This window comes from Streptomyces sp. NPDC050743, from assembly GCF_044456925.1.
GTDB lineage: Bacteria > Actinomycetota > Actinomycetes > Streptomycetales > Streptomycetaceae > Streptomyces.
In genome coordinates this window covers 1-101,513 of record NZ_JBITGJ010000004.1, presented here as the reverse complement: position 1 = coordinate 101,513, position 101,513 = coordinate 1, and the positions used below count along the sequence as shown (strand labels likewise).

Sequence of the window (101,513 nt, the reverse complement as noted above, 5' to 3'; positions counted from 1 at the left end):
TCCAAAACCACAGCGCCCGCCCGCCCCCCGCCCCCCCCCGGTCTCGACGCGCCGCGCGCGCGGCGGGGGGGGGGGGGGCGGCGCCCCGCCCCCCCCCCCCCCGCCCCACGGCAGCAACGCTGGCCGCACTGCCCCTATAACGGGGCACCGCGATCTTCCGTCGATGGTTTGGACACCGCCTCCTGGTCGCGCTCTGAAGGCACACTGGCCAGTCGAGGGACTCGCCATATTCGCGAAGGCAAAGCCGTTCGGCGAGCTGAGCGAACGTGTGTGCCGTGCGGTCGGCCAGGCCCTACCACGCCCGGCATCCTTGCTCCCGGTGCTCCAGAGCCGGGAGTCCAAGCGTCAGTGCCCGTGCTGCCGGACGCCGCACTCTGTCATAGCCCCCTCCATGCGGAAGCCCCGTCGTGATGTTTCCGACGGGGCTTCGCCGTATCACCGACGCCCCTATAACGCGGGTGTGCGGGCAACCGGTCTGACCAGGTTGAATACCTCGCGGGCTGCGTATCGCTTGAGGCATCGGATGATCTCGCGTCGGGTCTTGCCTTCCTGGGTGCGGCGTTCGTAGTACGCCCGGGTGCGCGGGTCGTGGCGCAGGCGGGTGAAGACGATGCGGTGCAGGGCCGCGTTGGCCTGCCGATCGCCGCCGTAGTTGAGCCGACGCGTGCTCCGACGGCCGGAGGAGTACTCGATGGGGCTGACTCCGCAAAGGGCAGCAAAGGACGCCTCGGTGTTCAGTCGCTCGGGGTTGTCTCCCATGGTGATCAGGAGAGTGACGGCGCTGTCCGGGCCGATGCCCACCGGTTCGAGCAACTGTGGGGCATGGCGTTCGACGAGCCGGGTCAGGCGTTGGTTCAGCTCGTCGATCTGAGCGGTGAGCTGCTCGATGCGCTCGGCGAGCATGCGCAACGTCAGGTGGGTGGCCTCGGCCACCGCGTCCTCGTCTCCCCCACCGTCGTGCGGGGCGAGGCCCGCGCAGGTGCGGAACAGCTCGGCATTGCCGAGGCTCGACAGCTGTTCCCGCAGGGCGGGATCAGCGATTACCAGAACGGCCTTGAGCTGGTTGATCGCCTGAGTACGGGCCTTGACCGCGGAGTCCTTGGCGAGCTTGAACAACCGGGCGCTGTGCAACGGACCGTCGCCGGACTTGGCCCGCGCCCGGGCGCGACCATTGAGCACGGCCCGCGCGGCGGCCTGAGCGTCGAGCGGGTCCGACTTCCCGAGCAGCCGGCGGGCCGAGCGGTCGGGTCGGTTCACCTCATACACCTCGACCTGCTGCCCAAGCAGGTAGCGGGACAGGCCCGCGCCGAAAGTGCCGGTGCCCTCCACACCGGCCCGGCGCACCGTCCCCCGCTTGCGTGCCCAGACCAGCAATTGACGGTAGCCAGCCGCCGTCGCCGGAAAGGACTCGGTGCCCAGGACCTTCCCCAACGGGGAGACCACGGCCGCGACATGCACCTCGCCGTGCGTGTCCACGCCCAGGACGACCTCCCGCCGAACGGGAGGATCTGTGCTCGAGGAGGTGCTGCGCTGTCGGCTCGTCATGATGGTTCGCCTCTCACGTGATGACGTGCTGGATCGACGGCACCGGCCCGCTCGGGCGGTCTGAACCGTGATGGCGCCTGGAAGTCGGCAAGGCCCCTATAGGGACACGCCCTGTGGCTCGGTACCAGCAGGCACCATCCCGCAACGACGGTCGACAGGTCCGTGACTGGACACTTCGGTCATAGATCTCATGAGTCAGACCCCCCTCCGGGACGGCATCGCGCAACAGTCCCATTGGACCCGGCAGAACGGCATGCCCCGATCACTGCCGGATGACTTCGTCCGAACTGGCGCACAACCTGGCCTGGGCGGGCTGACAATGAGTTGACTCTTCGTCCACTCATGACCGGCGTTGAAGGGCTTTGTTGCAACGCGGCGCGGGCGTGGTCGGTCAGGGCAGAGCGGACGGCGAAGCCGAGGTGGTCCCCCTACTACCCGCAGCGGAGGGCTGCGCGCATCTGTCCACCGCCGGTGCCGCGGATGCGGGTATGGCGCGCCCACTCCGCCGCGGGCAGCCAGCCGTACCCGAACAGCCATCCGCCGACCACGTCCGAGGGCCAGTGCACACGCAGGGTCACGCGGCTGAGGCCGACAAGCGCCGCCACCACACCGGCGGCACCGCGCCGAGCCGTCGCGTACGGCGAGCCGGAGCACAGCAAGACCGCTTCGAACACCACGCATCAAGCCCACTTGTGCACGCGGCCGCGGGACACCAGCAGCCAGCCGTGCCGAACACCGGGCCAGTGCCCTGAACCGGGATGTCACCGATGGCCCCCCGTGTCACTGCACGCTGAGCTTCTGCGTCGCAGCGGCCCGTGCGGTGCCGCATGCTCCGCGCCCGCACTGGTGCATCCCCGGTCGGGGCGGAGGGGTTGGACCCGGCCGGCTTGGTCACAGCGGTAAGCGCTGCGGGGAACGCGCGAAGGCCGTCTCGGTGGCACGGGGGAGTCCACCGAGACGGCTGCCGCCCAGCGTAGAGCCCGTGGGCTCACGGGTCTACGAATTCATGTGCAGCAGTGAGACCTCGATCTACGGGCCTACGGTCGGCTCGGACCGAGTGGTGAGGTGTGCGGTCGTAGCGGCCCACCGCAGGGCGAGCAAGCTCGCGGCGTGCACCGGTGTCAGGGCATGGAAAGCGGCGCGCTTTGGACCGACGAGGGCAAGCAGCGTTCCGGTAACGGATCCCGCCAGTGCCAGCTGGACGCTGCGTGCGGAGACAGCGCGCGCCGCGGGCACCGCGCGCAGGATGCGCCAGGCGTTTTCCAGGCCGTCCGGGCAGACCAGGTCCGCCGACCAGGACGCCTCGGAGCCTGGTGCGTCGGGGACGGCGACCGCGATGTCGGCGGCGGCCAGCGCTTCCACGTCCGACCCGGAGATCACCAGGACGCCCTCGCCCTGGTCCCGCAACGCGCACACGCGGTCGGTGAGGCGTTCACCGGTCGAGGACCTGGTCGGTCGGGGCCAGCAGGTCGTGGACGTGCTCGTCGTCGGTGAGCAGGACGTGCGCCCCGGTGGAGCGTGCCGCGGCCAGCACCGGCACCGCGAGCGCATCCGGACGCCCGCCCTTTCGGCGCCTGCCGACCGTCCAGCACCGCCGAGTCGATCACCACGGCAGAGACCGTGTCGAGCAAACGCAGCGCCGACGGGTCGAGCGGTACGACGTCGTGGCGGGCCAGCTGGCGTCCGACCGTGGCGGCGAAGCCCTCCCGGCCGTAACGGGCGGCCCTGGGTACGGTGGCGAGCAGCGCGTCCGCCGCACGTCCGGGACTGCCCCTCAGTGCGAGGTCCGCGGCGGCGGTGAGCGGGGCGATGGGGGCCAGTCGTCCCTCCCACTGCTCCACGGGCCCCGGCTGGCCGGGCCCTGGCGCGCAGATGCCGTGCCGGCCGGGTGTGCGGTACGCAGTCCGGGCCCGAGCACAAGTCCTTCTCGCGCCGCTCCCACACCTGGTGCCGGGCGCGGATCTCGCCGAGCAGCAGCAGTCGGTTCACGGCGTCGACGGCGGGCATGCCGCTGCCGGCGCACAGTCCGTTGACGGTGGCGCCGGCGACAGCAGCAGATCGGTCTGTATCGGCCCGATGCGGCGCATCAGCGGCCTGCGGAGCTCCCGTTCCAGCTCCAGCGCAGCCACCGCGGCGGGCACCACGCGCGGCAGCACCGGCAGACGGAAGACCCGCTGGACGACCCCGGCGGCCACGGCCGCGCAGTCGACCAGCAACTCGGTCACCGCAGCGGCTACGGGCGCGTCATCGCCCGGCGTGACCGGCTGCGCCCAGGCGAAGTCCTCGTCTGCACGCCCTGGGCCTCTTCCACCGCCTTGACCGTGTCCAGGAGCCGGTCGAGGCCGACCCTGCGTTCGTCGAACGACAGCAGGACCTGGCCGGTGACCGCCTTGGCCTCGGCCCACCGCACCCCGCTCAGCCCGCGCAGTGATGTGGTCACGGCGCCGGCCAGCCGCTCCCGCCTGCTGCCACCGCGTTCGAGCCCCCGCACCTCGATGTGCGCACGCCCGTGCCCGGTCCACAGGCGACGCGTGTGCCGTCTCGGATGAAGATCGACCAAAGTACGCCCCGCGCGCACCGTCCGCCCGGATATCCCCGCGGCCGTCGAGGTCCCTTGCCGTGCGGTCGACACCGCGACGCGCACGCTCCCCCCGGCAGCTCGCAGACCAGCCCTCGTCACCCCAGCCGTCAGCCCGCCGACCGTCTTGACCGCCGCCGGCCCCACGGTCCCGGCGGTGTGGACGGCCGACCTGCCCAGCGCCTCGAGGCCGCCGGCGCCGGCACGGGTCATGGTCTCGACGACCTGGCGTGCTTGGTCAGTTGGCGCTGTCAGGCCCAGCATCCGGCCCGGCAGAGGCAGGAAGGAGGCTGCACCTCCAGTCACTCCGACCGAGTACCCGCGGGCCCTCACGCAGATACGGCCGGCGTCCGCGGTCTGGGAGCCGTGCGAAGAGAAGACCTCGGTCTCGACCTCGTCGATGTCGTCCTGGAGGGCGTCGGTGACGGTGAGGTAGTCGTCGACCACATGGTCGGCTATGGCGTGCAGGACGGCCGACGGGCCCTTCGCCAGCTGCTCGGGGTTGGCCTCCAGGTCCTCGCGCATCGGTCCCAGGGAGCCGTGGCGGCCGTGGCGGACGGTGACGACGAAGTCGGGCTCTCCGGGACGCCGGAGCGCAAGCCATAGTCCGCCCGCCCTGTCCCCGCTGCGGCCGCACAAACGTGACGCTCGGCAACACTATCGGAGAGGTGAGCGTCTGCCCGACCTGCTACAACGCCACCAAGGCCGTCAACTGCTCCCGTTGCAGGCGTCGTTCCCCCGTTGCCCGCCGCACCGCCGACGGACAACCAATCTGCAACCACTGTGACCGGGCTGACCCGATCAACCACGAAGAATGCTCCGGTTGCGGCCAGCTCCGGCCGATCATCAGACGGAACAGCCCGACCGGCCCGCTCTGTGACACCTGCTACCGGCCACCGACCGCCATCTGCTCGCTCTGCGGGCATGAACGGCCATGCTTCGGCATCGCCAGTGGCATGCCACGCTGCGAAAACTGCATGCGATTGAGAGAACCCTGCCTGGACTGCAGCCGAACCGTGCCCGTCAAGGCCCGAACGGTCAACGGTCCCCTGTGTGAGACCTGCTTCAAGAAGAACCCCGCCTCCTTCAAGCCCTGCGCCCGCTGCGGCACTGCTGACGGCGCCAGTGGAGCAGTTTCGAGAACCTGCAAGAGCGATTCGTCAGAGGCATGTCCTGGCGATACCGGCGGGACTCGCACCCACAGCCGACGGAATGGGGGGCGGCAGGTGCCTGTGTCCCGTACCGAAAGTGCTGCCATAGCGCACCTGACCTGCAACCACCGGCTTCACCAACCCGAAAGTGGATCAACGGTGTGCCGAGAGTCGATATCATTGCTGGCACGTCACCCCATGGCGACTGCACGCCCCTGGTGACGTAGCTTGCTCGGACTTATGGCCGCGAGGTGATCCAGTGAGAGCGAAGCCTTTGCGTGGCCGCGGGGAGGCGCTTGCACGACTGCTGAGCGGTGTGAGAGCGGTCAAGCAGCACGAGACAAGCTCTGTCCTGTTGATCTCCGGCCCGGCCGGGATCGGCAAGACCGCGGTGATGTCCGAGCTCTGCGCGCAGGCTGCAGCCATGTCTCTGCGGGTCGCCCGCAGCAAATGCGATGAGATCGAGCAGATCCGGCCCGGCGCGGCATTTCTGGGTCTCCTGCGGTCCGGTCCAAAACCGCTACTGACCGCGGACGAATTCGCCCAGATCGTCGGGGACGCTGACGAGCCGCTGCTGCTCGCGGACCGTTTCGAGGAAGTGGCCGCGCGAGGCCCTGTGCTGATCGCGATAGATGACGTGCAATGGGCCGATGCGGCGAGCCGCTTCCTTATCCGCACCCTGGTGCCACGGCTCGCCGGCCTGCCGGTCGCCTGGGTGCTGACCAGCCGCGACGAACCGTTCGACGACTTCACTGGTCACGAAGCGATTCGAGTGGTGCACGAGCAGCTCGGGCCGCTCGGCGGATCAGAAGTGACGTCTGTCGCACGGGACCGGCTCGGGTACGTGCCGGATGCGGAGACTCGTCGGTACCTCACTGCAACCGGCGGTAATCCGTTGTTCGTGGAACAGATGATCGACTCCGTGGCCCGAGCGCATGCGCACGGTGACGACAAGGCCACTCTCGTGGCCGAGTTCCAGACGGCGGTCGCCCAGCAGGTATCAGCGATGGACAGGCACGTGCGAGACCTGGTGGAGGTGCTTGCCACCGCGGGACGGCCGATGCCGATGCGGGATCTCGTCGCCCTGCTGCCAAGTGCCGGTTCTGCGATACCGGCTGCGTTGGCCACCCGCCTCGTATCGGCGACCGAGCAGGGGCTTTCGATGCGCCACGATCTCGTTGGGGCGGCGGTCCGTGAGACGCTGCCTCGGAAGGTCATGCGCGACCTGCACACCCGCTTGGCGACCTACTACCTCAACGAAGCGGGGGATCCCCTGACCGCTGCCGCGCATGCCCGGTTGGCCGTGGAACCTGGCGACCTTGCGGTCGTGCACGTTCTGGTTGCCGCCGCCGAGCGATTGTCCGGGCTCGGGCTCAGCAGTGACGACGCCGGAGACCTGGCCACGCTCGCTTTCCGCGCGCTGAACCCCAGCCAGCCGGAATGGCTGGCTATAAGCCTGCGCTGCCTGACCGTACTGGCCCGTACCCAGCGTGTGCGCGAGGCGATCGCTGTCGCCGACCTCGTCATCGCCAGCCAGGACGACAGCGACATCGTCGGCCAAGTGCACGTCGATGCCGCTCGCGCTCTGTGGCTGAGCGGCCGCGTCACGGAACTCACGCAGCGCCTTGAGCGTGTACTGGCGAGCACCGCTCTGAAACCGGGCACGAACTCACGACTCCGTGCCGCATACGCACTGGCGCTGACCCGGGCAGACGCCGGCGAGACCGCGGCGAAGGAGGCGGCAGAAGCCGCAGAGCAGGCCCGTGCCTCAGGAGACCGGGAAGCTCTCGTGCTCGCCCTTCAGGCGCTCGGGGAGACGGCCCGTAACGAGGGTCGGCACGGGATCGCGCTTCGGAACTTCCGTGAACAGCGGGTGGTGAGCGGCTCCGCCTTCCTTGCGGAAGAGGTCACCTCGCTGCAGCTGCTGGACCGCTATGCCGACGCCCAGGCCCTGCTCGACCAGGCCCGGCTGCTCGGCGGCGGACGCCTCGACATGCTGCCCGGTCTGCAGAGCGCGCAAATGTGGCACGACTTCCTCCTCTGCAAGCTCGACGACGCGGAGGCAGGCGCCGCGGCGGTAGCCGACCTGGGCCATCAGCTCGGCACGAACCTCTACGTCCTTGACGCACATGTGGTCCGCACCGGAGTGGCACTGCTGCGTGACGACCTCGACAGGGCGGCCGCGCAACTGGCAGCGGTGGACAAGCTCACCGGAGCGGATCCGGCGGTGCGTGAACCCTGGATCGCCGTCATGAGCGGCTGGCTCGCCGGCCGCCAAGGCGACCTCCACGCGTCCATGCGGACCCTGGCCCCGGTGCTGCGGGGCGCCGGGGCCGCCTTTCATTACTGGCCGTTGTGGCCGTGCTGGCTCGGTATGTTCTATGAATTCGGCGGCCAGCCCCGAAACCAGGACTTCGCCGCAGAGGTCGTCGAGGCCGCGTCGCAGTCCGCCCGGCGCAACCCGGGTGTAGCCAGCTTCGAGGGCATCGCACTGCAACTGCGCGGTGTTCGAGACAACGACCTCGACATGCTGGCGCGGGCCGCAAGCGTCCTGCAAGCGAGCCCCAGGCCGCTTCTGCGCGGTGGAGGAGCCGCCGCATACGGGCGTGCACTGCTCGCGGCCGGCCGCCATGACGACGGAATCGCCCAACTCGACCGTGCCTGGGATGAATACGACCTGGCGGATGCCCGGGCTCACCGTGCAACGGTGGAGCGGCTGATGCGCGACGCCGGTGCCGACAGCGCCAAGTGGAAGATGCTGCCCGCTGAGCAGACCCGCGGCTGGACGGCGCTCACGCCGGCCGAACAGCGGGTTGCCGTCTTGATCAGCGCCGGCTACACGAACAAGGCCGCCGCGTCGCGGTTGGGAGTCTCCATCAACACGGTGGGCACCCAAGCAAGATCCATCTTCGCGAAGCTCGGCGTGCAGTCTCGTGTTCAACTGGCCAACCACCTGCACGAGGAGGGCCTCGTCGGGCCCGGCGAGCAGCCCGAAGCTCACTGAGGAGGCAGGCTGCTCCCTGGTCGGCCCAGGCCCTTGCCCACGCATTGATCCGAAATGGTAGGCATCCCGGCTCAGAGTACCGGCCTTGCCGGTCGGCAGCGTCGTCGTCGCGGACACGTAGCACTCACCGTCGCACACCCGGCGGGCGACCTTCTTGTAGCCGATGACTGCCTCGGCCGCGTCGCGCTCGGCCTCCTCGGCGAGATCGCGCCAGTGGTCGCGTCCACCTTGTCTTCGAGGGCCGCAGCGAGCTTCGTGTGAACACCCGCGCCGACCGGGCGCTGGCCGCCCTGCGCGGCCGTCAGGGGTGAGATGGTCTGCGTCCGCGCTTGATGCATTGCGACATAGGTTCCATTCTGGGGCATATGGAATATGCCGCCGCCGTGGCGGTCATAGACGCACTGGGCCGGGTCACAGGGTGGAGCGAAGGCGCGCGGATGCTCACCGGACACTCGGCCCAGGAGGTCGTGGGCAAGCCGGCCGCCGACCTCCTGGCCGACGAGGTCCCCGCGCATGTGCTGGCCGCTCGTTCCGGAACCGTCGCCCTGCGCCATGCCGACGGGCGACGGGTGGAGTTCGTCCTGACAGCCTGCCCGGTCCCCGGACCCGACGGCGGGACCATCGGCCATTTGCTCACCACCAACCCGCCCTGGTCGGCCGACCCCACCCTGGCCAGCCAGGCGTTCCAGCAGGCATCCATACCCATGTCGGTCTTCGACGTCCATCAGCGTCACCTGTGCTCCAATGAGGCTGCCCGCCATGTCATGAGCGCTCCCGAGAAGGCCCTGCCCGAGCGTTTCTTCCTGGACACCGTTGAAGACGCCTCGCGCAGCGAGGGCTTTGTGCGCCATCTGCGGCAGGTGGTCGAGACCGGCCGACCCGTCCGCTATGAGAGCTTCACCGGCGCCCTGGCCCTGGACCGGGAGCGCGCCTGGAGCGTCGAGATGTGGCCCCTGCGTGACCCCGCAGGGGAGCTGACGGCCGTCGCCCTCGGTGCCATCGACAGCACCGAGCAGTACCTGGCCCGGCTACGGCTGGCACTGATCGACGAGGCCGCCACTTCGATAGGCACCACCCTGGACGTGGTCCGCACCGCCGAGGAACTCGTCGAGATCCTCGTCCCTGGATGCGCCGACTTTGTCAGTGTCGACCTGCTCGACTGGGTCCTCGGCGCCGAGGAACCGCCCGTCTTTCCGGAGGGCGACATCGTGCTGCGGCGTGTAGCCCACGGCTCGACCACCGAGGGCACCCCCGAGGCCGCCGTACGCCTGGGCGAGACTGAGGTGTACCAGGCGGCGTCGCCGCCCGCCCGGGCGTTGCGGGAGGGGCGGGCGGTGCGCAGCCAGGGCGGGGAGCCGGAGTTCCTGTGCTTGGCCGAGGAACGCGATGCCCGCTCGCCGGAGGGCCGCCGGTACCGGAGAGGTGTCCACTCCGTGATCGCCGTACCGCTGCAGGCCCGGGGTGTCACACTCGGGGTAGCCGTGGGCGTGCGCATGCGCCACCCCGAGGACTACGCCTACGACGACGCCGTCTTCGCCGAGGAAGTCGTCAGCCGGGCGGCCGTCTGCATCGACAATGCGCGCCGTTTCGCCCGTGAGCGCTCCACCGCCCTCGCTCTCCAGCGCAGCCTGCTGCCTGGCGGCCTGCCTGGGCAGGCCGCCGTCGAGGTGGCCCACCGCTACCTGCCCAGCGGATCGCTGGCCGGCATCGGAGGCGACTGGTTCGACGTGATCCCGCTCTCCGGCAGCCGGGTCGGGCTGGTCGTCGGCGACGTCGTCGGCCACGGCATCCGCTCCTCCGCCACCATGGGTCGTCTGCGCACCGCCGTACGCACCCTCGCGGACGTGGACCTGCCACCCGACGAGCTCCTCACCCATCTCGACGACCTGGTGACCCACCTGGCCGCCGAAGGCACCAATGGCACCGGCGAGGAGGTCGCCGAACTGGGCGCCACCTGCCTGTACGCCGTCTACGACCCCGTCTCGCGGCATCTCGCGCTCGCCGCCGCCGGGCATCCGGCGCCCGCGGTCGTGCTGCCAAGCGGCGGGGCCGAGCTGATCCCGATGACCGCGGGGCCGCCGCTCGGCGTCGGCGGTCTCCCCTTCGAGGCGGCGGAGCTCCACCTACCCGAGGGAGCCGTCCTCGCCCTCTACACGGACGGTCTTATAGAGGACCGGAACCGGGACGTCGACGCCGCCACCGAAGAGCTGTGCCACGCGCTGAGCGTGCCCGCCGACTCCCTGGAGGCCCTTAGCGACAACGTGCTCAAGGCCGTCCTGCCGGAACAGCCCGCCGACGACGTCGCCCTCCTCCTCGCCCGCACCCGCGCCCTTGGCGCCGACCGGGTCGCCACCTGGGACGTGCCGCCCGACCCGGCCCAGGTGGCCCACTTCCGGCAGGCGGCCACCGAGCGACTCACCGACTGGGGACTCGACGAGGCCGCCTTCGTCACCGAACTCGTCGTCAGCGAACTCGTCACCAACGCCATCCGGTACGGTGAGCCGCCCATCCGGCTCAGGCTGATCCGCGACCGGGCCCTCATCTGCGAGGTCTCCGACGGCAGTTCCACCTCACCGCATCTGCGCCGGGCGCACGCCTACGACGAGGGCGGCCGCGGCCTGCTCCTCGTCGCCCAGCTCACCCAGCGCTGGGGCAGCCGGCAGACGGGCAGCGGCAAGACCATCTGGTGCGAACAGCTGCTGCCCGAAGGCTCGTTACCGATCATGCGAGAGTGACCGGGTTACTCGAAGTCGCAGCCTGGGTTCGGCACTGGCTCGAAGTACGGCGAACCACGCGGGAGGACGTACGGCACGTCGGGGACCAGGTCGGTCTCACCCGAGCGGGCGCCCAGGTGCACATCGCCCGGTGCGCCCGACTCGTACACCGTGCCGCCCTTGGGACGCGGACCTGCTGGAGTTCATCCGCTCCTGACGTCCGCGGCCCGATGGCGTCAGGGACGCCACCGCCCACGAACCCAGCGTGTGCGCGGTAGCACACGTCTGGGCGGTTCGGTCCCCGCGCTGTGTCCGTCACCGCCCGTGAGGGTCCGGAGACCCCGCGCCTGGCGAGTTGGTGAGGGCGTCTACAGGCGTCACCTGTTCATGTGATGGAGCCCAGCGTTTTGCTGGGTTTCACTGGAGGCCATGCATACGGGATGCCTGATACCCGAGCCCCAGCAGAAGGCCGACCAGGTATCCAGATAGGAGCACTACGGTGGACGTCGAAATCCTGAGGACAGAAGGGCTCGGCGACCGGACGTACGTTGTGCACAACGGTCACGTGGCAATAGTGGTGGACCCGCAACGTGATATAGACCGGGTCGAGAAGCTCGTCGCCGACCTCGGGGTCACGCTGGCCGCAGTGGTGGAGACGCACATCCACAATGACTACGTGACGGGTGGATTCGCACTGGCTCAACGCAGCGGTGCCCGATACCTTGTCAGCGCGGATGACTCGGTTTCGTTTCACCGAGTTCCTGTGAGTGACGGCGATGAAATGATTTTCGGTTCCCTGCATCTGCGGGCCCTGAAGACGCCGGGTCATACCCCGAACCATCTGTCGTATGTGATCCGCGACGCGCGGCGGCCGGACCAGTCGCCGGCGGTGTTCACCGGCGGATCGCTTCTGTACGGAAGCGTGGGCCGTACCGACCTCGTCGATCCGGCACAGACCCTGACACTGACCGGCCTCCAGTACCAGTCTGTGCGACGCCTGGGAGACGTGCTCCCGGACGACACCCCGGTATTTCCGACCCATGGTTTCGGGAGTTTCTGTTCCGCAGGGGAGACGGCACCCGATGACCGCAGCACAATCGGCCGGGAAAAGATTCGGAACGATGTATTCACTGCTGCGGACGAGCAGTCTTTCATCGAAAAGCTGCTGGAAAACATCACCCCCTACCCTGCTTATTACGCCCACATGGCACCGCTGAACCTGGCGGGTCCTGCACTCCCTGACCTGAGCGCCCCCGAGCCGGTGAGTCCGGCGGAGCTGCGGCGCAGGCTTCGGGAGGGAGAATGGATTGTGGACATCCGGAACCGGAAGGCTTTCGCCGCCAACCACATCGACGGCTCTGTCAGTATCGAGCTCGGCGATCAGTCCGCGATCTATCTCGGATGGATTCTGCCGTGGGGTTCGTCGATCACGCTGATCGGGGAGAGCTCCTCGGACGTCGCCGCCGTGCAGCGCCAATTGGCCCGTATCGGCATCGATCACCTGGCAGGTGCCGCGGCCGGTCCCTTCGACGAGATCAGTGCCGGTCTCGGACACAGCAGTTACCCCAGCGTCGACTTCGCTCACGTGCCCGCGACCCTTGGTGACGATGACGTGATTCTGGACGTGCGCCGAGCCGACGAACGCGTGCGCGGGCACATACCCGGCTCGCTGCACATCCCGCTCACCGAGCTCCTGGACCGAATCGACGAACTGCCCCAGGCGCGCCTGTGGGTGCACTGCGGATCAGGCTTCCGCGCCGGCATCGCCGCAAGCCTGTTGGACCGTGCCCTCCGGTCCGTCGTTCACATCGACGACTTCTACGCGAACGCGGCGAACCGCGGACGCGACGTGTCCTGAACAAGACGAGAATCCCGGACGAAAAGTGTCCGGCGAACAGAAAGTATCATCATGTCCCACAACAAAGACAGGTCGTTCGGCGACAAGCCGATATACAACGAGCTTCGCGTACCCACGGCTGCGGGTGAACTCTATGTCCGCGACTACGCGGGCAGTGGACCGGCCTTCGTGATGCTGCACGGGTTCCCTGACAACCTCGGAATCTTTGACAAGATCGCGCCTCTGGTCGCGGAATCGGGTCGGCGAGTCGTCGTTTTCGACTTCCTCGGCTTCGGGGATTCGGACAAGCCCGGTGCGGGATATTCCTTCGACCAGCAGGCCGGTAACGTGCTTGCCGTGGCCGATGCCCTCCACCTCGACCGCATCATCCCTGTCGGCCACGACGCGGGCGGCGCCGTGGCGGTGAACTTCGCCCTGAGCCATCCGGAGCGTACCGCCGAGGTGGCCCTGCTCAACTGCTTCTACGGCAGCAGCCCGTCGCTGCGGTTCCCCGAACTCATCCTGTTCTTCGCGACTCCCGAACTGTCCGCGCTGAGCCAGCACTTCCTGCGCAGCCCCGCCCGCCTCGAACAGATCCTGGAGTTCCAGCGCACGCAGTTCCGCGAGATCCTCGGAACCGAGGAGCAGATTGACTACGACGAGTTCCTGGCCCGGCTCATCGACGAGAACTTCAGCCGCCAGGGTTCGGGGCCGGCTTTCGCCCACATGACGGCACAGCTGCTGCCCGAGGTGGCCCGCGAAGACCAGAACATGCCCGCGCTCGAACAGCTCGACATCCCCTTCCGTCTCATCTGGGGTGCCGAGGACCCGTACCTCAGCCCGGCAGTCGCCGAGGAGATCGCCAAGCATCTGCGTAACGCCACGCTCACCGTCCTGGCGGGCGGGGGGCACTGGCCGCAGCTCGACCGGCCGGCCGAGGTCACTCGCGCGCTTCTGTCGGACGCCGACAGCAGCAAGTGACCAGTACGGGATGAGCTGACGGGGCGCCCGCACTATTCCGGCCGTGCCGACGCAAGGCACTTGGCAGTGTGCCGGGCAGCGGGACCGAGTGTCGGCAGCCGTCGGAGATTCGCGGCTCGACGGCTGCCGGCTCGCCTGTCGCACGACCGCCCGCGCGCGGGCGTCAGTATGTCGGCCCTTTGAATGAGGAGAACACACGCATGAGTACCTACGCGGATGTCAAGACGCAGACCATCGAGGCGGCGAACGGCGTCACCTACGCCTATCGCAGCCTCGGAGACGAGACCGACGGGCGGCCTCTGGTGCTGCTGCAGCACTTCCGCGGCAACCTCGACAACTGGGATCCCGCTCTCATTGACGCTCTCGCCCAGGGCCGCCGCGTCGTCACCTTCGACAACCGGGGCGTCGGCGCGACCACGGGCAGCACTCCGCACACCGTCACCGCCATGGCCGAGGACGCGGTGGAGTTCATCACCGCGCTCGGTCTGACACGGATCGACCTGCTCGGGTTCTCCCTTGGCAGCTTCGTCGCCCAGGAGGTCGCTCTGCTGCGCCCCGACCTGGTGAACCGTCTCGTGCTGGCCGCAGCTGCTCCGCAGGGCGCACCGGACATGCACGGCTGGGCATCCGAGGTCATCGCGGCCGTCGGTGGCGAAGTCCCGTCCGCGGAGGGATACGTACGCGTCTTCTTCACTTCCGCAGAGGTGGGACAGACGGTCGCCGGGCGGGTGTTCGGCAGTCGCGTCGACGGGCACGACGCCCCCACGACCTGGGAGACCCGGCTGGCACAGTACGACGCGGTGGCCCAGTGGGGCATCCCGAACCACGCGCAGTTGGAGCGTCTGCGGGGGATCACCCAGCCGGTCTTCGTCGCCAACGGCGACAGCGACCCGATGATCCTTCCGCGTTACTCCCACCTGCTGGCAGGTCTGCTGCCGAACGCGGCCATCAAAATTTACCCCGACGCGGCCCACGGATTCCTCTTCCAGCATTACCAGGAATTCTCCGGAGATGTCGCGGCGTTCCTGGAAGAACAGATTCGGTAGTCACTCCTGACGGATTCTGGTTTCGTTTTCGATTTTCGTCTGCAGCTCATGTAAAGAAAGACCACAAAATGCCCAGCCAGCATTCGCTTCCCACGATTCACATTCCGGGAACCACCAGCCACACTCTCGCACCCCGCGGCGGAGACAGCCACGAGGGAACGCTGCGCTACCTCAAAGCGGGAACCGGCTCTCCCCTGATCGTGTTGCACACCGTGCGCACGCAGGCCGAGCACTTTCGCTCCCTCATTCCACTGGTCGCGGACAACTACACCGTGTACGCCCTCGATCTGCCGGGGATGGGGTACTCCGAGATCGTGCCCGGCGCGTCGTACGAGGAGCCGGCGATGCGCGCGGCCGTCGAGCGGCTGATCACCGAACTCGACCTGCACGACGTGACGCTGGTGGGCGAGTCGATGGGGGCCGTGCTCGCCCTGACCACCGCCGCCGATCTGCCTGAGCGGGTCAGGCGCGTCGTCGCGGTCAACGCGTACGACTTCCGGGACGGGATCCTTTGGTCCGGCCTCCTTGCCCGGGTGATCGTCGGTGGTGTGCTCACACCGGTGGTGGGGCCGGTACTGGCCAGGATGGAGACCAAGGCCATCCTCCGCGGCGTCCTGCTGGGCGGCCTGGGGGACAAGGCCGCTCTGCCGGCGGACTACGTGGACGAGCTCTCCCGGGTGGGCAGCCGTCCCGGCTATGCGACCGTGGCACGGGCGGTGTACCGGAACCTGCCCAGCCTCATCGCCGCCCGGTCGCGCTACGACGAGGTCGAGGCTCCCGTCCACCTCGTCTACGGGGAGAAGGACTGGTCCCGGCCCTCGGACCGGGAAGCCAACAAGAAGCTGCTGCCATCCGCCGATTTCACCCAGGTCCCGGGAGCAGGTCACTTCATCGCGCTGGAGAGACCCGACGTGCTGGCCAAGCTGCTCAACGCGGCGGCGTGACCACGCGAATCCCCGAGATCGCCCTGCGTCGAAGCCACGGCTCGCACGGCGCCCGCAAGCAGCGAACGAGCACAACCAAGAGGTCGCGATGAAATCCGAAGCCCCCAGCGTTCCGACTGATTCGAGTATGGGGGATTCCGTCGGACCCGCGGCACTGGTTTTGCCTGCTCCGAAGGCCGGCGACACCCGGTGGGCCACGCGCTCCGAAAGGATCAACCTGCTGTCGATCTCCCTCGGCGCGGCGGGAATGGGCGGCGCGTGGCAATCGGTCGCAAACACGCTCTCGGCCCCCATCGGTGTGAGCGATGCGCTGTTCACGATCAGCGGATTGGTGTGGGTGGTGCTGCTCGGTGAGTACATCCGTCATGGAGGGGCCCGGTGGAGCACTCTGCAGCACGACCTCCGCCACCCGGCCCAGGGTTTCACGCTGGCTTACGTTCCCATCATCGGCATGCTCTTCGCAGGTCACCTCGCCCGCTTCGGACTGGATGCCTCTCGCTGGTCCTACACCGTCTTCGCTGCGCTGGCCGGCCTGGTAGGGGCCCGGCTGCTTTCCTACTGGTTCACCGGAACGCTGAGTTCGGTAAGGCTGCACCCGGGATATCTGCTCCCGGTGTCGTCAGGTCCCTTCATCGCGAGCATCACCGCATCGGTCGTCCAGTGGCCGAAGGTGGCTGACGCCGCCTTGGCCATCGGCGTGCTGTACTGGCTCGTCTTCGGCACGGTCATCCTGAGCAGCCTCGTGGGCAGCGGCAGCCTGCCCGAGCGTGCCCGGCCGACCCTGACCGTCCTGATCATCCCGCCGGCGACAGGCGGACTGGCATGGCTGGCCGCTCACCCCGGCCCCGTGAACGCCGTCGGATACGGATTCGCCGGCCTGCTCGCCTTCACCATCGTCATCGTGGTCCATCTCCCCTCGGACCTCGGCCTGCGCACCTTCCACACCGGGTACTGGATCTTCTCGTTCCCGGTGGCGGCAAGCGCCAACTTCGTCATCCGCTGGTCCCACGGAGCGGACCTACCGGCCTGGCGGGCGGTGAGCTGGGCAGTGCTCGCGGCCGCGACCCTGTTCTGGCTGACGCTGGTGGCCGCCACGGTCGCCCACGCCCTCGGCCGCAGACGGGCGACCGCGTAGGGACCGGTCCTCTCTGTCACCGCCCATGTCCTTCGATCACGGGCCCCTCTGAAAGTGAGGTCATCATGGAACGCAACCTTCTGGTGATCGGGTCTACCGGCAAGACGGGTAGCCAGACAACCGAACTGCTCCTCGAACGCGGCCACCGCGTTCGCGCCCTGGTCCGACGAAGGGACGAACGCGCCGCGAGGCTTGCCGGCCTCGGGGCGGAAATCGTGGAGGGGGACGTCCACGACATCAACTCCCTGACCGCGGCCACCAAAGGCATCGAGGCGCTCTACTTCACCTACCCGGTCGTGCCGGGCCTGGTGGACGCCACCGCGAACGTGGCCCAGGCCGCAGCCGAGAACGGCGTGCGGGCGATGGTCAACATGTCGCAGATCTCCGCCCGTCGTGAGACCGCCAGCAACGCAGCACGCCAGCACTGGATCGCCGAGCGGGTGCTGGACCGCTTCCCCGTGCCCGTGACACACCTGCGGCCGACCTTCTTCGCCGAGTGGCTGATCATGATGTGGGACGGAACCGGAAAGCTGCGGTTTCCCTTCGCCGACGGCCGGCATGCGCCGATTGCCGCAAGCGATCAGGCGAGAGTGATCGCGTCCATCCTCGACGACCCCACCCCGCACGCAGGAAAGACCTATCCCCTGTACGGGCCGGTGGAGCTCAACCACTACGAAATCGCCGAAAAGATGTCGCGGGTACTGGGCCGTGAGGTTACCTATCTGCCCATAGAGCTCGACGAGTTCGCCGCCGTCCTGGAGAAGTGGGGCGCATCACCCCACCTGACCCAGCACCTTCTCGGAGTCGCCGTCGACTACCGCAACGGCATCTTCGCCGGCACGAACGATCTGGTCGAAGAGATCAGCGGCACTGCTCCCATGGACGTCGAGACCTTCATCTCCAAGAACCGTGGGTTCTACGACTCACACACGGCCTGAAGCCTGAAGAAGACCGCTGCCGTACCAGACCGACCGCCGCGTCCCCATCGCGTCTTCGGCCCGAACGGAGGCACCGAGAGCGGCGCCCGCCGCCGGTGCACAGCAGAGAGGAAATGACAGCCATGGCCGAGGTCACCACCGTCACCAGAAACCTGGTAACCCGACTCGATATCCCTACCGGGCAAGAATTCGGAAACTTCGTCAGCGCGTTCGAGGCCGCCGTTCCCCCATTCAACCTTCCAGAAATCAGCAAAATAACGGCAGGCGGCGGCACATGGAAAGACATCGAAAGCGCGGTTGCCGAGAACGCGCCGAACGGATTCGTCATATTCGGTACCATCGACGGGCAGGTACTGATGTCGATCGCAGGTCATCGACGCAAGGCAATCCAGTACCTGATGGGCAACCATGTCATCGCGGAAAGAATGTACCGCCACCATCCTGACGCTGTGCTGTACGCACCACTGCGCATCCTGGTCTATGAGGTCGAGAACGGGTCGGCCGTCTTCGCGCTCGACCAGCCGTCGACGGTGTTCGCGGGGCTTGGCGTAGACGCCATCACAAAGGTGGCGGTCGAGTTGGACGAAAAAGTTGCACACCTGCTGGAAATTCTTGACGTAAGCGTGCCGGATGAACTCCTGAATACGTGAGTATTCCGCGTGAAAGTTTCATTTCGTCTTGGCTGGTCTTGATTTCGGCATCCTGGCTTTCGTTGATCCAGGCGCCCGGTGGATCCTGCAAGGAGCATTTTCATGACTTACACCGAAACCGACATCATCGCCACCGTCCAGCAGCTCGCGGGAACAGACCTGGCCGCATTGCGGCGGGAGCTGTTGGACGAGATCGACCAGTACCACGCCGGCGGCCCTGAGGCGATCGAGCGCTTGATCCCACATCTGGAGCTCACTGCCGGCATGACGGCGGTGGACATCGGTTCCGGCCTTGGTGGTCCGGCACGGCAGATCGCCCGGGCCACCGGCTGCAACATAGTCGGCGTCGATATCACCGCCGCCTATGTGGATGCTGCCCAGGCACTGAGCAATGCCGCTGAACTCGCCCAGCAGACCAAGTTCTTCTGCAGCGACATCGCCACCTTCAGCCAAACCGGATTCGACGCCGCCTATACCGTTCACGTCCAGATGAACGTCGCGGACAAGAAATCGTTCTACTCCGAGATCGCTCGCCGTCTGCGGCCGGGAGCGCGGCTCGCGATTTTCGAGGTCTGCCGAGATGCCGACGGCGAGCCGGTCCTACCGCTGCCTTGGTCTCTTGACGGCACGGACAGTCACCTCGTCACCGCCGGCGACCTGCGCGACACGATCCAGTCCAGCGGATTTACCCTGCTGGACTGGGCTGACGAGAGCTCCTGGATCCAGCAATGGTTCGACGACCTCGGCCGCCGACTCGCGGCCGGGGCGGCCCCAGCCACCCTCCCCGCGTTGCTCACCGATGGCCCCACACGCATGATCAACTTCGCGGTCGCGGTCGCCACGGGCGCCGTGACCATCAATCGTGGCGTGTTCGCTGCCGGCACTGCGTGAAAGTGAGCCCTGCCGAGCAGGGCCGACAGCACGTCGCCCAGTGCCGAGATCTTGATCGGAACGCATCCGACGGCAAATCCGATTCGACGGTCCGTCGGCCCGGTCCGACGCGCCCACCAAGACCGGAACAACCGCGACCACAATCCCGGCAACCGAACACCCCAGAGAGGGAGACAAGACGATGCCCACCATCACCACCTCTGACGGTACCCAGATCTTTTACAAGGACTGGGGCAGCGGCCGCCCGGTCGTCTTCAGCCACGGCTGGCCGCTCAACGCCGATGCCTGGGACGAGCAGCTCAACCTCGTCGCCGGCCACGGCTACCGGGCCATCGCCCACGACCGGCGCGGACACGGGCGCTCCGCCCAGACCTGGACCGGCAACGACCTCGACACCTACGCCGACGACCTCGCGCAGCTCCTGGAGCAGCTTGACCTGCACGACGTCATCCTGGTGGGCCACTCCACCGGCGGCGGCGAGGTGACCCGCGCTGCCGCCGGCCGAGCCGCCTCCCGGGTTTCCAAGCTCGTTCTGGTCGGCGCCATTCCGCCGCTCATGCTCAAGACCCCGGCCAACCCCGAGGGCCTGCCCCTGGACGTCTTCGACGCCATCCGCGACGGCGTCCTCTCCGACCGCTCGCAGTACTACCAGGACCTCAGCGTCCCCTTCTACGGCGCCAACCGCGACGACTCCTCGGTGTCGCAGGGAGTGCGGGACTCCTTCTGGCTGTGGGGCATGCAGGTCGGCATCAAGCCCGCCTTCGACTGCATCAAGGCGTTCTCCCAGACCGACCTGACCGAGGACCTCAAGCGCATCGACCTCCCCACCCTCCTCGTGCACGGCGACGACGACCAGATCGTGCCCATCGGCGGCGCGGCCGAAAAGGCCGTGAAGCTCCTCAAAGACGCCGAACTCAAGGTCTACCCCGGCGCCCCGCACGGCCTGATGTCCGTCGAGCCCCACAAGAAGCGGTTCCACCAGGACCTGCTCGCCTTCCTGGCCTCCTGACACGGACCGGATCCGGCGCTCGGGTCTGCCGAGCGCCACCTACCCGGGACCTCACACAGCAGGCCACCCGGTTCGGCCTCGGCAGCCCGAACCGCCCCCTCCCCCCACCCATTCACCCTCCTCTACGCGCCCGGGAGAACCCCAGCAATGCCCATGATCGACGTCTATGCGACGACCGGAACCTTCAGCAACTCCCGACAGCTCGCCCAGGACCTGGCTGCCGCCGTCATGGCCGTCGAGCAGGTTCCCGACATCCCCCTCTTCCGACAGAACACCGCCGCGTTCGTCCACAAGTTGCCCGAACACGCGCTGTCCGACGTCGACGGCGGCAACGACCACGTCCGTGTGCAGGTCCTCACCAACCACGGCGCCCTCGACCGCGCCAAGCAACTCGCCGTCGTCCGTCGGCTGACCGACATCGTGGCCGAGGCCGCCGCCGACCCGACCCTGGCCGAACGCACCTGGGTCCTGCTCACCGAGGCCCCGGACGGCGGCTGGGGCCTGGCCGGCCACGCACACACCAACGGCGAACTCGTTGATGCGGCCCGCCGCGAACTCGCCAGGCGCGACTGAAACCAGTCGCCGCTCACCCGGTATCCGCCGCCACGGCACCCCTCTCAGACGCCCCTATAACAGGGGAACGCCGGGTACCGTTCTGACCAGGTTGAAGACCTCGCGGGCGGCATATCGTTTGAGGCATCGGATGATCTCGCGTCGGGTCTTGCCCTCCTGGATGCGGCGTTCGAAGTACGCCTGCGTGCGCGGGTCGTGGCGCAGGCGGGTGAACACGATGCGGTGCAGGGCGGCGTTCGCCCGGCGGTCGCCGCCGTAGTTGAGCCGGCGCGTGCTGCGCCGGCTCGACGAATACTCGACTGGGCTGACGCCGCAAAGGGAAGCAAAGGATGCTTCGGTGTTCAGCCGCTCGGGGTTGTCTCCCATGGTGATCAGCAGGGTGACGGCGCTGTCCGGGCCGATGCCCACCGGTACGAGTAGTTGTGGGGCATGGTATTCGACGAGCTGGGTTAGGCGTTGGTTCAGCTCATCGATCTGCCCGGTGAGCTGTTCGATGCGCTCGGCGAGCATTCTCAGGGTCATGTGGGTGGCCTGGGCCACCGTGCACTCGCCGTCCTCGCCGTCGCCTGGCCCGAGGCGTGTGCAGGTGCGGAACAGCTCGCGGTTGCCCAGGCTGGACAGTCGTTCCCGCAGTGCGGGATCGGCGATGACCAGGGCGGCTTTGAGCTGGTTGATCGCCTGGGTACGGGCCTTGACCGCGGAGTCCTTGGCCAGCTTGAACATCCGGGCGCTGTGCACCGGACCGTCACCGGACTTGGCCCGGGCCCGGGCGCGGCCACTGAGCACGGCCCGCGCAGCGGCCTGAGCGTCGAGCGGATCCGACTTCCCCAGCAGCCGGCGGGCCGACCGGTCGGGCCGGTTCACTTCGTACACCTCGACCTGCTGCGCCAGCAGGTAGCGGGACAGGCCCGCACCGAAGGTGCCGGTGCCCTCTACGCCGGCACGGCGCACCGTACCCAGCTTGCGGGCCCACATGAGCAGCCGCCGGTAGCCGGCCACCGTCGCCGGAAAGGACTCGGTCCCCAAGATCTTCCCGAGCGAGGAGATCACGGCGGCGACGTGCACCTCACCGTGCGTGTCCACGCCCAGTACGACCTCTCTCCGCACGGGAGGATCGGTACTGGAGTATGTGCTGCGCTGTCTGGTCGTCATGGTGGTCCGTCTCCCGCGTGGTGACATGTTGGGTGAGTGGCACCGGCCCGCTCGGGCGGTCTGAACCGTGATGGCGCCTGGAACTCGGCAAGGCCCCTGACTTGTTGAATCGACCCCGGACGCGCGGTCTGCAGCCGTAGCGTCCAGGGTGTCGGTCAGCACGGGCCCGCAGTGCCCCTTGCCGCCCATGGGCTGGCTCTCCGATAGCGTGCCGCCGCCGGCCGACACCCGCGCGGTGTGGCTCGACAGAGGCATGAACGTGTGCGACCGCTACTTCAAGTCAGGGTGCCCGCCGCACTCCCCTTCCTGTCTCATCGAGTGCGAGGGCAGCAGCCTGTGATCCTGATCGGTGTCGATCCCCACAAGTCGTCCCACACCGCCGTCGCCGTCGACGCCGCCGGCCACCAGGTGGCCCAGCGCCGGTTCGTCGTCAACGCCGGCACCTTCCGCCAGCTGCTGCGCTGGTGCGAGCAGTGGCCCGACCGTCGTTTCGCGGTCGAGGGTGCCGGCGGCCTGGGCCGCTCGCTCGCCCAGCAGCTGGCCGCCGCGGGCGAGAACGTGGTCGACGTGCCCTCCACCCTGTCGGCCCGGGCCCGGCTGCTGGCCACCGGCGGAGACCGCAAAACCGATGCCAAGGACGCCCTCCACGTCGCCCAGGTCGCCCTCTTCCGACATGACCTGCACCTCGTCCTCCAGGAAGACCAGACCACGATCCTGCGGCTGCTGACCGAGCGGCGGGACGACCTGGTCCACGAGCGCACCCGCGTCCTCAACCGACTCCACGCCGTCCTGCGCGATCTCCTGCCCGGCGGAGCACCCACCGGCCTGTCGGCCGACAAGGCTGCCGCCTTGATGAAGGGCATCCGGCCGGTCACGGCCACCGACAACTGCCGCCGGGACATAGCCCGTGACCTGCTGGCCGACCTACGCAGACTGGACCGGCAGGTCAAGGACAACGAAGCCGAAATGCGCGAGGCCATCGCTGCGACACGCACCACCCTGACCACCCTGCCGGGCCTGGGCACCGTGCTCGCCGCGAAGATCCTCGGCCACATCGGGGACATCAGCCGCTTCCCCACCGAACACCACTTCGCCAGCTACACCGGCAGCGCACCCCTGGACGCCTCCAGCGGCAACAACGTCCGCCACCGCCTCAACACCGGCGGCAACCGCGCGCTCAACTCGGTCCTACACACCATCGCCGTCTGCCAGATCCGCGACGGCGGGCGCGGGCAGGACTACTACCTCCGCAAGATCGCTGAGGGAAAGACACCTTCGGAGGCCCGGAGGGCTCTCAAGCGACGCTTGTCTAACGTGGTCTACCGGATCATGAAACGAGACCAACGGAACCACCTCGCACAAGCCGCTTGACACACAGAGGCGCTATCGGGACACACCCCGCCAGCCCGGCACCGACAACGCACCATCCCCGACCAACAGCCGACACCGTGTGATCGAGACACTTCGGTCAGAAATATCATGAGTCAGACCATGGGCCCGGGACAGCACCCACCCACCCTCCCGCCCCCATCTCGCTCCCGCCCGGGAACCGCAGGACTTGCTCAATCCCCTGCACGCAACACCCCGAACCTGATCCCGGCCGAGCACAACAGCACACAAGGAGAGCGGCACGATCAGGGGTCGCCAGCGGCAAGACCGGCGGCCCGGGCGCCGACCTCGTCGGCTACTTCACCGATGGCCTCAAGCTGGTAGTCCAGCCTGGCCTGGCACTGGTCCTGGATCAGTCTCATCACCGCCACCTTCGACCGACTCGCCCAACTGGCGGACCCCCGACCGACCGACGGGTTCCCCGTCCCTTCGACAGCACTTCAACACCCGGAGCAGTGGAACCCGGCGCCACCCGAGGTGACTCTCGTGCCGAGGTCCTGCCCAGCCTCAGCGCACGGGATTGGCAGAAAGAAGATCGGCTACGACCAGCTCTCCGATCCCCTCAACTCCGTGACGGTTGCCGTCTCAACTGGAGGGGGTCGGCGACGTTGGGCTGGTAAGCCAGCGCGCCGCCATTCACATGCAGGACATGGCCGTGATGAACGCCGCCTTGTCGGATGCCAGGAAGACCACGGCTGCCGCGATGTCCCTGGGCACCCGCTGCAGCCTTGCTCACATCCGCGCCATTTGGGATGGAACAGGAAGCGTGGAGGACGCCTCAAGAGCGCTTGGATTCTCGCGAGCAAGGGGTATGACCTGATCCGCAGCGGCCAGTTCCCGTGCCGCGTGCTGCGCATCAGCCGTAAGACGCGCGTTGTCACCGCGTCCCTGCTGCGCGTTTGAAAGCGGAGATCGGAGTACAACGGGCCGCGCGCCGGATGACGCACCACGTCCGTAGCCGAACCGCCCGCCGAAGCAACGCCAGAACGCCGGCGCGATTTGGCCGAGCTCGAAGAACTCCGGCAGCTGGTGACGAAGCCGCCCCTGGCGAGCGCTGTCCGCGCCCAGGGACAGGGCACGTCCGCAGAGACCGAATAGAGGGAGGACGGGGCCACGACATTCACAACCGGGCGGTCGACCTGGATTCGCCTCGGATGCCCACCGCCAGAGAGGCATCAAAAGGCCGTCAGGAACACATACTTGATCGTGCGGGAAGGTCCCGCAGTGAACCTGACGGGGAGCGGCAAGGTGAGTGACGGGGGCAAGGCGCTGGGCAAGGTTGAGGTCAGGCTCAAGTGGGACCCGAGCCCTCTCGGGGAAACGCCCCGCCATCTCGACATCATCGCAGCGACCTACTCGGCGGACGATCCCCATGGGCGACCGGTGTACGTCGTGCACTACGACAGCCGTTCGCCGGACGGCACCATCAACATGACCCGGCACAGCCAGACCGGCATGGGCTTCGGGTTCGTCGAGGTGATGGTCCTCGAGTTCGACCGGCTGTCGGACGTGTACGGGCGTGTGGTGGTCGGTGTGGCCATCCACCAGGACGGTGGGCCGCGGACGTTCGGGGACATCTCCCATGCTGGGGTGGTCGTCGTAGACGGCTACCGACAGCTGCTGATGGACGACTTCGCACAGGTCGCCGATGCCACGGCCGCGACGGTGGCCGAGTTCACCCGGGACTCCGGCGGAGCGTGGGAGATGCGCGAGATGATCCTGGGCTTCGACAGTGACCCGGTGCTCTTCACCGCACAGATGGGCGCTGCCCAGCAGTAACCGCGCTGAGAACCTTTCCGATCACCGGCACCTTCCCTACTGTTCCGCAGGACACTGGAAACAGGCGCTGGTGCTCGTAAGGGGGTGTCGGCTCGTGGCGTTGAGACCCATTCATCGGAGACCGCTCCGTGCGAGGCTGTGGCGGTTCAGGCACAGCCCGCTTCGGCGGACGAGTGACCTCATCGAGGCGTGGTTGCTGCTCGCCGCATGGGTCGTGGGGGTGCTGGGCGGTGCAACGGCGGGCGTGCTGGCCGCGATGGTGGCGGACCGGGGCTTCGAGGAAGAGCGTTCCGGCCGCCGGGAGGTCGTGGCGGTCCTCTCGGAGAACGCCAGGGACGCGGTGCCCGGGCACGCGGACGTGAGCAAGGCCAGCGCGACGGTCCGGTGGACGACGCCCGATGGGCAAATCCACACCGGCCGGACGACGGTGGCTGCGCACAGCCGTGCGGGGACGCACGTGCTGGTATGGACGGATGCACGGGGTGACCTGGCCGCCCAGCCCGCGGAGGAGGCCGATGCGGTGGTGAGGTCTTCCTTCGTCGGCGTGGCTGCGACCGCGGTTACCGCAGGGGCTGTCTGGGGTTCCGCGCGTGCCGCGCGTGCTCTGCTGGACCGGCGGCGGATGAGGCAGTGGGCGCTGGAGTGGGAGCGCGTCGACACCCGGTGGGGTGGCAGGACCGCATGATCCGCCACCCCCGGAGGTCTCCGGCTCCTGGGTTCAGGCGGCTTCCGCCTGGGCCTCGACGTCCTCGATGCCGGTGGGCCGGCCGGCCCGGTTCCAGCGGACGTACAAGCCTGCGGCGATGAGGAGCGTGGCCACCAGCGACAGCACCGGCCAGCCGCGCAGCAGGTTCACCACCAGGGTGAAAGCCACGGCCGCCGCGGCGACCCCGTTCAGCCAGGCCAGCGCGGGCTTGCGCTCGGTGCGAGCGAAGCGGGTCATGGCGAGCAAGCCCACCAGGAAGCTGACGAAGACCGCGACGGCGTAGAACAGGACGAGTTCTTGCTCCTGGCCGGCCGCCGCGACGATGATGACCGCGGCGGCGGCCAGGTAGACCACCACGGACCAGTACGGGGTGTGGTGGCGGTTGGTCCGGCCGAGCACCGGCGGGAGCACGCCGGGCCGCTCGAGGGTGCCGGACAGGGCCTTGAGCAGGCCGGGGCCGGCCTGGAAGGAAGAGCTGGCGGCCGCGAGAAGCAGCAGCGAGCTGGTCAGTTGAAAGGCGTCGTACAGCCAGCCCGGACCGGCGGCGGCGTGCGCGATGTCGGCGATCTGAGTGGAGTCGGCTCCCGGGATACCGATGTGCAGCTGCACCGCGAGCGCGGTCAGGGCCAGGGTGAGACCGCCGACGATCACCACCAGCAGGGCGAGGGTGCCGCGGCCGAAGCGGCGGCGGTGGGTGTCGTCGAGCTGGCCGAGCTGGGCGATCGCGGTCGAGGGGGCCTCGATGCCGGTGGCCAGGGCCATCGCGACCGGGAACGCAAGTACCACCGCGAGCATCGCCGAGTGGCCGGGGTTGTGCGTGGTGGCGGCGTGGCCGGTGGTGTGGGGTGCGGCGAAACCGAGGATCAGCACGGCCACGGAGACCACGACGAACGCCACGGTCATGAACGCGAACAGAAGCCTGCCGCCGTGCCCGAACCAGGTCAGTCCGGCCACGACAACCAGCAGGATGAGCGCCAGCGGGATACGGAGGGGAGCCAGCGCCGGGAACAGGGCTAATACCGCGCTGGCCGCGGCCGCGATCGAGATGCCGATGGTGAGGACGAAGTCGACCACCAGCGCGCCGATGGGCAGGAACGTCCAGCGCGGCCCGAAGGCCCGGGCGGCGGCTGCGGCCGCACCGCCGCCCTTGGGGAAGCGGCGCACCAGCTGCCAGTAGTTGGCGGTGACCACAACGACCAGCCCGATCACCAGGCTCATCGTCGGCAGCAGCAGCGCCAGGTCCCCGTGCAGCGCACGCAGCGCCGCCTCGATCGCGTAGGCGACGGAGGACACCGGGTCGGCGATCACCGCGAAGGCGAACGCGAAGAAGAGGACGGAGCGGCGCGGGGTACGCCCGCGCAGGGCAACGGGGGCCGCCGATGTGACTTCGGCCTGGCTGGTGACGGGCACGCGAAGACCTCTCGAAGGATTGGAAGAGACTTCGCCGACCAGACTTCCCGGCACACCGCCGACAACGGTACGTCAGGAAGTCATCAGTGCACCATCAATGCCACGTTAAGAGCGCGTCAAAGCCGCTAGGGAACTGTTGCTTCCCGGGCCAGGTCACCAGCCAGATGTCTATCGTCGTGGCATGCCTGCACGCATCCCAGCCAGGAGGCCGGCCGCTTCCGATGGTACCGCGGCTGCGGATTGGACCGTAGTCGACAAGCGGTGGGCCGGCGACATGCGGTCGGCGTGTACGTGCACGGCCATGAGCCTGGGAATGCTGTTCACCATCGACACCTGGGCGGGAACACTCGATCCGGCCCGTGCTGTCATCTGGTGCTCCCTGGGGCTGCTGCTGTTCCTGGTCCTGGCCCCGCCGCGTGTGATGGCCGCGCCTGGATGGGTGAAGTCGCGCTGGCTGATCCGTGAACGCACGGTGCGGACCGACCGGCTCGTTTCCGTGCGCTGGACGGAGGGCGGGGCACAGCGAGTGGTCCTGCGGGACGCGGACGGCGGCAGGGCTGAGGTCGACCCGGATGTCTTCACCGCCAATCCCGCCCTGTGGGAACTGGTACGCGCCGGGCTGCGGGTGTCGCGGGAGCAGGGTGCACTGTACGGCGGGCACTCCGTGGTGCGGGAGCTGACCCGTCGCATCGAGGCACAGACCGCACTGGCCATCCTGCAGGCGTCCGGACTGTGCGAGGACGAGTGCGTGTAGCCGGGCGAGCGACCCTGACAGCCGCCGGCGTACGGCCAGGGTGACGCCGATCGTGGGTTTTAACGCTCCCTTGATGCCCTTCTGACGTACGGCACTGCCTGCACCACCGATCGCGCACCTAGCATCGCCAGATGTGAGGCTGCTGCCCAAACGCATGCTCGTCGGCCATCCCCTACGGACGACTCAGCTCAGCGAGACTCTCCTGCCCAAGCGGCTCGCGATCCCGGTCTTCTGCAGCGATCCGCTCTCCTCGGTGGCATACGCGACCGAGGAGATTCTGCTCATTCTGGCGCTGGGCGGCACGCAGCTGCTGCACCTGTCCTGGTACATCGCTGCCGCGATCATCCTGCTGCTGGTGGTGGTGATCTCCTCCTACCGGCAGACCTGCTACGCCTACCCCAACGGTGGCGGCGCCTACGCGGTGAGCACCGACAACCTCGGCCGGACCGCCGCCCTGACCGCTGCGAGCGCCCTGCTGGTCGACTATGTCCTGACGGTGGCCGTCTCCGTCGTCGCCGGCATCGCCGCCATCACCTCGGCCGCACCGTCCCTGTCGAAGTACGCGGTCGAGCTGTCGGTCGGCTCCGTCGTGCTGCTGACCCTGATGAACCTGCGGGGTGTGAAGGAGTCCGGGCGGGTCTTCGCCGTCCCGACGTACGGGTTCGTCCTCGGCATCTATGTGATGTTCGGCTTCGCGGCCGTACGCCTGGCCACCGGTGAAACGATCCGCGCCGAGTCGGCCCACCTGACCATCCATGCCACCGGCGCCTTCACCGGCGTGGCACTGGTCTTCCTCGGCATGCGAGCCTTCGCCTCCGGTTGCACCGCCCTGACCGGGGTGGAGGCGATCAGCAACGGCGTACCTGCCTTCCGCAAGCCCAAGAGCCACAACGCCGCGATGTCCCTGGCCATCATGGGCCTGATGTCGATCACCATGTTCGCCGGCATCACCATCCTGGCTCTGCTGTACAAGGTCCACGTCGCCGGCAGTCCGACCGAGCTGGGTCTGCCGGCCGACGCCTCGATGCCCACCGCGCTCGCGCAGATCGCCAAGGCGTCCTTCGGCAACGCGGCGTTCCTCTTCTACTACGTGCAGGCGTTCACTGCGGGCATCCTGATCCTGGCGGCCAACACCGCTTTCAACGGCTTCCCCCTGCTCGCCTCCCTGCTGGCGCAGCACCGCTTCCTGCCCCGCCAGCTGCACAACCGAGGCGACCGACTGGTGTTCTCCAACGGCATCATCCTGCTCGCTCTGGCCGCGATCGGCCTGATCATCGCCTTCGACGCGGACGTCTCCTCGATCATCCAGCTCTACATCGTCGGCGTCTTCGTCTCCTTCACCCTCTCCCAGGCCGGCATGGTCAAGCACTGGAGCAAGGAACTCACGGAGACCACCGACCCCGCCGCCCGGCGCCGGATCCGTCGCTCGCAGGCGATCAACGCCATCGGAGCCTTCTTCACCGGCATCGTGCTGATCATCGTCCTGGCGACCAAGTTCCTGCACGGCGCGTGGATCGTCACGATCGCCATGCCACTGCTGTTCTTCGGCATGCAGGGCATCCGCCGTCACTACGACCGCGTCGCCCGGATGCTCGCCGTGCCCGCGACCGCCGGCCCCCAGGCACCCACCCGCAACCACGCGATCGTGCTCGTCTCCCAGATCCACGCCCCCACGCTGCGGGCCCTCGGCTACGCCCGCTCCATCCGCCCGCACCGGATCGAGGCGCTCAACGTGTCCGTGGATCCACACGAGAGTGATGAGCTGAAGCGTGAATGGGACGAGCACAACCTGGACGTGCCGCTGGTCGTACTGGACTCCCCCTACCGGGAGGTGACCCGTCCGGTCCTCGACTACGTCCGCCGGATCCGCCGCGAGAGCCCCCGCGACGTCATCACCATGGTCGTCCCCGAATACGTCCTGGGCCGCTGGTGGGAGCAACTCCTGCACAACCAGAGCGCCCTGCGGCTCAAGGCGCGGCTGCTGTTCATGCCCGGCGTGATGGTCACCAGCGTCCCCTACCAGCTCGACCACGCCCTCCCCCAACCCAGCGAGTCCGAGACGGGCTGACGGCCCGCGTCGAAAATCCGCCGCACAGGGAAGTGAGGAGGGCGGTCACGCTGCAGTGGCCAGTCGCCGCGTACCATCCATCCGACCGGTTCCGGAGCCCGTCCGGACACCGTTCGACCGGGCTGCGTCCTGCAACAAAGCCGCCCTGGTCCGATCATCGGGCAGAGTAAGCGCAGCGTCCCCCGGCTCGCCTTGCTGCTGACCACGACCACCGCGTCAGCCCGGCCACAGATGCGGAAGTGACGAAGCACCGACCGGCCAGGATGATTGCCCCACAATGGCCGGGGGACACACAGCGAACCGGGAGCCGATCGTGCGGGCACGTGACCTGGCAGTGGAGTACGAGACCGTGAGCGTCGACACCGATGCGACGGCGGCGGCACGGCTGATGGCCGAGCGTCGACTGCCGGCGCTGCTGGTCGTTGACGAGACGGGCGCGCCGAAGGCGATCCTTCCCGCCTCGCAGATGATCAAGATCTTGGTGCCGGCGTATGTGCTTGAGGACCCGACGCTGGCCGCCGTGGTCGATGAACGCCATGCCGACCGGCTGTGCCAAGCCCTGAAGGGGCGTACGGTCCGCGACTGCCTGTCCAAGACCGTGCCCGCTCCACCGGTGGCCGAGCCCGACGCGACCGCACTGGAGGTTGCCGCGCTGATGGCCCAGGTCCGTAGTCCCCTGGTTGCGGTCGCGGAGCCGGACGGGACCGGAACCCGGCTACTAGGTGTGATCACCGCTTCCCATCTTCTGGAGCGGCTGCTGATCGCCGCCTCGTAAGGCACGAGGGGCCCGCTGAATGCCCGTCATCCCTGAATGCCCGTCATTGCCGGGGTCCGGCAGCGATGAGCCCCGATGGCTGCACATAAGCAAACTGTCAAAGATGCATCAAGAGTAGGTAAGGTTCCCCGTGGTGTGCCGGGAAGCCTGGTCGGCGAGCAGAGGACAGTTCTCTCTACTTCCGATCGGGGGCGTCTGCCATGGTGCTTGTGGCGGTGTTCGGTGCGGCGCTGTTGGTGGCGGTGCTGCTGTCGGGCCTGGCAGCCCGCACGGTGTTGTCCACGTCGCTGCTCTTCCTGGTGGGCGGCGCGCTCGTCAGCGACGGCTTCCTCGGGCTGATCCACATCACGCCCGACAGCGAAATCGTGTCCGTCACGGCCGACCTGGCCCTCTTCGCGGTGCTCTTCACCGACGGCATGCACGTCTCCCTGCCCAAGCTGCGCGCCAACTGGAAGAACCCGGCACGCGCCCTGGGGTTGGGCATGCCACTGGCGTTCGTGTTCATGGGGCTGGCCGCGCACTTCCTGGCGGGGCTGGACTGGACGACGTCGTTCCTGGTGGGAGCGGTCCTGGCGCCCACCGACCCGGTGTTCGCCTCGGCGATCGTGGGCCGCGCCGAGGTCCCGGCGAAACTGCGGCAGTTGCTCAACGTGGAGAGCGGCATCAACGACGGGCTGGCCCTGCCCGTGGTCCTGGTGCTCATCGCCGCCGCCGGACCGGCCGCCGGCACCCTGGAGGCGTCGCCGGGGACCATCGCGCTGGAACTGCTGCTCGGCCTGGCCTTCGGCGTCGTCCTGCCGCTGATCGTCAACGGGCTCGTGCGGTTCCGGCTGCTGGGTGCCGAGCCCAAGCTCCAGCCCCTGCTGCCGCTGGCGACCGGGATCATCCTCTACGCGGCCTGCCACCTCACGCACGCCAACCCCTACCTGGCCGCCTTCTCCGCAGGCGCGGCGCTGGCCCACGTGTCACCGGAGGCGAAAGCGTCGTTCGAACCGCTGGGCGAGGCGCTGGCGGAGCTGGCGAAGTTCGCCGCGCTGCTGGTCTTCGGCGCGCTGCTGACTCCGCAGTTGTTCGGCGACCTGTCGCTCGGCGGGTACGCGGCGGTGCTCCTGGCGATCTTCCTGATCCGCCCGGCCTCACTGCTGCTCTCCCTGCTCGGCACGCGTATCTCGCGGCGGGAGAAGCTGGTGGCGGCCTGGTTCGGCCCGAAGGGCTTCGCCTCGGTGGTGTACGGACTGCTCGTGCTGCAGTCCGGGATCCCGCAGGCTAAGGAGGCGTTCACTCTCATCGCTGTCTGCATCGCCTTCTCGATCATCGCCCACAGCTCCACCGACGTGCCCATCGCCCGCGCCTTCGACGTCGAGGGCCTGGCCGGCATCCCGGCTGCAGACGATGAGGCAGGCACAGCGCAACGTGAGCCCGCCCGAGCTGCAGGAGGAATCGGAGGATCGTGAACGACTGGCACAGCTGGGCGGCGATCGTCGTCTTCGTCGGCGCGTACGCCCTGATCATCAGCGAGAAGATCCACCGCGTCGCCGTCGCCCTCGGCGGCGCGGGCCTGATGCTGGCGATCGGTGCGACCGACGACATCTCGGCGTTCTACTCCGAGGACTCCGGCATCGACTGGAACGTCATCTTCCTGCTGATGGGCATGATGATGATCGTCGGCGTGCTCAAGAAGACGGGCATGTTCGAGTACCTGGCGATCTTGGCGGTCAAGCGGGCGCAGGCGAAACCATTCCGCGTCATGGCCATGCTCATCATCATCACCGCAGTGGCCTCCGCGCTGCTCGACAACGTCACCACGGTCCTGCTGGTCGCCCCGGTCACCCTGCTGGTGTGCGAGCGCCTCGCGCTGCCCGCCGCGCCGTTCCTCATCGCCGAGGTCCTGGCCTCGAACATCGGCGGCACCGCGACGCTGGTCGGTGACCCGCCGAACATCATCATCGCCAGCCGGGCGGGCCTGACCTTCAACGACTTCCTCGTCCACCTCGCGCCACTCGCCGCTGTGCTCGTGGTCGTCCTCCTCTTGCTGTGCCGGGTGATGTTCCGCCGGTACTTCGTCTACGACGAGGACCGCGCCGCCGAGATCATGGCCCTGGAGGAAAGGGAGGCGATCCGCGACCCGCGGCTCATGGTCCAGGGGCTGATCGTCCTGGCCCTGGTGGTGGCCGGCTTCGTCCTGCACCCGGTGCTGCACTACGCGCCCAGCATCGTCGCCCTCCTCGGCGCCGGACTGCTCGTCGCCGTCGCCGCCCTGGAGACGCACGATGTTCTCGCCGAGGTGGAGTGGCCTACGCTCGCCTTCTTCGCCGGTCTGTTCATCATGATTGGCGGACTCATCGACACCGGCGTCGTCAGCGAAATCTCCCGACAACTGGCCGACGCGATCGGCGGCAACCAACTCGGCGGCTCCATGACACTGGTGGGCGGCTCGGCGGTCCTGTCCGGCATCGTCGACAACATCCCGTACGTCGCCACCATGGCCCCGATCACCAGCGACCTTGTCCGCGACATGGGCGGCTCCAGCGACCACGTCCTGTGGTGGGCACTCGCACTTGGTGCGGACCTGGGCGGCAACGCCACCGCCATCGGTGCCTCCGCCAACGTAGTCGTCCTCGGCATCGCCGAACGCAACCGCCAGCCCATCTCCTTCTGGCAGTTCACCAAGTACGGCCTCATCGTCACGGCCGTGACCGTGGCCCTCTCCCTGGGCTATGTGTGGCTGCGCTACTTCGCCCTCTTCTGACCTGGTCAGATGCCAGGAGCGGACGTTTGTGCCACCAGAGCCTCCCGGCATCAACCAGGGAAGAATACGGTGGAAGCGTGCGTGACATCACCGAAGCCGCCCTCCGCTTCCCCACGGTCACATTCACAGCCGCACTCATCCTGGTCGTCGGCTTCTGGGTGCTGATTCTCATGGAGTCGTCGAGACACCACCGGATTGCCCAGCGCATAGGGGCCGACCCGCTTGACGCGACCGGAACCCCGGTGATCGCAGGGGCATCCCTTGTCATCGCCCTTGCCTGGGTCCTGAGTCTCGTCGGTTCCTTGCTGCTGCGCCCGCACGAGGCTTCCCAACCGGTCGGAACCGTGGTGGCTGTTCTCCTCCTCACGACCTCGCTCGCGCTGGCCGCCCTGGCCACCCGCCTCGTCACGCGGACGTGGCGCCGCCTGCACGGCTGACTTGGCAGCGCACGTCGCCGAGATGCGGCATCAAAAGCGCGTAACTGTTGCCGGAACACAGCAATGAAGCGGTCCGCGCCGTCATGTCAGGATTCCGTCAAGCCGGAGGTCAGCTACCAGTGAGAGGGGAAAAGCGCGCATCGCCTGGTTCTCGGACTCGGCATCAAGAGCATCGTGCTGCTCACCCTGTCGCCGGCCTCCGGCGGGTGTTGTGGGCGCCACCGCCATAGCCACGCTGACGGGGGTGGGCACGGCTGACGCACCGCTTCATCCGTGCCCTGATGCGTGAAGGCCGGCGGCGGCGCCCACCAGAGCCTCGTGCTCAGATCTCCCGGGTGGGCCAGCCCAGGAGCCGGGCTCCGATGACCGCCGTCTGGATGGTGTACCGGTGCAGGGGATCGGCGGGGTTGCTTCCGGTCAGTTGGTGTATGCGCTCCAGCCGATAGGTGAGAGCACGAACGCTCAACGACAGACGACGCGCCGCCTCGGCCGCGACGCAGCCCGTCTCGAAGTACGCCTCCAGCGTATTGAGTAGCGGCTCGGCACCTCCCCGGGCGCCTTTGAGCGGCCCCAGAACACTGAGTACGAGGTCGGCCATCGCCTGTCGGTCACGGGTCAGGACGGGGTAGACCAGGAGGTCAGCGGCGCGCACTACCGGATCGTCAAGGTCCAACCGCGCGGCGATCTCCAGGGTGCTCAGAGCCTCCTCGTAGGAGTGCGCAACGCCGCCCGCGCCGGGCTGGGGGCGACCGATGGCCACACGGCTGCCGTCCGTCGCCGCATGCGCCTGCTTGGCGAAGTACGTCAGAGCGTCCTCTTGGTCGGCAGGCGCGATACAGATCAGCTGACCGTTCTTCGTGGCAAGCAGGATACGCCGATCACCGAATCGAGTGTTCACCGCCGCCTCGACCCGACGGGTGACCGGTGCAGCGTCCTCATAGGCATCGCGTCCTTCGGCCACCGCGACCACGTACCCGTGGGAGAGTACGAGACCAAAGCGTTCCGCCCGCTCGGCGAGCCGTCCCAAGTCGCTGCGGCCGTACAAGAGATCATCGATGAACTCGCGCCGCGCCGCCTCCTCCTGGCGGACCGCCAGCCGCTGCGCCCGCTCATACCCTTCAGCGAAGGCGTCGATCGCCTGCTCGACGGCTGCCAGGACACTGCCGACCGCGCCTGTGTCGTTGGAGGGCCACGACGTCCGCGTCTCGGCGAGATGCTGCCGTACAAGGCTGCGCAGGCTGTGACCCGCTTCGGCGGCCTGCTCCCCCAGCGCGCGACGCTCGTCCAGTTCCTTCCGGGTGAGCCGCCGTCCGGTCGCGGAGACCTCGTCCAGGATTGCGGCATACCCGCACACGTATTCGACCAGGTCCGACTCCGCCACTGCGACCTCCCACCCCTCTTGCCGCAACCTTGGCGAGTTCTTGACGGTGTGCGGCTCAGGGAGGGTAGCTAACCCTGCCGGAAACCGGCAACGCGCTGAAGTGCTCGTCGGCGCGTCTTCGGGCGTCCCCACTCACTCCGTCGACGTGAATCCGTCATCCACTGGATGCCCGCTTCTGGCTGCGCGTTCCCACGCGGATGGCTCCCAGGGTGCCCAGCGCCGAATCTCCCTGCTCTGCGGGGTTGGTTGCCTCGGCTCGATGTAGGCGGCGCGCTCGCTGCCACTGCCTGGAGGCAGGCAGCGGGACCGTGTGCGTGGCGCTCGGGTGAGGTCAGGAGAGTCCCGACGCCCGGAGGACCGCCTGCAGCGCCTCGTCGTCGATACGGTGGCCCAGCCGCTCCAGAACGTCGGCTCCCTGACGCAAGGTGCCGCGTTCCGTGGAGCGCCGGACGCCCGTGTCGAGTTCGTGCCAGAGCAGCGGATTGGCGGTGAGGACGCGGGGGTCGAGTTCCAGGCGGCGGCCGTCGGCGTCTCGCAGGACCAGGTGTGAGGAGACGCCGTCGTACTGCCATACGGAGACCAGCGCATCCGTGCGGACCATGCGCCGGCGCCAGGGTGTGCGTACCGCGAGCCAGCCGGGGCCCGCACTCACCCGTTGAGGGAGCAGGACGCCGCACACCGCGGCCGACAGGGTGACCCAGAGCAGGGCCCGCGGGACCGTCAGGCTGCGCGCGTCCCAGTCGACCAGGAGGCACAGGGCGCAGAACAGCAGGGCGCAGCTCACCGCGAACCGGGCGCTGCCACGCCAGTGGCGGTCGCCGGCCGAGCCTGGCGGTCCGCTCCGTCGCATGACGCCGACGCTAGGCGGACGCACCCGGTGCGGCGACGGCTGCTTACGGGCTCCTAACGCGTACAGGCGAATCTTGACGGGATCCTGACGCGGACGCGGGGCCGGTGCTCAGCCGGTGTGCACGCGCGGACGGCGAACGCGGTCCGGTTCCGCCTCGCGCAGGACCTCGCGGGTGACTGGGGCGACCTCGCCCTGGCCGAAGAGGAAGAAGCGAAGGAAGTTGGCGAAGGGGTTACCCTCGGTCCACTCGAAGTAGATGTGCGGGGTGCAGCCGGTCATGTCCCGGGCATGCAGGACGAGGGCCGCCAGGGCGTTGGGGATGGAGGAGGACTCCATGGTCAGGACGCGGTAGCGGTCGTGCAGGACCTCACCGCGGACCGTCAGGCTCTCCTCCTCGAACTCGGAGGGGTCGGTGACGGTGACCTCGACGAAGACGAAGTCCTCCTGCTCGGGCATGTCGTTGTCAGCGCGGATCTGCTCGACCTTGTCGCGGTACTCGGCCTTGTCGCGCTGGTCCGGCTCGTTGGCGATGAAGCGGAGCTTGCGGCTGGCCATGTCCCGGATGAATCGTTCCGCCATGGGGTCCAGTTCGACGTGCGTGACGCGCAGCTCGAAGGCGCGGGCCAGCCGGGACAGCAGCGAGACCAGGATGATGGCGACGATGAAGCAGGCACCGATCTTCACACCGTCCGGGCGCTCGACGATGTTGGCGCCGGTGACGTAAAGCAGGACCGCGGTCACCACCGAGAAGCCGATGAGCCACCCGCGCTCTCCGGCCCGGTGGGCGGCGATGGCCACCGCGATCGAGGCCGAGGACATCAGGACCAGCACACCCGTGGCATAGGCGCCGCCCTGCGCGTCAACGCTGGCGTCGAAGAGCCAGGTGATCAGGAAGGAGATCAGGGTGAAGACGATCACCATGGGGCGCACGGCGCGCGCCCACTGCGGCGCCATGCCGTAGCGCGGCAGGTAGCGCGGCATGAGGTTGAGCAGGCCGGCCATCGCGGAGGCGCCGGCGAACCACAGGATGGCGATGGTCGACAGGTCGTAGATGGTGCCGAAGGTGCCGCCGAGGTATTCGTGCGCCATGTAGGCGAGCGCACGGCCGTTGGCCTGGCCGCCGGTCTTGAACTCCTTCGCCGGGATCAGCACGGTGGTGATGAAGCTGGTGGTGATCAGGTAGACGCTCATGATCACAGCGGCAGTGGTCAGAAGCTTCCTGGTGTCCCGGACCCGGCCCTTGGGGTTTGCCTCGGTGTCGTCCGCATCGCCCTGGATGTGCGGCATGACGGCGACGCCGGTCTCGAAGCCGGAGACGCCGAGGGCCAGCTTGGGGAAGACCAGCAGAGAGACGCCGATCATGGCGAAGATGTTGCCGTGCTCGGCGGTCAGGCCACTGGTCCAGTCGGTGACCACATGGCCCGCCGTGACCACGTGCCACAGACCGACGGCCACCACGACCGCGTTCAGGCCCAGGTAGACCACCACCAGGGCGACCGCGATTCCGATCGCCTCGGTGAAGCCCTTGAGGAATACCGCGCCCAGCAGGGCGACCAGGAACAGCGTGACCAGCATCTGCTGGTTGTGCAGCAGGCTGTTCATGTGCGGGTTCTCCACCAGGTGGGTGGAGGCGTCGGCCGCGGACAGGGTGATGGTGATCACGAAGTCGGTGGCGGCGAAGCCCAGCAGCGCCAGGACGAACAGCTTGCCCTTCCAGAAGGACAGCAGCCGCTCCAGCATCGCGATCGAGCCCTCACCCCGGGGGCTCTCCACGGCCACCCGGCGGTAGACCGGCAGAATACCGAAGAGGGTGACCACGACGAGCACGATGGTGGCCACCGGAGACAGCAGACCGGCCGCCAGTGCCGCGATGCCCGGCTGGTAGCCGAGAGTCGAGAAGTAGTCGACACCGGTCAGGCACATCACCCGCCACCAACGCTGCCCCGCGTGCGGCGCACCCGCCTCGGCGTACGGCCCCTGCTGGTGTCCCGCCCTGTCGGACAGACCCTCCAGCATCCACGTCCGCAGTCGACTCGGCGGCGGGTGTTCGGTGGTGGCCATCGACGTGCTCTCCAGGTGTGCGGCTCAGCGGCTCAGTTGGGGGTCCGGCCATCCCACGGACGGCGGCATCAGCTAACCAGAGAGTGACCTGTGGGCACATGAGCGATCTCACGGAGCGCGTCAAGCTTCCGTTAAGACCGGCCGGGCCACAAGTGGTGGCACATCAGGATCAAGAGGAAGCCATTGCGCGGGCGCGGACAGGGCTGTATCAGGGAGCCCGCTGGCCAGGTCGTGTCAGTGACGGAGATCCAGTGTCATGTCGTACGAGGTCGCCTGGCCGCTTCGCAGCCAGGTGCCGTAGGCGCCTCCGAGATCGTCGTACTCGTTACCCAGGTCGTCCAGGGCCTCCAGCACCGGGAGTGCGAGGGGTGCCGGGCCGTCTCGTAGCCGATATCGGAGGTGGCGCCCGTGACCAGGACAGTACGGGACGAAAGAGCAGAGGTGGGCATGATCCGATCCGGGGCTGTGGGCGCGCCGACGCCGGCCGGTGAGGGGCGGTGGGCGTGCCGTGGAGGTGGGTCGAGGGACGCCGGGAGCCGATCACGGCGCCCCTCGGGTCTTGGAAAGCGGCGTCGGCGGGACGCGGCGCCGGTGCGGCATGGCATCGGCGGGACGCGATGCCGGCGTGGCGCGGGCGCTTCCGGTCAGCGCGACTCGCGACGCGACGGCCGAGCGGGACTCGGCGGCCAGTCGAGGAGGAGTCAGGCGCTGTTCACGTCATCCATGGAAGCCGTGCCGCACGGGCGGGGCAAGCCGGAATCCCCTTCTCTGACGTGCCTCTGACGTGCGCATATGGGACCTTGACGGGCGAGCCAGACGGATGGGCGGGGTTCAGCCAAGGCCGGGCACCTGTGAGATCAGCAGGTCGATCAGCTTGATGCCGACGAAGGGCAGGACCAGGCCCCCGAGTCCGTAGACGAGCAGGTTGCGGCGCAGCAGATCGTGGGCGGATGCGGGGGTGTAGCGCACGCCGCGCAGGGCGAGGGGGATCAGGGCGACGATGATCAGGGCGTTGAAGGTGATCGCGGAGGCGATCGCGGAGGTCGGGCTGCGCAGGCCCATCACGTTCAGCGACTCCAGGCCCGGATACGAGCCCGCGAACATGGCCGGGATGATGGCGAAGTACTTCGCCACGTCGTTGGTGATGGAGAACGTCGTCAACGCTCCCCGGGTGATGAGGAGTTGTTTGCCGATCTCCGCGATCTCGATCAGCTTGGTCGGGTTGGAGTCGAGGTCGACCATGTTGCCGGCCTCCTTGGCGGCCGACGTACCGGTGTTCATCGCCACGCCGACGTCCGCCTGCGCGAGGGCCGGGGCGTCGTTGGTGCCGTCGCCGGTCATGGCGACCAGCTTGCCGCCCTCCTGCGCCCGTCGGATCAGGGTGAGCTTGTCCTCGGGCGTGGCCTCGGCCAAGTAGTCGTCCACACCCGCCTCTTCGGCGACGGCCTTGGCGGTCAGCGGGTTGTCCCCGGTGATCATCACCGTCCGGATGCCCATGCGGCGCAGTTCGGCGAAGCGCTCGCGGATGCCGTCGTACGCGCCCTGCGCAGCGACTCGGCCTGCGCCTTGCCGCGGCCCTCGGCGACCGCCTCGGCGAGGTTGGCGAAGACCACCGTCAGCCACAGCCACAGGCTGATGACCCAGGTGAACACGGCCGGGTGCAGCAATGCCGACAGCGTGGTGAGGACCGCGCCGACGGACACGACGAACAGCACCGGGTTCCTCACCAGGACGCGCGGGTGGAGCGTGCGCAGCGCCTCGGGGACTGAACGGACGAGCTGGGCGGGTTCGAACAGCCCGCTCGGAGCGCGCCGCCTCGCTCTCGCCTCCGCCCTGGGCCGGGGCGTGTGTTCGGGGCGTGACAATGGGGCCTGCTCGGGGGCAGCGGGAAGCATGGACACCTTCGTGTCTTGACGGTGGACAGGGACTGTGGCCGTGGTCCGTGCGGGGCCACTGACGTCCGTGGCCCCAGCGGCGGCCGACAGCGAATCTAATCCCGCCCGCCGCTTCGACCGGCGTCGCGGACACAGAATTTGCGGCACTCATACGGCGCCGCGCAGGCCGCCGTCAAATTGCCGTCAAACAAAGCTGAGTCGCCATCAGGGAGCCGTCAAGACGAGACAGGGGTGGCCGAATCCGGTCGCAGACTGATCAGCAACGGGGGACGGGCGACCGTCCGTGGCGGTGACGTTGGAGGGACCGTGGCTCTCACGGCCGGATCAGCGCAGGGTTCTCGGACCGAGCAAGGAGCACCGTCACGGACGGCGGTCGCCCAACCTGGGGGCAGCCCCGGACCGCGAAGACGAGGGTATTCGCGGACGGCCGGACCGGGTCCGGGGCTGTACCTGGGGCAGCGAGCCGTGGCCGCGCGGGCCGCTCTGCGCCGCCGCTTCTGGGCCACCATGCCCGCGCGGCTGCGCCTTCTGCGCGCGGCCACACTCCTGCTCGCCGCCGCCATGACCGTGCTGCTGCTCGCGGCGGGGCTCGCCGTGAACGGCACCTGGAACAGCGTCGCCGGACGGGACGCCCCGCGCACCACCAGCGCCGCCGACCTCAACCTCGCCCTGAACGACATGGACGCCCAGGCCGCCAACATCCTGCTGTCCAACGGAAACACCGGGAAGGGCCGCCTGGACACCCCGTACGACAAGGCAGTCGGCTTCTACGGCAGTGCCCGTCGCGAGATCGGCCACGACCTGCGGACCCTCGCCGTCGCGGCCCAGGGCGACCGGTCCGACGAGATGACCGTGGAGAACCTGACCGATGACTTCGCCGAGTACCAGGAGCTTATAGGGCGCGCCCTGGAGAACGACGGGCACCCGGGCGGAAAGGCAGCCGCCCTGGCCGACTACCGCAAGGCGACCGACCTGCTGCAGGCCAAGCTGCTGCCCGAGTCCCGCACCCTGGTGGCCTCCAACGACCGCGCCTTCAACGCCGAGTACAGCGCCGCCCGGTCAACACTCTCCGCCCAGCTGGCCGCCACTGTCGCACTGGGCGCGCTCCTGCTGGCCGCCCTCGGCATCCTGCAGTGGTACCTGGCCCGCCGCTTCCACCGGATCCTGAACCCGCCCCTCCTCGCCGCCACCTTGTGCACCCTGCTCGCGGTGATCCTCGGCACGCAGATGCTCACCTCGTCGTCCGGGAACCTGCGCGGCGCCCGCCGCGACGCCTTCGACTCCGTCGTCGCCCTCTCCCGTGCCCGGGCCATCGCCTACGACGCCAACGCCGACGAGAGCCGCTACCTCCTCGACCCGCAGCGCCGCGACCAGTACGCACGCTCGTTCCTCACCAAGTCGCAACAGCTGTACGGCATCAAGGGCGCGACCCTCGACACGTACGACGACGGGCTGGCCACCACCTGGCGGGCGTACCGGGCTGACCACCAAGACCTGCGCTTCACCGGCGAGTTCCGGCGCGAGCTGGACAACATCACCTTCCCCGGGGAACGTGCCGCGGCCGAGCAGACCGTGGAGACGTACGCCGTCTACCAGCGCGACGACCGCCATATTCGCGCTCTGGTCGCGCAAAGGAAGGAAGGGCAGGCCGTGTCCTTCTGCATCAGCTGGGAGCCGGGCATGTCCAACGCCCACTTCGGCGCGTGGATGGCTGCCCTGGACCAGCTCACCGGCATCAACCGGGCGCACTTCGCGTCGTCGGTGAGCGACGGCCGCTCGGCGGTGAGCGGACTGCTGCCCTGGGGGGGGCGGCCTGCTCCTCACAGCGATGGCGCTCACCACGCTGGGGGTGCGACCACGGCTGGCGGAATTCCGCTGACCAGTCATCTGTAGCTGAGGGGAATCAGCTCAGGCGTCCGTGAGCCGGGTTTCTTCCAGGTCCAGGGAGCGCTGGAGGCGGCGGCGCGTGGTGTCGCTGATGCGGTGGGCGTCGTACAGGCGCTGCAGTTCCTCCGTCTCCACGGCGATCAGATCGCGGCGGAGCTGGCGGTAGACGAGGTCGGCCGACTCGGCGGCCACGACGGCGCCGTTGTTCTCGGCGAGGCGGTCGCGGGCGTCCTCCAGGCGGGCGTTCAGGCCGCGACGGAGCCGGTCGAGCACGATGTCGGAGACGGCCTCCAGCTGGGCCAGCTCCTCCAGCCGCGCCAGCCCCGCATGAGCCAGATGGGAGCGGGCCTCGGTCTCCTCGCGTTCGGTGTGGGCCGGCTCCAGGGCGATGCCGGAGGCGCGGACGACGGGGGCGAGGGTGAAGCCCTGCACGACCAGGGTGACCACGACCACGGAGGTGGTGAGCACGAGCACAAGGGGTCGGCCGGGCAGCGTGCTGCCGCTCTTGGTGACCTCGGGGATGGACAGGGCAGCGGCCAGCGGCATCACTCCGCGCGTGCCGGCCCAGGTGAGGACCATCGGGAGCCGCCAGTTCAGGCGGTGGATGCCGCCCTTGCGCTGCACGACCGCCGACAGCGGCGCGAGCCACAGCAGGCGTACGGCGATGAGCGTGGCGGCGACGGCGAGAGCGTACAGCGGCCAAGTGCGGTCGCCGTCGGCCAGCGCCCGTACCTCGGCTGGGAGGGCCAGCCCGATGAGGCTGAACACCACGCTCTCCAGGAGGAACACCACGGTGCCGTACACGGCGTGCAACTGGAGCCGTATGCGGGCGTTGGTGAGCCGGTCGCCCCGTCCGCCCAGGATCACCCCGGCGACCACGCACGAGGTCACTCCGGAGGTGTGCGCACCTTCCGCCAGGAGATAGGAGGCGTAGGGGGTGACCAGCGCGATCACCGTCTCCAGCACGGGGTCCTCGGTACGGCGGCGGATCAACATGATCACTCCGGCGACCGCCGCCCCGATCACGGTGCCGCCGCCCGCCAGTAGTAGGAACTGTCCGCCGGCCGCGCCCCAGTTCGCCGCCGCCGACGCGATGGCGATGCCCGCCGCGACCCGGACCAGCACCAGCGAGGTGGCGTCGTTGAACAGACTTTCGGCCTGCACCAGGACCTGTACTTTGGGCGGGAGGGCGAGCCGCCGGCCGAGCGCAGTCACGGCCACCGGGTCGGTGCTGGCCAGTACCGCGCCCAGCACGAACGCCATCTGCCAGGACAGGGGCGTCACGCACGCCGCCACTACGGCGACGGCCGCCGCCGACGCCAGGACCAGACCGATGGCGAGGATCCCGACCGGTTTCCATACCGCCCGCAGCTCGCGCCAGGGCATGTCTTCCGCGCTCGCGTACAGCAGGGGCGGCAGTACCACCAACCCGATGATCTCGGGGCTGATCTGGATCTCGGGAGTGCCCGGCAACAGCGCGACGGCAAGACCGGCCACCACCAGCAGGGAGGGGGCGGGAATGCGCCACCGGCGCGCGAAGGTCGCCACCACGGTGGCCAGAATGACCAACGCAAGAACCGTCCCGACGCTCCGCATGCCGTGTCCCCCTGGGCTGAAAAAGGGAGCCGCCCTGGCTCCCCTGCCGACCAGACTTCCCGGCACACCGCTTTCACCCTATCGGTCCAGGTCGCGTCAGAGCAGTGTCAAGGTGACCGGGATCGGCGCCAAGGAAGCGCTAAGACGCATCCCGCGCGGCTCTCGAACGGGCTTCCTTAGGAGCAGCCCCCTTCATGATGGGGAAGTTGATCCAGTGAGCGGAGCGCGTCGGCGGCGATGAGTGACGTACGGCCCGGACGACTGAAGGTCTACCTCGGCGCGGCCCCGGGGGTCGGCAAGACCTACCGGATGCTCGACGAGGGGCGCCGCCGCGTCGCGCGCGGGGCGGACGTGGTGGTCGGCTTCGCGGAGTGCCACGGCCGCCGGCGCACGCAAGCGATGCTCGACGGCCTGGAGGTCGTCCCGCGTGCCTCCTGCATGTACCGCGGCGGGGGCTTCGAGGAGATGGACCTGGCCGCGGTGCTCGCCCGTCACCCGCAGGTGGCGATCGTGGACGAGTTCGCCCACAGCAACGTCCCCGGCGACGGCCGCAACACCAAGCGCTGGCAGGACATCGAGGAACTCCTCGCCGCCGGCATCGACGTCATCACCGCGGTGAACATCCAGCACCTCGAATCCCTCAACGACGTGGTCGAGAAGATCACCCATGTTCCGCAGCACGAGACGGTGCCGGACGAGGTCGTGCGGCGGGCCTGGCAGATCGAGCTGGTGGACATGCCCCCCGAGGGGCTGCGGCGGCGCATGGCGCACGGGAACATCTACGCCCCGGAGAAGATCGACGCGGCCCTTGCGAACTACTTCCGCCCAGGCAATCTGACCGCCCTGCGGCAGCTGGCCCTGCTGTGGGTGGCCGACCGGGTGGATGAAGCGCTCCAGGAGTACCGGTCCCAGCACGGCATCGGCGGGGTGTGGGAGACCCGGGAACGGGTCGTCGTCGCCCTGACCGGCGGCCCCGAGGGCGACACGCTCATCCGACGGGCCGCCCGGATCGCCGCCCGGTCGGCCGGCGGCGACCTGCTCGCCGTGCACGTGGCCCGCAGCGACGGCCTGGCCGGCGGCGTCTCGGCCGCCTCCCTCGCCCGGCAGCGCAGGCTGGTGGAGGACCTCGGCGGCAGCTACCACTCGGTCATCGGCGACGACGTCTCCTCCACCCTGGTGGAGTTCGCCCGCGCTGAGAACGCCACCCAGCTCGTCCTCGGCACCAGCAGACGCGGTCGGCTGCAACGCTTCCTGACCGGACCCGGCACGGGCGAGACCGTGACCGAGCTGTCCGGCGACATCGACGTCCACCGCGTCACCCACGAACGGGCCGGACGCGGCACCCTCCTGCCCTCCCGGCGCCGCACGCTGTCCACGGCCCGGCTGATCGCCGGTCCGGTGGCCGGGCTGGTCCTGCCCGTTCTGCTCACCACCGGGCTCGCCCAGGTGCGCGGAACGCTGGACCTGACCAGCGAGGCGCTGCTGTTCCTGCTCGCCGTGGTCGGTGTGGCCTGCATAGGCGGGGTCGCCTCCGCGGTGATCGCCTCGGTGACCGCGTCGCTGCTGCTCAACTACTGGTTCATCCCGCCCATCGGCTCCTTCGCGCTGAAGGACGCCAACGCCATTCTGGCGCCCTCCGTGTTCGCGGTCGTCGCGGCGACCGTGGCTGGCGTAGTGGACCGCTCGCTTCGGCTGTCCCGGCGCTCGGCGCGTGCGACGGCCGAGGCCGAGACCATGTCCTCGCTGGCCGGCACGATCGTGCGAGGAGAGGCGACGATCCCGGCCCTGCTGGAGCGCACCCGCGAAACCTTCGGCCTGGAATCGGCGGAGCTGGCGGACGAGCCACCGGACACCGACGGCGCCACCTTCGTACCAGCCGGTCCGGACGCGTACCTCGTGCTGCGCGGCCGTACCCTCTCCTCCCCCGAGCGGCGGGTGCTGGCCGCGTTCGCCGCACACGTCGGCTCCGCGGTGGAGCGCGCCCGGCTGGCCGAGGCGGCGGCCGAGGTGGAGCCGGTCAAGGCCGCCGACCGGCTGCGTACAGCCCTGCTGCGGGCCGTCGGCCACGACCTGCGCACCCCGCTCGCGGCGGGCTGGGCCGCCGTAGCATCCCTGCGCAGCCGCGACGTCGAGTTCTCGCCCGAGGACCGCGACGAGCTGCTCGCCACTGCCGACGAGTCCATGGCAAAGCTGAACCGGCTGGTGGAGAACTTGCTGGACCTCAGTCGCCTGGAGGCCGGTGCCCTCACCCTGAACCTGCGCCCGACCTTCCTGGACGAGGTCCTGCCCATGGCGCTCACCGACATCCCGGAGGTCGAGGTGGCGGACGTGGAGGACATCCCGGCGGTGCTGGCCGACCCGCCGCTATTGGAGCGGGTGATCGCCAACCTGGTCGGCAATGCCGCCCGCCATACCCCGCCTGGACGGAAAGTGGTGCTCACTGCCAGTGCTCTGGCGGGGCGGGTGGAGCTGCGGGTCGTGGACCGGGGGCCGGGACTGCCGCAGACCGATCGGGAGCGGATCTTCGAGCCGTTCCAGCGGCTCGGCGACACCGACAACACCAGCGGACTAGGTCTCGGACTCGCCCTCGCCCGGGGCCTGACCGAGGCGATGAACGGCAGCCTCAGCCCCGAGGACACACCCGGCGGCGGCCTGACCATGGTCGTCTCGCTGCCGTTCGCAGAGCAGGCCGTAGGGGCCGAACCCACCCAGCAGAGCGCAGGAGGTGCGCGATGAGCACAGAGACAGGCGCCTGGAGGATGCTGCACGGCAAGCATGCCCCGGCCCATACCTTGCCCCTCAGGGACCGGCTGGCCCTGACGGCCGGCCTGTCCGCCCCGTTCCTGGTGGCCCTCACGCTCGTCCCGTTCCGTACGAGCCTGTCGCACACGAACGCCGCCCTGATCCTCGTCGTGGTGGTGGTAGCGGTGTCCTCGCTGGGCAGCCGTACGGCCGGCGTGGTCGCGGCCCTTTCGGCCGCGGCCTGGTTCGACTTCTTCCTCACTCGGCCGTACGAGACCTTCGACATCAACGCCACGGCGGACATCGAAACTGCGGTGCTGCTGCTGGTCGTCGGCGTGATCGTGTCGCAGCTCGCGGCCCGCGCCCGCCGGCTGGAGGTCATGACGGTCACCGACGCGTCGCACCTGGCGCGCATCCACCGCACGGCCGACCTCGTGCAGTCCGCCAACTCCGCGGACACCGTGGTCGACCACGTCCGCACCGAGCTGACCGACCTGCTCGGCCTGCGCGCCTGCCGCTTCGAGTACGGCACCCTCATGGGACGGCCGCCGCGCCTGGAGAAGGACGGCAGTGTGACGGTGGGCCGCCGCACCTGGAATCCCGAAACCGACGGCTGGCCCGAGGGCGACATTGAACTGCGCGCCTACGGCAACGGCCACTACTTCGGCCGCTTCATGCTCACCCCCGGCCCGGGCGCCGTCCCCGCGCTCCAGGCCCGTCTGGTCGCTGTGACCCTGGCCGACCAGACGGGGGCCGCGCTGGACACATCCGGACCGGTACGCGGGTGGTGAGGCCGGGCGCGGCGGATTCCCTGACGCGTTCCTGACGCCAGGCGGACCGCTCGATGGAACGACGCCGTGCCTCCCGCCGTTCCTCTTCGATGTGACGTCAACTCTGCATCTGCGACCGGAACTTGCCCAGCGCTCCCAGCACATGGTGATCTGCGGCGACGACGGACTCGCGCACCGCCTCGCGCTCGAACTGGACGCGGTGTGCGGCGAGGTCGTCACCGTGGTGCTGCCCTCCCGGGAAGACGAGTACGGTGCCGAGATCGCCGCGCTGCACGCCGACCCGCGCTCACCGGTCGAACTGCTCGTCTCCGCCCGCCCGGACGAGCGGACCCTGCGCGCCGCCGGGGTCGAGCGGGCCACCGCGCTCGCCCTCACCTACCGCGACGACCAGGTCAACATGACCGCCGCCCTACTGGCCCGCACCCTCAACCCGTCGGTACGGCTGGTGGTGCGGATGTTCCACCACGAGCGCGGTCGGCATCTGGAGCGGCTGCTGGACCGTGCCGCCGGCCTGGCTCCTGATGCGGCGCAGGACACCTCCACCACGGTGCTGTCCGACGCCGACACCGCCGTGCCTGAACTGGTGGCGGCCGCCGCCGTGGGCCACGGTCACACACTTCAGGTCGAGGGCAAGGTCTTCCGCGGTGTCGTACGCCCGGCCGGGGCGCCGGCGCAGGCCACGGACCTGGCCACGCTTGCCGTCCTGTCCGGCGCTCACCAGGACGACCCGGCGAGCCAGGACAGCCCGGAGACACTCGGGGAGGACGGCACCCAGTTGCTGCCGGACGCCCAGACGGCGTACCACCGCCAGTTCACGCACGGCCGGCTGATGCTGGAGGAGGTCACCCACCACCACGCGCCCGACCCCGCCCAGCAACGACGGCGCGCCCGCCCCGGTGCCTGGCTGCGGGCCCGCCTGGCGCACCTGCCGTGGAAGGTGTTCCTCTCCCGCGAGGTCACCGCCGTCTTCGGCGCGCTCGGCGCCATGGTGCTCGCCCTCGCGGCCGCCACCGCGCTGTTCGCCGACGAGCATCCGTGGTGGAAGAACCTGTACCTGCCGATGCTGGACATCTTCACCATGGGCGACCCGGCCACCAACGAGTCCGTCGCCCGGCGCATCCTCCAGCTCGTCGCCGGGTTCGTCGGCCTGGCGGTCCTGCCGCTCGTCGTGGCCGCGACGCTGAACGCCACCGATGCCTTTCGCGCGGCCTCCGCGAGCCACCCGCCCGACCAGGACACGACCGGCCACATCGTCCTCGTCGGCCTCGGCAAGATCGGCACGCGAGTGCTGGCCCGGCTGCGCACGACCGACCACCAGGTGGTCGTGATCGAACGCGACCCACACGCGCGCGGGGTCACGCTCGCCCGCGAACTGGGCGTGCCGCTGATCCTGCAGGACGCCACGACCCCTGACGTGCTCGACCTGGCCCGGGTCCGGCACAGCCGCTCCCTGCTCGTCCTCACCCGCGACGACGGTCAGAACCTGGACATCGTCATGGCCGCCCGGGAGCACAATCCTGCGGTCCGCGTGGTCATGCGACTGTACGACGACGACTTCGCCGCGACGGTCCAGCGCACCCTGCGTGCCTCCTACCCGGAGGCGCTCACCCGTAGCCGAAGCGTTTCCGCACTGGCCGCGCCGTCCTTCGCCGCTGCGATGATGGGCCGCCACGTATTGGGTGTGATGCCGGTGGAACGCGGATCGCTGCTGTTCACCTGTGTGGATGTGGCCGGGCATCCCGAACTGGAGGGGCGCTCGGTGCACGAGGCGTTCCGGGAGAACGAGTGGCGGGTACTGGCTGTCGGAGCCGCCGGTGCTGCGGCGGATCCGTCCTCCCTGGACACCCTCACCGGGCTCCGTCCCGACCGGTCCGGCTTCGACTGGCGTCCTCCGCAAGGGCGGGTGCTGCGTGCCAGTGACCGCGTCGTCCTGGCGACCACCCGGCGCGGGCTGGACATCCTCATGACGGGCGTGCAGCCGCATCCCTCGGACCGACGGGACTGAGGGATCCCCCGCAGAAGTCACTCCAGACCGGATGCCTTGAACACGGCCAGTGCGGTCTCGCGGTCGACGCGGGCCGCGAGGCGGTGCAACGCCGTCTGCCCGCACAGCAACAGCCCCTCGGCTGCCGCTTTCCGGGCGCCCTCCTCGAGGCGATGCCACAGGACGGGATTGCTCACCAGCACCTCAGGGTCGATCTCGACACGCGCGCCGTGGGCGTCGCGCAGGAGGAGCCGCTGAGAGACACCCTTCAGGCAGCGCACGGACACCAGTTGATCGGTCCGTACCCGGCGCTCCACGAGCAGCCGTCGCGAGGTCAGCCAGTTCCCGTGGGCTGAGACACGGGCCGGAAACAGCACGAGGAAGAGCAGCAGAGCGAGCGCAAGCCACAGCTCATTTTGACGCCGTTCTGATGAAGACTGCACGGTCCTCGGTGCTTCTCACACGTCAGGGTTACCGGCCGGTAGGGATCATCAGCCGTAAGAGTTCCGTCAAAGCCGTGGGTGCGGCCGTAAGGGGGCCGTCAACGAGCGACCGTATCCGGCCAGAGACAGGGTTTCCTCTAAGCGTCCATGTTCCACCCCCGAACCTCTTCAGGAGTTCACGATGGCCGATCTGGCCTTCGTCGCCATCACGGTCGCGGTCTTCGCGCTGGTGGCTCTCGTCGCCCGGGGGGTGACGAAGCTGTGACCGCCGAAAACATCGTCGGCCTGGTCGTGGCCGTCGCCCTGCTGGGTTACCTCGTCCTCGCCCTGATCTTCCCGGAGAGGTTCTGAGCACCGACATGGGTCCCGTACTTGCTGACGTGCTCTTCGTGACCGCGCTGGTCGGCGCGCTCGCGTTGGCGCACCGTCCCCTCGGCGACTACATGGCCGCCGTCTTCCAGTCCAAGAAGCACCTGCGCGTCGAGCGGTGGATATACCGCTCCGTGGGTGCCAACCCTGACGCCGAGATGCGCTGGCCGGCCTATCTGCGCGGGGTGCTGTTCTTCTCCGCCGTCAGCGTCCTGTTCCTCTGCCTGCTCCAGCGGGTGCAGGACAAGCTGCCGCTGTCGCTAGGCTTCAAGCCGATCAGCCCGGACCAGGCGTTCAACACGGCCGCCTCCTTCGTGTCCAACACGAACTGGCAGTCGTACTCGGGCGAGGTGGCGATGAGCCACGTCACCCAGACCATGGGTCTGGCCGTGCAGAACTTCGTGTCGGCGGCCGTCGGTATCGCGGTCGCGGTCGCGCTGGTGCGCGGCTTCGCCCGGTCCCGCACCGGCGACCTGGGCAACTTCTGGGCCGACCTGGTGCGCTGCATCATCCGGATCCTGATCCCGCTCTCCGTGATCGCGGCCGTGGTCCTGATTGCCTGCGGTGCCATTCAGAACTTCGGCGACATCCACCACATCACCACGCTGACCGGCCAGAAGCAGGCCATCAGCCCCGGCGCGGTGGCGTCGCAGGAGGCCATCAAGGACCTGGGCACCAACGGCGGCGGCTTCTTCAACGCCAACAGCGCGCACCCGTTCGAAAACCCCAACGGCTTCACCAACTGGCTGGAGATCTTCCTGCTGCTGGTGATCCCGTTCTCGCTGCCGCGCACCTTCGGCAAGATGGTCGGCTCGGTCAAGCAGGGCTACGCGATCCTCGCCGCGATGGGCATCATCTGGTTCCTCGCCGTGGTCACCGTGACCTGGCTGGAGTACGCCCACCCCGGCACCGCCTCGCAGTTGGCGGGCGGCGCGATGGAGGGCAAGGAGCAGCGCTTCGGCGAGGGCAACTCGTCGGCGTTCGCGGTGTCGACCACGATGACCTCCACCGGATCGGTGGACTCCTTCCACGACTCCTTCGGCGGACTGTCCGGCGGTGTGCTGCTGCTCGGCATGATGCTGGGCGAGATCGCGCCCGGCGGCACCGGCTCCGGCCTGTACGGCATGCTGATCATGGCGATCATCGCGGTGTTCATCGCCGGTCTGATGGTCGGCCGTACGCCCGAGTACCTGGGCAAGAAGATCGGCGCCCGCGAGATGAAGCTGGCCGCTGCCTACATCCTGGTCACTCCGGCCCTGGTGCTGATCGGCGCGGCGCTGGCGATGGCACTGGGCAAGGGGCAGTCGTCGATGACGAACGTGGGCGCGCACGGGTTCTCCGAGGTGCTGTACGCCTACACGTCCGCGTCCAACAACAACGGTTCGGCCTTCGCCGGATTCGCCGCCAACACCGAGTACCACAACACGATGCTCGGCCTGTGCATGCTGCTCGGCCGCTTCGTGCCCATGGTGTTCGTGCTGGCGCTGGCCGGCTCGCTCGCCGAGCAGCAGCCGATCCCGGCCACCGCGGGCACCCTGCGCACCGAGAAGCCGCTTTTCACCGGTCTGCTGGTGGGCGCGATCCTGATCATCACCGGTCTGACGTTCTTCCCGGCCCTCGCGCTGGGCCCGCTGGCCGAAGGGTTGGCGTGATGACCACCAACACCTCGAAGACAGAGATCGAGAAGCAGGACTCGATGTCCACTCCCACCCTCGCGCCCCACCAGGACGCGCCGACTGGGCACAAGGCGCCCGAAGGCCGTGTCGGCGGCGGACTGTTCGACCCCAAGCAGCTGGTCAAGTCGCTGCCCGACGCCTTCCGCAAGCTCGACCCACGGGTGATGGTCAAGTCCCCCGTGATGTTCGTGGTCCTCGTCGGCTCCGTCCTGACCACGGTGTTCTCCTTCCAGCACCCGGGCGACTGGTTCGGCTGGACGATCAGCGCCTGGCTGTGGCTGACGGTGATCTTCGCCAACCTGGCGGAGGCGGTCGCCGAGGGCCGTGGCAAGGCTCAGGCCGACACCCTGCGCAAGGCCAAGACCGACACCGTCGCCCGTCGGCTGCTGAAGGACGGCTCGGAGGAGCAGGTCCCCGGTACCGCGCTGACCATCGGTGACCTGGTGGTCTGCGAGGCCGGCGACATCATCCCCGGTGACGGTGATGTCATCGAGGGTGTCGCCTCGGTGGACGAGTCTGCGATCACGGGCGAGTCCGCCCCGGTCATCCGGGAGTCCGGCGGTGACCGCTCCGCGGTGACTGGCGGTACGAAGGTGCTGTCCGACCGGATCGTCATCAAGATCACGACGAAGCCCGGTGAGACCTTCATCGACCGGATGATCAACCTGGTCGAGGGCGCCGCCCGGCAGAAGACGCCCAACGAGATCGCGCTGAACATCCTGCTCGCCTCGCTGACCATCGTGTTCCTGCTGGCGGTGGCCACCTTGCCGCCGTTCGCCGACTACGCGCACTCCGAGCTGAGCATGGTCGTGCTGGTGGCCCTGCTGGTCTGTCTGATCCCGACCACGATCGGCGCCCTGCTCTCCGCGATCGGCATCGCGGGCATGGACCGGCTGGTACAGCGCAACGTGCTCGCCATGTCCGGGCGTGCGGTCGAGGCCGCCGGTGACGTCTCCACCCTGCTGCTGGACAAGACCGGCACCATCACCCTCGGCAACCGCCAGGCGGCGGAGTTCGTGCCGGTGCGCGGGACGACGGAGGCTGAGGTCGCTGACGCCGCCCAGCTGTCCTCCCTCTCGGACGAGACCCCCGAGGGCCGTTCCGTCGTCGTCCTGGCCAAGGAGAAGTACGGGCTGCGCGAGCGCCACCAGGGCGAGCTGGTCGGCGCCGAGTGGATCGAGTTCACCGCCCAGACCCGCATGTCGGGCGTGGACGTCGACGGCCGCAAGATACGCAAGGGCGCCACGGCCTCGGTCATCGCCTGGGTCAAGGAGCAGGGCGGCACCGTCGCCGAAGACGCCCAGGCTCTGACCGACCGGATCTCCGAGGCGGGCGGCACGCCCCTGCTGGTCGCCGTCAACGACGACAAGGGCGCCCGCGTCCTGGGCGTCATCTACCTCAAGGACGTCGTCAAGGAGGGCATGCGGGAGCGGTTCGAGGAACTGCGCCGCATGGGCATCAAGACCGTCATGATCACGGGTGACAACCCGCTGACCGCGAAGGCGATCGCCGAGGAGGCAGGCGTCGACGACTTCCTCGCGGAGGCCACTCCCGAGGACAAGATGGCCCTCATCAAGCGGGAGCAGGCCGGCGGCAAGCTGGTCGCGATGACCGGTGACGGCACCAACGACGCCCCGGCACTGGCCCAGGCGGACGTCGGCGTGGCGATGAACACCGGTACGTCGGCCGCCAAGGAGGCCGGCAACATGGTCGACCTCGACTCCAACCCGACCAAGCTGATCGAGATCGTCGAGATCGGCAAGCAGCTGCTGATCACGCGCGGTGCACTGACCACCTTCTCCATCGCCAACGACGTCGCGAAGTACTTCGCGATCATCCCGGCGCTGTTCGCCGCGGTCTACCCGGGCCTGGACAAGCTCAACATCATGCACCTGTCCAGCCCGAACTCCGCGATCCTGTCGGCCGTCATCTTCAACGCGCTGATCATCATCGCGCTGGTGCCGCTGTCCCTGAAGGGCGTGCGCTACCGGCCGATGAGCGCCGACAAGATGCTGCGGCGCAACCTCGGCATCTACGGCCTGGGCGGCCTGATCGCCCCGTTCATCGGCATCAAGATCATCGACCTGCTCATCTCGCTCATCCCCGGGATCGGGTGAAGGACATGAACAACTCCTTTGTGAACTTCGGCCGTATGACGTGGGCCGCCCTGCGCATGCTGCTCGTCCTCACCGTCGTGACCGGCATCGTCTACCCCCTCGTCGTCACCGGCATCGGCCAGGCGGCCTTCCACAGCAAGGCCAACGGCTCGACGGTCAAGGTCGACGGCAAGGTGGTCGGCTCCTCGCTGATCGGCCAGAGCTGGAACATCAAGGGCACCGACAAGCCCGACCCGAAGTGGTTCCAGCCCCGCCCGTCCAACAGCAACTACGACCCGCTGGCCACCGGTTCCAGCCAGCTCAGTGCCAGCAACCCCAAGTTGGTGCAGATGGTGAAGGACGCCAAGAAGCAGGTCGCCGAGTTCAACGGCGTACCTCAGTCCGAGGTACCCAAGGACGCGGTGACCGGCTCGGCCTCCGCGATCGACCCGGACATCTCCCCGGCCTACGCGGACATCCAGGTGGGCCGCGTGGCCAAGGCGAACGGACTGCCCGTCTCCCAGGTACAGAAGCTGGTCAAGGAGCACACCGACGGCCGCACCCTCGGATTCATGGGTGAGCCGCACGTGAACGTCCTGGCGCTCAACATCGCGCTCAAGGGCCTTCTGGCCAAGAACTGATGGGATTACGCGACATGCGCGGGAGTCGGCGGCCGGGAAGGTACCCCGTGTCCGTCGACTCCCGCCGTCATGACGACAGGAGAGGCACATACCTATGACCAGGGTGCTCGTGGTGGAGGACGACGCGCAGCTCGTACGGGCCCTCGTGATCAACCTGCAGGCACGCCAGTACGGCGTCGACGCCGCCCCCGACGGCGCCACCGCACTCCGGCTGGCAGCGGCCCGCCAGCCGGATGTGGTCCTGCTCGACCTCGGCCTGCCCGACATGGACGGCGTCGACGTCATCAAGGCCCTGCGCGGCTGGACCCGCGTCCCGATCATGGTCCTGTCCGCACGTCAGTCGTACGACGAGAAGGTGGCGGCCCTCGACGCGGGCGCCGACGACTACGTCACCAAGCCGTTCAACATGAACGAGCTGCTGGCCCGGCTGCGGGCGGCCGTCCGCCGCACCGAGGACACCCCGCTCGTGCCGGAGACGAAGCTGGTCGAGACGGAGGACTTCACTCTCGACCTTCTGGCCAAGAAGGCTGTACGGGATGGGCGGGACGTACGGCTGACCCCGACCGAGTGGCACCTGTTGGAGATACTGGTGACGAACCCCGGCCGGCTCATCACCCAGAAGCAGCTGCTCCAGGAGGTGTGGGGCGTCTCGCAGAGCAGTAAGACCAACTACCTGCGCGTCTACATGGCCCAGCTGCGGCGCAAACTGGAAGCCAATCCCTCCCATCCCCGCTATCTCATCACCGAGCCCGGCATGGGCTATCGCTTCGAAGGGTGAACATGGCACGCGGCAAGCTCCGGATCTATCTCGGCGCGGCTCCCGGCGTCGGCAAGACCTACGCCATGCTCTCCGAGGCGCACCGCCGAGTGGAGCGGGGCACCGACTGTGTCGTCGCCTTCGTGGAGCACCACGGCCGCTCGCGCACCGAGGTGATGCTGCACGGTCTGGAACAGGTGCCGCGCAAGGAGATCGAGTACCGGGGCAGCGTCTTCACCGAGATGGACGTGGACGCCGTCCTCGCCCGCCGCCCCCAGGTGGCGCTGGTTGACGAGCTGCCGCACACCAACGTCCCCGGCTCGCGCAACGCCAAGCGCTGGCAGGACGTGGAGGAGCTGCTCGCCGCCGGGATCGACGTCATCTCCACGGTCAACATCCAGCACCTGGAATCGCTCGGTGACGTCGTGGAGTCCATCACCGGGGTGCGGCAGCAGGAGACCGTTCCGGACGAGATCGTGCGGCGGGCCGACCAGATCGAGCTGGTCGACATGTCCCCGCAGGCCCTGCGCCGCCGCATGGCCCACGGCAACATCTACAAGCCGGACAAGGTCGACGCGGCCCTGTCCAACTACTTCCGCCCCGGGAACCTGACCGCCCTGCGCGAGCTGGCGCTGCTGTGGGTGGCCGACCGGGTCGACGCCTACCTCACCGAGTACCGCAGCGAGCACCGCGTCTCCACGATCTGGGGCTCACGCGAACGGATCGTGGTCGGACTCACCGGTGGCCCCGAGGGCCGTACGCTCATCCGGCGCGCCGCACGCCTGGCCGAGAAGGGCGCGGGCGGCGAGGTCCTGGCCGTCTACATCTCCCGCAGCGACGGCCTCACCTCCGCCTCACCGAAGGAACTCGCCGTCCAGCGCACCCTCGTGGAGGACCTGGGCGGCACCTTCCACCACGTGGTCGGTGACGACATACCAGCCGCACTGCTCGACTTCGCGCGCGGCGTGAACGCCACGCAGATCGTGCTGGGCGTCTCCCGCCGCAGGAGCTGGCAGTACGTCTTCGGGCCGGGCGTCGGCGCCACGGTCGCCCGCGACTCCGGCCCCGACCTCGACGTCCACCTCATCACCCACGACGAGGCGGGCAAGGGCCGAGGACTGCCCGTCGCCGCCAGGGGCGCGCGGCTCGGCCGGGCCCGGCTCATCTGGGGATGGCTGGCCGGAATCGCCGGACCACTGCTGCTGACCTGGCTGCTGAGCAGTGTCGTCCCCGACATCGGGCTCGCCAACGACATGCTGCTGTTCCTGACGATGACAGTGGCGGCGGCCCTGCTCGGCGGGCTCTTCCCCGCCCTGGCCTCGGCGGTGGTCGGATCCGCCCTGCTCAACTGGTACTTCACCCCACCGGTCCACACCTGGACGATCGCCGACCCGAAGAACATCGTCGCCATCGCGGTCTTCTTCGGCGTCGCCGTCTCCGTCGCCTCCGTGGTGGACCTGGCCGCCCGCCGCACCCACCAGGCAGCCCGGCTGCGCGCCGAGTCGGAAATCCTCTCCTTCCTCGCAGGCAACGTCCTGCGCGGCGAGACCACCCTGGAAGCACTCCTGGACCGGGTCCGCGAGACCTTCGGCATGGAGTCGGCGGCCCTGCTGGAACGCGAGAACGACGTCGCTCCCTGGACGTGCGCCGGCAGCGTCGGCCCCCGCCCCTGCACCACCCCCGACGCAGCCGACGTGGACGTCCCGGTCGGTGACCACCTGACTCTGGCCCTCTCCGGACGTGTCCTGCCCGCCGAGGACCGCCGGGTGCTGGCCGCTTTCGCGGCCCAGGCCGCCGTCGTGCTGGACCGCCAGCGCCTGCAGCAGAAGGCAGACGAGGCAAAGGCCCTGGCCGAGGGCAACCGCATCCGCACCGCCCTGCTCGCCGCCGTCAGCCACGACCTGCGCACCCCACTCGCTGGCATCAAGGCCGCCGTCACCTCCCTGCGTTCGGACGACGTGGAATGGTCCGCGGCCGATCAGGCGGAGTTCCTGGAGGCCATCGAGGAAGGCGCCGACCGCCTGGACCACCTCGTCGGCAACCTGCTCGACATGTCCCGCCTCCAGACCGGTACGGTCACGCCGATCATCCGCGAGACCGACCTCGATGAGGTGATCCCCATGGCACTCGGCGGCGTCCCCGAGGACAGCGTCGATCTGGACATCCCGGAGACCCTCCCGATGGTCGACGTCGACCGGGGCCTGCTGGAACGCTCGGTCGCAAACGTCGTGGAAAACGCGGTCAAGTACAGCCCGCCGGGTGAGCCGGTCCTGGTCTCGGCCAGTGCCATCGCCGACCGGGTGGAGGTCCGGGTCGTGGACCGCGGCCCCGGCGTGCCGGACGAGGCCAAGTCCCGCATATTCGAACCGTTCCAGCGCTACGGCGACTCCCCGCGCGGCGCCGGCGTCGGCCTCGGCCTCGCCGTGGCCCGGGGCTTCGCGGAGGCCATCGGAGGCACCCTCAACGCCGAGGACACCCCTGGCGGCGGCCTCACCATGGTCCTCACCCTGCCGACGGCGCCACAACGCCGCCCGGAGGAACCCGACCGAGCATCCGTGGTCGGCACCTGAGCGGCTGAGCCCTCCGGGAACCTCAGGCGCCGGGCGGAACCGCCTCGAACTCCCTCCGCATCCGCCATACGCCCAGCCGTGACCCCAGGACGTTACGGCGGTATGCGGCCCTGAGCCTGGGCCTCCAGCGGCAAGGGCGGCTCTTTATCCCGACGCGAAATCTCCCGATCGCACCAGCCCGCCTGCGGGACACAGCCATCCGCCCATCCCGGAGACGGCAAGCACTGCGGGACCGAGCAGGACCGGCTGGGTGAGGGACGCCATCTTGATCAGCCACGGCACCCCCTGTTGTCGCGCCCGCAGAGAGAACGCCCGGAACAACGCCCGGCTGCCTAGCCAGTGGATCGACAACTGCCCGAGCGAACGTCAGCACAGGATGCCTCAGAGGTCACTCGGATTCTCACGAGCAAAGGGATACAGCCTGATGAACAACGGGCAGGTCCCGTATCACGTACCGCGCATCGGACGTACGACGCGCGTCGTCACGGCGTCCCTGACTCCGGGTGCTGGAGAGCGGGGAACCCGAGTACAACGGTCCCCGGTCTTCATGCTGCCCAGCGTCACTGTTACGCGTAGAGGCCCCGTCAGGATCTTGCTGACGGGGCCTCTACGTCTAACTGCGCTCTCACACGCCCCTATAACGGGGGAACGCCGGGTACCGTTCTGACCAGGTTGAAGACCTCACGGGCGGCATATCGCTTGAGGCATCGGATGATCTCGCGTCGAGTCTTGCCCTCCCGGGTGCGGCGTGCGAAGTACGCCTGGGTGCGCGGGTCGTGGCGCAGGCGGGTGAACACGATGCGGTGCAGGGCCGCGTTCGCCTGGCGGCTTCACTGAGGTGCAACGGACCATCGTGCGCCGCGTGCTGGACACGGAGCTGCTCGACCCGGCGAAATACTAGGTTACTTCCGAAGAGTTGGGTCTGATTCGCTACGACGAGGGCATCTCGATCAGTACCGTGCGAGATCTAAGACGGCTTCCTCCACCCGCGGTTCACCACGGACGCTCCGAACGGACAGCCGCCGATAGGGCCGGCAACGGACCCCTACGACCGCAGCAAGCCCCTCGACCCGAACCGTCCCGACGTGTGCGGCACGGTCACCCGGACCTGACGCGACGGAGCACCGTCCGGCTGCCTGTCTCTGACGGCAGGCAGTAGGACCGGGCCACCGCGAGGAAACAAAGGACTGGCAGCACGAGTGCGAGCAGGCCGGTGCCGAGGAGGCGGCCGGTCCGGAAGCGGCCGGCCGCGCGGGGAGCTAGGACGCCCCCGGGATCGAACAGGACGGTGACCCGTTCGCCGACCGTGGTGTGGGCTTGGCACCCGCGCCGTATGGCCACCGGCACGGGCTCCCCGTCCGCCCAGGAGAAGGTGCAGCGCCGGTCGGTACGGCCCTGCGTGGACTGTTCGCTCTGCACGGCGGTGACGATCACGTCCTGGCGGTGGCCGCGTTCGGTCAGGGCGATCTCGGCGGCCACCCGGGGGGTGAACACGGCGAGCGCCAGACCCACCACGACGACACCGCCGACGAGCACCCGGCCCGCACGGACGATCAGGAGGTAGAGAGCGAGCGCGAGAGTGCAGACCACACCCGCGGCGCCCGAGCGGAACGCGGCGGGTCCGGCCAGGACGCCGAGGACGCTCGATCCCACGACGAGCAGCGTTCCCATCACGGCGACGATGGTCCCTTCCGCCACCGCTGCGATCGTGAGAGGGCCGGACCAGCCGACGTGTGCCTGCCGGCCCGATCGACCGCCCCGTATCAGCGCCCGCTGCACCCGCACTGCTGTGGTTCTCCTCGTGTTGCCGTTCACAGGCCCGTCCGGCGGCACATTGCCTGCCCAGCCGCGGGCGATCCTGCGATGCATTGTCCCCGACGGGATGCGCGGCCTGTCAGGGCCCACCAGGTGACGGCGCGCTCATGGCGTTCTGCAATATACGTCGGCCACCGAATCATTCTGCTACCGTTCCACCGGGTCCGCGGCGGCTCGCCGAAGGCCGCTGTCCCGGTAGGCAGAAGGTGCCTTGAGGGCGGCCGGAGGAATCTCCCATCACGCCGCCGCGGACCCGGTTCCAGAGCGAGGGCGGGGCGCCACCGGACCGTCGATACCGTTACCCTGGCATCCGAATGTTTCGGTAACCGATGTAGTCTGGTGCGCCAGACCGGGGCGGGAGCCCGGTGCGTGCGCTGGGGACGCGGGAGGCGTCGCCGTCAGGGGGAAGAGAGCCCGTGCAGAGAGCAGCAAGGACCGCAGTAGTCGTCAGCAGCGTGGTCACAGTGGCAGCGGCGGGGGTGACGTTGGCGTGCTACGCGTCCGGGCAGCGGGAGACGAACGGTCACACGACCGGGTCATCGCATTCAGCGGCTCACCCGGTGAACACCCGCCCGCCTTCGGCGGAGGAAGTGCGCACCACGGCGCAGCAGTTTCTGGCCGCCTGTGAGTCGGGGGACACGGCGAAGGCCGCGTCGCTCACGGACAACGCCACGGTATCGGGCGTGCAACTGGTGTCATACAAGAAGGGTTTGCACGCCGCGTCCCTGACCTTCAGCGCCAAGCAGCCGACCGGTTTCCAGGTGCCGTTCTCCGTGCGAGCGCGACTGGCCTACGGCGGGCAGAAGACCACCTGGGCGTACGACTCGTCGCTCACTGTGGAGCGGGGAGGCGACGGGCGCGCGGTGGTCAAGTGGGCGCCGTCGGTGCTCTATCCGAAACTGACCGCAGGTCAGTCGGTCGTGGCCGCGCCGGCCGGCGCGCCGCCGGTCAAGGTGGTGGACCGAGCGGGCAAGGAGCTGACCGCCGCCCAGTACCCGTCGCTGGCCGGGATCCTCAGCCAGCTGCAGGACCGGTACGGAGCCAGGATGCACGGCACGCCCGGCACCGAGATCCGTGTCAGGAACGCCGACGGCACTGCGGGACGGGTCCTTGGGGTGCTTTCGCGTGGCAAAGCGGGAAAGCCGCTGCCCACCACCATCGATGCCCGCCTGCAGGCCGAGGCGGAGAAGGACGTCAAGACCGAGGGTCCGGACGCGTCGGTGGTCGCCGTGCAGCCCAGCACGGGTGACGTACTGGCGGTGGCCATGGCCCCGGCGAAGGGCTTCGACAAGGCGTTCCAGGGCACTTATGCGCCGGGCTCCACCTTCAAGGTGATCACGGCGGCGACGCTGCTCGACAGCGGAAAGTACACGCCCAGCACACCGCTGAACTGCCCGCAGTACTTCTCCTACGGCGGTCTCACGTTCCACAACGTGGACAAGATGAAGATCGAGCACGCGACGCTCGCCATGGACTTCGAGGCGTCGTGCAACACCGCCTTCATGTCGACGGCCCAGGCCCAGCCGGACGGTGCCGTGGAGAACGAGGCGCGCGACGTGTTCGGTCTCGGCCTGACCTGGAGCACGGGCGTTCCCAGTTTCGACGGCAGTGTCCCGACGACCGGCGGTGCTTCGAAGGCGATGACGTACATCGGACAGGGCAAGGTCCTCGTCAGTCCGCTCGACATGGCCTCCGTGGTCGCGACCGCGAAGGCAGGTGTCTTCCACCAGCCGGTGATCGTGCCTGCGAGCGTGGACAACCGGCAGCTCGCGCATGCACCGAGGCGGATGAGCGCTTCGGCGGACGCGTCCCTGCGTGAGCTGATGCGGCTGACGGCGCGGCAGGGCACCGCGGCACCGGTCATCGGCGGGCTGAGCGGGGACGTCGGCGCAAAGACCGGTACGGCCGAGGTGGACGGCCGGCAGAAGCCCAACAGCTGGTTCGTGGCCTACCGCGGCGACGTGGCGGCGGCGGCCGTGGTGCCGGGCAGCGGCGAGGGCTACAAGTTCGCCGGCAAGATCGTCACCGCCGTTCTCGCCGGGAGCTGACCCGGCAGGGCCGTGACGGAAGTACGACGCAGAGAGCAACCTTGACGACCAACGGCAGTACATGGATTTCGCAGCCCGCACACCGGGGCAGGACAGTCTCGCCCGCCGTACGGGCCGGCGACGGAGAGTCCTGGCCCCGTGCGGCCGTGTGGACGGCCGGGGCGGGCATCGCCCTGTTCGGGCTGGTCGGTGCGAGCGCTCCCAACCACAACACCCTCAGGGCGCCGATCACCTGGCTTCAGCTGCCGGCCATGACAGGCACAATTTCCGCGGTGGCCACCTCCGTCGCCATAGTGCTGTCGTGCGTCGGAACGATTCGCCTGCTGGGCGCCCACGGCCAAGGCTGGCGTCCCGATCCGCGAGCTCTCTTCCGTGCCGGCGCGATCGCCGTGCTCGTCGTCGCGAATCTCACCCCGGTCGGCTCCTCCGACACGGCCAGTTACGCCGCCTACGGCCGTATCGCCGCCCTGGGCGGGGACCCGTACGTGACAACCCCCGCCCAACTGGGCGGTGCCTACGCCCGTCTTGTCAGCGACGCCTGGCAGAACACCCCATCGGTGTACGGGCCGGTCGCCACGTGGTGGCAGGCCGCTGCCGGGTCGGTCGGCGGCGACCGGCCGTTTCTGACGATATGGGTGCTGATGCTCGCGAACGCGGCCGCGTTCCTCGGCACCGGCTACCTGTTGATGCGCACCGCTGCCGATCCGGTCCGGGCCGCGCTCCTGTGGACCGCCAACCCACTGCTGATCGGCGTACTGGTCGGGGGAGGACATCTGGACACCCTCGTCGCCGGGCTGGCCGTCTGCGCCGTCCACGTGGCGCGCAGGGCCACCGGGCGACACCACGACCTGGTCGTCGGAGGACTAGTCGGACTGGCGTGCGGAGTCAAGATCAGCGCCGCCCTGGTCGGGGTGGGGCTTTCCTGGCCGCTCCTCCGCTCCGGCGCCTGGCTGCGGGCCGCCCGCGTGACGGGTGCTGCCGTGCTGACCTTGGCGGCGCTCTACTGCGGCTACGGCCTGCACGCCCTGAATCCGCTCTCCGCGGCCTCGCATCTGGTGTCCACGCCCTCGTTGTGGGCGGTGTTCGACCACTTCGCGACGGAGTTCGTGGGCCCTGGTACAGCCGCGGCCAGTATCAGTGCTCTGTGGCCGGTGCTGATGCTGGGGCTGGCTCTGGCGCTCCACCGGCACGTCCCGTCGGACGCCCCGGACATCGTCACCGTTACGTTCGCGCTCGCCTTCGCCTGGGTTCTCGCGGCACCGTGGTCGATGCCTTGGTACACGGCCCTCGCCTGCGCGTTGGCGACCCTGTTCCGCTCTGTCCGCCTGACGCAGTGGCTGGTCGTGGCCACCGCCGGCCTGGCCCTGCTGCACAACAGTGGCGGTCACGGCTGGACGTGAGGGGACCACCTTGGGCCCCTGCACAGGCGTGTACATGACCTTCCTGGCGCACGCAAGACCGTAACGTGACATTCCATTCGAAATACCGAATTCGTCCTGTCCAACAGCAATGGCCCTGCCTGGCAAGTGATCCTGGTCTGACCGCGTCCGGTCCGAGACCGGGCGATTGCCGAGTTGTTCGCGACGGATCGGTGGTGTCGGCCAGGAGGCACGGATGGATCGGGAACGCGGCGCGGGGTGTGCCTGTCGGATGGCCACATGCGTCCATGACCGGGTGACGGCGAGCCGGGGTTCGGCCGCGCCAGTGCGGCGCGGACCACGGCACCGCGCCCCCAGACACCGCGGGCCGGGACGCCACACGCGATGGCACCGCGGCCTCCGGCAGTGGCTGGGGCGGCCGACCAGAGCGGACGCGCAGTCGGGGGCCGTCACCGCGTTGTTCAGTGTGCCGGAGGGCATGGCGTACGCGGCGATCGCCGGGTTCAGTCCGCTGGCGGGCCTGTACGCCGGTGCGGTGCCGGCAGTGGTGGGTTCGCTCTTCGCCCGTACGACGCTCATGGTCACCACGCTCACGAGCGCGATCGCCCTGACCGCTCGCACCGCGTTGTCGGACGCCGGGCTCGATCCGACCGATCCGTCCTGCGTCGCGTCATTGACCCTGCTCGTCGGGGTGTGCATGGCCCTGTTCGCGGCTCTGCGGCTCGGGCTGCTGCTCCGGCTCGTCTCCGGTGCGGCCATGACGGGATTCTCCGCCGGCATCGCCGTACAGATCGTCGCCGGGGCGGTCGGTGACGCCACCGACTACCACAGCCCCCACCACAACAGGTTGGTGCACCTGGCCGACTGGTTCGCCCACATCAGCACCTGGTCGAAAGCCGCCACCGCCGCCTCCGCCGCCGCTGTCGTGGTGTGGGCGGTGGCCCATCGCCATCCCCGGCTGCACTCCCTGTCCATCCTGCTGGCCCTCGTGACCGCCAGCGTGGCCGTGGCGGTATCGGGTCACGATGTCCCCCTGGCCGGTTCACTGGGCGCCGTCCCGGCCGGGCTGCCCCGCCTCACGCTTCCTGACTGGCAGGTCCTGCCGCGGCTGCTGCCCGGAGCCGCCGCCGTCGCTGTGGTCGCCCTGGCCCAGGCCGCCGGCATCCCCCGGACCGTGTCCGGCCCCTCGGACCGCAGGGGCGCAGGGGCGGCGGACATCCTGGCCCAGAGCGCTGCGAACCTCGGCGGCGCGTTCTTCCAGGCACTGCCGGCCGGCGGCTCCCTCTCCCGTACCGGCGTGGCCCAGGCGGCAGGAGCGCGTACACGCTGGGCAGGCATCTTCTCCGGGCTTCTGCTGGCCGCGCTGGTGGCCACCATGGGCCCACTCGCCGCACGCATCCCCCTGCCGGTCATCGGCGCCCTCGTCGCCATCATCGGCTGCAAGCTCATCGCCGCCCGCACCCGCGACATCCGAGACGTCATGAACTCCGGCCCGGTCGACGCCACGGTGATACTGCTGACCTTTCTGGCCACCACGCAGGAGCCGCTCGACCGGGCCCTGCTCGTCGCTCTGGCCGCGTCACTGCTGGCACGGCTGGCGGCCCCGGTCCGCGCCGTCTACCGGAACACCCTGGCAGCGATCAGCCGCCCCTTAGCCCTCAAAGCCTGCGGCCCACCCATTACCGGGCCTGCCGGGCCGGGATCGTCAACGCGCCCGCCCGCGGTTGCCGACCGGGGAGAGCCGTGCCATCACGGCGGCGACGAACGCCGCGGCGAGGAGGACAAGGACAGCATGGACCCACCCGTCGCGGACTCCCCCGGCGCGGGACAGGTGGAGCTGCAGGGTGACCAGAGCGACGCCGAGGGCAGTACCCAGGCCCCGGGCCATGTTGACCAGACCGCCGCCGGTGCCGGAACAGTTCGCCGGTATCGCGCTCATCACCAGCGTGTTGTTGGCCGGGGTGAACAGCCCCAACCCGACACCCAGCAGGGTCAGTTGGACTGCCATCCAGGTGGTCGTGACGGGAAGCACCAGCATCGCCGACAGCGCACCCGTACACACCAGGACACCGAGCAGACACCGCGCCCGGTCACCCACGCCCTGGGGAAGGAGGTGGTCCGCGCCGGTGGCCGCCAGCGCGAACCCGCCCGGCAGCGCGGTTAGCACGAGCCCGGCCAGCAGCTCCGAACCCCCTGCCCGCACCACGATCTGCGGCACCAGCACCAGTGGCCCGAACAGCACCAGATACCCGCACAGTGCCGCCACCAGCCCGGACGAGACCGCCCTCACCCGTAGCAGGGCGAGGTCGAGCAGCGGAACGGGGGCGCGCCGCTGACGCCGTACGAAGGCCATGCCCGCCACCGGCGCGAGCGCGAAGAGCGCCACGACCGCCCAGGGCGGCACCGCGAGACCCGAGGCCGCCGAGACCCCCAGCAGAAGGCTTGTGGTCGCCGCCGCCAACAGCACCAGGCCCGGCCAGTCGAAGGAGGGCACCCGGTTGCGGCTGCGGGTGCGCGGGAGCAGATAGTGGCCGGCCACCAGAGCGATGACCCCCACCGGCACGTTGATGCCGAACACCCACCGCCAGCCGAGCGCCGACACCAGCGCCCCGCCCACCGTAGGCCCCAGCGCGAGGCCCAGGGCCTGTGCCGCCGCCTGCACACCGAGCGCGGCCCGCATCCGCTCCCGGGGCGCACTCGTGGTCACCAGCGCGACACTGTTGGCCTGCATCATCGCCGCGCCCACCGCCTGCACCACCCGGAAGACCACCAGCGCGGCCAGCGACGGGGCCAGGCCACAGGCGGCCGACGCGCCGGTGAAGACCACGAACCCGTAGAGATAGAACAGCTTGCGGCCGTGTGCGTCCGACAACCGCCCCACCGGGACCAGGAGCGCGACGAGTGTGAGTAGATAGGCCAGCGACACCCACTCGATCGCCGCGAGCGACGTACCGAACTCGCTCCGCAGGCTGCCGTAGGTGAGCGTGACGATACTGGCATCCAACTGCCCCATGAACGCGCCGAAGCACACCGTCGCCACCGCCAGCCACCAAGCACCCGGCCGACTGCGTATCGCCTCGGGCCGGGGCCGTTCCCAGGTCAGCAGCGACGACCACGAGCGGGTACGTATCGGGGCCGTATTCATGCCTCCACCACCATGACGCCTCCGTCCTCGCACTCGGCAGGGAAACTTGCCCTCCCACGTTACATCGGCTACCAAAATATTTTGTAACCGAAGAACAGCGTAACGTGAACCGGGAAAGGACGCCGACATGACGAGACGGCGCTGGTGGACATGGCTGGCCGATGGCGCTGCCGCAGCGGCCGGCGGCCTGGCGGCAGCGGGGTTGATCGTCGGGCTGGGCTGGGGAGAGCGCAGCGGCTGGCGGCTGGTCGCCGCCGCGGCCATAGGTCTGGTGGTGGCCGGCATGGTGTGCGAGTGGCCGGCGAAGTACGACGGTGGCGCAAATCCGCCCGACGAGGCGCGCGAGGCGGTGATCCTCACGCGCCGCAGCGGGCCGACGACACCCTGACGCCGGCATAGCGATGATCCTCACCCGCATGCACGCCAAACAGATGCCCTCGTGGACCAAACGCGGGCGGACATATGCGCACGCACCGACCACCGACCGAGCCGGATTCGTCACCGCACGAGAAGATCATGGGCGAGCGGTCGGCAGACTCGCGCGCCCGGTGCACCCGCTGGTTCCTGTCAGTCCCCTGCCGCGCCGCCGGACGGTTCGCCCAGGTTCTCAGCCAGCTGGAACAGGGCGGGCAGCGCGCCGGTGATGGCCGCTCGGGCGCCGTCGTCGAGGGCGGCGAGAGCGGTGTCGATGCGGCGTTCGTGGGCGGTGGTCCAGGCCGCGAGCTTCTCTCGGCCCGCCTCGGTGAGAGTGACGACGGAGGCCCGGCGATCGGCTGCGTCCACGTCGCGCGCCACCAGCCCCGCGGTGATCATCTGACCGATCAGGCCGCTGACCGTGCTCGGGGCAAGGCGCCGACGGGCGGCCAGGTCGCTGATCCGCGCGGGTGAGTGCTCCCCGAGCACCTGGAGCAGCTCGACCTGTGCCATGGGCAGGGTCTCCCACGGGTAGTCGGTGCGTATCGAGGAGCGCAGGGCGCGACGCAGCCGGGTCACGGCCTCGGTGAGCAGCCGGGCCTCCGGCTCCTTCCCGAGGGCGGCCGAGGAGGACGGGACCTCGGTGCTGGGCAGCGCAGACATGGATCAAGGGTAGCGGGACCGCACAGAGGTGCGGTCGCATCGTCCGCGCCTCGGACACCCGTCCACCGCTCCACCCTCCCGAAAGGTTCGGTGTCCGATGTATTGTCGGGTGGGTCCCCCTCCCGGCGCACGGCCGGGTTCCGTGCGTACGAGAAACGGTCGAACCCTTGAACCTGGCGTACCTCCCCAGCCCGTCACAAGGGGTGTGGCACCTCGGTCCGCTGCCGATCAGGGCGTACGCACTGTGCATCCTGGCCGGCATCTTCACCGCCGTATGGCTCGCCGGTCGCCGCTGGGAAGCCAGGGGCGGGCGCCGTGACGACATCGCCGACATCGCGATCTGGGCCGTGCCGTTCGGCATCGCCGGCGGGCGCCTCTACCACGTGATCACCGACCCGGAGCTGTACTTCACCGCCGGCAAGCAGCCCATCCACGCCCTCTTCATCTGGGACGGCGGCCTCGGCATACCCGGTGCCGTCGCGCTCGGCGCGGTCGGCGCCTGGCTGGGCTGCCGCCGCCGCGGCATCAAGCTGTCCGACTTCGCCGACGCGGTCGCGCCGGGGCTGGTGCTCGCGCAGGCAATCGGCCGCTGGGGCAACTACTTCAACCAGGAGCTGTACGGCAGCCCCACCCACCTGCCCTGGGCGCTGCAGATCGACCCCGCCCATCGCCCCGCCGACATGCCCACGGTCGGCCTCTACCACCCGACGTTCCTGTACGAGTCGCTGTGGGACCTCGGTGTCATGGCACTGCTGCTGTGGCTGGACGCCCGTCACCACCAACGGCTGCGCAGGGGCCGGCTGTTCGCCTGCTACGTACTCGCCTACACCACCGGCCGGGCCTGGATCGAGGCCCTGCGCATCGACCACGCCAACCACTTCCTGGGCTTGCGCCTGAACGACTACGTCTCCCTCGCCCTGTTCACCGGTGCGCTGGTGTACCTGATCGCCACCCGGCGACCGCGTCAGGACGATGACGCCCCGTACCCGCCCGGCAAGGACGCACATCAGGAAGAGGCACTGACGTCAGTCGGCGCGAACGACGCCGCCGACCGGGAGCAGGTGTGACGACGGCTTCGGCACCGGACACCGAAACATCCCCGGCCACATCCGGCGACAGCTCCCGCACCCGGTGCTTCGGTCCATTACTGCCCACCCGACTGCGCCCGCTGGACCGGCCGCGCCTGTGGGTGGAACTGGTCTGCACCGGGCTTCTCTACTGGGCCTACACCCTCACCCGCAACGCCGTACCCGCCCACCGCAGCGCCGCCCTGCACCGCGCGCAGGACATCCTGCACGCCGAGCAGGAGCTGCACCTGAACATCGAGCTGACGATCAACCATGCCGCCGACCGAGTCGGCTGGCTCATCGTGGGGATGAACTACTACTACGCCACACTGCACTTCATCGTGACCATCGGAGTGCTCCTCTGGCTGTACGTCCGCCATGGCGACCGCTACCGATCGGTGCGCACCGCCCTGTACACGGCCACCCTGCTGGCCCTGGCCGGCTTCGCGTTCTGCGCCACGGCCCCGCCCCGCTTCCTGACCGGGCAGGGCTTCATCGACACCGTGGTCGTCCACCACACCTGGGGATCGTGGGCCTCCGGCGACGTGGCCGCGCTGTCCAACCAGTACGCCGCCATGCCCTCGGTCCACATCATCTGGTCGAGCTGGTCGGGCCTGACCCTCGCGTTCCTGGCCCGCCGCACCTGGGTGCGCGTACTGGGCCTCTGCTATCCGCCGGCCACCTTCACCGTCATCCTGGCCACCGCCAACCACTTCGTCACCGACGCGGTCGCGGGCGCCGCCACCCTCGCGGTCGGCTTCCTCGTCCAGCAGCTGCTCACCGGACGCCCGGCCTATCCCGGAGTCTGCGGCATCCGCAGCGGACACCGGCTGGAGGCATAGCCCGACATGGTCGGCACCGAAGTGATCCCCCGCAACGCCGGAGGGCACTCGACCGCCCAGGGCAGGTTCATTCGTTCGCGACCAGCGCCGGTCCCAGCGAGGAGGCACCTAAGCCGACGGGAACGAGACCGCTGGCTGTGCGTACTGCGCGGACGAGGTACTCGCGTCGGTCGGCACACTCTCTGTGCGTGCGGTTCCCAGCTCGCGGTCGTTGTCGACTGTCGCCATGCTGAGGCGGCACATCGGCTCCCGAGCCGGGCCCGGCCACGACTTCGGCCTCTCCTGGCCCGTGTGACTTTACCCAGGGCCGGTTGTCGTCGCACGCCAGACCCAACTTAGTCTTACAACTTGTAGAACATCGTCAGGAGCGCCAGTCCGCCCCGGGCCAGGTACCCGGCCCCGCATCATGGCGGGCCGGTTTCGGTGTCCGGCGGCGGGTGGGCCCGTGCCTGGTCGAGGAGTGGCGAGTATGAGCGAACACCGGCGCCGACCGTCGGGAAGGAACGGTGTGCCGTCCGGCCGGGACGGCATACCGCAGGGCGGCCGTGCCGAGGCGCGCAGGGCCGCCCGGGGCGGGGGCGGAGGGGGCCGCCGCGCGGCGGGCACACGGCGTGCGGACACCGGGCGCTCCGGCCGCGCAGCCACGCGGCGTGCGGATACTGGGCGCTCCAGTCGGCGCGGCCTCATCGACTACCCGCGGGCGGGCAAGCGGGGCCTGCGGCGGTGGCTGCCGTCGTGGAAGCTGGTTTCTGGCACGTTCCTGCTGTTCCTCGGCGGTCTCCTGGGCCTGTTCGGGTATGCCTATGCCACGACGACGATCCCGAGCGCGAACCCCAGCACCCAGCAGCAGAGCAACACCTACTACTGGTCCGACGGCTCGGTGATGGCCACGCAAGGGTCGACCAACCGGCAGAACGTCGACCTCGCCCAGGTCCCGAAGCTGGTGCAGTGGGACTTCCTCGCCGCGGAGAACGCCACCTTCTACACCGACCCCGGCGTCGACACGCAGGGCATGCTCCGCGCCGTCTACCACATGGCCACGGGCGGCGAGGTGCAGTCCGGGTCCACCATCACCCAGCAGTTCGTGAAGAACACCTACCTCAACCAGAACCAGTCGGTCACTCGCAAGTTGAGGGAGATCATGATCTCCCTGAAGATCGGTGGCCAGATGTCCAAGCAGCAGATCCTGCAGGGCTATCTGAACAGCTGCTACTACGGCCGGGACGCGTACGGCATCGAGGCCGCGGCCCGCGCCTACTACCACGAGCACGCCTCCGAGCTGACCGTCAGCCAGGGCGCGTTCATCGCCGCCGCGGTCAACGAGCCGAGCGTGCTCATGCACGCCGACACCGACCCGCAGGCCAAGGCCCAGGCCGAGGCGCGCTGGAAGTACGTGCTGGGCCGCATGGCCACCATCCACAAGATCAGTCAGGCGCAGGAACAGCAGTACCTGGCAGCCGGGTTCCCAACGCCCAAGCCCTACACGCCGTCGGCGGGGATGTCCGGGCAGACCGGCTATCTGGTGGACGCCGCGAAGAAATACGTCCAGGCCCACTCGTCCCTCACCGACCAGCAACTCGGCCACGGTGGCTACCAGATCTACACCACCTTCGACAAGAAGAAGGTGAACGCGCTGTCGGCGTCCGTCGCGGCGATGGAGAAGAAGCACCTCAACCCGGCGCACCGCTCGGCCGACAAGGACGTCCAGGTCGGCGCCGCGTCGATCGATCCGTCGACCGGCGCGGTCATGGCCCTGTACGGCGGGCCCGGCTGGGACAAGGGCCACTGGACCGACAACGCCGACGCCACCGGTGTGCCAGTCGGCTCCACCTTCAAGCCCATCGACCTGGCCGCCGCCCTCGACCACGGCGCCGTACTCTCCCCCGGCCAGCCGCCCTCACCGATCACAGCCGACTCCAAGTTCAACGGCGACGACGGCATCACCATCAAGAACCAGCAGGGCCAGGAAATGCCGGACTCCAGCGATCCCTCCGGGTTCCTCCACCAGCACAACGACGTTCCCACAAAATGGGGTTACATCACCCTGCGCAAGGCCATGGAGCAGTCGGTCAACACGCCCTACGTCCAGCTCGGCGAGTACGTCGGCTACACCAATGTCGAGAACGAGGCCCTCAAGGCGGGCCTGCTGCGCAAGAGCCTGCAGTACGACACCCCCGGCTTCTACATCGGCACCTCGACCCCCTCGGCGATCCGCATGGCCGACGCGTACGCCACGTTCGATGACGGCGGCGTCCAGCACGAGCCGTACTCGGTGACCAGGGTCATCGCCGACGGCCAGCCGCTGCCCGGCTTCGACAAGCCCAAGGGCACCACGGCCATGCCCGCCTCGACCGCCGACACCGTCACCGACGTCCTGCAGAACGTCGTCAAGAACGGCACAGGCACCAACGCCCAGGCCCTGGGCCGCCCGGCGGCCGGCAAGACCGGCACCACCGACGACTACAAATCCGCCTGGTTTATCGGCTACACCCCCCAACTGGTTACCTCCGTCGCCATGTTCAAGGAGGACCCGAAGAACGCCGGCCTGCAGTCGATGCAGGGCGTCGGCGGCTACTCCAAGGTCTTCGGCGCCGACATGCCCACCGAAGTGTGGACCGGCTACATGACAGCCGCCCTCCAGGGACAGCCCGTCCAGCAGTTCCCACCCGCGCCGCAACCGGGCCAGAGCACCGACGAATTCGGCGCCCCTTCCCCCACGCCCTCCCCCACCGCGAGCACGCCCTCGGCCATCCCGACCACGGCCGCGCCGAGCCCCACCACCGGACCATGCCACGGGCGGAAGAAGGACTGCCCAAGCCCGACCCCGACAGACACCGTCGGCACCACCACCGGCGGGAGCGGCGGCGCAACCGGCGGCGGTCTGCTCGGCGGCGCCACCGGCGGTGGCACCACCGACAGCGCGTCGCCCACACCCACGCCCAGCTTCACCGGCCCCGGCCGGCATCCGTAACGGCGCAGCCCGCACCGTCCGGACGGCTTTCCCGCGATCCGGTATGGAGGCAGCAGGAAGGGCGGCGCGGGGGCCATACCAGCGCCGCCACCGGCGCAGCGTGCCCTGCGAAGGTTGGTGAACGTTGCAGGTATTCCGGATGAACGTTGCCGCCCGACCCCTCAAGTTCTACAAGATGTAGTACTTTCCTGACTGGCCGGAGCCGCCGCGCGCGTCGCCCGAAGCCCCTTGCCCGGATTCCGAGTCGAAGGCCATCCATGTCCGTCCTGACCTATCCCGAAGCCATAGGTGTCGGCCTGCTGCAAGGCGTCACCGAGCTGTTCCCGGTCTCCAGCCTCGGGCACAGCATCCTGATACCCGCCCTTCTGGGCGGGCACTGGAAGCACGATCTGGACGTCTCGGCCGACGGGTCCCTGTACCTCAACGAGCTGGTCGGCCTCCACCTGGCCACCGCGCTGGCCCTGGTGGTCTTCTTCCGGCGCGACTGGGTCAGGGTGATCCGGGGCCTCGCGACGTCGATCACGCAACGCCGCATCCAGACCGTGGACCAGCGACTCGCCTGGCTGATCATCACGGCCTGCATCCCCGTGGGCATCGCCGGTGTCGCCCTGGACAAAATCTTCCGTACGACGCTCGGGCGACCGGTACCCACTGCCATCTTCCTGGCCCTCAACGGCATCGTCCTCTTCGTCACCGAACAGCTGCGACGCGGCGGCACCGGCCGCAGGCGAGCGGAGAACGCCCTCGCGCCCGGCGAGGAGCACCTGAGCGCGGACGAACTGTCGGACCGGCGGATCACACAGATGACCATCCGCCAGGCCATGGCGATCGGCGCGGCCCAGATCCTCGCCCTGCTCCCCGGCATCAGCCGCTCCGGCTCCACCATCAGCGCCGGCATCTTCCGCGGCCTCAACCACGAGGACTCCGCACGGTTCGCCTTCCTGCTCGCCACCCCGGTGATCGGCGGAGCAGCCCTGCTCAAACTGCCCCCGCTGCTCGGCACCCAGGGCGACGGCCTGCGCGGCCCACTACTGGCGGGCAGCCTGGCCGCGTTCGTAGCGGCCTACCTCGCAACCCGCTACCTGGTGAAGTACTTCGAAAACCGCACCCTCATCCCGTTCGCCGTCTACTGCACCCTGGCCGGGGTCGGCAGCCTGGCCTACTTCGCCATCGGCTGACCGGGCACCCGCTCATGCATACAGGGCGTCGCCCACTGGACCACGCATCGGCCCGCCCTGCGAACCCACAAAGCCGATCCTGGGCGCCGCCCACCTGCTGCAGCAGGCCGAGGATCTCCGCTTCGCCCTTCAGCGCCGGATCACCGGGCAACCACCAGCACCCCTGCCCGATCCCAGGTCACGGCTCGTTGACTCCACCGCGCGACCCAGCACCCCGCGCGAAAACGCCCACCGCCCGGCTCCGGACGGAAGGGCAACCGGTGACCAAGCAAGCAACGAGCACCGCGCCGGTCCGTCCGCGTGCCGTCCGGTACTGCGTCGCGCCGCCTCCGCCGCGGACCACCGTCGCCTCCTGTGCTGACACCGGCCGGCTATCTCGCCGCCTCCGCCGACCAGAGCCACAACATGGCCGCCGCGCGGAAACTTCGGGCCGAGCGGGCCGGGCTCGTCCACGACACCTCTTTCCGCCGTGCTGCGCCGGATCCACCAGACGCCCATCCCGGCCGGAGCGAGCGGTGTCGCCTTCTTCGAGGCCAACGGCTGGGGCGAGGACTTGCTGTACCTGCAAATTCACCACCGTGACACTGAATCCACCGGGGCTGCGCCCCGCTCATAGGGTCGTGCTCGTCGTCTCACTCCGCTTTACCCATCACGGCCGAGCGTTGCATGTGCACGCAGTGCCGCACAGGACCCGAGGCATCCTTCACACCCGATGACCCAGGCGTCATCCGATGCACGGACCGCCCAGGTCACCGCAGCGCGTTTCTACAACATGTAGTAGATTGGGCCGACGGCCACCACCGATTCACCGTGATGTCACCAACATGCCATCACGGGCTTGGGGATTGACCGGCGACGCCGGGCCGTTGCGCGTCGCTTCGTGCTGACACGGAAGGACGTGCCCATGACCGCGGCCGCCACCGCGCAACTGGCCTTCGACGGCTCCGGCATCGACGGCTCCCTGTTCACCTCCGTCACGGACTTCGCCCGCGACACCAAGTGGCTCAACACGCCCTTGGAGCTGTGGACCAACCTCGGCCTGGGCGTGTTCGCCGTCCTCATGCTGATGGGCTGGTGGAACGCCCGCCGCCGCGACACCCGGGCCATGACCGTCGCGCTGGCCGCACCGGTCGCCGTCGTGGTCGCCTTCGCCGCCGCCGAGGTGGTCAAGAAGATCGTCGGCGAGGTACGGCCCTGCCGGTCGGTGCCCCACGCCTACATCGTCGACGCCTGCCCAGCGCCCTCCGACTACGCCTTCCCCAGCGGCCACACCACCACCGCCGCCGCGACCGTGGCCGCCCTGTTCCTGCTCGACCGCCGCCTGAGCGCCATCGCCGCGGTGTTCGCCGTGATAGAGGGCTTTACCCGGGTCTACGTCGGCGCCCACTACCCCCACGACGTCCTCGGCTCCGCGCTCCTCGCCCTCCCCGTCGCCTACCTCACCAGCCTCGCGCTGCGCCGCTGGGCCACCCCACTCGTCGCGGCCCTCAGCCGCAGCGCGCTGCGCCCGCTGCTGACCGCCGAATCCCGCATGGTCCCGCAGCACGCGCGGTGACCGGCGCCGGAGGAGCAAGCGCAGTCCGGCGATGAACCGGCCACCATGCCGAGCAAACCTCGGCCGACCCCGGCGAAGTGCCGCATCTCGATCTTCGCCTCCTGAATACCCAGCCACACCACGCAGCGCCCGCTCGCACCGGACACGATCCCGGCGACCCGGCACTCGTGCCTGATCACTCCGGGGCCGTGCGATGAGCCGCCGCACGGCCCGCACAGGTCACCTCGTGCTCACCGGTGCGGCGGTGGCGTGGGCGCGCATCGCAGCCTCGAACAGCCGCTCCGTGTCGTGCGCCGTGACGGCGAGGCTCACGCAGCAGGCCGCCATCAGAACCACGAACGCCGCCACCACACCGTTGTGGCGGCATACCGGCGGAGCAAGCAGCGCCTGGACGCGCTGGGGCACCGGCCCGCCGGTCGCGGACAGTGCCGACCGTGCCGACCGCCCTGCCCGGCTCGACGCCAGGGCGGCCCGTGCGATCGCACGCGCGACCAACCGCCGGTCCCCCACCACGACACCGGCCTCCTCGTCCGCCCACCGCTCCACGGCAAACGCCCCGGCCCGCTCCAACGGTCGCAGCAGCGGATTAACCACCGCCGTCAGATGCAGGGCCAGGGAGAACAGGTGATGCCGATGCCTCAGATGCGCCCGTTCATGGGCGAGTAGGGCCCGCCGCTCCGGCCCGTCCAGCAGCCGCAGCATCCCGGAGGAAACGACCACCCGCCCCGGCATACCGAGCACCGCGTACGCCGCCGGCACCGGATCGTCGACCACAGCCAGGTCGCCGCCCACCGCGATGTGCCGACATTCCTTCCAGGCATCGACCAGCGCACGCCCCCGCCGCCAGGACGCCACGCTCAGGCTCGCCACCAGCACCAGGACCACCCCGGCACATAGTGCGGCGATCTTCCGGCTCACCGCGTCCTCCGCCGCCAGCACACTGACCGACCAAGCCCCTCGCGCCGCCACGAGCGGCACCTGCCCTATCGCGGTGAATGCCAGGATCGACAGCTCGGTCGCCCACGTACCGGCCGCCACCACCCCCGCGCACGCCATCGCCCACGCCCCCGCACGCGGCGGCATCCGACGCCCCACCGACGGCGCAACCAGCGCCAGCACCGCGCTCACCAGCAACGGCAGATACATCGGCACCGGCCAGAACACGCCTCACCCCCGGTCGGGCGCGTCGCCGTGCAACAACTGCTCCAGCAACTGCTCGTCCTCCGCCGACAGCTCCGACACGAACCGCGCCAGCACCGCAGCACGGTCTCCGCCCTCGTCCAACAGTGAGTGCATCCCCGCCGCCGCATGCCCGGCCTGGTCGTCCACAGGCGCATAGACATGGCTGCGCCCCTCCCGATGCCGGGTCACCAGCCCCTTGTCACACAGCCGCGTCAGGATCGTCAGCACCGTTGTGTACGCGGCATCGGGCACCTGCTCCTGGACCACCGCCGCGGTCACCGGCCCGCCGGCCGCCCACAGAGCGGCCAGCACCTCACCCTCCAGCTCACCCCGCGCGCGCCGTGGGGCCTCCCCCCGGTCACCCTTACCGCCCGTCACCTGGCACCTCCCTCGCTACTCCGGCCAGGCTGTCTCGCCAGTTCAAGCTACTACGAGACGTAGAAAAGCGGCCATCTTGATCACACCGCCGTCTCAAACGGCCGCGCCACCGCCCCCTGAACATGCTCCACAACAATGGCGGTCATGGCTGGGCGCTGTGACCCTGGCTGCCTGTCCAGCCTGACCCGGTTGTTCCTGGGGCCGCGGCCGACTTCCTCGTCCAGCAGCTGCTCACCGGATGCGCCCGGCCCGTCCCGGGTCCGCGGCATCCGCAGCCGGTACCGGCTGAAGGCACAACCTGACAAGGTGGGCGCCGAAGTGGTGCCCCTCGATGTCGCTGAGAGCGAGACTGCCAAAGACCCCGTGATAACGCTGGGAATCCAACGCGCTTGAGGGGAGGTGGCCAGCCGGGTCGGGTCACAACCGGCTTTCCCCTGCTGCCGTTTCCGCCATGACCCGCGCCGAAACAGGGGCGCCCTGCCTGCCGGCGTGCCTGCGGACGGACAGTGCATCGGTAATGCGTAGCGCCGGCTTGGCGAGCGCGAAGCCGATACCCATCAGCATGACGCCGGCAGCTGTGTCCATCAGGTAGTGATTGGCCGTGCCCAGGACCACGAGCGTGGTCACCACCGGGTAGACGATTCCCAGCGTGCGAACCAGCCAGTGCCGCCCCAGACGGAAGAGCATGAGTCCGCACCACAGCGACCAGCCGACGTGCAGGCTGGGCATGGCCGCGTACTGGTTGGTGAGATGGCCCAGGCCCCGCGGCGCGCTGGCGTCGGTGCCCCACCAGCCGTAGGAGCTGTACTGGGCCATGGTGTCGATGAAGCCGTGACCGCCGCTCAGCAGCCGGGGCGGAGCGGTGGGCAGCACGGCGAAGCCGACCAGGCCGATCAGCGTGGAGATCATCAACCAGGTGCGGGCCACCCGGTAGTGCGCCGCGTGGCGGCGCCACAGCCAGACCATGACGGCGGGCGTGACGATGTAGTGCAGCGACGCGTAGGCGAAGTCGGCGGGTATGCCCAGGAGGGCGTGGTTCGAGAAGAGCCGGTTGAACCAGTGCTCCGGGTCCAGGTGGGCCAGTTGCTCGGCGTGCAGGATGCCCACCCCGTTTCTCACGGCATCGCCCACCTCGCCCCTGATCAGCAGGCGTATCCCGGAGTAGAAGGCGTAGACGACGGCGAGCAGTGGAAGTTCGGTCCACCAGCGGAGGCGGTCGCGGTGTGCTGCAGTGCGTATCGCGGTGGCGCTGGTCGACATCCGGACGTGGCTCCTGGGTTCTTCGAGGGCTGTGGGCCAACCGGTGTGCGCGTGGTGTGTCAGCCCCTGTCTCACCGAGGTGATACGACTCCGAACAGGCGGTTGCCCGAACGTGTCGCCGACCAAATATATCGGTGCCCGAAGTGATTTCCGTCGGCGCCACCGTCTTCTCAGGTTCGCTCGTCCCGCTGGACGCGCACCCAACTGACCTGTTGGCCTTGGCGACAGGCGCCAGCACGTGCGGAGGGCCTGCACCTTTCCAGGCGCAGGCCCTCCGGGCCCGGGTGTGCTCACACGGCGGGGTTCGCGCCGATACCCTTCCGGCGCCGCACCACGAACATCGCGCCGACGACGGCGGCGGCACCGCCGACGAGACCGATCACCGGGAGGGCGGAGGAGGAACCGGTGTGCGCCGGGCTGCCGGTGACCGGGAGCTGCTCCGAGCCGCCCTGCGGCTTCATGTCGGTCTTGGGCTTGCCGGCCGGCTTGTCGCCGGTGGCCTTGACGTCACCGGTGCCGGTCGGGGTGGTGCTGGCGGCCTTGAGGACCGCGAACTCGTACTAGCCCCATCGCCGTTGGCAGGACGTGCCTTTGAACCGGCGTAGATGGCGCTACTCACGGCGAACGAGTAACCCGCAGGGGCCCGCGTCACTGCAGTGAACGTATTGAGTGCTGTGACCGTCCGGCTCAAGCCGTCACTGCAATGCGCGAGGCCAGGTCCCTGCCTGCTGCTTTGCAGGCGGGCGGGAACGTGAGCTTCAGACCCTGTTCCTGACCCTGAACGGTGAGCACGGTCTGCACGCCCAGTCCCAGCAACGCCTTCTTCATCGGCGCGGCGGACATCAATTCACGCGGCAGGCTCATGAGCAGCTTGCCGGGACGACCCGTAGTGGTCTTGGCATCGAAGAGCAGCAGCCGCCGGTCGGTGAGCGCCCAGTACATCGGACGCGGCTGGACCGTGGCGATCACCGTCCCAGCGGTGAGGACGCCGACCAGCGCGGTGGTCAGCACCCGGCGCTTGACCGAGACGGAGCCGACCTTGGCGAGAGAGGGTGAGTTCCACCTGCTCGCCCGCGGCGAGCAGAGGAGCGGCGGACTGCATCAGTTGCCGTCGGCGCCTGTTGTTCATGACGGTCCTTGCGGTGTTCCAAAGGCACGCAGATGCGCCGTGCCGGTGCGCGTGGGAGGCGGCGCAGGCGAGCACATGGGCGATAATTCGGTATCCGAACAAAGCCCGGATCATGAATGCGCAATGCCACCCACAAGCGGCAAGGCCAGGCCGATCGCTCAACGCAGAGGCGCCCGAGGGCAGACCCCGCCTGTCACGCCGTTGAGGACGCTGCCCTTCTCCAAACAGAAGCTCACCCGCGTAACGCGAGTTTCCGACCGCACGTCGATGCGCCGGTCACTGCTCCGCAGTGCCCTCGGCCGACTCACCGAGGTGTTCCGCCAGCTGGAACAGGGCGGGCAGCGCGCTGGTGATGGCCGACCGGGAGCTGTCGTCCAGCGCGGCGAGAGCGGCGTCAATACGGCGTTCGTGCGCGGTGGTCCAGGCGGCGAGCTTCTCGCGGCCGGCGTCGGTGAGAGTGACGACCGAGGCCCGGCGGTCGGCGGAGTCCACGTCGCGCGCGACCAGTCCTGCAGTGATCATCTGGCCGATCAGCCCGCTGACCGTGCTCGGCGCCAGGCGCCGGCGAGCGGCGAGGTCGCTGATCCGAGCCGGAGAGTGCTCCCCGAGTACCTGGAGCAGCTCGACCTGTGCCATGGGCAGGGTCTCCCACGGGTAGTCGGTGCGGATCGAGGAGCGCAGGGCGCGACGCAGCCGGGTCACCGCCTCGGTGAGCAGGCGTGCCTCCGGCTCCTGACCGGCGGGACCGGGAGAGGACGACGCGACCTCGGTGCTGGGCTGCTCAGACATGGAGCAAGGGTAGCTGGGCCGGACACACATGCGGTCCGTTGGTCCGTGGTGCGAACGCCTAGTGGACCTTGTCGGCGTTCTCCCGAACACTTCGGTGTTCTATGCGCTCGTCCGGCACTCAGCAGGTGGACGCCCGGCCTACCCGCCGTGGCGGCGAAACTCCCGAACGGTCAGCCAGCCCTGACGCAGGGCCAAGACCGACCACACCCCGGCCACGGCGGCCAGCCAGCGCGCCTGCAGCACCAGGGCCCCCGTCACAGCGAGTGCCGCGACCAGGACATCCATGCCGGTCACGCAGGCGTCTCGTACCCACTGAGCCGAGTTCCGGATCACTCCTGCGATCCTTTCACGCTGCTCGTCAAAGCGTCGCCTGTGACGCTCTCGGGACCCTGCCCGGGCTCAGCCATGCCGACGCGACCGCCACTGCCGAGGCCGCCACGAGTACGGCCGCCGCCCAGCGCGCCCCCGCCTGTACGTCACCGCCACTCAGGTGCAGGGCGAGCGTGACCAGGGCGACGCCGAGTGCTGTGCCCAGACCGCGGGTCATGTTCACCAGTCCTCCTCCGGTACCGGAGGCCCGCGCCGGTATGGCGCCCATGATCATGGTGTTGTTGGCCGGAGTGAACGTTCCCAGTCCCAGCCCGGTCAGCGCCAGCACCGGCACGAGCCAGCCGGTCGTCAGCGGGACGACGAGCAGCGCGGCCACCGCCAGAGTGAAGACGCAGGCTCCGGCCAGGCAACGGCCGCGATCCGAAAGGCGGCCGGGCAGCAGCCGGTCGCCACCGGTCGCGGCCAGCGCGAATCCGGCCGGCAGCGCCGTGAGCACGAGTCCGGCAGTCAGGTCCGAGGAGCCGCGCGCGGTGAGTACGACCGGCACCAGCACCAGCGGTCCGAACAGCACCAGGTATCCGCTCAGGGCCCCGACCAGCCCGAACGCCACCGTCCGCACCCGCAGCAGGGCCAGATCCAGCAACGGGACAGCGGCCCGCTGCTGCCACCGGACAAACCCCCAGCCCGAGCCGACCGCCAGCAGGAACAGCAGGGCAACCCCCCAGCCGGGCACGGCCAGCCCGGACGCAGCGGACACCCCCATCAGCGCACTCGTGGTCGTCACCGCGAGCAGCCCCAGCCCGGGCCAGTCGAAGCGCTCCACCGCCGTACGGGCCCGCGTGCGCGGCAGCAGATAGTGCCCGCCGACCAGCGCGATCAGCCCAACCGGCACATTCACCCAGAACACCCAGCGCCAGCCCAGCGTCGAGACCAGTGCGCCGCCGACCGTCGGGCCGAGTGCCAGTCCGAGCGCCTGGGCGGCGGCCTGCACGCCCAGCGCGCTGCGCATCCGCTCGCGCGGTGCACTGGTGGTCACCAGGGCCACGCTGTTGGCCTGCATCATGGCCGCGCCGGCGGCCTGGACCACACGGAACGCAACGAGTGCGAGCAGGGAGGGGGCGAGGCCGCAGGCGGCGGAGGCCAGGGTGAAGACGGCGAACCCGTACAGGTACAGCAGCTTGCGGCCGTGCGCGTCGGCCAGCCGCCCGGCTGGCACCAGCAGGGCCACCAGTGCCAGCAGGTAGGCCAGCGAGACCCACTCCACCGCCGCGAGCGACGCGCGGAACTCCGTGCGCAGACTGCCGTAGGTCAGCGTCACGATGCTGGCGTCCAGCTGCCCCATGAACGCCCCGAAGCACACCGTCCCGACGGCCAGCCACCAGGCGTTCGGCCGCGAGCGTATCCCCTCGGGGCGTGGCCGCTCGGCGGTGAACACAGTGGACCAGCTCCCCCTCGACGGGTGCGGACTCATGTCGGTGGCCATACCTCCAAGGTTATATCGGCCACCGAAGTATTTTGCTATCGTCCTATCTCGGGTCCGCGGCAGCTCCGCCCGCTCCGCCCGGATGACGGAGTCGAGGAATGTCCATGGCGCTGCCGCGGCCCCTCACGCAAGGCAAATCGGCCCCGACGCTCAGGGGGAATCGTGTCGATCGACCTGGACGAAGAAGCAGCCCTGCGGCACGTCACCGACCAACTCAAGACGTCCTACGGCGACCGCCACACCCCCGAGGAGATCGAAGACGCCGTCGCCACAGCACGGCAGTCCTTCACATCCCTGCCGATTCGCACCTACGTGCCCGTTCTAGTGGAGCGCAAAGCCCGCCGCATCCTGGACGAAGAGTCAGCCGACACTCCGTGACTCGGATGCGCGCCGACGCCACTGCCTCACCCTAGAACTGGGCGAGCCAAGCGGGAGCGACCTGCCCAGGGGACCACCGAGCGCCAACTCCGCCAAGATCGACCCTGTGGCCCGCGTCGTACCCGAATCGCGACATCTTGCTCAAAAAGAGAGCGGAGTAACTGCACTTGGCGGTGACACAGCTCCTGCACAGCTGTTGCAGCACCCGCACCCCAGCCAACCATCCACTGTGACAGGCGGGTTGTGTGGCGTGGCCGTACCGACTCCGGGCGCCCACTCATGAGCGCGCACCAACCCACCGTCTTCCCGCGCCACAATCAAAGCGTGCAAGCGCGGTGCGCGCAGATCAGGATCGCCCGAATCCGCAGTAAGTCCGGTGGCCGTAGCGGTAGGCCGCGATGATGCCGGCCACATAGCCCCGGTTGTACTCGGCGGACGCCCCCGGCTTGCCGGTCCGTCCACGGGAATCGCCGCGGACACAGTCGCGGGCGTATACAAGGCCGTCGCGATATCCGTCCTTGTATCCCTGGTCGTAAGGGGTGATCCTCGCCGAGCCGGGCTGCGTGACCACCGTCGGAGCAGACTGCGCCGCGAGTGCCTGAGCGTTTGCGGTCGCGGGAAGCAGGAGTGCGGCGGCAGCCAACGGGATTGCGAGGAGGACACTGAGTCGCTTCGCGTGCATGGCTTCCTCCTTGGCCGGAAAGCAGGGCACCGGTCACAAGCCGTGGCCGCGTCAGCCGAGTGACGGTTCTGATTGCTGACTGACCCATGCAGTTGAGGAACGGACGTCCGCCCGCCATTGACGGAATCTGCCGCAGACGAGCGTGCCGTTCCGGTGATGCATGCATGCTGTCGCCGGACCGGTGGGAGAAAACAGCAGCTCAGAGCCGGCATCCCTCGCGACATCCGGCCAGGACGTCAAGGCAGACGAGAGCCTCCCTGACAGACTAAGCCGGGCGATTTCGGGCCGCGACCTGAAACTGTCACGCAGGTCGGGGGGCCAGAGCATTCGAACGGCAGGCCAGTTGGCCATGTGAACAATTCGCCAGCCACATGCTGGGAGTTCAGGGAAACAGGCCGACACCGTCCGACTCGCCGGCCCGCACGAGCTGCACATCAGCGCCCCGACTCAGACAGCTGGAGCGAAGCCGAAAAGTCAGATATTTTGCCTCTCAGTCAAATACCCGGGCGGGTATTTGACCGGGCTCCGCGCGGCGCCGTAGCCTCGTCAGCAATAAACCCCCCGGGGTATCTGCGGAGGCACCGGAGAGGTGCCAGACCAGAGGGAAAGGACTTCCACCATGGTCGCCAGCCCCCCACCCGGCACCGACAGGACCGCCGACCGGCACCGCGTCGCCATAGTCGGCGGCGGCAGCGCCGGGATCAGCGTCGCCGCCCGCCTGCGCCGCGCCGGCGTCACGGACATCACCCTCGTCGAACCGTCCGACACGCACTGGTACCAGCCCCTGTGGACCCTGGTCGGCGGCGGCCAGGCATCCTTGCGCAGCACCCGCCGCCCCGAGGCGTCCGTCATTCCCGACGGAGTGCGCTGGATACGCCGGCATGCCCTCGCCGTCGACGCCGACGCCCACACCGTCACGCTGTCCGGGGGCGACGAGTTCACCTACGAGCACCTCGTGATGGCCCCCGGGCTGCAACTGGACTGGGGCGCCGTACCCGGGCTCGCCGAAGCGGTGGGACACGACCGGGTGAGCAGCAACTACGCGCCGGAGTACGCCCCGCGCACCTGGGAACTGATCAAGCAGATGCGGTCGGGCACGGCCGTCTTCACCCACCCGGCGACCCCGCTCAAGTGCGGCGGTGCGCCCCAGAAGATCGCGTATCTGGCCGCCGACTACTGGCGCAAGCAGAAGGTTCTCGACCGGATCCGCATCATCCTCGTCATCCCGGATCCCGTCTTGTTCAAGGTGCCCGAATGGGGACGCACCCTGGAACAGGTGGCCGCCCGGTACGGCATCGAGGTGCGGCTGCGGTCGGAGATGACCGCCGTGAACGGCGACCGCCGCGAGGTCGTTCTCACCGACCACGCGAGCGGCACGGAGGAGACCGTCCACTACGACCTGCTGCACGCCGTGCCGCCGCAGAGCGCGCCCGACTGGGTCAAGGACAGCCCGCTCGCCGATCCGACGAGTCCTCTGGGGTTCGTCGCCGCGGACAAGCACACGCTGCAGCACCCGCAGCACGGAAACGTCTTCGCGCTCGGCGATGTGGCGAACCTGCCGACCTCCAAGACCGGCGCGGCCGTGCGCAAGCAAGCCCCAGTCGTGGCCGCCAACGTGCTGGACGTGATGAACGGCCGGACGCCCACGCGGCGCTACGACGGCTACACCTCCTGCCCGCTGGTGACCGCCCGGGACCGGATGCTGCTCGCCGAGTTCGACTACGACCTGCGGCCCGCACCCACCTTCCCGCTCATCAACACGTTCAAGGAGCGGCGGGACATGTGGGTGTTCAAGCGGTACGTGCTGCCGCCGGTGTACTGGCACGGCATGCTGACCGGCCGCCTGTGACCGGCCGGCCCGGGCTTCCCCCGACCCGGGCCGGTCCTCTGCCCGTCCGAGAGGTACCGACAGCGCGCTCGTGCTTCCTTTCACCCGGCACACCCGTGACCCACCATGGAGTACCCCCATGTTCTTCGCCCAGTACTACCTCGACTGCCTCTCCCAGGCGTCGTACCTGATCGCCGACGAGACCACCGGCAGGGCCGTGGTCGTGGACCCGCGGCGCGACGTCTCCGAATACCTCACCGACGCCGACGCCCACGGTTTCACCGTCGAGGGCGTCCTCAACACCCACTTCCACGCCGACTTCCTCGCCGGCCACCTGGAGATGGCCGCCCGTACCGGCGCCTGGATCGGCTACGGACGCCGCGCCGAAGCCGGGTACCCCATATGCGGACTCGGCGACGGCGACCGGATCAGCCTCGGTCACGTCACCCTGGAGATCATCGAGACACCCGGCCACACCCCCGAGTCGATCAGCATCCTCGTGTACGAGCACGCGGACGACGCCGTCCCCTACGGCGTACTCACCGGCGACGCCCTCTTCATCGGGGACGTCGGACGCCCCGATCTCCTGGCTTCGCTCGGCGCGACCGCCGACGAGCTCGGCCGGATGCTCTACGACAGCGTCCAGCACAAGCTGATGGCCCTGCCGGACGAGGTACGGGTCTTCCCCGCCCACGGTGCCGGATCCGCCTGCGGCAAGAACCTCTCCACCCAGCGGCAGTCCACCATCGGCGAGCAGCGCGCCACCAACTACGCCTGCCGCCCGATGGACGAGGAACAGTTCGTCGCCCTGGTGACCGCCGGCCAGCCCTCCGCCCCCGCCTACTTCGCCTACGACGCCGTGCTCAACCGCAAGACTCACGAGCTGTTCGACGCGGCCGATGCGCCCCGACCGCTGTCCGTGGAGGAGTTCACGCGGCGGCGGACCGGCGGGGCGACCGTCCTCGACACCCGCTCGCCACAGGACTTCGCAGCCGGACACGTCAGCGGCTCGGTCAACGTGCCCGCCGACGGCCGCTTCGCCGAACAGGCGGGCATGGTCCTCAGTCCCGAGGCGGAGGTCATGGTGATCGCGCCGCAGGACCGCGAGGAGGAGATCGTCACCCGGCTGGCCCGGATCGGCTTCGACACCGTGGGCGGATACCTACGCGGTCCCGAGCGCGCCTTCCTCGCCCTGGCCGACGACGTGCAACAGGCGAGCCGCCTGACCGCGGACGAACTGCACCGGCTGCTGGACGGTGACGAACCGCCGCTGGTCCTGGACGTGCGCAACACCGTCGAGCGCGAAGAGGGCATCATCGACGGCTCCCTGCACCTGCCGCTGGCTGAACTCGCCCGGCGCGTCGACGAAATCCCGGTCGGCCGGCCCGTAGTCGTCTACTGTGCGGGCGGCCACCGCTCGTCCATCGCCGCCTCCCTGCTCCGCCACCGAGGCCGAACCGACGTCTCCGACCTGCTCGGCGGCTACGGCGCCTGGCTCGCCCGGTCCGCACCGGCCGACGCCTGACCCGAATGTGGGTGCGGCGGGCATCGGTCATCATCCGCCGCACCCTTGTGGGTCGGCTCCTCCGTGGTGCGCCCGGGCACCGGGGGCGCCGGGCGCTCACACCCGCCCCGGTGTGCCGGGCCCGCACAATGGCGACAAAGAGCGGGTGCCGTCACCGCCGCCGAAGTCGGCCAAGCGGCGGTACCAACATCCGACGCCGAGCGGGCGCGGGCGAACGGACCGACTGCGACGGCGGGCCGGGACAGGACAGACGCGAGGAGCACCACATGGACGCAGCAGCATGGGACGAGCGTTACCGCGGCGAACTCGTATGGGCGGCGGAGCCCAACCGGTTCGTCGAGCAGGAACTGGCCGGGCTCGAGCCCACCGGCTGTGCGCTCGACCTGGCCGCCGGGGAAGGACGCAACGCGGTCTGGCTGGCGGAGCTGGGCTGGGAAGTGGACGCCGTGGACTTCTCCGCCGTGGCACTGGAGAAGGCAGGGCGGCTGGCCGCCGACCGCGGTGCGCGGCTGCACACCGTCTGCGCGGACCTGACCACATGGTCCGCTGCGGAGGCGACGTACGACCTGGCCCTCATCGCCTATCTCCACCTGCCGTGGCAGCAGATGGAACACGTGCTCCGGCAGGCCGCACGTGCGGTCCGGCCCGGTGGGACCCTGCTGCTCGTCGGTCACGCCGCGGCCAATCTCCGGCAAGGCCACGGCGGGCCCCAGGACCCTCGTGTGCTGTACACCGCCGAGCAGGTCGCCACCGTGTGGCGAGCCTATGCCGACATCGTGCGAGCCGAGACCGTCCAGCGCCTGGTGACCACCCCCGACGGCCCCCGCACCGCCCTCGACACGCTGGTCCGCGCCGTGCGGCCGTGACCTCCCGGAACAGATCCGCCACCGGGCGGGTTCCGAGAGATACCCCGCAAGGTATGCGCGAGGCTGGTAAAATACCCCATAGGGTATGAACTCGAGGAGTGGTCGTGGAACTGGAGCTCGAAGGCGCGGACCTGAAATCCGTGCTGAACCGACTGCGCCGCGCGCAGGGGCAGATCTCAGGCGTGATCCGGATGATCGAGGAAGGCCGCGACTGCGAAGACGTCGTCACGCAGCTGGCCGCCGCGTCCCGCGCCCTGGACCGCGCCGGCTTCGCCATCATCGCCACCGGTCTACAGCAGTGCGTCACCGACATCGACACCGGCCGGAAGAACGGTGAGGACACCGAGCAGATCCGCAACCGACTGGAGAGGCTCTTCCTGTCACTGGCGTAAGAACCGCACGGAACGCTCGTCCCGCACGCGCGCTTCCGGGACCTCTCCGAACGCCGACACGCGTAGGCCACAGACGCCGGGACACCCGTTCCGGCACCGTCGAGCCATCGAAAGGCAAGGCCATGACCTACGACCGCACCGTGCACCTCGACACCGACTTCGCCACCGCCGTCGAGGGCGTCCGCGAGGCCCTGTCCGCGCAGGGCTTCGGAATCCTCACCGAGATCGACGTCACCGCCACCCTCAAGGCCAAGCTGGACCAGGACATGGAGGAGTACGTCATCCTCGGCGCCTGCAACCCGTCGCTCGCTCACCGCGCTCTCGACGCCGACCGTTCCATCGGCCTGCTGCTTCCCTGCAATGTCGTCGTCCGCGCCGAGGGCGGCCGTACGGTCGTCCAGGCGCTCGACCCGGACACGATGGTCGCCCTCACCGGGCTCGATGCCCTGCGTCCCATCGCCGACGAGGCGACCCGCCGCCTCGATGCGGCGCTCGCCTCCCTCGCCACCCGGACCGCGTAAGTCCGACACGACCACGTACAGCCGGACGGCGCCCCGGCTCCGCAGCCGGCTCCACGCCGTCCGAAGGCAGGCGCCGTCCAGGACACCGGCAGCTCACACGCCCGTCACTCGGACGGACAACGGCTGCCCCGCACGCCCACCGAGGCCCTCGCCCGACTGCGCCGTGCGCTGAATGCCTCCTCTCGCACCGACGTCCGGGGGAGCCCTCCACCCGACCCGCCCCGGCTCACGCCAGGTGTGCCGACAGGCGCAGGAATACCCCCCGAGGTATCGGAATACCCCCGGGGGTACTCATGTTACGGTGATACGCATACCCCCGGGGGTAATCTACGTGGGAAGGGACATCTCCGTGTTCTTCATCGACACCATCGAGCTCGACGGTCTCGGCAACCGCCACTACCTGGCCGGCGGCAAGCAGACGGCCGTGGCCGTGGACCCGCCGCGCGACTTCGACCAGGTTCTGGCGGCGGCCGCCCGGCGCGGAGTGCGGATCTCACACGTGGTGGAGACCCACATCCACAACGACTACGTCACCGGCGGCCTGGAGCTGGCGCGCGTGACGGGTGCCGCCTATCTGGTGCCGGCCGGCGCGCGCGTGTCGTTCGCCCGGGTGCCGGTGGCCGACGGCGACACGGTCACCGTCGACTCCGGACTGGACCTGCGCGCCGTGGCCACCCCGGGTCACACCCCGCACCACACGTCGTACGTGCTGCAGGAGAACAACGTGCCGGTGGCCGCGTTCACCGGTGGTTCGCTGCTGATCGGCACGGTGGGCCGGCCGGACCTCGTCGAACCGCGACTGACCGAGCAGCTGGCCCGCGCCCAGCACGCCTCCGCGCACCGGCTGGCGGACGAACTGCCCGACGAGACATCCGTGCTGCCCACGCACGGCTTCGGCAGCTTCTGCTCCTCGGCGCAGGCCGAAGGGGACGCCACCACCATCGGCAGGGAAAAGAGCGCCAACGCGGCGCTGACCCAGGACGTGGACTCCTTCGTCACCCGGCTGCTGGCCGACCTCGACGACGTGCCCGCCTACTACGCACACATGGGTCCGGCCAACGCCGACGGCCCCGCTCCGGTGGACCTGACTCCCCCGGCCATCGCGGACGCCGAGGAGATCGCTGACCGCCTCGCGGCCGGCGAATGGGTGGTCGACCTGCGCAGCCGTATCGCGTTCGCCCAGGGCCATGTCGCCGGTTCGTTCAACTTCGAGGCGGACGGCAAGATCGCCACCTACCTGGCCTGGATGATCCCGTGGGGCAAGCCGGTGACCCTGCTCGCCGAATCCCCCGAGCAGCTGGCCGCCGCCCAGCGCGAACTCGTCCGGGTCGGCATCGACCGGCCCGCCGCCGCCGCGACCGGCTCGCCCGAACAGTGGGTGGCCGAGGGCGGCTCCCTCGCCGCCTTCCCCCGCTCCACGTTCGCCGGACTGGCCGAGCACGGCACCGACGGCATCGTCGTCCTGGACGTACGCCGCGACTCCGAGCGCGCCGCCGGCCACATCGAGGGCTCCGTGCACATCCCCATCCACCAGCTGCACAAGCGGCTGGGCGAGGTGCCCCCCGGCACCGTTTGGGTGCACTGCGCCGGCGGAATGCGGGCGGGCATCGCCGCCTCGCTGCTGGACGCCGCCGGACGCGACGTAGTGGCCGTCGACGACGGCTTCGACGCCGCCACCGGCGCCAAACTGCCCGTCGTTACCGGCTGACGACCCTGCCGTACCCCTTTCGAACTCCCTGAGAGGTTTGTGATGTTCCTCTTCCGAAGCGGCGGGGACCGCGTCACCGTGGACGACGCACGCCGACGCACCCAGGGCACCGACGCCCCGTCCGTGCTGCTGGACGTGCGCGAGCAGGGCGAGTGGGACGCCGGTCACGCTCCCGGCGCCCTCCACGCGCCGCTGTCCCGCCTGGCGACGGGAGGGGCGCTGCCCGCCGCCGCCCAGGGACGGCCGCTGGTGGTGATCTGCCGCAGCGGGAACCGCTCTCAGCAGGCCGCCAAACTGCTGGCCGCACGCGGCGCCGAGGCTGTCGACGTCAAGGGGGGCATGCAGGCGTGGGCCGCCGCCGGTCACCTGGTCGTCGACGAACGCGGAAACAACGGCTCGATAGCATGACCGCCCTGATCCTCGCGCTCGTCGCCGGTGCCGTCATCGGCCTGGCCCTGGGCGGCCTCGGCGGGGGCGGAAGCGTCCTCGCCGTACCCGCCCTGATCTACCTGCTCCACTTCACACCGGCCGAGGCGACGACGGCCAGCCTGGTCATCGTCACCCTCACCTCGGTCACGGCGCTCGTCGGGCACGCCCGGGACGGCAACGTCGTCTGGCGCACCGGGCTGCTGTTCGGCGCGGCCGGCATCGTGCCCGCGATGCTCGCCGGGGCCGCCGCCGGCCACCTGCCCCAGAGCATGCTCACGGTCGCCTTCGCCGTCATCGCGGCACTCGCCGCGCTGCGCATGCTCCGGCCCGCTCGCACCGAGCCGTCCGGCATGGTCAACCCCGGCAAGGCCGGCGCCGCCGGGGCCGGCCTCGGCGCGGTGACGGGGTTCCTCGGCGTGGGCGGCGGCTTCCTCGCAGTCCCTGCCCTGGTGAACGTGCTGAGCCTGCCCATGCGCCGAGCCGTCGGAAGCAGTTTGCTCGTCATCACGATCAACTCCCTGGCCGCGCTTGCCGCCCGGGCCGGCACCGGCACGCACCTGGACTGGGCGGTCATCGCACCGTTCACCGCGGCGGCGATCCTCGGCGCCTGGGACGGCAAACGCCTGTCGAAGAAGATCAAGGGGCATACCCTTCAGCGCCTCTTCGCCTACGTACTGCTCGCGGTCGCGGCCTTCATGCTCGTGGACGTGATCGCATGACCGTGTCCACACGCCTCGGGGTCCCCACTCCTCAGGCAGGGGGGCGGGAGAGCGTCAGGCCAGCGAGAGGAAGAGCTTCTCCAGCCGGGCACGCATCTGTTCACGATCCTCACCGGACCCGTCACCACTGCCGGAGTCCGCGAGGCACCGCTGGAGACCGGTGGCGATCACGGCGAATCCTGCTCGGTCGAGGGCGCGCGATGCGGCCGCGAGCTGGGTGACGACCTCCTCGCAGTCGCGACCCTCCTCGATCATCCGGATCACTCCGGATATCTGACCCTGCGCCCGGCGCAGCCGGTTCAGCACCGACCGCAGCTCCGCACCCGCCAGATCAAGTTCCACGACCACTCCTCGACGACACCCCACGGGAAACAAGCGCTCCCGTACCCGGGGCACCCACGACTCACAAGGATGACATCCGCCATGACCACCCCCACCGCCCTCGACCCCCGCCAGGCCCACAGCCGCCTGCAGGAACTCACCGTCATCGACGTCCGTACCCCCGGCGAGTACGCCGGCGGCCACATACCCGGCGCCCTGAACATCCCCCTGGACCAGCTCGACCGGGCCCTGCCGGACATCCGCACCGCCGCCCACCGCGGCGAGGTCCTCGTCGTCTGCGCCTCCGGCGCCCGCTCCGAGAACGCGTGCCGCAAACTCGCGGACGCAGGCATCCACACCGCCACACTCGCCGGCGGCACCGGCGCCTGGGCCGCCCAGGGCCACGACCTGCACCGGCCCGAGGGAAGCAAGAAGGCGACCTGGGGCATGGAACGCCAGGTCCGCCTCACCGCCGGCTCGGTCGTCCTGCTCGGCCTGGCACTGGGCGAGCTCGTCCACCCGGCCCTCCGGCTGCTGTCCGCCGGCATCGCCGGCGGCCTGGTCTTCTCCGCCGTGACCAACACCTGCGGCATGGCCGCCATGCTCGCCAAGCTCCCCTACAACCGGCCCCGCAAGGCCGACCTCGACGCGACACTGGCACGCCTGCGCGCCAACTGAACCCGGTGCCGCGATTCGCACGACACCGCCCGCTCCCGACATGCCCTGCGGCGGCCTCCGCCGTGCCCGTACCCCGGGGCACGGCCGGCCGCAGCCGGGAGATGCCCATGAGACCGAAGCGTGTCGCGAGCCGCCGGTCGTACGCTCTCGGCGTGCCGCCACGCTGGACGTGACCGAGAACCGTCGTGGCGGCCAGCCTTCCCGGTACGGTGCTCCACCTGCCGGGCCAACCAGTCACCGATCCCGTACAGGCGCACGTGCAGCGGCTCGAGCCATCCTCGACGGCGACCTCGCCAAGCGGCGCATGGTGGCGGGATACACCCGCCCCGGCCCCGACGGCGCCCCGGTCCTGGTCGGTGCGGTCGCCCTGGACTCCCCCCGCACCCTGATCGACTACCACGACCGGATCGGCCACCCCCCTGGGCACCGTGTCGACGCGGCGCCGAGCCGCCTGAGGCGTGACACCCCAGGACGCCGCCTCCCACCAGGCGCCGTTGGCACCCCTTTCCCCCGGGGGTGCCAACGGCTCATCCTCCGCACTGGACCGACTCTGAACCGCCGCACGGGCGCGCCATCTCCGAGGCGGCCAGCCAGCCGTAGCCGAACAGCCAACCGCCGACCACGTCCGAAGGCCAGTGAACGCGCAGTGCCACGCGGCTGAGGCCAACGAGCGCGGCCACGGCACCGGCGGTATCCGGCCCAGCCCCTGCTGCAAGTCCGGTCGCCAGCAGGGCCGTCGCGGTGTGCCGGGAGGGAAAACTTGCTCCCTGGCAGTGCGACAGCCACTCCTCCGCCGGTGGCCTGGGTCGGTTGACGGCGCGGCAGAGGGCTGTGCGCGCCGCGTCGCCGGCCGCCAGAACCAACAGGGGCCAGCAGCGGTCAAGTACGGGAGCAGCGGTCGGCTCACGAGTCAAACATCGTGCGGCCACCGCGGTGTATGCCACCGGACGCGAGCCCAGCGCCGTCACAGCCACCCACATACATCTGCCCGTACCTGTCCTCGGCGCCGGGAGGACCGCGCACCGGTCGAAGAAAGCGAGTGGCTGTTCATGTCGAGTCGCTAGAGACAGGAGGACTGCGCCCAAGAGCCCGATGGCTGCTCGGCTTACCGAGCGGCTGCTGTCGGCAATGCCGAGCTGTGAGCGAGACCTGTTGACAGCAATTCCCGAACTGCACGGGGCGAGTCGGCGTCGCACGCTCATTCGAGGCATCCCGTGAGCCGCTCGTAGGCGTGATGAGCGTCGCTGATCAGGTGCTCAGCCTCGGCGCGAGTGCCGCAGTCGGTTACCTCGCTGGCAGCCTGGCGTTGCAGGCGTGCCAGGACGGCGGCCCAGGCGTCGCCTTCGGCGTGCCAGCGGGGCAGGTCGTCGGTGTCCACGAGGTCGATGAAGGAAGGATCTTCGGCAACGCACAGCAGCACCGGGGCAGCGGGTGCGGTCTCGGCGCCGGCGCGGTGCAGGACGCCCAGCGGCCAGGCCGGCACGGTGGCGCCGGCCAGGGCGGGTTCGGGCATCAGCACCAGGGCGTCCAGGGGCAGCCCGTCGGCGTCGAGGGTGTCGGGGACGCGTCCGTGTCCGACCGGCCAGCCGCCCGAGCTGAGGCAGCCGGAGGCGCCGTCGCCGGGCTTGCGGATGGTGGACGAAGCGGTGGAGTCGATGTCGACGGTGATCCGGGGCATGGGCCTGACCTCCTCAAATGCGGGCATGGTCAGCGGGTAGAGGCCATCAGCACCCCAGGGGTGCGGTTGGCGGCGAGCCCCATCGCCGGATACCAGCAGTCTCCTGGCGCGCGGCCGGCGCGGCAACCAGCCGGTGGACGGACTCCTTTGCGGCCTGCCGGTCCGCTTCGTACCGTGGAGGTCACGAGGACGGTGGAGGGGCTCACCGCCAACCGCGGGCCGCGACCGGCTCGCCAACGGTCCCTGCCTGACGGCTGGAGACCACGATGACCTCATCGCCTTCCGGAACGGCGTTCACCGCATCCTGTTCCGCTGGATCGGCCTCAACCGGTACGCGTCTGTGGTCGGCCCCGTCCCGGCTGGAAGCGGCCGGGATCTCGGCGTCCGAAGACCGGCGGGTACTGGCTGCAGTGGGCGAACAGCCGGCTGCGGACCGGTTCCGGGTGCTGGTGGTCGGGGAGGCCAAGCGCGGCAAGAGCACGCTGGTCAACGCGTTGCTGGGGCGGCAGGTGCTGCCCACCGGCGTGGTGCCGGTGACCGCCTTGCCGACCTCCGTGCGGGCCGGAACGCCGGAAGGGGTGAGCGTGCGGTTCCGGGACGGCCGCAGGAAGTGGCATCCGCTTCAGGCCCTGCCCGGATTCGTCACGCAGCGCGCCAACCCGGGTAACCGGCTGGGTGTGGAGGATGTGGTCGTCCACCTCGACACACCACAGCTGGCAGCGGGCATCGAAGTGGTCGACACCCCCGGCACGGGCTCGGTGCACGAGCACAACACCGAGCAGGCCCGGGCCGCGCTGAAGACGATGGACGCGGCGCTGTTCGTCCTCAGCGCGGACCCGCCGGTCTCGGACCGCACCGAGCGAACCTCCGTCTCGGGCGGATCGTGTAGGCGAGTCCTTCACCTCGACCCAACAACGATCAACAGGCTTGTAGTTGGAGTGTCAGTGGCGCGTGATATCCCTGAGGGCGTGACACTCTGCGGATCATGCGCGGAATATTTTGAGGGATAAAAGCGTGTATCCTTGCTGGAGTTGAGACTCGCCAGGGATGGGGGTGGACCGTGAGTGATCAGAAGGAGTTGCTGGCGGATCCCGCCATGCTCGCCCTGGCGCGCGACTCTCGGGGGTGGACCCAGTCCGAGCTTGCCGAGCGGATGTCGCACGTGGAGGGCAGCCGCATCACACAGGGGTACGTAAGCCGGGCCGAAGCCGGACGGATCCCGGTCCGGGCCGATCGGGTGCTCCTGTTCGCCGCCGCGCTTCACTTCACCCCCGAGATGCTGTGCCAGGCTGCCGATACGGCCGGGGTGGGCATCGGGCTGATCCACCACCGCAAGCGGGCCTCGTTGGGAGCCCCCGCGCTGCGCCGAATCCATGCGACGCTGGCGCTCACCCGCCTCCAGGTCGAAGCGGTGACCCAGGCTGCAGCCCTTCGTCGTCCCCACCGGTTCAGGCCCATTGAGGTCAACGACTTCGACACTCCCGCGGACGCCGCGGAGACGGTACGCGAAGAGTGGAACGTTCCCGCCGGCCCCATCGACGACCTGGTCGCGCTGCTCGAAGACGCCGGCGCCCTGGTTGTAGTCCGAGATCTGGGGACCAGCGAACTCGACGCCGTGAGCCAGTGGCCGCACGGCCGGGCGCCGCTGGTGCTCCTCAACTCCAGTGCCCCTGGTGACCGTTCGCGCTTCAGCCTCGCTCACGAGCTGGGCCATCTGATCATGCACCGCGAACCGGGCGAGGGGCGCGCTCAGGAGACCCAAGCCGACCGGTTCGCCGCCGAGTTCCTCATGCCGCACGAGGTCATCCTGGGCGAGCTGAAGCCCGGCATCGACGTCGCCCGCCTCATGGATCTCAAAACCCGCTGGGGGGTCTCCATGGCCGCTCTCATCCGGCGGGCCGTGGACCTCGGCGTGATCAGCGAATGGCAATACCGCACCCTCATGGTCGAGTTGTCCGCGCTCGGCTACCGCACCAACGAACCAGTCGTCATCCGGCGCGAGACTCCGCGTCATATCGCTCACGCCGTCACCCGGCTTGAGGGACAGCACCACCTCAGCGTGACCGAGACCGCTCACCTGGCGGGCCTGGGTCGTGAGGAGTTCCACGAGATCTACTTGTGCGCTTCTTCTCCGTCCGGACGCAAGGACGTGCCGGACCCTTCTGCGAGGTGATTCATGAGCAACGCCCCCGATCCCAGGCGGCGACCGCCCGCCGTGAAGACGCTCGACCATACCGTGGCAGCGGTGCCGCTCCTGCAGGGACGCGTACTGCTACACGAACACGCCCAGTACACTCCCCGACCTCGCCCGGCCCTCGATGACGGCCTGAGCGGCGTGGTCATGACCGGCGCCAACGCCGACGCACGCGCCTTCCAGCTCCGCGCCGACGTCGGCTACCAGGGCACCCTACTGATCGACAGCGCCGTGTACACCACGTACACGGCAACGGCGGAGGAGCCGTTCATGGCACCTCCCGACGAACTGTTCGCCGCCGTGGACACCTCGCTGAACTTCCAGAAGGCGCGAGGGGCAACCGCAGCGCTGACACCCACCGGCTACATACCGCCGGCGAACTCCCGTGCCCTCAAGGCGGTAATGCGGGAAGCCAACCGGATCGAGCGAGCCGACACGCTGGTCTCCCTTCCGATCGATGTCACCTGGCTGAACCGGGAGAACATCGGCCAACTGATTGCGGTCTGCGCCAAGATCCGTCACCCGAAGGCAGTCATTCTCTTCCGCCAGTTCGACCCGCTGGAACAGGCGAAGGACATTCCGGCCAACCTGCGGCGGCTGGTCACCGAGGTCGAGCACATGTCGCTATTGCGCACAGACCTCGCAGCTCTCGACGTGATAGCGCACGGTGCCCTATGCGCGGGAATCGGCGTCCAGAGCTCGCTCCGTCACGCGATACCGCCCGAAGAGAAGGCCCAGATAGGCAAGCGCGGCGGCGGACCCACGTACCCGCACATCCTGATGCCGCAGTTGATGTGCTTCAAGGGCGCCGAGTTCTTGTCCAAGGTCTACGGCAATGCGGATCCGGCAACCTGCGACTGCGAGGAGTGCGACGGGCGCAGCCTCGACAGCTTTTACCTTTCCGACGGTGAAACGCGGCGTGAGGCGGAGAACCACAACATCCACACCTGGGGCGCATGGGTCAGCGACATGGCCAGCTACCGAGCTGGCTCCGAGCGTAAGACGTGGTGGCGCAATAAATGCGCTGCAGCCGTCGACCGCTACGCACTGGAAAACCAGCGCATCGGAGTGGGCGCGAGTCCCAAGTCCGGGTTCCAAGCACCCGCGCCGCTCAAAGCATGGGCGACACTGCCCGTCACTCAGTAGCCGGACGCACCCCCTCAGGGGAGCTGACGGTTGACGTCTTCCAGGAATTTCCAGCCAGCAACCGTATGGCGCTTGCGCACGAAGGGGCTGGGTGGCACAACAACCTCGACTGCATCCCCCTGGACGTGGAGCAATCCGATGCCGTAGAAGTCCGCGCGCATCACCGCCTCGTCCTTGCGCCGCAACACGCCATCGATCAATACGGAACGAGCAGTGAACGGTGTGAACCGCTCGGCCTGCTCCATCGCCGACTCCCAGCTGCGTCCAGGCACCAACACCATGTCGACATGGACCGGCTGGGTCGCCAGACGAGTAATCAATCCGTCGCGTCGAACCACCGCCCCCTTCGGCAGGCCCTTCAACGCTCGGTGTTCCCTGTCGCTCAGTGATCCCGCAGGCACAGGCTCGCCGAGCGGCAGCGCCATCAAGAGGTTCAGGGCATCCGGTCGCGTCAGCGGAGCCATGCCCGAAGCCGCCCGCCGCTCCCGCTCTCGCGCCTCGAATCGGTAGGCCGCGACGACCTTCACCCCCTCGGCTTCAACAACCGCCAGGCTCGCATCGCGGGGTACGAGCTCACCGGGAGCCAGCGCCCCCGCAACCACACCCAAGGGCTCTCGTGCCGCGATTGCCATCGACCAACCCGCTCTCGTCCTACACCGACGCTCTCCCCAGCAGGGCTGTACGCGCTCATCCTTACCGCTTGCCCCGCGCCACCGGAACCAGCCTCAACAACAAAACCAACAGACCTCAACCGGCTCTAGACACGGGAACGCGTCCAAACGAACGGCAAGGCTAGTACGGACACCCGTGCGATCATCAGCCGCCTCCCGGATAGCTCCGCATTGGTCGACCACCGCCTCGCTGCACAATTTGCATCCACAACAGGTCGCGTACGGGCGACTCCGATCTTAGCCATCCCGCGCCACGATGCCTACAGTTGTTCGAATTCTTGCGCCGCCCCGCCCTACCGAGACCATCTACTCCCAAACCGCAGCCGACCAGCGCCGCGCCATCAGCCCGGGAAGACAGAACCCCCGCCGAAACAAGCCGACGGGGGCAACATCTGTCACGACCGTGTCACCAACAGCGTTGACGCGCCCGGACGACGAGATCCAAACCCGGCCAAACGCTCCCGGTCTGGACCACGTGGACGCCAGAAGACGGCTTCGCCCACCTGTGCCATGTGGTACCCAGTGAGGGACCCAAGATCAGGACCGGAGCGTCTTCTGGCCCGTCAAAGCGGTATTGCAGGGTGTTCGGTGGTGTCTCACTCACGCCCCAGACCCTCTCACGTCTCACGACTGCCCCTATAACGAGGGTTGCGGCTGCACAGGTCTGACCAGGTGGAACACCTCCCGGGCCGCGTATCGCTTGAGACTTCGGACGATTTCACGTCGAGTCTTGCCCTCCTTGCTGCGGCGTTCGTAGTAGTCCTGGGTACGCGGGTCGACGCGCAGGCGGGTCTGCACGATCCGGTGCAGGGCCGCGTTCGCTTGCCGGTCGCCGCCCCGGTTGAGGCGACGGTACTGCCGACTGCCCGAGGAACGCTCGACTGGGCTGACCCCGCACAGGGCCGCGAAGGACGCCTCATTGCCCAGGCGTTCCGGGTTGTCCCCGATCGTGATCAGCAAAGTGACGGCCGTGTCCGGACCGATGCCCACTACCTCAAGCAGCTGCGGAGCGTGGCATTCCACCAGCCGGGTCAGGCGGCCTTCCAGCTCCTGGACCTCTTCGCTGAGCTGCCTGATGCGCGGGCCAGGAGACCCAGGGTGACGTGGGTGGCGTGGAGCACCGCCCCCTCGCCGGCCTCGTGGTTCAGGCTGTCGTCGACGAGCCCTGCGCAGGTGCGGAAGAGTTCTGCGTTGCCCAGCCCGGCCAGTTCCTCCCTCAGCTGAGGATCGGCACGGATGAGGACGGCCTTGAGCTGGTTGATCGCCTGGGTGCGGGCGTTGACCGCCGAGTCCTTGGCCAGCTTGTACATCCGGGCGATCTCCACCGGCCCATCACCCGCCTTGGCCTGGGCACGCGCCCGCCCGCTCAGCACCGCCCGGGCCGCGTTCTCGGCATCGAGCGGGGTCCGACTTGCCGCGCCGACGGCGGTCCGCCCGGTCGAACCGATTCACATCGAAAAACGTCCACGCCCTGAGCCAGCAGGTAGCGGGACAGGGCCGCCCCGAAAGAACCGGTACCTTCCACTCCGGCCCGCCGCACCGTACCCGACGCCCTGGCCCACCCCAGCAGGTCCCGGTATCCAGCCGCGCTGGCCGGGAACTCCTCGGTGCCGATCACCTCCCCCACCAGGGAAAGCACGGCGGCCACATGGGCATCCCGGTGCGTGTCCACTCCCAGGACCACCTCCCTCGCCGCCCGGCGCCGGCGAGGACGCGAAGCGGAGGGTGTGCCGGTCATGCTCGTTCCTGTTCAGGCCGACGGCTTATCGCTAGTCGGCACCGGGCCGTGCGGACGGTCAGAATCGTGATGACGCCTTTCCGGCAGGCCCCTATCGAGACACGTCCGGTCAGCCCGAGACCAGCAACGCACCGCCTCCGGCCGGTGGTCGACACAGTGTGAGCAGGACACTTCCGGTCAGGCATCTCAGGAGTCAGACCCCGCCGCAGGACAGCACCCACCTACTGTTCTCCGTCTATCCGGCTCGCAGTTACGCCAGCTCGCTCGTTCGGACGAATTGAGTCGAAGCACCGGTCGCCTACCAACGGAACTGGCACCATGCCGCGGGAGGAGCGCCCGGAACAACGCCTGACAGCCCTGCGACAGCTGGGACGGTTGGCGCAGCGGATTGAATGCCTCCGATCAGTTCGGCGACAGCGTCCCTGCTTGGGGTGCTGCAGAGCATTCGCCAGCCACTGCTGGGAAGTGGCGAGGCCCTGCATCTGGGAACCGATGGATGCACGGACCAGGTGGCACGGGTGAGGAGGGTCGCGGCGGTCAGCCCGGTGGGCGCGGCACGGATGAACACGACGGGTACATCTCAGGGGTGGTGGTGGCGGTCACTTGCTCAGGGCTTTCATCAGGCCCAGCAGCCGGGCGTGGTCGACTTCGTTGTCCTCGCGCAGCGCGGAGATCGCCTGCAGGAACGCTCTCGGCGAAGGGTTGGTGCCGAGGAAGTCGCGGGTGGCGGGCGGGCCCCACTGGGCCAGGCCGGAGGCGGACATGGCGGCCCAGCCGGGTTCCAGTGTGTTGTCGAAGACGTCGCCGTCGGCGTAGTGCTCCATCATGAAGCGGTCGGGGTCGCGCCAGTAGTCGAAGATCTGGCTGCCCTGGATGTGCCGGCCGATGCCCCAGGAGTGGTGGCAGCCGCGTTCGCGCAGGTACTCGCCTCCGGCGGCCAGCGCGTCGAGGTCGGCGACCTGGTAGGCGGAGTGAACGTATCCCGTGTCGGGACCGAGATGCATGGCCAGGGTGTGGTGGTCGGCGGGTTCGTCGCCGCGGTCGCAGCGGATGAAGGCCATGGTGGGGCCGCGGTCGCGCTGGCCGTCCAGGTAGAGGAAGTCGCTGACGATCAGGCCGAGGTGCTGCAGGTACCAGTCCAGGGCGCGCCGGAAGACCCGGGTGGAGAGGACGACGTGGCCCAGGCGCTGCACCTGGGAGGGTTCGCGGGGCGGGCGCTGGGTGGCGTTGATGCGTGCGGCCGCGGTGGTGGTGCCCGTGTTGAGGACGAGGGGCTGTCGCAGCGGTCGCGGGGGCTGCTCGGCGACGCCGTGTACGACGCGGACCGGGATACCGGAGGGGTCCAGCAGGTCCACGGCGCGGCCACCGCCGTACTCGGTCAGGGTGCGGACCTTGTGGCCGGTAGTGCGGGCGAGCCGGTCGAGGTCGGCGGCGTCGGCGGCCTGGAAGGCGGGGCCGATGAACCGCGAGGCGGGACCACGGCGGATCACCAGGCAGTGCGGTCCGGCCAGGGCGCCGCGCAGAAAGAGGGCGTCCCCGGTGCGGGCGGCGGTGGTGAAGCCGAAGTCGTGGGCGAAGGTCTCGGCGCGGTCCAGGTCGGGCTTGGTGAACTCGAGCCAGGCCAGGTCGACCACCTTGATGACGGGCTGGGCGGCGCGGCCGGGGTGCTCCCCGCGCAGGGCGCCCTGCTCGCTGTGCAGACCCTGATGGGCGTCGGCAGTGGCGGCGGGGGTGGGTGTCGGATCGTCCACGAGGTTCCTTCCTGTCGCCTCCACGACCCGTGGCGAGGGTGGGGCGGGTGCCGCAGTGCCGCGGTGTCCCGGAGGCGAGGCAGAGATGAGGGTGGGGGCCCGGCCCGCCGACTGCGGCGGTGATCGGCAGGCCGGGTGGCACGGCAGATAAGCCCTACCGTGCGAGGAGGGAGTCCAGTGCGGCTGTGAGTTCCGCGACCGGGTCCGTGGCCGCGCCATGGGCGCGCCAGCCGATGAAGCGGTCCGGGCGCACCAGGACGGCGCCTTGCGGTGTGTGGCCGCGGGTGGCGGTCCAGGTGGAGCGCGGGTCGCGATAGTCGCCGTCGACGTGGCCGATCCGGATGGCGTCCAGCGGCAGCCCGCTCTCGGCGGCGATCTTTTCGGCGGCTTCGCACCACGCCTGGCCGTCCTCCCCGGCGATCAGCAGGAACCGGCCGGGGCGCACCAGGCGGGCCAGGGCCACGCGATGGCCGTCGGGGTCCTCCAGCCAGGCGTGGGGCAGCGGGTGTCCGGGGCGGGCGGCGGGCTTGTAGATGCGGACCGGGTCGGGGTTCTCGGGTGCGGGAGTGCCGTCGGGGATGACGGCGGCGGAGTCGTAGGTGTAGCCGAACTCGATGCCCAGTTCGTTGAACTCCATGGACTGGGCGGCCACGGTGGCCAGGAAGGTGCGGCGGAAGCCGGTGTCGGCGGGGTCCTCGCTCCACAG

At 69.2% G+C, this 101,513-nt stretch carries 85 protein-coding genes, 7 pseudogenes and 1 riboswitch; of the genes and pseudogenes, 53 read left to right on the top strand and 39 right to left on the bottom strand.

Annotated elements, in window-relative coordinates:
• Positions 1–447: 447 nt before the first annotated feature.
• From ACIBJF_RS06365 to ACIBJF_RS06345, 5 genes and pseudogenes are all read right to left on the bottom strand, one after another.
• Positions 448–1,476: an IS110 family transposase gene (locus tag ACIBJF_RS06365; protein ID WP_399172559.1), complete on the bottom strand. Its 1,029-nt coding sequence runs from the start codon at positions 1,474–1,476 to the stop codon at positions 448–450.
• A gap of 500 nt (positions 1,477–1,976) precedes the next feature.
• The gene (locus tag ACIBJF_RS06360; protein ID WP_399172558.1) at positions 1,977–2,222 is read right to left on the bottom strand and encodes a phosphatase PAP2 family protein; all 246 of its coding nucleotides are present in this window, start codon (positions 2,220–2,222) and stop codon (positions 1,977–1,979) included.
• A gap of 352 nt (positions 2,223–2,574) precedes the next feature.
• Positions 2,575–2,961 carry a hypothetical protein gene (locus ACIBJF_RS06355; protein ID WP_399172557.1) on the bottom strand — a complete coding sequence of 129 codons (387 nt, stop codon included), beginning with the start codon at positions 2,959–2,961 and terminating at the stop codon, positions 2,575–2,577.
• Positions 2,962–3,530: 569 nt separating this feature from the next.
• On the bottom strand, positions 3,531–3,770 hold the full coding sequence (locus tag ACIBJF_RS06350; RefSeq protein ID WP_399172556.1) for a hypothetical protein: 240 nt from the start codon (positions 3,768–3,770) through the stop codon (positions 3,531–3,533).
• Between the two features lie 689 nt (positions 3,771–4,459).
• A pseudogene (locus tag ACIBJF_RS06345) lies at positions 4,460–4,696 on the bottom strand (CorA family divalent cation transporter); the annotation flags it as partial.
• 837 nt (positions 4,697–5,533) lie between these two features.
• On the opposite strand from ACIBJF_RS06345, the gene ACIBJF_RS06340 reads away from it, so the two are divergent.
• Positions 5,534–8,278, top strand: coding sequence for an AAA family ATPase (locus ACIBJF_RS06340; RefSeq protein ID WP_399172555.1), 2,745 nt, complete (start codon positions 5,534–5,536; stop codon positions 8,276–8,278).
• 365 nt (positions 8,279–8,643) lie between these two features.
• Positions 8,644–11,013, top strand: coding sequence for a SpoIIE family protein phosphatase (locus ACIBJF_RS06335; protein WP_399172554.1), 2,370 nt, complete (start codon positions 8,644–8,646; stop codon positions 11,011–11,013).
• Between the two features lie 5 nt (positions 11,014–11,018).
• Here ACIBJF_RS06335 and ACIBJF_RS06330 read toward each other — a convergent pair whose 3' ends face one another.
• Entirely contained in the window at positions 11,019–11,162 is a 144-nt protein-coding gene (locus ACIBJF_RS06330) for a hypothetical protein (protein ID WP_399172553.1), read from the bottom strand.
• A 329-nt stretch (positions 11,163–11,491) separates the two neighbouring features.
• Between ACIBJF_RS06330 and ACIBJF_RS06325 the strand changes: the two genes are divergently transcribed.
• The 10 genes from ACIBJF_RS06325 to ACIBJF_RS06280 all read left to right on the top strand — a co-directional run bounded on the left by ACIBJF_RS06325 (position 11,492) and on the right by ACIBJF_RS06280 (position 20,996).
• Positions 11,492–12,850 carry a rhodanese-like domain-containing protein gene (locus tag ACIBJF_RS06325; RefSeq protein WP_399172552.1) on the top strand — a complete coding sequence of 453 codons (1,359 nt, stop codon included), beginning with the start codon at positions 11,492–11,494 and terminating at the stop codon, positions 12,848–12,850.
• A gap of 51 nt (positions 12,851–12,901) precedes the next feature.
• On the top strand, positions 12,902–13,810 hold the full coding sequence (locus tag ACIBJF_RS06320; protein ID WP_399172551.1) for an alpha/beta fold hydrolase: 909 nt from the start codon (positions 12,902–12,904) through the stop codon (positions 13,808–13,810).
• A 200-nt stretch (positions 13,811–14,010) separates the two neighbouring features.
• Entirely contained in the window at positions 14,011–14,856 is an 846-nt protein-coding gene (locus tag ACIBJF_RS06315) for an alpha/beta fold hydrolase (protein ID WP_399172550.1), read from the top strand.
• Positions 14,857–14,924: 68 nt separating this feature from the next.
• Complete coding sequence (locus ACIBJF_RS06310) at positions 14,925–15,800, top strand: alpha/beta fold hydrolase (protein WP_399172549.1); 876 nt, start codon at positions 14,925–14,927, stop codon at positions 15,798–15,800.
• Positions 15,801–15,888: 88 nt separating this feature from the next.
• Complete coding sequence (locus ACIBJF_RS06305; protein WP_399172548.1) at positions 15,889–16,935, top strand: hypothetical protein; 1,047 nt, start codon at positions 15,889–15,891, stop codon at positions 16,933–16,935.
• 65 nt (positions 16,936–17,000) lie between these two features.
• Positions 17,001–17,873: an NmrA family NAD(P)-binding protein gene (locus ACIBJF_RS06300; RefSeq protein WP_399172547.1), complete on the top strand. Its 873-nt coding sequence runs from the start codon at positions 17,001–17,003 to the stop codon at positions 17,871–17,873.
• Positions 17,874–17,995: 122 nt separating this feature from the next.
• Positions 17,996–18,523, top strand: coding sequence for a DUF302 domain-containing protein (locus ACIBJF_RS06295; RefSeq protein ID WP_399172546.1), 528 nt, complete (start codon positions 17,996–17,998; stop codon positions 18,521–18,523).
• A 102-nt stretch (positions 18,524–18,625) separates the two neighbouring features.
• Complete coding sequence (locus ACIBJF_RS06290; RefSeq protein WP_399172545.1) at positions 18,626–19,414, top strand: SAM-dependent methyltransferase; 789 nt, start codon at positions 18,626–18,628, stop codon at positions 19,412–19,414.
• 181 nt (positions 19,415–19,595) lie between these two features.
• A complete protein-coding gene (locus tag ACIBJF_RS06285) occupies positions 19,596–20,423 on the top strand; it encodes an alpha/beta fold hydrolase (protein ID WP_399172544.1) in 828 nt (275 codons plus the stop codon).
• A 153-nt stretch (positions 20,424–20,576) separates the two neighbouring features.
• On the top strand, positions 20,577–20,996 hold the full coding sequence (locus ACIBJF_RS06280) for a 4-oxalocrotonate tautomerase family protein (protein ID WP_399172543.1): 420 nt from the start codon (positions 20,577–20,579) through the stop codon (positions 20,994–20,996).
• A 54-nt stretch (positions 20,997–21,050) separates the two neighbouring features.
• Here the strand turns inward: ACIBJF_RS06280 and ACIBJF_RS06275 are convergent, their stop codons facing one another.
• Entirely contained in the window at positions 21,051–22,148 is a 1,098-nt protein-coding gene (locus ACIBJF_RS06275) for an IS110 family transposase (RefSeq protein WP_399172542.1), read from the bottom strand.
• A 336-nt stretch (positions 22,149–22,484) separates the two neighbouring features.
• Here ACIBJF_RS06275 and ACIBJF_RS06270 point away from each other — a divergent pair, with 336 nt between their 5' ends.
• From ACIBJF_RS06270 to ACIBJF_RS06260, 3 genes are all read left to right on the top strand, one after another.
• A complete protein-coding gene (locus tag ACIBJF_RS06270; RefSeq protein ID WP_399172541.1) occupies positions 22,485–23,519 on the top strand; it encodes an IS110 family transposase in 1,035 nt (344 codons plus the stop codon).
• Positions 23,520–24,785: 1,266 nt separating this feature from the next.
• On the top strand, positions 24,786–25,316 hold the full coding sequence (locus tag ACIBJF_RS06265) for a TerD family protein (protein WP_399172540.1): 531 nt from the start codon (positions 24,786–24,788) through the stop codon (positions 25,314–25,316).
• A gap of 193 nt (positions 25,317–25,509) precedes the next feature.
• Positions 25,510–26,001, top strand: coding sequence for a hypothetical protein (locus ACIBJF_RS06260; RefSeq protein WP_399172539.1), 492 nt, complete (start codon positions 25,510–25,512; stop codon positions 25,999–26,001).
• 33 nt (positions 26,002–26,034) lie between these two features.
• Here ACIBJF_RS06260 and ACIBJF_RS06255 read toward each other — a convergent pair whose 3' ends face one another.
• Positions 26,035–27,432: an amino acid permease gene (locus ACIBJF_RS06255; protein ID WP_399172538.1), complete on the bottom strand. Its 1,398-nt coding sequence runs from the start codon at positions 27,430–27,432 to the stop codon at positions 26,035–26,037.
• Positions 27,433–27,733: 301 nt separating this feature from the next.
• Here ACIBJF_RS06255 and ACIBJF_RS06250 point away from each other — a divergent pair, with 301 nt between their 5' ends.
• The 6 genes from ACIBJF_RS06250 (at position 27,734) to ACIBJF_RS06225 (ending at position 34,215) form a co-directional block, all read left to right on the top strand.
• A complete protein-coding gene (locus ACIBJF_RS06250; protein ID WP_399172537.1) occupies positions 27,734–28,186 on the top strand; it encodes a hypothetical protein in 453 nt (150 codons plus the stop codon).
• A gap of 154 nt (positions 28,187–28,340) precedes the next feature.
• A complete protein-coding gene (locus ACIBJF_RS06245) occupies positions 28,341–30,254 on the top strand; it encodes an APC family permease (protein ID WP_399172749.1) in 1,914 nt (637 codons plus the stop codon).
• Between the two features lie 313 nt (positions 30,255–30,567).
• Positions 30,568–31,029, top strand: a complete 462-nt coding sequence (locus tag ACIBJF_RS06240; protein ID WP_399172536.1) for a CBS domain-containing protein — start codon at positions 30,568–30,570, stop codon at positions 31,027–31,029.
• A gap of 200 nt (positions 31,030–31,229) precedes the next feature.
• Entirely contained in the window at positions 31,230–32,483 is a 1,254-nt protein-coding gene (locus ACIBJF_RS06235) for a cation:proton antiporter (RefSeq protein WP_399172535.1), read from the top strand.
• Positions 32,480–33,778, top strand: a complete 1,299-nt coding sequence (locus tag ACIBJF_RS06230) for an SLC13 family permease (RefSeq protein WP_399172534.1) — start codon at positions 32,480–32,482, stop codon at positions 33,776–33,778. Before ACIBJF_RS06235 ends, ACIBJF_RS06230 begins: the two co-directional genes overlap by 4 nt.
• A 77-nt stretch (positions 33,779–33,855) precedes the next feature.
• A complete protein-coding gene (locus ACIBJF_RS06225; protein WP_399172532.1) occupies positions 33,856–34,215 on the top strand; it encodes a hypothetical protein in 360 nt (119 codons plus the stop codon).
• A gap of 322 nt (positions 34,216–34,537) precedes the next feature.
• On the opposite strand, the gene ACIBJF_RS06220 is transcribed toward ACIBJF_RS06225, so the two are convergent.
• From ACIBJF_RS06220 to ACIBJF_RS06200, 5 genes and pseudogenes are all read right to left on the bottom strand, one after another.
• Positions 34,538–35,596, bottom strand: coding sequence for a PucR family transcriptional regulator (locus ACIBJF_RS06220; protein WP_399172531.1), 1,059 nt, complete (start codon positions 35,594–35,596; stop codon positions 34,538–34,540).
• A gap of 331 nt (positions 35,597–35,927) precedes the next feature.
• Entirely contained in the window at positions 35,928–36,446 is a 519-nt protein-coding gene (locus tag ACIBJF_RS06215; RefSeq protein WP_399172530.1) for a hypothetical protein, read from the bottom strand.
• A 108-nt stretch (positions 36,447–36,554) separates the two neighbouring features.
• Positions 36,555–38,507, bottom strand: a complete 1,953-nt coding sequence (locus ACIBJF_RS06210) for an amino acid transporter (RefSeq protein WP_399172528.1) — start codon at positions 38,505–38,507, stop codon at positions 36,555–36,557.
• 831 nt (positions 38,508–39,338) lie between these two features.
• Positions 39,339–40,040, bottom strand: a pseudogene (locus ACIBJF_RS06205) (HAD-IC family P-type ATPase); the annotation flags it as partial.
• Entirely contained in the window at positions 39,986–40,402 is a 417-nt protein-coding gene (locus ACIBJF_RS06200; protein WP_399172527.1) for a hypothetical protein, read from the bottom strand. The pseudogene ACIBJF_RS06205 and the gene ACIBJF_RS06200, both read right to left, overlap by 55 nt.
• Before the next feature lie 465 nt (positions 40,403–40,867).
• Between ACIBJF_RS06200 and ACIBJF_RS06195 the strand changes: the two genes are divergently transcribed.
• Complete coding sequence (locus tag ACIBJF_RS06195) at positions 40,868–42,295, top strand: hypothetical protein (RefSeq protein ID WP_399172526.1); 1,428 nt, start codon at positions 40,868–40,870, stop codon at positions 42,293–42,295.
• A gap of 15 nt (positions 42,296–42,310) precedes the next feature.
• On the opposite strand, the gene ACIBJF_RS06190 is transcribed toward ACIBJF_RS06195, so the two are convergent.
• Complete coding sequence (locus ACIBJF_RS06190) at positions 42,311–43,885, bottom strand: Na+/H+ antiporter (RefSeq protein ID WP_399172525.1); 1,575 nt, start codon at positions 43,883–43,885, stop codon at positions 42,311–42,313.
• 237 nt (positions 43,886–44,122) lie between these two features.
• On the opposite strand from ACIBJF_RS06190, the gene ACIBJF_RS06185 reads away from it, so the two are divergent.
• From ACIBJF_RS06185 to ACIBJF_RS06175, 3 genes are all read left to right on the top strand, one after another.
• A complete protein-coding gene (locus tag ACIBJF_RS06185; RefSeq protein ID WP_399172524.1) occupies positions 44,123–46,621 on the top strand; it encodes an ATP-binding protein in 2,499 nt (832 codons plus the stop codon).
• Complete coding sequence (locus ACIBJF_RS06180; protein WP_399172523.1) at positions 46,618–47,418, top strand: DUF4118 domain-containing protein; 801 nt, start codon at positions 46,618–46,620, stop codon at positions 47,416–47,418. The genes ACIBJF_RS06185 and ACIBJF_RS06180 overlap by 4 nt, the downstream gene beginning before the upstream one ends.
• 91 nt (positions 47,419–47,509) lie before the next feature.
• Positions 47,510–49,423 (top strand): NAD-binding protein, encoded by a 1,914-nt coding sequence (locus tag ACIBJF_RS06175; protein WP_399172522.1) that lies wholly within the window; start codon positions 47,510–47,512, stop codon positions 49,421–49,423.
• A gap of 17 nt (positions 49,424–49,440) precedes the next feature.
• Here the strand turns inward: ACIBJF_RS06175 and ACIBJF_RS06170 are convergent, their stop codons facing one another.
• A complete protein-coding gene (locus tag ACIBJF_RS06170; RefSeq protein ID WP_399172521.1) occupies positions 49,441–49,845 on the bottom strand; it encodes a hypothetical protein in 405 nt (134 codons plus the stop codon).
• Between the two features lie 261 nt (positions 49,846–50,106).
• On the opposite strand from ACIBJF_RS06170, the gene kdpF reads away from it, so the two are divergent.
• From kdpF to ACIBJF_RS06140, 6 genes are all read left to right on the top strand, one after another.
• A complete protein-coding gene (kdpF, locus tag ACIBJF_RS06165; RefSeq protein WP_016434100.1) occupies positions 50,107–50,196 on the top strand; it encodes a K(+)-transporting ATPase subunit F in 90 nt (29 codons plus the stop codon).
• A gap of 8 nt (positions 50,197–50,204) precedes the next feature.
• Entirely contained in the window at positions 50,205–51,866 is a 1,662-nt protein-coding gene (kdpA, locus tag ACIBJF_RS06160) for a potassium-transporting ATPase subunit KdpA (RefSeq protein ID WP_399172520.1), read from the top strand.
• On the top strand, positions 51,866–54,007 hold the full coding sequence (gene kdpB, locus ACIBJF_RS06155) for a potassium-transporting ATPase subunit KdpB (RefSeq protein ID WP_399172519.1): 2,142 nt from the start codon (positions 51,866–51,868) through the stop codon (positions 54,005–54,007). The genes kdpA and kdpB overlap by 1 nt, the downstream gene beginning before the upstream one ends.
• A 5-nt stretch (positions 54,008–54,012) precedes the next feature.
• On the top strand, positions 54,013–54,627 hold the full coding sequence (kdpC, locus tag ACIBJF_RS06150) for a potassium-transporting ATPase subunit KdpC (RefSeq protein ID WP_399172518.1): 615 nt from the start codon (positions 54,013–54,015) through the stop codon (positions 54,625–54,627).
• A 94-nt stretch (positions 54,628–54,721) separates the two neighbouring features.
• Positions 54,722–55,405: a response regulator gene (locus tag ACIBJF_RS06145; protein WP_399172516.1), complete on the top strand. Its 684-nt coding sequence runs from the start codon at positions 54,722–54,724 to the stop codon at positions 55,403–55,405.
• Positions 55,406–55,407: 2 nt separating this feature from the next.
• Complete coding sequence (locus ACIBJF_RS06140; protein WP_399172515.1) at positions 55,408–57,954, top strand: ATP-binding protein; 2,547 nt, start codon at positions 55,408–55,410, stop codon at positions 57,952–57,954.
• Between the two features lie 635 nt (positions 57,955–58,589).
• Here the strand turns inward: ACIBJF_RS06140 and ACIBJF_RS06135 are convergent.
• Positions 58,590–58,781: pseudogene (locus tag ACIBJF_RS06135) on the bottom strand (IS110 family transposase); the annotation flags it as partial.
• A gap of 271 nt (positions 58,782–59,052) precedes the next feature.
• On the bottom strand, positions 59,053–59,652 hold the full coding sequence (locus ACIBJF_RS06130) for a hypothetical protein (RefSeq protein ID WP_399172514.1): 600 nt from the start codon (positions 59,650–59,652) through the stop codon (positions 59,053–59,055).
• A 482-nt stretch (positions 59,653–60,134) separates the two neighbouring features.
• Here ACIBJF_RS06130 and ACIBJF_RS06125 point away from each other — a divergent pair, with 482 nt between their 5' ends.
• From ACIBJF_RS06125 to ACIBJF_RS06115, 3 genes and pseudogenes are all read left to right on the top strand, one after another.
• Positions 60,135–61,817 (top strand): penicillin-binding transpeptidase domain-containing protein, encoded by a 1,683-nt coding sequence (locus ACIBJF_RS06125; protein WP_399172513.1) that lies wholly within the window; start codon positions 60,135–60,137, stop codon positions 61,815–61,817.
• A gap of 146 nt (positions 61,818–61,963) precedes the next feature.
• Positions 61,964–63,217 carry a polyprenol phosphomannose-dependent alpha 1,6 mannosyltransferase MptB gene (gene mptB, locus ACIBJF_RS06120; RefSeq protein ID WP_399172512.1) on the top strand — a complete coding sequence of 418 codons (1,254 nt, stop codon included), beginning with the start codon at positions 61,964–61,966 and terminating at the stop codon, positions 63,215–63,217.
• A 214-nt stretch (positions 63,218–63,431) separates the two neighbouring features.
• Positions 63,432–64,655, top strand: a pseudogene (locus ACIBJF_RS06115) (SulP family inorganic anion transporter); the annotation flags it as partial.
• 246 nt (positions 64,656–64,901) lie between these two features.
• Here ACIBJF_RS06115 and ACIBJF_RS06110 read toward each other — a convergent pair.
• Positions 64,902–66,341, bottom strand: a complete 1,440-nt coding sequence (locus tag ACIBJF_RS06110) for an MFS transporter (protein WP_399172511.1) — start codon at positions 66,339–66,341, stop codon at positions 64,902–64,904.
• A gap of 127 nt (positions 66,342–66,468) precedes the next feature.
• Between ACIBJF_RS06110 and ACIBJF_RS06105 the strand changes: the two genes are divergently transcribed.
• The gene (locus ACIBJF_RS06105; protein ID WP_399172510.1) at positions 66,469–66,729 is read left to right on the top strand and encodes a hypothetical protein; all 261 of its coding nucleotides are present in this window, start codon (positions 66,469–66,471) and stop codon (positions 66,727–66,729) included.
• A gap of 179 nt (positions 66,730–66,908) precedes the next feature.
• Here ACIBJF_RS06105 and ACIBJF_RS06100 read toward each other — a convergent pair whose 3' ends face one another.
• On the bottom strand, positions 66,909–67,418 hold the full coding sequence (locus tag ACIBJF_RS06100) for a MarR family winged helix-turn-helix transcriptional regulator (RefSeq protein WP_399172509.1): 510 nt from the start codon (positions 67,416–67,418) through the stop codon (positions 66,909–66,911).
• A gap of 167 nt (positions 67,419–67,585) precedes the next feature.
• On the opposite strand from ACIBJF_RS06100, the gene lgt reads away from it, so the two are divergent.
• From lgt to ACIBJF_RS06075, 5 genes are all read left to right on the top strand, one after another.
• A complete protein-coding gene (lgt, locus tag ACIBJF_RS06095; protein ID WP_399172508.1) occupies positions 67,586–68,485 on the top strand; it encodes a prolipoprotein diacylglyceryl transferase in 900 nt (299 codons plus the stop codon).
• Entirely contained in the window at positions 68,482–69,327 is an 846-nt protein-coding gene (locus ACIBJF_RS06090; protein ID WP_399172507.1) for a phosphatase PAP2 family protein, read from the top strand. Before lgt ends, ACIBJF_RS06090 begins: the two co-directional genes overlap by 4 nt.
• Before the next feature lie 469 nt (positions 69,328–69,796).
• The gene (locus tag ACIBJF_RS06085; protein WP_399172506.1) at positions 69,797–72,298 is read left to right on the top strand and encodes a transglycosylase domain-containing protein; all 2,502 of its coding nucleotides are present in this window, start codon (positions 69,797–69,799) and stop codon (positions 72,296–72,298) included.
• Positions 72,299–72,555: 257 nt separating this feature from the next.
• The gene (locus tag ACIBJF_RS06080) at positions 72,556–73,476 is read left to right on the top strand and encodes an undecaprenyl-diphosphate phosphatase (RefSeq protein ID WP_399172505.1); all 921 of its coding nucleotides are present in this window, start codon (positions 72,556–72,558) and stop codon (positions 73,474–73,476) included.
• A gap of 904 nt (positions 73,477–74,380) precedes the next feature.
• Entirely contained in the window at positions 74,381–75,031 is a 651-nt protein-coding gene (locus ACIBJF_RS06075; RefSeq protein WP_399172504.1) for a phosphatase PAP2 family protein, read from the top strand.
• Positions 75,032–75,250: 219 nt separating this feature from the next.
• Here the strand turns inward: ACIBJF_RS06075 and ACIBJF_RS06070 are convergent, their stop codons facing one another.
• The 8 genes from ACIBJF_RS06070 to ACIBJF_RS06035 all read right to left on the bottom strand — a co-directional run bounded on the left by ACIBJF_RS06070 (position 75,251) and on the right by ACIBJF_RS06035 (position 81,582).
• Complete coding sequence (locus ACIBJF_RS06070; RefSeq protein ID WP_399172503.1) at positions 75,251–76,159, bottom strand: M56 family metallopeptidase; 909 nt, start codon at positions 76,157–76,159, stop codon at positions 75,251–75,253.
• Positions 76,160–76,198: 39 nt separating this feature from the next.
• Entirely contained in the window at positions 76,199–76,591 is a 393-nt protein-coding gene (locus ACIBJF_RS06065) for a BlaI/MecI/CopY family transcriptional regulator (RefSeq protein ID WP_399172502.1), read from the bottom strand.
• Between the two features lie 417 nt (positions 76,592–77,008).
• Positions 77,009–77,851 (bottom strand): phosphatase PAP2 family protein, encoded by an 843-nt coding sequence (locus ACIBJF_RS06060; RefSeq protein WP_399172501.1) that lies wholly within the window; start codon positions 77,849–77,851, stop codon positions 77,009–77,011.
• 290 nt (positions 77,852–78,141) lie between these two features.
• Positions 78,142–78,312 carry a hypothetical protein gene (locus ACIBJF_RS06055; protein ID WP_399172499.1) on the bottom strand — a complete coding sequence of 57 codons (171 nt, stop codon included), beginning with the start codon at positions 78,310–78,312 and terminating at the stop codon, positions 78,142–78,144.
• A gap of 226 nt (positions 78,313–78,538) precedes the next feature.
• Complete coding sequence (locus tag ACIBJF_RS06050; protein WP_399172497.1) at positions 78,539–78,862, bottom strand: hypothetical protein; 324 nt, start codon at positions 78,860–78,862, stop codon at positions 78,539–78,541.
• Between the two features lie 394 nt (positions 78,863–79,256).
• Positions 79,257–79,769 (bottom strand): MarR family winged helix-turn-helix transcriptional regulator, encoded by a 513-nt coding sequence (locus ACIBJF_RS06045; protein ID WP_399172496.1) that lies wholly within the window; start codon positions 79,767–79,769, stop codon positions 79,257–79,259.
• Positions 79,770–79,907: 138 nt separating this feature from the next.
• On the bottom strand, positions 79,908–80,063 hold the full coding sequence (locus tag ACIBJF_RS06040) for a hypothetical protein (protein ID WP_399172495.1): 156 nt from the start codon (positions 80,061–80,063) through the stop codon (positions 79,908–79,910).
• Between the two features lie 64 nt (positions 80,064–80,127).
• On the bottom strand, positions 80,128–81,582 hold the full coding sequence (locus tag ACIBJF_RS06035; RefSeq protein ID WP_399172494.1) for an MFS transporter: 1,455 nt from the start codon (positions 81,580–81,582) through the stop codon (positions 80,128–80,130).
• Positions 81,583–81,744: 162 nt separating this feature from the next.
• Here ACIBJF_RS06035 and ACIBJF_RS06030 point away from each other — a divergent pair, with 162 nt between their 5' ends.
• Positions 81,745–81,960, top strand: a complete 216-nt coding sequence (locus tag ACIBJF_RS06030) for a three-helix bundle dimerization domain-containing protein (protein WP_399172493.1) — start codon at positions 81,745–81,747, stop codon at positions 81,958–81,960.
• A gap of 346 nt (positions 81,961–82,306) precedes the next feature.
• Here ACIBJF_RS06030 and ACIBJF_RS06025 read toward each other — a convergent pair whose 3' ends face one another.
• Complete coding sequence (locus ACIBJF_RS06025; RefSeq protein ID WP_399172491.1) at positions 82,307–82,642, bottom strand: hypothetical protein; 336 nt, start codon at positions 82,640–82,642, stop codon at positions 82,307–82,309.
• A gap of 619 nt (positions 82,643–83,261) precedes the next feature.
• Here ACIBJF_RS06025 and ACIBJF_RS06020 point away from each other — a divergent pair.
• From ACIBJF_RS06020 to ACIBJF_RS05985, 8 genes are all read left to right on the top strand, one after another.
• Entirely contained in the window at positions 83,262–84,491 is a 1,230-nt protein-coding gene (locus tag ACIBJF_RS06020) for an FAD-dependent oxidoreductase (protein ID WP_399172490.1), read from the top strand.
• A gap of 118 nt (positions 84,492–84,609) precedes the next feature.
• Positions 84,610–85,995 carry a rhodanese-like domain-containing protein gene (locus tag ACIBJF_RS06015; protein WP_399172489.1) on the top strand — a complete coding sequence of 462 codons (1,386 nt, stop codon included), beginning with the start codon at positions 84,610–84,612 and terminating at the stop codon, positions 85,993–85,995.
• Positions 85,996–86,261: 266 nt separating this feature from the next.
• Positions 86,262–86,861 (top strand): class I SAM-dependent methyltransferase, encoded by a 600-nt coding sequence (locus ACIBJF_RS06010; protein WP_399172488.1) that lies wholly within the window; start codon positions 86,262–86,264, stop codon positions 86,859–86,861.
• A gap of 104 nt (positions 86,862–86,965) precedes the next feature.
• Positions 86,966–87,253, top strand: coding sequence for a metal-sensitive transcriptional regulator (locus ACIBJF_RS06005; protein WP_399172487.1), 288 nt, complete (start codon positions 86,966–86,968; stop codon positions 87,251–87,253).
• A 122-nt stretch (positions 87,254–87,375) separates the two neighbouring features.
• Positions 87,376–87,774: a DUF302 domain-containing protein gene (locus ACIBJF_RS06000; protein ID WP_399172486.1), complete on the top strand. Its 399-nt coding sequence runs from the start codon at positions 87,376–87,378 to the stop codon at positions 87,772–87,774.
• A gap of 349 nt (positions 87,775–88,123) precedes the next feature.
• Positions 88,124–89,482: a rhodanese-like domain-containing protein gene (locus ACIBJF_RS05995; RefSeq protein WP_399172485.1), complete on the top strand. Its 1,359-nt coding sequence runs from the start codon at positions 88,124–88,126 to the stop codon at positions 89,480–89,482.
• 42 nt (positions 89,483–89,524) lie between these two features.
• Complete coding sequence (locus ACIBJF_RS05990; protein ID WP_399172484.1) at positions 89,525–89,890, top strand: rhodanese-like domain-containing protein; 366 nt, start codon at positions 89,525–89,527, stop codon at positions 89,888–89,890.
• Positions 89,887–90,630: a sulfite exporter TauE/SafE family protein gene (locus ACIBJF_RS05985; protein ID WP_399172482.1), complete on the top strand. Its 744-nt coding sequence runs from the start codon at positions 89,887–89,889 to the stop codon at positions 90,628–90,630. The genes ACIBJF_RS05990 and ACIBJF_RS05985 overlap by 4 nt, the downstream gene beginning before the upstream one ends.
• Before the next feature lie 54 nt (positions 90,631–90,684).
• Here ACIBJF_RS05985 and ACIBJF_RS05980 read toward each other — a convergent pair whose 3' ends face one another.
• Positions 90,685–90,972 (bottom strand): metal-sensitive transcriptional regulator, encoded by a 288-nt coding sequence (locus tag ACIBJF_RS05980; protein WP_353603488.1) that lies wholly within the window; start codon positions 90,970–90,972, stop codon positions 90,685–90,687.
• Positions 90,973–91,053: 81 nt separating this feature from the next.
• Between ACIBJF_RS05980 and ACIBJF_RS05975 the strand changes: the two genes are divergently transcribed.
• On the top strand, positions 91,054–91,629 hold the full coding sequence (locus ACIBJF_RS05975; protein WP_399172481.1) for a rhodanese-like domain-containing protein: 576 nt from the start codon (positions 91,054–91,056) through the stop codon (positions 91,627–91,629).
• An 88-nt stretch (positions 91,630–91,717) separates the two neighbouring features.
• Here ACIBJF_RS05975 and ACIBJF_RS05970 read toward each other — a convergent pair.
• The 3 genes and pseudogenes from ACIBJF_RS05970 to ACIBJF_RS05960 form a co-directional block, all read right to left on the bottom strand.
• Positions 91,718–91,889 (bottom strand): annotated as a pseudogene (locus ACIBJF_RS05970) (6-phosphofructokinase); the annotation flags it as partial.
• Positions 91,890–92,156: 267 nt separating this feature from the next.
• Positions 92,157–92,609 (bottom strand): phosphatase PAP2 family protein, encoded by a 453-nt coding sequence (locus ACIBJF_RS05965; RefSeq protein WP_399172480.1) that lies wholly within the window; start codon positions 92,607–92,609, stop codon positions 92,157–92,159.
• Positions 92,610–92,827: 218 nt separating this feature from the next.
• Positions 92,828–93,307 (bottom strand): inorganic diphosphatase, encoded by a 480-nt coding sequence (locus ACIBJF_RS05960; protein ID WP_399172479.1) that lies wholly within the window; start codon positions 93,305–93,307, stop codon positions 92,828–92,830.
• Between the two features lie 30 nt (positions 93,308–93,337).
• Positions 93,338–93,403: riboswitch (Fluoride riboswitch) on the bottom strand.
• Between the two features lie 170 nt (positions 93,404–93,573).
• Here ACIBJF_RS05960 and ACIBJF_RS05955 point away from each other — a divergent pair.
• Genes ACIBJF_RS05955 through ACIBJF_RS05945 form a run of 3 tightly spaced genes read left to right on the top strand, consistent with a single transcriptional unit; the run spans position 93,574 to position 96,647 of the window.
• Entirely contained in the window at positions 93,574–94,317 is a 744-nt protein-coding gene (locus tag ACIBJF_RS05955; protein WP_399172478.1) for a dynamin family protein, read from the top strand.
• Between the two features lie 50 nt (positions 94,318–94,367).
• The gene (locus ACIBJF_RS05950; RefSeq protein WP_399172477.1) at positions 94,368–95,480 is read left to right on the top strand and encodes a helix-turn-helix domain-containing protein; all 1,113 of its coding nucleotides are present in this window, start codon (positions 94,368–94,370) and stop codon (positions 95,478–95,480) included.
• Between the two features lie 3 nt (positions 95,481–95,483).
• Complete coding sequence (locus tag ACIBJF_RS05945; RefSeq protein ID WP_399172476.1) at positions 95,484–96,647, top strand: hypothetical protein; 1,164 nt, start codon at positions 95,484–95,486, stop codon at positions 96,645–96,647.
• Between the two features lie 14 nt (positions 96,648–96,661).
• Here the strand turns inward: ACIBJF_RS05945 and ACIBJF_RS05940 are convergent, their stop codons facing one another.
• The 7 genes and pseudogenes from ACIBJF_RS05940 to ACIBJF_RS05910 all read right to left on the bottom strand — a co-directional run.
• A complete protein-coding gene (locus ACIBJF_RS05940; protein WP_399172475.1) occupies positions 96,662–97,279 on the bottom strand; it encodes a hypothetical protein in 618 nt (205 codons plus the stop codon).
• A 538-nt stretch (positions 97,280–97,817) separates the two neighbouring features.
• Positions 97,818–97,946: pseudogene (locus ACIBJF_RS05935) on the bottom strand (3-oxoadipate enol-lactone hydrolase); the annotation flags it as partial.
• Between the two features lie 8 nt (positions 97,947–97,954).
• On the bottom strand, positions 97,955–98,308 hold the full coding sequence (locus ACIBJF_RS05930) for a transposase (RefSeq protein ID WP_399172474.1): 354 nt from the start codon (positions 98,306–98,308) through the stop codon (positions 97,955–97,957).
• 41 nt (positions 98,309–98,349) lie between these two features.
• Positions 98,350–98,643 carry a hypothetical protein gene (locus tag ACIBJF_RS05925; protein WP_399172473.1) on the bottom strand — a complete coding sequence of 98 codons (294 nt, stop codon included), beginning with the start codon at positions 98,641–98,643 and terminating at the stop codon, positions 98,350–98,352.
• Between the two features lie 41 nt (positions 98,644–98,684).
• Positions 98,685–99,056: a transposase gene (locus ACIBJF_RS05920; RefSeq protein WP_399172472.1), complete on the bottom strand. Its 372-nt coding sequence runs from the start codon at positions 99,054–99,056 to the stop codon at positions 98,685–98,687.
• A gap of 599 nt (positions 99,057–99,655) precedes the next feature.
• On the bottom strand, positions 99,656–100,807 hold the full coding sequence (locus ACIBJF_RS05915) for a VOC family protein (protein WP_399172471.1): 1,152 nt from the start codon (positions 100,805–100,807) through the stop codon (positions 99,656–99,658).
• A 154-nt stretch (positions 100,808–100,961) separates the two neighbouring features.
• Positions 100,962–101,513 (bottom strand): annotated as a pseudogene (locus tag ACIBJF_RS05910) (FAD-binding monooxygenase); the annotation flags it as partial.

Bases quoted from the DNA above. Each gene is read 5' to 3' on its own strand.
- ACIBJF_RS06335 (WP_399172554.1), top strand. From the start codon at position 8,644: ATGGAATATGCCGCCGCCGTGGCGGTCATAGACGCACTGGGCCGGGTC.
- ACIBJF_RS06320 (WP_399172551.1), top strand. From the start codon at position 12,902: ATGTCCCACAACAAAGACAGGTCGTTCGGCGACAAGCCGATATACAAC.
- ACIBJF_RS06315 (WP_399172550.1), top strand. From the start codon at position 14,011: ATGAGTACCTACGCGGATGTCAAGACGCAGACCATCGAGGCGGCGAAC.
- ACIBJF_RS06310 (WP_399172549.1), top strand. From the start codon at position 14,925: ATGCCCAGCCAGCATTCGCTTCCCACGATTCACATTCCGGGAACCACC.
- ACIBJF_RS06305 (WP_399172548.1), top strand. From the start codon at position 15,889: ATGAAATCCGAAGCCCCCAGCGTTCCGACTGATTCGAGTATGGGGGAT.
- ACIBJF_RS06300 (WP_399172547.1), top strand. From the start codon at position 17,001: ATGGAACGCAACCTTCTGGTGATCGGGTCTACCGGCAAGACGGGTAGC.
- ACIBJF_RS06295 (WP_399172546.1), top strand. From the start codon at position 17,996: ATGGCCGAGGTCACCACCGTCACCAGAAACCTGGTAACCCGACTCGAT.
- ACIBJF_RS06290 (WP_399172545.1), top strand. From the start codon at position 18,626: ATGACTTACACCGAAACCGACATCATCGCCACCGTCCAGCAGCTCGCG.
- ACIBJF_RS06285 (WP_399172544.1), top strand. From the start codon at position 19,596: ATGCCCACCATCACCACCTCTGACGGTACCCAGATCTTTTACAAGGAC.
- ACIBJF_RS06280 (WP_399172543.1), top strand. From the start codon at position 20,577: ATGATCGACGTCTATGCGACGACCGGAACCTTCAGCAACTCCCGACAG.
- ACIBJF_RS06275 (WP_399172542.1), bottom strand. From the start codon at position 22,148: ATGACGACCAGACAGCGCAGCACATACTCCAGTACCGATCCTCCCGTG.
- ACIBJF_RS06250 (WP_399172537.1), top strand. From the start codon at position 27,734: ATGAGCCTGGGAATGCTGTTCACCATCGACACCTGGGCGGGAACACTC.
- ACIBJF_RS06245 (WP_399172749.1), top strand. From the start codon at position 28,341: ATGCTCGTCGGCCATCCCCTACGGACGACTCAGCTCAGCGAGACTCTC.
- ACIBJF_RS06235 (WP_399172535.1), top strand. From the start codon at position 31,230: ATGGTGCTTGTGGCGGTGTTCGGTGCGGCGCTGTTGGTGGCGGTGCTG.
- ACIBJF_RS06215 (WP_399172530.1), bottom strand. From the start codon at position 36,446: ATGCGACGGAGCGGACCGCCAGGCTCGGCCGGCGACCGCCACTGGCGT.
- ACIBJF_RS06210 (WP_399172528.1), bottom strand. From the start codon at position 38,507: ATGGCCACCACCGAACACCCGCCGCCGAGTCGACTGCGGACGTGGATG.
- ACIBJF_RS06200 (WP_399172527.1), bottom strand. From the start codon at position 40,402: ATGCTTCCCGCTGCCCCCGAGCAGGCCCCATTGTCACGCCCCGAACAC.
- ACIBJF_RS06190 (WP_399172525.1), bottom strand. From the start codon at position 43,885: ATGCGGAGCGTCGGGACGGTTCTTGCGTTGGTCATTCTGGCCACCGTG.
- ACIBJF_RS06185 (WP_399172524.1), top strand. From the start codon at position 44,123: ATGAGTGACGTACGGCCCGGACGACTGAAGGTCTACCTCGGCGCGGCC.
- ACIBJF_RS06180 (WP_399172523.1), top strand. From the start codon at position 46,618: ATGAGCACAGAGACAGGCGCCTGGAGGATGCTGCACGGCAAGCATGCC.
- kdpA (WP_399172520.1), top strand. From the start codon at position 50,205: ATGGGTCCCGTACTTGCTGACGTGCTCTTCGTGACCGCGCTGGTCGGC.
- kdpB (WP_399172519.1), top strand. From the start codon at position 51,866: ATGACCACCAACACCTCGAAGACAGAGATCGAGAAGCAGGACTCGATG.
- kdpC (WP_399172518.1), top strand. From the start codon at position 54,013: ATGAACAACTCCTTTGTGAACTTCGGCCGTATGACGTGGGCCGCCCTG.
- ACIBJF_RS06145 (WP_399172516.1), top strand. From the start codon at position 54,722: ATGACCAGGGTGCTCGTGGTGGAGGACGACGCGCAGCTCGTACGGGCC.
- ACIBJF_RS06140 (WP_399172515.1), top strand. From the start codon at position 55,408: ATGGCACGCGGCAAGCTCCGGATCTATCTCGGCGCGGCTCCCGGCGTC.
- ACIBJF_RS06110 (WP_399172511.1), bottom strand. From the start codon at position 66,341: ATGAATACGGCCCCGATACGTACCCGCTCGTGGTCGTCGCTGCTGACC.
- ACIBJF_RS06105 (WP_399172510.1), top strand. From the start codon at position 66,469: ATGACGAGACGGCGCTGGTGGACATGGCTGGCCGATGGCGCTGCCGCA.
- ACIBJF_RS06100 (WP_399172509.1), bottom strand. From the start codon at position 67,418: ATGTCTGCGCTGCCCAGCACCGAGGTCCCGTCCTCCTCGGCCGCCCTC.
- ACIBJF_RS06085 (WP_399172506.1), top strand. From the start codon at position 69,797: ATGAGCGAACACCGGCGCCGACCGTCGGGAAGGAACGGTGTGCCGTCC.
- ACIBJF_RS06080 (WP_399172505.1), top strand. From the start codon at position 72,556: ATGTCCGTCCTGACCTATCCCGAAGCCATAGGTGTCGGCCTGCTGCAA.
- ACIBJF_RS06075 (WP_399172504.1), top strand. From the start codon at position 74,381: ATGACCGCGGCCGCCACCGCGCAACTGGCCTTCGACGGCTCCGGCATC.
- ACIBJF_RS06060 (WP_399172501.1), bottom strand. From the start codon at position 77,851: ATGTCGACCAGCGCCACCGCGATACGCACTGCAGCACACCGCGACCGC.
- ACIBJF_RS06055 (WP_399172499.1), bottom strand. From the start codon at position 78,312: ATGAAGCCGCAGGGCGGCTCGGAGCAGCTCCCGGTCACCGGCAGCCCG.
- ACIBJF_RS06045 (WP_399172496.1), bottom strand. From the start codon at position 79,769: ATGTCTGAGCAGCCCAGCACCGAGGTCGCGTCGTCCTCTCCCGGTCCC.
- ACIBJF_RS06035 (WP_399172494.1), bottom strand. From the start codon at position 81,582: ATGGCCACCGACATGAGTCCGCACCCGTCGAGGGGGAGCTGGTCCACT.
- ACIBJF_RS06025 (WP_399172491.1), bottom strand. From the start codon at position 82,642: ATGCACGCGAAGCGACTCAGTGTCCTCCTCGCAATCCCGTTGGCTGCC.
- ACIBJF_RS06020 (WP_399172490.1), top strand. From the start codon at position 83,262: ATGGTCGCCAGCCCCCCACCCGGCACCGACAGGACCGCCGACCGGCAC.
- ACIBJF_RS06015 (WP_399172489.1), top strand. From the start codon at position 84,610: ATGTTCTTCGCCCAGTACTACCTCGACTGCCTCTCCCAGGCGTCGTAC.
- ACIBJF_RS06010 (WP_399172488.1), top strand. From the start codon at position 86,262: ATGGACGCAGCAGCATGGGACGAGCGTTACCGCGGCGAACTCGTATGG.
- ACIBJF_RS06000 (WP_399172486.1), top strand. From the start codon at position 87,376: ATGACCTACGACCGCACCGTGCACCTCGACACCGACTTCGCCACCGCC.
- ACIBJF_RS05990 (WP_399172484.1), top strand. From the start codon at position 89,525: ATGTTCCTCTTCCGAAGCGGCGGGGACCGCGTCACCGTGGACGACGCA.
- ACIBJF_RS05985 (WP_399172482.1), top strand. From the start codon at position 89,887: ATGACCGCCCTGATCCTCGCGCTCGTCGCCGGTGCCGTCATCGGCCTG.
- ACIBJF_RS05975 (WP_399172481.1), top strand. From the start codon at position 91,054: ATGACCACCCCCACCGCCCTCGACCCCCGCCAGGCCCACAGCCGCCTG.
- ACIBJF_RS05965 (WP_399172480.1), bottom strand. From the start codon at position 92,609: ATGTGGGTGGCTGTGACGGCGCTGGGCTCGCGTCCGGTGGCATACACC.
- ACIBJF_RS05960 (WP_399172479.1), bottom strand. From the start codon at position 93,307: ATGCCCCGGATCACCGTCGACATCGACTCCACCGCTTCGTCCACCATC.
- ACIBJF_RS05955 (WP_399172478.1), top strand. From the start codon at position 93,574: ATGACCTCATCGCCTTCCGGAACGGCGTTCACCGCATCCTGTTCCGCT.
- ACIBJF_RS05945 (WP_399172476.1), top strand. From the start codon at position 95,484: ATGAGCAACGCCCCCGATCCCAGGCGGCGACCGCCCGCCGTGAAGACG.
- ACIBJF_RS05940 (WP_399172475.1), bottom strand. From the start codon at position 97,279: ATGGCAATCGCGGCACGAGAGCCCTTGGGTGTGGTTGCGGGGGCGCTG.
- ACIBJF_RS05920 (WP_399172472.1), bottom strand. From the start codon at position 99,056: ATGACCGGCACACCCTCCGCTTCGCGTCCTCGCCGGCGCCGGGCGGCG.